Source organism: Mesomycoplasma ovipneumoniae (assembly GCF_038095995.1).
GTDB classification, from domain to species: domain Bacteria; phylum Bacillota_I; class Bacilli_A; order Mycoplasmatales; family Metamycoplasmataceae; genus Mesomycoplasma; species Mesomycoplasma ovipneumoniae_F.
On sequence record NZ_CP146005.1, the window covers coordinates 1 to 115343 of the forward strand.

Sequence of the window (115343 nt, forward strand, 5' to 3'; positions counted from 1 at the left end):
ATGAAAGCAAATAGTAATATAAAAATCAGAACCCAAGAACTTCGGCAACAAATTGAAAACCTATTAAATGACAAAATGGTTTACAACAATTTTTTTCAAACAATTTTTGTGGTAAACGAGACCGAAAACGAAATTATCATTGATTTTACAGACCAAATTGCAAAACAAGAAGTTATTTCTCGATGAATTGACACTGTCGAAAAAGCGATTTCTAACCTTGAAATTTCTAAGGTTTTAACTTTTAATAATGAAAATAATTATATAGAAAAACCTAAACAAACACAGGATTTTACTATAAAAAACAAGTATTGCAGCTTTAAAATAAACAATTTTTTGAATAAATTTACCTTTAAAAACTTTATAAGGTCTAACTATAATTTTCAGATTTTTAGCATTTACGATTCGATTATAAGCGACACAAAGCTCAATTTTTCACCTATTTTTATTTCAGGACCTTCGGGAATAGGGAAAACTCACTTTATTAATGCCATCGGAAATTTGCTTGCTGAAAAAGGCAAAAAAGTTTTCTACATTAATGATTATAAGTTTATAAGTTGTATAACCGGTTGAATGCAAAATGGAGAAAGCAATAAAATCAGTGATTTTTTAGAATGACTGACTCAAGTTGACGTTTTTTTATTTGATGACATTCAAGGTTTAGGGCATAAACATCAAACTTCAATAGTTGCTCTTGAAATTTTGAACAAATTTATTGAAAATGATAAAACTGTGATTATTACGTCAGATAAATCACCTTCTTTATTAGGTGGTTTTGAAGAAAGATTTATCACAAGGTTTGGTTCTGGTTTGCATATAAAGTTAAATAAGCCAAAAAAAGAAGATTTTTTGCGCATTTTTACACATAAATTGCGCGAGCAAAATTTGGACAAACACATTTGGACAACTGAAGCGCTTGAATTTCTTTCGAAACACTTTCGAAACTCAATCAGAGAGCTCGAGGGCGCTTTAAAGTCAATTGTTTTCTACATTCAGACAAATAGAATTAAATTTCAGAGCGAAATTTATTTTGACAAGCAAAAAATGCTTGAAATTTTTGTAGAAAAACATGAAACTGAACAGATAATTACGCCAGATTTAATAATTCAGTCCGTTTCTAAATATTACGGAATTCCTGTTAGTGATATAAAAAGTGAAAAAAGAGACAAAAATATAGTTCACGCCCGTGACATCGCCATTTGATTAATCAAGAATATTCTCGACTTGACTCACAATGAGGTTGGGTCATTTTTCAACAACAGAAAGCACTCAACAATAATTTTTACACTTAGAAAAATCGATGATTTAAAACAAAGCAACAATCACGAATTAGAACTGGCCTTAAATCAAATATATAAACATTTAAACTGAAGTTTTAAACATAAAAAATAATAGAAATTAACTCCGTTTTTTGGTAAAAAAACGCTATAAATTAAAGATTTTTTGTTTTTTTGAACTTTTAAACAAACTTATTATAATTTTTATTAAACTAAACATAACCTAACTTAACAAAACTAAACTTAACTAAATTTATTATTTATTTTGCAAGGAGTAAAAATGAAATTTAGAATTAAAAAGAACATTATTGAAAAACAAATCGAAAGAATGCAAGTAGCAATTCTTAGTCACAATAATTCACCACTGAGCTCTTTTTTTATGAAATTAACAAGAGGAGGTTTGTTTATAATATCGACAAATAGCGAACTTTCTTATAAAGTTTTTATCGAAAAAGAAAATTTAATTGAAATAATTGATGTCGGTTTTTGTTTGATTGATGGATTTTTTTTACGTGATGTTATCAAAAAATGTGATTCAGAAATTAGCTTTGAATTAAAAGGCAACGAACTAATCGTTTCCTGAGAAGAAGCTTCATTTACAAAAAGTCTTATTAATGCTAGTTTTTTTCCAGAAATTGACTTTGACCAAAAAGGGATAAAGTTAATTGTAAATGCAAAAAACTTCAAAAAAGCCGTAAAAAATACAGCTTTTGCAACGACAAACAACCCTTCTCAACCGGTTTTATCGGCGATAAATCTTAGTTCTGATTCAGGTTATTTATTTTTTTCAGCAACAGACACAACTAGATTTGCCTCAGAAAAAATTGAAATTTTTAACCAAAGTAAAATAAATATTTCTGTTAATGCTAAAAATTTGAAAGATTTTATACCTCCAGAGCTAGATTCAGACATTGAATTAAATATTGAACCTACAAAAATTAGCTACATTTACGATAATTTAACTATTCAGTCAAGAATTTTGACAATAGACTACAAAGATATTTCAAATGTTTTGCCAAAAAAAGATGAAATTTTATATTTCTTTTCTATAAAAAAGCGCGAAATTATCGATCTAATTGATAAAACTACGATAATTTCGCCCGGAAAAGATAATGTAATTAATCTTACAATGTCAAAAACTGAATTAAAAGGTTTTATTTCACGACAAGATTCAGGGCAATCTAATGTCTCAACAAAAAATGTTATTGACTTTAAAATGAATCCAAATTTTGCTAATTTTGACGAGTATGATCCTGAATTTGTCGAAATAAATGTCAATTATCGTTATCTAAAAGACGCAATTTCTGTTTTTGACAACGTTATTGAAATTTATATAAATGAAAAAAAGACAAAAATGCTCATAAAATCACCTGAGCGTCCAGAAACTAGCCAACTTATTGGTCTAATTCTTGTATAAAAAGCGAACTTCTATTTTAAAAAATCAATAAAAACAGCTAAAATATAGTATAATTTTTTAATTAATTGAATTTAGAAAGTCTAAAATGTCAAAAGAAAAAAATAAAAGCGGTTTAGAGTTTGATGCAATTGTAGTTGGTGGTGGTCACGCCGGAATTGAGTCAGTTTATGCACTTTTAAAAAAAGGTTTCAAAGTTGCGCTGATAACAATTGATAAAAAAAAATTAGCATCAATGCCGTGTAATCCAGCAATTGGCGGACCCGCTAAAGGAATAATAACTCGAGAAATTGACGCTCTTGGTGGTGTGCAGGCTAAATTTTCTGATGCTGCTATGATTCAAATCAAATATTTAAATGAGTCAAAAGGCCCTGCTGTTTTAGCCATGCGGGCGCAAATTGACAAAGAAAAATATTCCAAAATTATCCTAAAAGACCTGAAAGAACAGGATAATTTGACTATTTTTGAAGATTTAGTAACTGAACTTTTGGTTGAAAAAAGCCGTATTTTTGGGCTAAAAACAAAAAAACGGGCTGTTTTTTTTGCAAAAAGTGTAATTATAACCACCGGAACCTACATGGACTCAAAAGTTCTTCGCGGTTCTTCGTCTATTTCGAGTGGTCCTGATGGTCAAGAAACCTCAAATTTGCTCTCAAATAACCTAAAAAAACTCGGTTTTGAATTACAGCGACTTAAAACGGGAACCCCGCCAAGAATTCTTACTTCCACCATTGATTTTTCAAAAGTTGAACGCGAAGTTTTGCCACTTTATAATATAAATTTTTCGTTTCAATCAAAACACAAACTAAAAAAACAAATTTCCTGTTATTTGACTTACACTAACTCAAAAACACACCAAATAATAAACGAAAATTTGGACAAATCCTCAATGTATTCAGGCTTAATTTTGGGAGTTGGACCTCGTTATTGCCCTTCGATTGAAGATAAAATTGTCCGTTTTTCTGACAAACCTAGACACCAAATATTTTTTGAGCCAGAAACAAAAAAACAAGACATAATGTACATAAATGGCCTTTCGACCTCAATGCCCGAAGAAGTCCAAGACCAAATAATTAAAACAATCCCGGGTCTAGAAAATGCAAAAATCGCAAAATATGGCTATGCAATTGAATATGATGCAATTAATCCGCTTGAATTGAAAAAAAGTTTGGAAACTAAAAAAATAAAAGGTCTTTTTATGGCTGGTCAAATTAACGGAACAAGCGGATATGAAGAAGCTGCAGCCCAAGGTTTGGTTGCTGGAATTAATGCCGGACAATTTATTTTAAAGAAAAAACCAATTGAAATTTTGCGAAATGACGGTTATATAGGCGTTTTAATCGATGATTTAGTAACAAAAGGGACAAAAGAACCTTATCGAATGCTAACATCAAGAGCAGAATATAGACTTATTCTTCGAAATGATAATGCTGATATCAGAATGTTAAAATATGCTTTTGTTTCTGGTATGATTTCAAGAGACTATTACCTAAAAGTTAAAGAAAAATACAAAAAAATCGATAAAAAAATAGAAAAACTTTCTAAAGATTTTTTGTCGCCAAAAGATCCGTTGGCAAAAAAATACGGTATAAAAACTGGAATTTCAAAGTTAAAATTAATTTCTCGACCTGATGTTGATTTTAAAGATATTTTGCCCGATTTTGAATACGGTTATGAGTTAATGGTCATTTCTCGTTTAAAAGGCTACATTCAAAAGCAGAATTCTGAGGCCGAAAAAATGATTAGGCTTGAAAATTTACTGATTCCAACAGATATAAATTATCAAAAAGTTGCTAATTTATCAACTGAAGCACTCGATAAATTTTCAAAAGTTAGACCAAAAACTATTGGCCAAGCAAGTAGAATTAGCGGCGTAAATCCAGCAGATATTCAAATGCTTTTATTTCATCTTAATCTTTTAAAAATGCAAAAAGAAGCAAAAACATAATGAGGATTTTAATAATTGGCTTTGGAAGCAATTCTAGAGATTTTTCAGTTTTATATCAAAAAGAAATCAATAAAATTAAAGAATTTAAATACCAAGTTGATTTAATTAATCTTAGTGAAAGTCAAAATGAAAACATAAGTTTAAAAAAAACCATTGAAACAAAGCTAATTTTGGAAAAAATACCTAAAAATTACAGCTGTTTTCTTTTTACCGAGCGTGGTCAAACTATTTCTAGCCCAGAATTTTCACAATTATTAAACTCAGCAAATATTTGCCTCATAATCGGCGGTTCAAGGGGTGTTGATGAAGCGTTGATTCTTGAAAAAGTGCCAAATATTAAGCTTTTATCATTTGGTAAAATAACTTTCCCTCATAAAATTTTCAAACTTGTACTTCTAGAACAAATTTATCGCGGACTTTCTATAAAATACAATCGAAAGTACCACCACGATGACTAAAAAAGGAAAAAATGAACTCAAAACCATATTTACAAATCATTAAAAACATTGAAAAACACGACAATATTTTTGTTTTTCACCACATTAGACCTGATGGGGACTGTCTTGGAGCTCAACAAGGTTTTGCAAAAGCAATTAAAAAAAATTTTCCCCAAAAAAACGTTTTTTTAATTGGAAATAACAACAAAGAATTTGATTTTCTAAATTTTCACTTTGATAATATGGATTCAATTGCAAGCGAATTTTTTGAAAATTCACTTGCAATTACAGTCGATACTGCTGATATTAATAGAATTCAAGAATTAGACTTTTTCTTGAATTCTAAATTTGAAACAAGGGTGAAAATTGACCACCACCCTGAAAAAGAGGAAGAAATTTACGATCAAACTTGAATTGATCCAAGTTTTTGTGCTGCTTCTGAAATGATCGGCTTCATTTTAAAAGAAGAAAAATGACAAATTGACGAAGAAATTGCTCTTTTTGTTTATTTAGGAATTTTAACAGATTCAGGTCGTTTTGCTTTTCCTTCAACAACGGCAAGAACCTTTGAAATTGTGGCTTTTTTAATGAAAACCAATTTTGATTTCAGCGAATTAAATCGCCTTTTGGCTCAAAGAACTGAAAATGAAGTCGCTTTTCAAGCACATGTTTTAGGAAATTACAACAAAAAAGGCAAAGTTTTATGACATTATGTTTCAAAAAGTGAACAGGAAAAATTCAACTTGTCCTCAAGTCAGGTTTCAGCAGTTAATCTTTTGTCAAATATAGGTGATGCCTTGATTTGGCTGTTTTTGATTGAATATGAAAACCAAATCCGGGTAAGAATTCGTTCAAACGGACCTGTTATTAATAAAATAGCGGCCGAATATGGCGGAGGCGGTCACCCTTTTGCTGCAGGGGTTAATTTGGATAATAAAGATAAAATTAATCAAAATATTAGCGAAATACTAGAAAAACTAGAAAAATTAGCCGAAGGTTTTAAACGTAATGGATAAAAAAATAGCAACAGAAATTAAAAATCTCATCGAAAATCACGACTCAATCGTGATTTTTCACCACATCAGACCTGATGGAGACTGTCTTGGAGCTCAAAACGGTTTGAAATCACTTATTTTAGAAAATTTTCCAAATAAGCAAGTTTTTGCAATCGGAGATTTTAAGAAATCATTCTCATTTTTAGATTTAAAAGAAGATTCAGTTCCTGAAAAAGAAATTTTGGAAAAATCCTTAGCCATAATTGTTGATGCAAACTTTAAAAACCGAATCGAATTTGCTTATTTATTTGAGCAAATTCGATTCAAATCAATTTTGAGAATTGATCATCATCCAAATGAAGATGATTTAGGTGAAGCTTATCGCTGAGTTGATCCGACTTATATTGCCGCTTGTGAACAAATTGCAGATTTAGCTCATGAATTAAACTGAAAAATTTCAAAAAGATCAGCCGAACTTATTTATCTTGGAATTTACACAGATTCAGGGCGCTTTTTATATAAAAATACATCAGCGCGAACCCACTTTTTAACGGCAGTTTTATTTGAAACTGGATTTAATTTTTCAAAAATTCATGAAAAATTAAATGCTAAAAGATTATCTGACCTTGAATTTGATAGTTACATTTTTGCTAATAAAAAAACTTACAAAAATGTAATTTATTACACTTTATCCATTGAAGAACAGCAAAAACTACAAAAAAATTCACAAAATTCAGTTAAACCAAATTTATTAGCAAACATCGATGATTATAAAATTTGACTCTGTTTAGTTCAAGAAACCCAAAATTCATGACGTGTTGAATTTCGATCAACAGGCCCAAATGTTCAAAAAATTGCCCTAAAATGAGGCGGGGGCGGTCACCTTAATGCTTCAGGAACTATTCTTGAAAACCTTGAAAAATTAGATTTATTAGTTCAGGATTGTCAAGCAGAATATGAAGAATGAAAAGCTAATTCTTCAAGTTAAAAAGGAAAAATGTCGACCAAAATACTAAATTTTTCCATTTTTTGGCTAAAAATCATAAAAAAATTAATATTCACAAACACACCATGGAGGTTGTTATGAATGGGATTGATATTAAAAAATTTTTAAATTATTTATTTGCGCTTTATCATGTCGACAGCGGAGAAACTGAGCTTTATCGAACTTGAGTTCAAAAAATACTATGATTTACGCATTGAAAATTTTATAGACTTTATAATGAACCGTTTTTTTCTGATGATTTTGAGTCATACAAATATGGCCCTGTTTCATGAACAGTTTTAAAAACTCAGTTTTTTAGCTTTCAGACACCTAAAAATACCTCTTACGATCTTGAGGATATTTTAGATTATCGCAGAAATGATATAATTGACGAATTCAAGGGCATACTAAAAAACGATTTTTTGAAAGACTTTAGCCATGATTACGGCGAAACTTTTACCGAAGAACAAAAAATAGAGGCTCAAGAAAAACGGTGAGATTGTTTTGTCTTTGTTTTTGAACGGTTGAAAAAAATGCGTCCAAATGAATTAATGAACTTGTCATACAAACAAAAATCATACAAAACCGCCTTGTCCAACCCAACAAGCAAAATTATTCTTAACGAAACGATACTTGAAGACAGCGAAATAGATGTGCTAAAAACCGATTTTTAATTTTTTTAACATTTAATAAAAAATTAAAACCCCTTATAATTTATAATATATTTATTAAAAATTATAGGAACCACAAAATGTCTTTTTTTCAAAAAATCAAAGAAAAAATTTTTGGTTCAAAAGAAAAAAAAGCTGCTAATTTAGATAAATACGTGGCTGGTTTGTCTAAATCTAGACTTTCTTTTTTGAATCAAATTGTTCAACTTCAAAAAAAACACATCAAGATTGATGATGATTTTTTTGATGAGCTTGAAGAAATACTAATAATGTCAGATATTTCTCCAAATTTTGTAAACACAATAATAAATGCGCTAAAAGATGAAGTTCGCTTTCATAACATTGACAATCCTGAATTAATTACCGAAATTATTATGGATAAAATGTATACAATTTATTCAAACCGGTCAATTGTAAACATAAATTTGAACGTAAAAACCGATAGAATTAACGTTTTTTTAATTTCTGGTGTTAATGGTTCTGGAAAAACAACTTCAATTTCTAAAATAGCTCGCAAATATGTGCTTGAAGGTAAAAAAGTTTTAATTATTGCAGCAGATACTTTCCGTGCGGCTGCTGTTGAGCAACTTGAAATATGGGCTAAAAGAGTTGGTGCTTCAATTGTAAAACCAGCAACTAATGAAAAAGATCCAGGCTCTGTAGTTTTTCGCGGTCTGGATTTTGCAATACGAGAAAAAATGGATTTAGTCTTAATTGATACAGCCGGAAGACTACAAAATAACGTCAATTTAATGCAAGAATTAGCAAAAATTAACAAAATAATTTCTCAAAAAATACCAGACGGGCCTCATGAGTCACTTTTGGTAATTGATGCAACAACAGGTCAAAACGGGGTCTCTCAAGCTGAAATATTTACAAAAGCAACTCCAATTTCTGGTATAATTTTAACAAAAATGGACGGCACAAGCAAAGGTGGAATCGTTTTTTCAATCAAAGATCAACTTAATATCAGTGTAAAATTAGTTGGTCTAGGCGAAGGAATGGATGACTTACAGCCGTTTGATCTAGATTTATTTATTTTTGCAATCACTAAAGGAGTAAAAAATCAATATCAAATCTAAAGATTTTGGCAAATCTTTAGATTTGTAGCCCTTGCAAAAATAATAATTAAAAATGTTAAAAAATATTAATAAACCTTATGTGAAAAATTCGCATAAATAAAATAAAAATTAAAAGGAAATTATGGCTAAAATTAGTTTTTTTGCACTAGGCGGCCAAGATGAAAACGGAAAAAATTGCTATATTTTAGAAATTGACGACGATATTTTCGTTATAAACGCAGGTGCTAAAATCCCGCTTGACAGTTCAGTTGGGGTTGACACAATTATTCCAGATTACACTTATATTGAAGAAAACAAGGAAAAAATAAAAGGTGTTTTTATAACTGACGCCAAAAATGAATCATTTTCAGGAATCCCTTGGCTAGTTATGAAACTAAAAAACGTAACGATTTATAGCTCTTTTTTCACTAAAGCGCTAATTCTTGACCGAATGAGCAAATATAATATTGAAGATGCTACTTTTGAGATAAAACCAATAATATCTGAGCTAAAAATTAGTGAAAAAATAACTATAATTCCCTTTTCGGTCGCAGGTTCAATGCCTGGTTCAATCGGTTTTTGCTTTCAAACTGAGGATGGCTCAATTGTTTTTATGTCCAATTATGTCGTTGGAAATTTAGGAGTTTATGGTGAAACTAATTTTGACTTAATCAAAAAAGTTAGCCAGAACCCAAAAGGTGTTTTAATGTTTATCTCTGATTCAGGTAAATCGAATGTGCCTGGAAAAGCAATGAACAAGCTTTTTGCTAGATCTTTTCTTGAAAAAAGTTTCCTGCAAGCCGACAAAAATTCGCGAATTGTCGTTTCAGCTTATGATGAAGAAATGGTTTCAATTCAGGAAATCATAGATCTTGCCTTGAAATTTAACAGGCAAATTACAGCTTATGGAAAAAAATATGACAAATTATACGACATGATTTATAAGCTTGATAAATTAACAACAAATAAAATAAAGAGTTTGCCAACTTTTTTTGACTATAAATTTGCAAACAAGCAAAAAAATTCTGTCGTTTTAATAACATCTAGTCCTGAGAGAATTTGTCACCGATTTAACCGTGTTCTTCAGAATGATGATGCCTATTTTAAGCTAAAAAAGTCAGATTATGTAATTATGCTAACCCCTCCAATTAACGGGATGGAGCAACTTTATGCTAAAGTTTTAGACCAAATTGCTAAATCTGTAACAAATATAGTCGATATTTCTGAATCAGATTTTGGACTAGCACGCCCATACAAAGAAGATATTTCTGATATGATTGACCTTCTTAAGCCAAAATATTTTATTCCAATTCAAGGACTTTATCGATATTTAGTTGTTGCTTCAAATATTGCGGCTAATAATAAAATAAATAGGCAAAACACAATTATTTTACAAAACAAAAGAATAGCTAATTTTATTGACGGAAATTTATTTTCACGTAAAAAACTGACAAAAGGACAAGATGAAATTTATATTTCAGGCTATGGAATTGGTGATGTTTCTTTTGAAGTGCTAAAAGAACGCGAATCATTATCTCAAGATGGATTGATAATTGTTTCCTTTTTGTTCAATCCTATTTTAAAAAAGATTGTCTCAAAAGTTGAAATAACTGATCACGGAATTTTAAGCCGTGAAAACCGTGAATCATATCATGAGATAATTCGAAAAATTATTTTTGATAATTTTTCGAATATTAAGAAAATAAATGATAAAATTTTGAAAGAATTACAACAAAAAACTCAAAAAAATATCAAAAAAAAGATTTTCCGTATTTTTGATAAAGAACCCAATGTTTCTGTTATAATTCATAACATTTATCCAGAAGAAAAGGAGCTAAAAATGAAAAAAATGCTATGAAAAGACGCCCAGGAAGAAATTAAAACTGGTGTTGTTTACTTAGAATTTGCGGTTGACTGGTGTGGTGATTGCAAAATGCAAGAGCCTGTTAATGAAGAACTTTCTGAGTACTTTAAAAACAGAACTGATGTAAAATTAATTCAGGTTAATGCAGAAGAAGCGCAATTATTTAGAAAAAAAGACACTGAATACGAAGTTCTTTTTGTGCCAACTCACTTCGTTTTCAAAGACGGTAAGCCAATTTTCAAAAAATTTGAATACGCTCCAGCAGAATTGTTAATTGAAACAATTGAAGAAGCCTTAAAAAAATAAGGACAAAATTTAAATTTTCACACTACTAAAATTAACTATTTTTCAGTTTTTTTGTTATAATTTAACAACAATGTCAAGGTTAGATGCTAAAAAAGAAAAATATTTAAAGCAGATAGTTGAAAATTTTATTAAAACCGGAGAATCAATCGGTTCAAACACTTTAAAAGAAAATTACAGCATAAAAAAATCCTCTTCACACCTTAGAATGGTAATGAATCAACTTGAAAAAGAAGGTTTTTTGGAAAAACCTCATATTTCAAGTGGTAGAATTCCAACACTAAGAGGGTTTCAGTACTATGCTGAATTTTTGTCATTCGACGAAAACGAAATTTTAGCAAATAAACTAAAAGACTTGTTTGCCCGCCGACGTGTCAGCATTGAAAATACAATTTCTGAAGCATTTAATTTGATTTCTGAATCTGTCGGCACCACAATAATTACCACAACTAGCAATGAAAATGACCGTTTAATGTCAATAAACTTGACACAAATATCGCAAAATGAAGGGATTGTTGTCGTTGTTAGCTCTAGCGGCAGTGTTGAAAATAAAAAAATCACATTTTCACCTTCAATTTCTCTGCAGGATGTCAAAATCGCAATTCGCCTATTTCAACAAAGACTAATAAATACTCCATTAGCAGAAGTTTCATCAAAATTAATCATTTTAAAACAAGAATTAGAAAAACAAATTAAACATAGCGATGAACTTTTGCATCATTTTATACACAAAATTTTTAACTTCCAAATCCAAAATAAATCAGACGTTTATAATAAAAATATGTTAATCTTAGATAGCGAAATTTCTAGAACCAGACTTGTTGATTTGCTTAATTTGATTGAAAAAAAGTCGATTTGAGAAATGCTAGACGAAAAAACTACCACTGAAGATGAAACCTTAAAAATCAGTATAGAATCGCCTGAAACCTCATTTATCTCAAAAAAACTTGAAAAATCCTTTGCAATCAAGGAAATTAGCATGATAGGATCAACGAAAAAAATTAATTATTCTGCAGCGCGAACAGGCATAAAACTTTTAGAAGATTTTCTATCAAATAAAAACAAAAATAGAAAGGAATAATAATGATTTTTGAGAATTCTGAAGATAAAAAAACTAATCTAAACAACAGCGAACAACAAGAATCTGAAAAAATTTCTAGCGAGTCAGTCGAAAATAACCTTGAAAATTCAGCCCAAAAAATAGAAACTGAAACAGAAAATAATGAAAAAAACGCCAAAAAATCACGTCGTTTTTTAAAAAAGGAATCTAAATTAAAAGACCTTGAAAATCAAATCCAATCATTAACTACAAAAAACATTAGTCTTGAAATTGAGTCCTTAAAATTAAAAGACAAAATCAAAAAAATTGAGGATGACTTTAAATCTCAAGTCAAAATTTTCGAGGAAAAAGCCGCTCAAAAAGTTAAAGATATTAAATCTGAACTTCAAGTTAAATTTGAAAATGACCAAAATCACATAAAAAAATACAGCTTACAACCTTTTTTTGAAGAGTTTATTTCACCATTTTTAAATCTTAAAAAAGCAATTTCATATGGTTTAAATGCAGAAAATCCCGAAACTTCTTCATATGTAAAAGGATTTGAGATGCTTGTTGGTCAAATCGAAAATGTTATGGAAAATTTCGGAATAACAAAAATAGTGCCTGAAATAGGTGGTTTTTTTGATTCTTCAGTGCACGAAGTTTATGAAGTTTCTAACGGAGAAAAAGATAAAATTTCTGACATAATTTCAATTGGATACAAACTTCATGATCGGGTTGTAAAAACAGCGCTTGTAGTTGTTGGAAACACAAATGAACAAAAAAATTAGTAACCAAATATCCGAATTTTTTATCAAAAATAATTTAATTTTTGATAAAACCAAGATAATAGTTGAAAAATCGAAGAATTTTGGCGACTTTAGTACAAATGTAGCTTTAATTTTTTCAAAACAAAATAAATTAAAGCCTTTAGAACTTGCAGAAAAAATTAAAAACTGATTAAACCAGCAAGAATTAGGGCTTGAAAAAATCGAGATAGCTGCACCTGGATTTTTGAATTTTTTTGTTTCCAAAACAGAATATTCAAAAATTGTTAAGAAAATAATCGATCAAAATGAAAATTTTGGTCGAAGTTTTTTGTCAAAAAAAATAAATGTCGAATTTGTTTCTGCTAACCCGACTGGATTTTTACACCTTGGTCATCTCAGAAGTGCTGTTATTGGTGATATTTTGTCAAATATTCTTGAATTTTCAGGTAATTCTGTTCTTCGCGAGTATTATGTAAATGATTTTGGTTCTCAAATTGACAAATTAGTTGGTTCAGTTTTTGCCCGTTATCAACAAATTTTTAAAGATATTCCTCTTCCAGAAGAAGCTTATCTTGGTGAAGAAATTATTTTAATGGCCAAAAATTTTTTTGACGAATATGGCAATAAATTTGAATCATCAAGTCTTGAAAACTCCGAAATTTACAGCATTTTTCGCCAAAAATCTCTTGATTTTTTTCTTAGTGAAATAAAAAAAGATTTATCAAATTTATCAATTAAATTTGATAAATTCACATCTGAAAGTGATTTATTTTTATCTGGAAATGTTCAAAAAACCCTTGAAAATATAGGTTTTACATATAAAAAAGACAACGCGCTTTGACTAAAAACATCAGATTTTGGCGATCAAAAAGATCGCGTTTTAATAAAAAACGGTGGTAACTACACTTATTTTTCAAGTGATATTGCCTATCATTTACACAAAATTAATTCAGAATTTAAGCCCGAAATTTTAATAAATATTTGAGGAGCAGACCATATTGGCTATGTTGACCGTGTAAAAGCGGCCCTAAAAATTGCTAATCAGGAAAATAAATTGCAAATTTTGCTATATCAACTTGTAAAATTAGTAAAAAACGGGAAAGAATTTAAAATGTCCAAAAGAAAAGGACAAACTTTTACAATCAAAGACCTTCTTCAAGTTGCAAATGCTGATGCAATTCGTTATTTTATTGCTGAACGGGGGTATAATTCGCTTGTAGAATTTGATGTAGACTTAGCAAGTAGCATAGATTCACAGAATCCGTTGTTTTTAATCCAATATGCCCATGCTCGTGCGGTTAATTTGCTGGCTAAATCTAATTTAAATGTCGAAAATTTAGGCGCATTTAAATTAGAAAATGAAACTAATTTAATTTCAAAATTAAACCAATTTGAGGAAATTGTTTTAAAAATAGCAAAAAATTATAAAATTAATTTGCTACCAAAATATTTACTAGAATTAGCTAACCTCTTTAATTCTTTTTATTCTAATACAAAAATATTGAATAATTCAGACACAAATAATCTTTTATGTTTAACAAAAGCTGTCTCAATTGTTTTAAAAAATGGATTAAAATTACTTGGAATAAAGGCAAAAGAAAGGATTTAAAAGATGAAAACTATAATTTCAATAGCAATAAATTTTCTAAAAAACCGAGAATCTGCTCATTTTAGCGACATTTTTCTTGAAGTTCAGGTGGCCTTGATGTCAAAATGAGAAAATCAATTACCTAATTTATCCACAGATAAAATTTTAACTTTAAAAAGAGGCGAGCTCTATAAATTATTAACAATTGACGGTAGTTTTGTTGCTTTGGGCAATAATTACTGAGCCCTTAGAAGTGATATTTTAATTTAATTTATTTTTTTAAAGGTGTAAAATGAATCTACAAAATACAAAAGCAATGTTGGAAAAAGCTCGTAAAAACAAATACGCAATTCCACATATTAACATAAATAATCTTGAATGAACAAAAGCTGCGCTTCTTGGCGCGCAAGCCAAAAAATCTCCTTTAATAATCGCGACCTCAGAAGGTGCTCTAAAATATATGGGAGGTCTAAAAACCGTTTATAATTTAGTGACAAATTTAATTGAATTTTTAGAAATAACAGTACCTGTTGCGCTTCATTTGGATCACGGAAGTTTTGAAACTTGCAAAAAAGCTCTTGAAACAGGATTTACTTCAGTTATGTATGATGGTTCAAGAGAAGAATTTTCAAAAAATTTAGAGCTAACAAGAGAAATTGTTGAGCTTGCAAATTCAAAAAATGCAACAGTTGAAGCTGAAGTTGGCCAAATTGGTGGCGAAGAAGACGGAATTGTCGGAAATGGTGAAATTGCTGACGTTGATCAAGCATATGAAATTTCCAAAACTGGAATTACCTGCCTGGCTGCCGGAATTGGTAACATTCACGGTGTTTATCCGTCTAGTTGAAAATCTCTAGACTTTGATGTTTTAGACAAAATTTCTGAAAAAACTCAACTTCCACTAGTTTTACACGGTGGTAGTGGTCTTCCGAAAGATCAAATTCAAAAAGCAATTAAACTAGGAATTGCAAAAATTAATGTAAACACTGAACTTCAACAGGCCAATGCTGCTGCTGTAACAGATTTTGTTGTTTCTGGAAAAATTAAAGAAGGCAAAAATTTTGACCCTCGAAAATTATTAGCCCCAGGAACAAAAGCGATCCAAGAACTTGTTGAGGCTAAAATTGTCGAATTTGGTTCAGAAAATCAAGCATAATTTGGATGATAGAATTTAGCGTATCTGAAAATCAAGTAGGCCAAAAACTTATTCAATTAGTTAAAAAATTGCTTTTGAATTTCAATTATAACGAAATTCAAAAGCTTTTTCGTAATAAAAAAATTAAGGTCAATAATAAGGTTGAATCACAAAAATATTTGCTGGCTTTAGGTGACAGAGTTTTGATTTTTAACTCTAAAAAAGAAGTTGAAAATCAAAAAAAGTTACCTAAAATAAAGGCAAATTTAAAAATAATTTATCAAGATTCAAATGTTTTGATTGTTGAAAAACCTAAGGATTTACAAGTTCATGGTGGTGACAGCAATCTTGATTTGGCCGTTTGAAATTATTTAAAAATAGAAAAAACCGACGTTTTTATGCCTTCGCATGTTGGGCGTCTTGATAAAAAAACATCTGGAATTATTTTATACGGACTTAATTATAAAAGTGTTGTTGAACTTAATAAAAAGCAGAAATTTTTTGAGAAAATTTATACCTTTGAGTCAAAAATAAAGCTAAAAAAAACTATAAAAACCGATCTTTTTATAAGGAAAAACGACCTTAATAAAAAAATGGAAGTCTGCAAAAATCAAGTAGGATGCCAGCTTATTTCTACGACATTTTTTTCTAAAAACAACAGAAATTTTGCGATTTTACATACTGGCAAAAAACATCAAATCCGAGCAACTTTATCACACCTGGGCTTCCCGATTTTTGGTGATGAAAAATACAACGGCGAGCCAAAAAATCGCTTATTTTTGCATTCATTTTCTTTAAAATTCAATAATTTAGACGGCTTTTTATCTTATTTAAACGGGAAAAAATTTGTCTCAAAACCAGAATGATGAAAACCATAGATTTTCATCATTTTTTACTTAAAATTCAAATTAAACCCTAATTTCTAGTATAATTTTAAATTTAACATAAATTAAAATAACAAAATTGGAGGTAAAATGGATAGAGAAAAAATAATCAAACTTGCAAAATCGCTTTATTTTGTTCCTAGTGAAAAAGTAATTGAGACCGTTTTACAAGAAAAAGACCAAATGCTAGAACGAATTAATTTTTTGCATACTTTTGATACAAAAGACGTTCCTAGCTTGGAAAAAATCAACTCTTTTCCAAAAGGAATTGAAATTTTATTCGATGATGAGCCAAATTTTTCTGATTTTAGATCTCAACTTTTTACAAATTCAGTCCATGCGGATCAAAATGAAATTATAACCAAAAAGGTGATAGATGACTAAATTTGAACTAAATATAGACCAAGCGACTGAAAAATTAAAAAAAGATGAAAATAATGCTGTTTTTTCTTTTTTTGAACTAAAAAATCAAAAAAAGGGAATATTGTCAGGCATGTTTTTTAGCATAAAATCAAATTTTGCCACCATTGAAGGAGTCTCACATGGTTCATCAAATTCGCTTATTAATTTTAGACCTGGATATAATTCAACAGTTTTTCAAAAATTAATTGATCAAGGAGCCCAATCATTAATTAAAGTTTATAACGACGAATTAGGTCTAGGTGGGAAAGGTCTTTTTTCTTTTTTTGGTAAAATTTTAAATCCACTTGACAAAACCAAGTTAGTTGGCGGCTCATCATCAGGAAGTGCAGCAACAATTGACTCTGTCCATTTTGCAATCGGCTCAGACACCGGTGATTCAATTAGAAGACCTGCTAGTTTTGTCGGAAAAGTCGGTTTTAAGCCTTCATATGGTGCCGTTTCTCGTCATGGTTTGTTTGCTTATGCAACTTCTCTTGACACAGTCGCTTGACTTACTCATAATGTTAGTGATTCGATTTTGGTTTCTCAAACAGTTTTTGGTCAAGATGAAAATGATTTAACTTCTGTTGAAGTACAAGTCCAAAAAGTTGAAAAAACTAAGCCAAAAAAAGCTTTATTCTTAAATTTTGATGACGAAATTGAACCTTATGTTAAAGAAAAACTCTATAAATTACAGCATATTTTACAATCTGAGGGTGTTTTAGTTGAGAATGTAACACCAGATTTAAATTTGCTAAAAACAATTTTACCAGTTTATGAAATTATTTCTTACTCAGAAGCTACTTCAAATCTGTCGGCAATAAACGGTTTAACTTTTGGAAATACGGACAAAAATCTAAAATGAGAAGATATTTTCCTAAAAACAAGGACAGACGGATTTGGCTTTATGCTTCAAAAAAGACTAATTTGAGGATCTTTTTTCCTTGAGCAAAAAAATCAAGAACACTTTTTCATTAAGGCAAAAAAAATTAGAACCCTAATCAAAAATTATTATGAATCATTTTTGAATCAGTTTGATATAGTGCTTTTCCCTGCTTTTTATGGCGTTGCGCCTGATGTTTTTGGAAAAAACAGCGAAAAAAGTGACCAAATTACCAATTTTATACTTGCAATTTCTAATTTAGTCGGCAATCCTTCGATAACAATCCCATTAGGAAAACACAAAAATTTACCTTTTAATCTAGCCATTGACTCAAAAATTAACTCTGATGCAAGTTTATTAGGTTTCTCACTTTATATTGAAGAAAAAATAGGTGACATTAATGTTGAATAATAAATATTTAGTAACTATTGGGGTTGAAATTCACTTAGAACTTAATACAAAGGCAAAAATGTTCTCAAATTCGCCAAATTCAAGTGGTCAACCTAATAAATTTTTTAATCTTTTTGACTTAGGTTATCTTGGAACATTGCCAAAAATAAATAAAAAAGCTGTCGAAAAAGCAATAATTTTAGCTAAATCCTTAAAAATGGAAATTCCGTCAGTATTAGCTTTTGACCGGAAAAATTATTTTTACCCTGATTTGCCAAAAGGTTTTCAAATTACCCAGCAATTTTATCCAATTGGAAAAAATGGTTCAATAAAAGTTGGCGATTTTACTGTTTTGATTGAAAGAATTCACCTTGAAGAAGACACGGCAAAGCAAATTCATAAAGAAAATCAGACATTTTTTGACTATAATCGCTGTGGCGTTCCTTTGATTGAAATAGTGACTTATCCGATGCTAGATTCGGCCGAAAAAGCTGCTCAATATGTTGATGAAATCAGAAAATTAGCTTTATTTTTAGGCATTTCTGATGCAAAATTAGAAAATGGTTCACTTCGTGCTGACATAAACATTTCGGTTCGCGAAAAGAATCAAGAATTTTTTAACCCAAAAGTTGAAATTAAAAACATAAATTCAATTTCTAACATCCAAAAAGCTGCTCAACTTGAAATTGAAGAGCAAATTAATACTTACGAAAAAGGTCAAAAAGTTTCTCAAGTCACTAAAAAATTTAACGACAAACTAATAAAAAATCAAACATTACGAACCAAAACTGATGCCATAGATTATAAATATTTTCCTGAGCCAAATTTACCTTATATCGAACTGACAAAAGAATTTATTGACTCTATCCAAGTCCCGCTTAGTCCTTTAGAAATCCAAAAAAACCTTGAAAAACACGGTGTTTCTACATTTTATATTAATCAAATTTTAAATAATTTTGAATTTTGAACTTTCTTAAAAAATTCAAATCCAGAAAATTGATCCCAAAGTGTAAAATTATTTTTTGCTGAAATAGTTCCAATTATTAACAAAGACGGCTTTGACCAGCTTTTTATTGACTCTGATTTTTTTGGAAATTCGGTCAAAAAACTATTAGAAAATCAAATAACTAATAGTGATTTTCGTCAAATAATTGAAATAAAGAACAACAAACCTAACCTAGAACTTGAGAGCATTATAAAAACAATTTTGGACAAAAAATTATCTGATGACGAGATTAAAAGTCTTTTGGCTGAACTTGTTAGTCAGGAAATTGACCAAATTGAGCAAAATAAAAACAATAAAGAAAAATTATTTAAAATTCTAATAGGTAAATTAATCAAAAAAACAAAAGGTAATGCTGATCCTAAAAAAGTAAATTTGATTTTGACTGAGTGGCTAAAAAATCTTTAAAAATAAAATCATTTTTGAATGATTTTTTTCGCCTAAAATTGCATATAAACATAAAAAAAATAGCGATTTATGATATAATTATGTATCTATATACAAAAATAAATAAGGAGAAAGGATGCACGAAAAAAACAAAAATTCATTAATATTAGCACTCACCGCTGTTGGTGGTGTTGCTATTTTCGCGACAACGATAGGACTTGTGACTCGAATTCGTTATACAGGAGAAAATCCACGAGCTGAGTTAGAAAATTTAGTTTCTCGAATCCAAAATGTTGCCTTTAAATCCGATGTCTTTGATGATTCTACCACATATAGTCAAATAAAAGCACAACTTTTTGATAACAGTGGAAAATTATTAGCTGGCACAGATTTAAATAAATTTATATCTTTTTACACACAGGTTAACTCCAAATTACGCAAATTTGAGCCAACTTTTGCACCAAATAAACCATTTTTAGAATTTGTTGACTTAATTCCAAACGATAATGATCAAAGTTTTGAGCTTCGTTTCCGCGCAAAACACCAAATTGATAATAATCACACTGCATTTTCAACAATTATTTCTAAAAAAGTTTCATTTGCACAACGTTCACAATTTGCTCTTGCCGAATTTAATTCCAATTTAGAAAAAATTACTAAAAGCTTCAAAGAAAACATCCAAAATTTAAGAAGAACAGGATTTAGCTCTAGTTTTTCAAGTCCAAATTTAATTGATCAAAAAATTGCATCCTTAACCCGAGTTGAGGATTTTGCCATTGATGTTAATAAAGCTGGAACTCAACTTGAGGCAGTTGAAAAAATATCCCAATATTTCCCTGATTTTCAAAAAATAATTAACGAGTTAAATTTTGATCAAAATAATTCTTTCCCTTTTAAACAAGGAACAATTTACAATTTTAGTTTAGAAAAACATCCTGGAACAAATAATTTTATTTCAGTTGATTCAAACTCTGTTCCAAGTTTTTTAGTTAAAGCTGAATTGACTGATGATGCAAAATTTGAGCTTAAAAATTTCAATATTGAGGACGCTCAATTGCTTGAAAAAATTGATTTAGTTCCACAACCTAGTTCAGGTTCTGAGTCAAGTCAAGATGCAAATAATGAAGGAAAAACCGACGAATCTGGCGAAAAACAAGCAAAAAAAGCAACTTATTTTGCTGATTTAGATGATATTTTATCTAAAATTTCACTCAAAAAATTAAATTTTCTTGATTTTAAAGTTGCTTCAGGGCAAATTGCACAAACCTCTACAAATGTTGCAGCTAGTTCAGCTTCTTCATTAACTTCTGAGCAATTACCACAACTTCAGCAAGTAAATTCAGTTCAATTATTCCAAGAGCAAGGCCAAACACAACAAGATGGACAACAACAAACACAAAGCAATGGTGGAACACAAAACGGAGAGCAAGCCCAAGGACAAGATGGAGCCCAAACACAAGGAACTGAAGGAGGACAACCTCAAGCCGAATCGCCAGAACAAACTCCTGCTCCTGAAACAAAAACCGAAAGTTTTGAACAATTTGTTGACAAACTTACCGTTAATTCGACTACTTCGATAGAATTTTTAGAAAAAATAAATAAAGATCTTTATAAATCAAACCAAGATCAATCTAAATCTGTTGTAAAAGCGATCGAAGATAATCTTTTAATAAATCCAATTTCTCTTGATTTTGGCGAATTTTCTCCATATTTTGCACAAAAAAAAGTATCAGGAGTTGATTTTCAGCTTGATATTAATCGTGCAAAAGCAACCTCAAATACTCTTGAAATTCCGGTAAATATTAACCTTTATTCAAGTTTTTTTGGTGATAAAAATCCTAAACTATTAAGATCAAAAAAAGACACTTTTGAAATAAAATATTTCAAAGATAATGCTAAAACAACTGGAACAACTGGCGCAACTTATCAACTTGACAAAAATCGTCAAGATTTTTACTTTATTAATTCTTTACCAGAACAAACTTCTTCTACAACTACTTCGTCAACTCAACCTAAAATTCATGAAGAAAAAATTGTAACTGCCGCTTCATTTATTTCCAAAACTGAGTTAGAAAAATTAATTGAAAATGATAATCAAAAATCTGAAGAATTAAAACAAATTTTATCAAATCAGTTCCAGTATGGATATGATTTTAATCCTCATGAATCAATGCTAAAATCATGAACAGGAAATCAAAAATTCCCTAAATTACATGATTTTTTTGATTTTCAATCTGATGATCAAACAGGCTCAAAATTTGGAATCAAATCTTTAAAATCTAGCGAATTTTTCAAAAACGAGCATGATGTTGCTGCTTTTTATGCTTATTTATTAAGCATGGAGCCAACTGAAATTTTAGAATATCTTTTTGAAATTGCAAAATCAGCAAATTTAATCAATCCTAATGAACAAATAAATGTAAATGACGTTAAACAGGGTAACATTTTTAGAACCGCAGAAGGTATAAAATTCAAGCCTGAGTCTAACATTATGGGTCTAGATTTTAACGGTCATGTTAAAACTTTTGACAAAAGAGGTTGAATTTCTAACTTATTTTTACCAAAAACTATTGCTGAGAAATTCAAAAATAACCGCGATGATGACAAAATTTTTGAAGAACTCAACAAAATAAGTCCAGCAAAAATTCAACAAGATTCTTCAACAAGCACAGGCACAGCCGAAGATATTTACAAAGAAATTCGCGAAAATAATAAGAAAATTAATGAAAGTAATAACAATTCAGGTTCTGCAACAGGAATTTTAACACAAGTTTCAGCTGTCGGCGGTCAAGCTCAAGAATCTGCAAAACCTGTTGAAGAATTAGTAAAAACTTTTTACTCAACAAAAACAGAAAAACTGACTAATTTAAAGGATTTATTACTTGCATTTTATGTTAAAGCTAAGGAACTTAATAATTTTAGAGCTTGAGCAAAAGTTAGTTCGGATTTAGATTATCAAATTGTTTTTGAAAAACAAACTGGTGCAGCAAATTATTCAACAGGAACCGATATTCCAACCGGATCTGAAGGTTACAATCTTACTTATTATTACAAAATTTTTAATAAAGAAACAAAAGTTGAAGAATATCAAAGTCCTAAAACAGCTTTAAAAATATTAGTTTCTACAACAGATCAAAAACAATCTGAAGAAAAAAAGACCCTAAATAAGGCAGTTTTAAGTATTCCACCTTCTTATTCTTTGATTCAATACGAAAAAACTGAATTTGAAAAAATAGCTGCCCAAACTAGTGGGGATCAAACTTCAAAAAAAGGTTTTGAAGATACAAAAGAATTTAAAGAAATTCAAGAAATTGTTAAAAAGCACGATCCAAATTTAGTTCTTAGTGTTAAATCTGAAACAAAAGATATTTTCCATCCCGAAACAACAAAAATAGTTCTCCTCGAAGTTACCAAAAAAGTTCAAAGTGAAACTGATTCTACTGAAAACACAGCCCAAAATAGTGAAAAATCTCAACTTAATTTCCAAATTAGAATTCAAAAACTACCAGAAACACCCAAACCAGAACCTTCAGAAATGACTAATTCAAGCGGTTCAGAAGCAACAACCACAACAAACTCAACGACCGAAACAAGTTCAACAACTTCAGGAACAACAAGTTCAACAACCACAACGACAACATCATCAAGCTAAATAACCACAAAATTTTTAGAAAGTAGAAAGACATGCTTAATAAAATAAACAAAATAAAAAATGCAAAAACAATAATTTCAACAGGTTTTTCGATCACAGCAATTCTTACAACGATTGTTGCAGTTCCAATTGGTCTAACAATTTTTGAGCGTTCATATAGTTCACAAATTTTTGGTAATGTTGATAAAAATGAGGTTGTTAGTCTAAAAACTCAGACAACTTTTAGCGAGGAAGATTTTATTAATGCCCTTAATAATCTAAAATTGCATGATGAGTACAAAAATTTATCAGCAAAAACAGCCCTTTCATTAGCTAAAAACCCTTCATATGCTTTTAATTTTTTAAAAGCATATGACTTTAGTCCAATAACTAAACACAATTTTCGGGTAGTTTTAGACATTGAAAAAGCAAATGCCTCTGGCACTGAAGTGAAAAATGTTGTAGTTTATGCTCATTCAGATCCACTCAAGCTTACTTATTCAAAACAAGTTGACCTCAAAGGTTTTGCTCAAAGCGATAAAGCTGATGGTGATTTAGTTGGATTCCAAATTGATCTTGAAAAATCAAAATTAGAACTTTCTGCAGCAAAAAGTTCTAATTTGACAGCTTCAGAAGTTGCTTTTAAACTTGACAATGATTTTCAAGCCTCATATAAAATATCACGCTCAAAATCTCAAGCATTTTCTGATGCTTTATTCCAAAATGGACTAACTTATAATTTAGTTAACACCTTAGGTTTGCCAACAATTTTGGAAAAAGGTTATGTTTTGTCTCCAAAAACAGTTGAAAACCAAAAAGCTAAACAAGAAAAAATAGTTATGATAGGTGATTCAGACACCAAAAGAGTTGATAGCTTATTGAATGTTAAAAACTTAGTTTTCAAAAATCATGACGATAAAGCCGGAACTCTTTCAGTTTCTTTTGAGCTAATTGACCCAACCGGGAAAATTGTCAAAGAATTTGACTTCCCAATTTTAGGAATTAAAAAATTAAGCGTTGATGTAAAAGATGTTGAAAAACAAATTCTTTCACAATTTAGTGATTTAGTTCAATTAAAACCTTTGGTTCAACTTGCGCTTGTCAAAGATAATCAAAGTTTGGCTCAAACCATTTACACCGATAATAAACCCGTTAATCTCGCCGCACTCTTGAGCAAAATTACGCAAAACTCTCAACAAATTGGACGACATAATCAAGTTTCGACCCAACTTTTCCAAGATTCAGGGCAAAATTCACAAGCTAATGATGACAAAGTTGAAATAAACCGCCAAGATTTCAGCACTTTTTTCAATTCAAAGTCTAACAGAATCCAAGTTCCTGGTCTTGATGGTTATTTTGTTGAAATTAACAAAATTGATTTAGCAAAAAATTTATCCCAAGAGCAAAAAGATAAACTTTTAAAAGAAAATAAAGTTTCTTTTGAGGTTGATTTTCAAGTAAAAAAACAACTAAATATTGAAGCTCCTTACCTTGAAAGTGAATTTGTTAAGTCAAATTATCCGGATGTTCTTAAATCTTCGCTTGCAAAATTAGGAAAAGGAAATGATTCTAAATTTGTTTTAATTGATCTTGATTCTTCAAAATCTACTTTTGAAGTTCAACTTGATTATGATGAAAATCAGCGTAAACTTCTAAATTCCGCCTTAAAACAAAATTCACAAATTGACTTTTCAAATCTAGACAAAATTGATCTTGAAGATCCAAAAATTCAAAACCTTAATCCTCTAGCTAAAACTTTTGAATTCAAAGAAAATCCTAATGGTCCAAAATTAACTTTAGAATTTATTAAATCTCTAGTTTCAGAAGTTGTTGAAGATGCTAAACAACAAAAAACATTTGATCAAGTAGCTAGAAAACTTTATTTCTTAGATCACGGATACCAACCAGAAGATGTTGCTAAATTAGAAGAATACAAACAAAAATATTCAGCAATGTTTTCTAAAGGTGACAAAAAATCTGAAGAAAAAGATAAAAAAGAAGAAAAATCAGAACAAGATCAAACTTCAACCACACCTCCGGCTTCAAATTCAACTCCAGCTCCAACTCCTTCTCAACCCTCAACTCCACCTCAAGGTTCAACTTCAACAGAAGGAAATTCCCAAGCAACAACTGGTGCATCAACAGGTGCTGCCACTTCTACAACTGCTCCTGCAGTAACTACTACTGCAACCCCTGTACAAGCATCTGCTTTTCAAGATCCACCTCAAGAAACATCAACCCAAACAGCTGGAAAAGATAAAACAACTGAAAAAACTGAAGTTACAGATGGTTTAGGTATTAAACTTTGGTCATTTTTACAAAAATCTAACTATCCAGAATCAGTAAATTCTGATATTTCTTATGATGTTGTTAAAAATTCTAACAGCCAAATTGATGTAGTTATGAGTTTTACTCCAAAAACAACTGGAGAAACTACATCAAAACCAGCAAAATTAATTTTTTCAATTCAAAATCTTGAAGATAATCAGTCTTATGATTATTTAGTTAAACATAATCCGCTACTTCTTTTTGATTTTAGAAAAAATCAAAAAACTGAAAATGGAACTGTTACAAAAATATCATCATTAAATCGAACTGATGTTGAAATTGAACTAAATAGTAAAACAAGCGAAGAAACTGAAGAAGCTGAAGAGCAAGAAATGGAACAAGTTTCAACGGCAACTTCAATGCCGGTTGCTGATACAGTTCAAACTAGTGAAGCTGCCGCCGCTGCTCCTTCAACCCCTGTTCAAAATAGCGCCACCCCAGAAGATGGAATAATACTAAACAAGCCTGTAATTTTAGGAAAAGAAACTCAACCTGCGCTTAAAAATGGTGTGGTAATGTTAGCTTTTAGTCTGAAAAACATTGCTAAGAACAAAAAAACTCATTTACTTTCATCTAAAGAAGGTAAAGGTTTATTTATTTCAAAAGTTGATTCTAACAATAAAGAGATTTTAGTAATTGGTCTAGACCAAAATGGTTCTAATGCTGCCTCAGGTGAAGCGGCCCACCCAGTAGTTGGTCTAATTTCTGGAGTTCAAGGTAATGCGGCTGGACTTTTTGAAATTAAAATGTCTAAACTTGAAAAAAGCACCACAGCACCGCTAAGTTTTGATATTTTTTCACAAAAAAATATCAATTTAACTAATCAAAGTGCTAATTTTGATTTACTTAAAGAAGATGACTTATTATTCTTAACTATCTCTAAAAAAGATGCTAATTACACATTTACTTTAAGTTCTTCTCGTAACCCATTATCTCAAAAAATTGTATCTAATTTAAATTTAGAAGATTCATTCCACAATACATTTAATGGCCACCTTGATTGAAGTTATTTAGGTCCAAACCCAAAAAATGAATCTACAGTAACTGTACGTGGTCTAGCAATTTATGATTCTGTAGATTCTGCAAACCAAGAATCAATCTCTCAAGAACTTACAAATGCATTTATTAAGGAACTAACTAGATAGTTTTCCTGCCTGTAAAAAAAAAAAAAAATATTTTGCAAAAAATTTTTTTTGTGATATAATTATAAACATAACAGTAACAATAGCAAAAGGGATCACCTGAACCCATTCCGAACTCAGTAGTTAAGCCTTTTTACGCCGACGATACTAGAAATAGGAAAATAGGGAGTTACTGTTTTTTTATTTTCTTGAATAAATAAAAAAACAGTAAAAATAACAAAAAATAGTTAAAATAAACCAAAAAACGCTTAAAAATAGCCAAAAAAGAGTTAAATTATGACTTTCAGTCAACAAGCAAAACTTGAAATTTTAGCAAATCGACTAACTCGACCAAAATTTAATTCCTTAGTTAAAGGTTTAATTTTTTCATCATCACTAGATGACGATCCAAGCTATTTTATACTAAGAATTAACAAAAATGAAATTAATTCTCGATTAATTGAAATTTTTCAAAAATTTCAATTGTTTTTTTCAGAAACTAAAAAAAACAAAAATTGGATCTGTATTGAGAAAAAATTAATTAAAATTGACAAAACACCTGAGAATATTCAATATTTTTTTGCCGGACTTTTCATAGGAGGTGGCTCGATTTCACCGCTAGGGTCAAAATCTTACCACCTTGAAATTTCATTTTTGGATAAATCAAAATGTGAAAAAGTTTTAAATATTTTGCGCCAGAATCAATTAGAATTCACTTTTAAGCAAATTTTTTATCAGAACCGCTTAAAAATTTACTTAAAAAAAGTTAACGAAATAATTTATTTTTTAATGGCTATCGGCGCACTTGAACAAGCTTCAAAACTAGAAATTTTGAGAATTGAACGCGATCATTATCTTAACGCTAACAGAATCACAAATTTTGACATAAAAAACGCCAAAAAGATAAGTGAATCATCAACAAACTTTATTAAAAAATGAAATTTAATTAAAAAATACAATCTAACATCGCAATTTAGCGACCAAGAATTAATTTTCTTTGAGATTCGGCAAAAAAATCCTGAATTAAGTTTACAAGAAATTTGTGAAATTCTAAAAAAAGAGTATAATATTATTAGAACAAAAGCAGGCCTAAACTATTGGCTTGTCAAGTCTAATAAAATTTTAGAAAAAGGAGTGAAAAATGCACAATAGAATTATTTTTGACCGCAAAGACTGACGTGCTTATAGCCGTGCAGACGAAGCTACAAAAAAACTAACAAATAAATTGTTGTCTTTTTCCCTTATGTGATTAGGTGTTGCAATTTTATTTGTTGGTTTAATTACGTTTGCAATTTTATCAATAGACTCATTATTTGCTATTTATTTAAGAATAGTTAGACCTATTACATCAAGAACTACTGGGATTTTACTATTTCTTGTTTTACTTTTAGGAGTAAATTTTGGGCTGTCATATTATATAGGTAAATCCGCGTTAGCTGATAACCCGCCAACATTCGTTCTTGTTTTGCTCTTTTTTGTTTTTGTAATAGCTAATTCTATCATTCTTCCGTTGATTTTTGCTACTGAATTAGTCTTAGGCAATGGTAACTATATAATGATAGCAATTGGTGGTGCTGGTGGTATAATGGGCCTAATTGGAATTTTAGGTTATTTCCAAGTTATCAATTTTGGTAAATTACTACCTTTAATTTTGATTGGTTTTGTTATTGAAATCATTCTTTTCATTGTTTCCCTTTATGTTTTTTCTACATTTTTAGAAACCTTATATTCACTTATTGCCATCACAGTTACATTAGGAGCAATCGGATATGAGTTTTGAAGTATCAGAAATCAATCATCTGTAATTTTAGCCAATTACAATAGTGAACGTGAAATTAAACGTGTTTTCTTAAGATTATCAATCTGAAATGCACTTGGTTTATATATTTCTTTCCTTCGTTTAGTTGTAAATATATTAAGACTTTTGAGCAGACGTTAAAATATATAATTTAGCCTCTATTTTCAAATATTTTTTAAGGATTTTATGCAAAAAAAAGTAATTTTAGTTGATATTGAGATTGACAAAGGGTCAAATATCAAATACGAAATTGACCCCAAAACTAAAAAATTAGTTGTTGATAGAATTCTTCGAGGTGATTTTGTTTATCCAGCTAACTATGGTAGCATTCCTGAGACACTGGATTGAGACGGGGATCCATTAGATCTTTTAGTTTATTCTAGTCAAAAATTTTTACCCGGATCACAACTAAACGCTAGAATTTTAGGCGCCCTTGAAATGATAGATGACGGTGAGATTGACACAAAATTAATTGCAGTTCATCATGATGACTATCGTTTAGATCATATTAATTCAATGGACGATCTACCTCAGGAGTGATTAGATTCAATTCATTATTTTTTTAGCAATTATAAAAATTGAAAACGTCCCGGAATTACAAAAGTCTCAAAATTCATCTCTCTTGACGAAGCGATTAAAGAATTTGAAACTTGCACTAAACTTTATGAAGATTTTCACCATTATTCAAAAGAAGATTTCCTTAAAACAATGCAAGAAAAATTCCCAGAAAAATATCAAAAATAACCCAAACACATTTTTTTGTTGACAAAGCAAAAAAATGTGTTTTTTTATGATATAATAAAAAAATAACAAAAAACATTATTAAAATTTTAGAGGAGAATATGAAAACTAAGTGAAACAAGTTTTTAAAACTAGGTTTAGTTATGCCAATTTCTGTAATTGGAGTTATTGCTAGTTGCGGTAATCCTGAGTTTCCCAGTTTGAAGGCAAAAATTCACTTTTTAGTGAATGCGAATAAGCAAAAATACCCGTAAATCGGTGTTTTTTTACTGTAAAACCTTATTTTTTATTAATTCCGTTTAATTACATTTTTAAATTAATTTTTATGGTATAATTATAAATTATGAAAAAGCAAAATTTGGTTTTATTTAATGTTTGAGGAAACTCGAAAGATAAACTATATAAATATGTTGGCTGAACACAAGGTTATGGCAAATCTCCAAAACGGTGATTTAGTTTAGGAAATGTGCAAAATTTGGAAAAAATTAATCCAAATGCTATTCAAATTATCAAAGAAAAATTGAAATTGTTTTCAAATTTAGATGACATGCATAAAGTCAAGATTGCTTTACTTGATTCTATTAAAAATTCCACCATAATCGAAGGTTCGGTTTTTGTTGGCGGGGAATTAATTGAAAAACTTATTGAAAAGCACAATATTTTTGAATCACTTCCTAAAAGTAGACATAAAAATATGAAAGAAATTTTTAACTACTTAATTTCAAAACGGATCACCGATCCTGGCAGCATTATTAATGCTTTTGATAAAAAGGATGACTACTCAAATCAAATAAATACTTCCAAAAATAGCTTTTATAGACTCTTAGATCTTGTTTTTGAGTCACAAAATCAACTTTTAGACAGTCTTAATAAAATGGTAACAAGTGAACTTGGAAAAAGGGACAGTGAATTTTATTTTGACTCATCAACAGTCTATTTTGAGACATTTGAAAGAAATGGATTAAGAATTCCTGGTTATTCTAAAGATGCTAAATTCAAAGAAGATCAAATTGTCATTGGCTTAGCGTGTGATAAAAATGGTATTCCTTTTCATATTAAAGTTTTTAAAGGAAATACCGGCGATTCTAGTACATTAATCCCTTTTGTATTAGATGTTGAATCCAAATATAATATAAAAAATATGACAATAATCGCTGATCGTGGTATGTCAACTGCTGCAAATATTCGATTTCTTGAATCAAGAAACTATAATTTCATTATTTCTTATCATGCAAAGGTAGGGACTCAAAAATTTAAAAATTATTTACTAGATCCAAGCGATTATGTTAATGTAAGCGCGGATTTTAAGTATAAAAAAGAAGAATTTTATTCATCTTATAAGAATAAAAGATACACCGAAAATATTAGAAGAAGAATTATTACTTACAGTACAAAAAGAGCGATAAAAGACAGAAAAGCTCGCGAGGAGCAAATCCAAAGTTTTATTAAAAAACAAAATAAAGACGGTTTTATTGAAGTAAACAAATTGTTTGGTAAAAAACCTAAATATTTTAAGGAAATTTCAAACATGAAATTTGAATTGGATCAAAGCAAAATTGACAAAGACAAACAATTTGATGGCTACTATGTTTATGAAACAAATATACTAAATTTGAATGTTTTAGACATAGTTGGAAAATACCAAAAACAGTGGAATATTGAAGCTAATTTTAGAAGTCTAAAAGGTTTATTGAATATTCGCCCCGTATTTTTAAGAATTGACGAGCATATTCTAGCTCACACACTTTTGTGTTTTATCTCACTAGTTATTTTAAAAACTATAATATTTAAAATCAACAAACATATTGCTGATAAAAAATTATTTGAAAACAGTCAATTAACTGAAGTTGGTTTAGTAACAATGTTGCAAAAATTAAGGCAAAGGGTTGAATTTAACACTTTAGATCAGCAAATAACATTTAAAAATCGCGATGGTGTTCCTAGTGATCCGAATATTTGAAATAGGTATGATTTTTACCATGATGTGTTAATAAATCAGTAAAAAAATTGTAATTAAATTTTTCCAAAAACTTAAAAAAGTCCCTAAAACTGGATACTTTTTTAAAATTACCTCACCAAACTGGGAAACTCGGGAAAAACATTATTAAAATTTTAGAGGAGAATATGAAAACTAAGTGAAACAAGTTTTTAAAACTAGGTTTAGTTATGCCAATTTCTGTAATTGGAGTTATTGCTAGTTGCGGTAATGGTCACTCAAATGATGAAGGAAGTAAAAAAACTCCTGAAACACCAAGCAACCCAGGTTCAGGCCAAACACAAAAAATAACCGATGTTTCCAAGATTTCTGAATTAGTTTCATCCCGTAAAGCTGAAATAAGTGCAGCAAAAGCAGATCCTTCCAAACATTTTGCAATGAATATGGCAATTGTAACAGCTGATGGAACCGTTACTGACAAGTCTTTTAATCAGTCAAGTTGAGAGGCGATTCAACAAATGGCTGCAATAACAGGCGGAGAAATCACTTCGATTGATAGTAGTACTGATAGTTTATCACAAAAATATAATTCCTTAATTAACACAAATAAAAATATTTGAGTTCTTTCTGGATTTCAACATAATGAAGCTCTACAATCTTGACTTGCTATTCCAGAAAATAAACAATCATTTATTAGTAAAAAAATAATTGTTATTGGAATTGACTTACCTGGCTTGGATGATGTAATTCCGCAAGGTCAATACATCCGTTTAAATTATAAATCTGAAGAAGCAGCATATATTGCAGGTTATGCAAATGCAGCGTTTTTAGCTGCTAAATATCCAAATAATGCAGACAGACGTTCTGCAATAACCGTAGGTGGTGGTGCTTTTGCCGCTGTTACTGACTTTATTGCTGGATATTTGGCTGGAATTAAAGCATATAATGCCGCAAATCCTACCAAAAAAACTAAAATTACCGCTAATACAATCAAATTAGATACAAACTTTGAAGTCAATTCATCAAGTAAAAGTACACTTGAAGGTTTAGCGACAAATGGTTCTCCTTCAACATTGCTAGCAGTGGCCGGTCCACTAACAGGTATTTTTGCAGATATTGCTGCAGGAGATCATGACCGTTTTTTAATAGGGGTTGATACTGATCAGTCACTTGTTTATACAAATGCGCGAAGAAGATTTTTCACATCAATTTTGAAAAATTTAGGATATTCACTTTTTTCAGTTCTTGCCGATCTATATACTAAAAAAACAAATTCAAAATATTTAGGCGGATTTGTTCAATCTCAAAAAAATGCATTTGTAAAACTTGGATATAAGGATAAATTTGTCGACATTGCCGATTCAACCCTACTAGATTCAGATAAAACTTTAGCCAATAAAGCAATCGAAGATACAAAAAAACATTTTGAGGAAAAAACAGCAAACTCAACTGATGTTCGCAAAACATTAGAGATTCCAGAAATGGACAAAGATCAACAAGCTCGAATTAATCAACTAGTTTCTGAAATTAATAAATAATTTCAGTGCTTTTTCAAATCAAGAAAAAAATCCAGGCTATTTTGTCTGGATTTTTTAATTTTTTTTGCTAAAATTTAATTAAATGGACAGAGAAGAAAATGTAATTGAGTTTATTCCCGAGTTTCCCAGTTTCATAAGGTAATTTTAAAAAAGTATCTGGTTTTAGGGACTTTTTTAAGTTTTTTGGTAAAAGTTGGTTACAATTTTATTAGTGATTTATTAAGATATCAAAGTAAAAATCATATCTATTTCAAATGTTTGGATCGCTAGGGACACCATCGTGTTTTTTAAATATAATTTGCTGATCTAAAGTGTTAAATTCAACCCTTTGTCTTAATTTTTGCAACATCGATACTAAACCAACTTAGTTAATTTTTGTTTTTTCATAATTTATAATTATACCATAAAATTACTTAAAATGCTACCAAATGCTACTTATAAAATTAAGGTTTTACATTAAAAAAACACCGATTTACGGGTGTTTCTTCATATTTATATTCACTAAAAAGTGAATTTTTGTCTTAAAACTGGGAAACTCGGGTTCCAGAAATGGACAAAGATCAACAAGCTCGAATTAATCAACTAGTTTCTGAAATTAATAAATAATTTCAGTGCTTTTTCAAATCAAGAAAAAAATCCAGGCTATTTTGTCTGGATTTTTTAATTTTTTTTGCTAAAATTTAATTAAATGGACAGAGAAGAAAATGTAATTGAGTTTATTGGCGTTTCAAAAAAATTTGGTAACTTTTTTGCTAATAAAAACATTAGCTTTAAAGTTAAAAAAAACACAATCCACGCACTAATTGGGGAAAATGGTGCCGGAAAATCAACACTTATGTCTACTCTTTTTGGAATTTATACACCAGACGAGGGACAAATAAAAGTAAACGGAAAACAATCTTTTATCGACAACCCTAATCGTGCAAGTGACTTGGGAATAGGGATGGTTCATCAACATTTTAAACTAGTTGATGCTTATACTAATTTTGAAAACATTATTTTAGGTCAGGAATTTAGTCATCGCGGTGTTCTAAATCGACAATCTGCCCGTGAAAAAATAAAAAAAATACAACAAATTTACAATATTGAATTTGATTTAGACCAAAAAACTGGCGATGCTTCTGTGGTTGTAAAACAGAAAATTGAAATTATAAAAATTTTATATCGAGACTCAGATATCTTAATTTTTGACGAACCAACAGCAATTCTATCCCCACAAGAAATTGATTCCTTTTTAGACATTTTAAGATTTTTTATTAAAACCGGTAAAACAATAATTTTTATATCACATAAATTATCTGAAGTTAAACAGGTTGCAAATTCTGCGACCGTTTTGCGTCATGGAGAAGTCGTTGCCAACTTTGAAAATCTTGAAAACATCAGTATTTCCGAGATGACTTCAGCAATGGTTGGTAAAAAAGTTGTTAGCTCAAAAAATTTGCTTAAAAAAGATTTCACTCAAGTTGGACTAAAAGTTGAAAATCTTAGCGCTTCTTTTGATAAAAGAATCGAAAATTTAAACTTTGAAATTCATAAAGGCGAAATTTTTGCAATTGCAGGTATTGAAGGCAATGGTCAACTTGAGGTCGAACTTGCAATTTCAGGTCTAATTCATTCAACAGGTAAAATTTTGGTCTATAACCAAAACAACGAACCTATAAATCTGGAAAATTCAAGTGCCGCTTCTCGTTTTGGTTTGATTTCCTATGTTCCTAGTGACCGTCATAAATACGGAATAGTTTTAGATTTGCCAAATTTAGATAATTCAATAATAAGAAACATGAGAAATGAAAAATATGTTTCAAAAAAATATATAAAAACTCAAAAAGTTCAAGAATTATACGATAAAATTGTCGAACTTTTTGATGTAAGAGGTGATAAAACTGGCCAAAAAAATTCCCGACTTTTATCTGGAGGTAACCAACAAAAATTTGTTCTAGGCCGCGAAATTTTAACTGATCACGAAGTACTTTTAATAGTTCAGCCAACTCGTGGACTTGATATCGGGGCAATAAATTTGGTTCATCAAAAAATTCTTGAAGAAAAAAGCAAAAATAAAACAATTTTACTCATTTCATACGAGCTTGATGAAGTTTTGGCCCTCGCAGACACAATTTGCGTTATCAATAAAGGCCAAATTTCTAAAAAATATTTTGCAAATGAAATTGACCGTTACAAAATAGGTAGACTAATGGCAGGTTTAAATCATGATTAAGAAAAAAATTAATTTTTCTATTTTTTCTAATTTTTTCTTTAAAAAATTAGAAAAAAACACCTCTAAAAGCTTATCTGAAAAGATTTTGTCTACTTTTTGGGCAATTTTCTTTGGAATTTTAGTCTCTTTTATTTTTATCTGATCATTTGGGTACAATCCGCTAAAAGTTTATTATACTATTGTTTTTAAGATCGCTTTTGCCTGAAATGAAGTTAGAAATTTACTATTAATTACGTCAATTTTCATTTTTGCTAGTATTGCAATTGCAATTCCTTTTAAATCAGGGTTATTTAACATCGGTCTTCCGGCACAAATGATGATTTCAGGGATAGTTTCCTTGATGATTGTCTTAAATTTAACATCAATTAATATTTATGCTCGACTATTAATAGCCGCATTTTTAGGAATTTTAACAAGCGGAATTCTGGGGGCACTAGTTGGTATTTTTAAATCTTATTTGAAAATAAATGAAGTTATTTCAACAATTTTATTAAATTGAATAATTTTTTATATTGGTAAATTTTTCCTTACATCAACAAGTCTTGACATCGGATTTAAAACCACAACACTAACTTCACAAACTATAAACGAGACGGCATTTTTAACATCCATATTTTTAACCCGTAATTTTTCAATAATAATGTTATTTTTAGCATTATTATTTGCATTTTTAATCTGGTTCGTTTTGCAAAAAACTTCAATCGGCCTCTCAATAAAAATCACCGGGCAAAATAAGGATGCTGCAAATTATGCCGGAATTAATAACAAAAAAACAACTATAGCAGTCATGACTTTCTCAGGAATTGTCGGCGGAATTGCCGGTTTTGCCTGATATGTTTTTTACAGAAGATCCTTTACACTTCAGGCCGGAATGCCACGAGAAGGTTTTGATGCTATTTTATTAGCGCTTTTAGCCTTTAACTCACCTTTTGGAATAATTCCAATATCATTTTTTTACTCAGTTCTTCTAATTGGAACAAACGCACTTGAGGCTCATTCAATCGCCTTAAATCAACAAACAACTCAAATTATCATTGGAATTATAGTGTATTTATCTGCTATATCCGTTATTTTCATTCATTTTAAGCCTCTAAAATGAACGATGAATGTTTGATACTTATCTAGAACAGGCCGATTTTTCAGTGCTAAAAATGCAAAAAATATAAAAATTAAGCCAACAAGTCGTGTTCACAGTAATTTAAGTTTATTGTTCATAAAACCTGAAAAAAAGGAAAAAATTAGGAATTTGCAAACAGAAATTACTAATTTTGAAAATATTAAAGCAGAACTTTTAACTTTATTTTTATACCAAAAAGTTAATATTTTTTGAATTTACAGAAAAATTCAAAAAATAAACATTAAACTTTTTTTACTAAAAAGAGCATACTTAAAAATTAAGAATTATGACAACACTATAATCTGAAAACAAAAAAAGAAAGAATTAAAAAACAATTTTGACCTAGATTCGGCGCTTAAGTCTAAAAATGTTGAGGAAAAATTAGCCTTTTTTGAGCAAATTAACCAAAAAAGGCGTAAATTAAATATTGAACTAAATGAATTAGGTTACTTTGATGCTAAAAATAATTTTAATGCCTTTTGACAGCAAATTATTGAACATCACCTTCAGTTTCGTAGTCTAAAATCTGAAATTATTGAAAAATTTAAATTAGACCAAAAAGCTAAAAAACCTTTAAAAACGGAGGAAAAATAATGACCTGAGAAACAGTTATTCCAATTTTAGCACTTTTCTTTGTTTTTTTCTCAATAATAACAACCGGATCGATAGCAGGACTCTATAGTGAAAAAGCTGGGGTTGTAAACATTGCAATCAACGGAGTTATGATTATTGGGGCGACAGTTTATGGTCTTTTTTCAATTCTTTTTGATGTTTCAAACATGGCGATGCAGTTAATTTTAATCCCACTTGCAGCGCTTTTTTCAGGATTATTTTCGCTACTGCATGGATTTTTAACAATAAAACTAAAAGGAAATCATATTATTTCAGGAGTAGCGCTTAACATTTTGGCCCCAGCAATTGCTTTTGCACTGCTTAAAATTTATGGAAATAGTAGTCGCTTTGAGTCACCAGTAAATGAACTTGCCTTTGGTCCACATCGAACATTTTTGAACATTTTTTCACTAAAATTACTAATTGTAACAGCATTAATTTTTGTAACTTGGTTTGTTTTTTCCAAAACAAAATTTGGACTTAGATTTTCAGCCGTTGGTGAAAATCCGCACGCTGTTGCTGCAGCCGGAATTAATGTTAATAAAATGAAATGACTTGGCGTTTTTCTTTCAGGTTTAATTGCCGGAATTGCAGGCGCTTTTTATTTCCAGTACCTGGGGTCTTCTTTTACTGGCGACGTTCAGGGGCTAGGATTTTTATCACTAACAATTTTAATTATGGGACGTTGAAAAATAATTTTAATTGTAATTTATGGCTTAATTTTCTCATTTTTATACACAATTTCAATTAGCCTAGCCGGAAATTTTGGTGACTTTTTAGCAATTATTGAAGCTGCACCATATTTAGTTACAATTTTAATTCTAGGTCTTACTTCCAGAAAAGATTTAGCGCCAAAAGCACTTGGAATACCTTATGATAAATCTTTAAAATAAAACTTAAAAATTTATAGTATAATTCTAAATCCTTATCAAAAAATAAAAACAGCATTCACGAAAAAATATTTCAAGGTTTTATTATGTACAAAAAATTTTTCGAAGGTATTATTGAAGTTATTACCGGCCCGATGTTTTCAGGCAAATCTGACGAACTAATCAAAAGAATAAAAATTCTAACTTATGCAAATATTAAGATTTTAGTAATAAAACCTTTAATTGACAACCGTTTTTCTGACTGCGAAATTGTTTCGCGCTCAGGTCTAAGAATTCCAACTTTTAGTGCTAAGACAACTCAGGAAATAAAAGATCTATTTGCAAAAGAAAAATATGGGGCAATTGCAATTGACGAGATTCAATTTTTTGCAGAAGATATCATTCCCTTTTTGGATAAAATTGCAAACAAGGGAATCCGCGTGATTGTCAGCGGCCTTGACCAGGATTTTCGTCGCAAACCCTTTGGTGTTTTGCCAAATTTAATGGCAATTGCTGAAAATGTCACCAAATTACAAGCGGTTTGCACAATTTGCAAACGCGCTGCAACCACAACAGCCCGCCTTGTTAAATCAGAAAAGCAAAACTTAATTGGTGATAGCGCCGAATACGAGGCGCGTTGCCGTGCTTGTCATAACCTATAAAAAAAAAAAAAAAATATTTTTTCTACTAATTCAAAATTTTGTGGTAAAATTGTTTTTTGCAAAGGCAAGTGTAGTTTAATGGTAGAACTTCAGCCTTCCAAGCTGACTGTGAGGGTTCGATTCCCTTCACTTGCTCCATATCAGGTTGTCCAAATTCTCAGAAAAAGCGCAAACGCGCTTTTTTTATTAACATTTTATACATTATTTTTTAAAATAATGTATAATTTAAAAAAGATTTAATTTCTTAAAAAGGAAAAAAAATGGAAATAATTTCAGGAACAGTAATAGACAAACTTGGTTTTCACGCCCGCCCTGCCTCAAAAGTTGCAAAATTAGCAACAACATTCAAATCACAAATTAAAATCATATCTGGTGAAAAATCAGGTAATGCCAAATCAATCATGAATATAATGGCTCTTGGAATTAAAATGGGATCAAATTTTACCATTGAAGTTTCAGGTGAAGACGAAATTACTGCCGCAAAAGCGATCAAAGAATTAATTATTGCCGAAAAATTAATTCTTGAATAAACAAGTAAAAACCTTGTATAAATAGTAAAAACACTGCATAAAATAAACCGACAAAACGTCGGTTTATTTTATTTTTTTGCAGGTTTTGCCAAATCTTACCGAAAATTGAAAAAAAATATATTTTTCAATTATTTTCTAGCAAAACCTATAAAATAATGTAAAATTATGGTAATTAATTTGATTTTTTGCGTTATCAATTTATCAAATTAATTATTTTATATATAAAAAAAGAAAGGAGAAAAATGTCCATTTCACTTAAATCAGTTTTCAGTGAAAAAATAAGAAAGAGCACCAACAACTCTGGTGCTGGGAAATTGCGTAAAATTTTGTCCAAATTATCTGGCGCTTTTATGCTTCCAATCTCAGTTATGTCCATTGCTGGTCTGCTCTTAGGAGTTGGTGCTGCGATTGCAAACAACGCCGAATCGCTTCATAACCTTAAACAATTTGGGCAATTTATCCAAGCCCTAGGTGATGCTGTTTTTGCCGGTTTACCGGTTTTATTTGCGATTGCCTTTGTTATTGCCTTTACCGATGAGTCCGGTGTGGCTGTTTTTGCAACATTAATTGGATATCTTGTTTTCTCATCAGTCCAAACAGTCTTTATCACTGATGTTGATATTCCTGATCCTGCTGATGCTAAAAAAAGCATTGGTAAAGGGGTTTCTATTTTATTCTCTGGTGCAGGACGTGATCCAGCCGGATTAACAAGGCTTGTTGGTGGTGCTCTCGGATTTAGGGCACTTCAAACCTCAGTTTTTGGTGGAATAGCTGTTGGACTTGTTGTTCAATATCTATATAATCGCTTTCATACAATTCAATTACCACAAATGATTTCATTTTATGGAGGTAAAAGATTTGTTGCATTAATCACAATTCCGGTAATGGGGCTTTTAGCTTTTGTTTTCCTAATTTTCTGACCATGAATAGGAATTGGGCTTAACCTCTTTGGTGCTTCACTTGCAAAAGTTCCTTATGGATTTGAGTCATTTATTTTTGGTTACATCGAAAGATCTCTAATTCCTTTTGGTCTACACCATGTTTTCTACGCGCCACTTTGATTCTCATCAGCCGGAGGAGACGCAGGTGCAACTATCGCTGACTGAGCAAAAGATCAAGGAATTGAAGTTATTCAAAAAACTACAGAAGCTGCAAATCAAACACAAGTAATTTACGAAGTAGTTGCTAGCGGTAAAGTAATTCCTGGTGATTCACTTAAAGAAATTTTACTTGACCATGCTCAAAATAAAGATAAATTTGTTGGTGACTCAACAGCTTCAATTTATTTATTGAAATTTGCTAACACAATCGATTACACCGAAGATGGAAAAGCAGTTTCAATCCCATTATTTACCTTTTTAGAAAACCATGGTTTCAAAGTTGGTAGATTTGCTGACGGTAAATTCTCAGGAATGATGTTCGGTCTTCCAGCAGCTGCAGCAGCCATGATTATGGCAGCGCCAAAAGAAAATCGAAAAGTTACTGCAGGAACTGTTATTCCAGCAGCAGGAACTTCATTTGTAACTGGTGTTACAGAACCGATTGAATTTACATTCCTATTCTTATCTCCACTACTTTTCTGAGGATTCCACGCATTTATGATGGCCCTTTCCTTCATGTTTGCGAATTTAGCCGGAGTTCACATTCCAATGGTCTTCTCAGGTGGAGTTCTTGACCTTTTAATTTATGGAGCCGTTCCTGTCCAAAAAGGTACAAATTTCTGGTGAGTTTTAGTAGTAGGGCTTGCTTATGCACCAATTTACTACTTTGTTTTCCTATTTGTTATCAAATGGAAAAACCTTGAAACTCCTGGAAGAGGAACAACTACCAAATTATTTACAAAATCTGATTATTTAGCACGTAAAGATAGTTCAAAATCTGCCTCATCAGTTGACCCACAAGTTCTTGCGATCGTTGATGGATATGGTGGAATTGATAATATTACCAATTTTAATAACTGTGCATCACGTCTTCGTTATGACATTAAAGATTTATCACTTGTTGACGAACAAAAATTAAAAGCTGCCGGCGTTGTTGCTATAAAAGTTGAAGGACAACACCATGTTCAGGCAATTTTAGGGCCAATCGCTGAGCAAATGAATGCAAAAATTAATTCCCAACGTGATTTAATTAAAGCTATGTCTCAAGACGAAATTGACGCAATTTTGAAAAACAAACCAGCTAAACCTATGCCAGAAAAAGTTGAAATGACTAAGTGTGAAAACAAAACTTGCCACTTGCCAGAAGAAATTTATTCTCCAGCAACAGGTGAATTAATTGAATTAGCACAAGTAAAAGACGGAGTATTTTCTGAAGAAAAATTAGGGAAAGGTTTTGCTATTCGTGTTGGAAACACCGGTAAAAAAGATATTTTTTCACCAATTAATGGTCAAATTAAAATGGTCTTTAATACCAAACACGCAATTGGATTTGCTTCTAAAGATAATAAAACCCAAGTTTTAATTCACATCGGAATTGATACTGTCGAACTTCAAGGTCAAGGTATTGAGGTTTTTGTTGAAGCTGGACAAGATATTAGTGTTGGAGATAAAGTTGCTAGCGTTGATCTTGATTATTTAACTCAATCAGGAATAAAAAATACCGATATTATCGTTGTTATTCTTCACGAGTCAGATAAAAAAGAATTCCAATTTAAAGTTCCTTTACAAAACATTAATCAACTCCCAGTGCTAGTTGGTAAATCATTACCAACCAAAAAACAATAAAATTGGTCTCTAAATTTTAGAATATTTTTGTAAAAAAGCCGCGATTAACCTCGTGGCTTTTATTTTGAATTAAATTTAGACTAAAATATACAAATAATTTTTTATAGTAAATTTATCAAGCTCCTTTTGCAAAAATTTATAACCCCTTTTGTTGAAGTTAAACAAATGCTTGAGTTTGACAGTTTAATGGCAAAATTCACTTTTTAGTGAAAATAAAAAGACGAAAATACCGTCAAATCAGTATTTTTTGACCTAAAGTCTTAATTTTTATTATTTTAAAATTAACCTTTTGCAAAAAAAAAAAAAAATGTTTGGTGTAAAAAAAATTTCTGTTATAATTACACTCACTAAGAATAATTAATAAATTTTGATATGAATTAAGGAGGAATTAGTTATGTTTTTTGCCATACTAAAATCAGATAGTGCGGATTATCCATTATATTTTTAAATATGATGGAATGCCTTAAATTTACCCGTTTAGAAATCTTTAAATTTAAGGCTTTTGATTATTGTTCTTTCAAAACTTCATATGTTTTTTAGGCTAAGTTTAATTAAAAACGAGTTTTCTATTTGCATTGAGTTTAAATAGCAGTTGTATTTTTTTATGATTTTTGTTATTTTACCCATAAATTGATTTTTGGCCGTCGCTTTAACTAAAAAAGGTTGTTTAAAAATTTCATAATTTTGCTTTTCAAGTTAAAATTTTAGCTTTTTTAGTTTACTTTATTTGATTAATAAGTAGATTTTTCTTTCGTGAGTGTTAGATTTAAAATTCAGTATTTTTGCTTGAATAGTTATTTTTCCTGAGTTTGCCAGTTTGATGGCGTTCCTATTGACCAAATATTTGAAATAGGTATGATTTTTACTTTGATTTCTTATTAAATCACTAATAAAAAAGGTAATTAACTTTTGTCAAAAAAGTTAAAAAGTGCCCAAGACGGACACTTTTTAAGATTATCTCATCAAATTATGAACACTCCCGTTTCAAGCAAACGACTAAACATTAAAAACTACGGTTTGATATTTACTTTCGGCATAAAAAACCTTGCAATTGAATTTTTGTATTTATTATAAACTGCTTCAATTGTGTTTTTAATAACTAGAACTGATATTTTATGTAAAAAAAAGTGACTTATAACAATGATGATGAAACCTAACCCAAATATCGCAAAGTGAATAGAGAAATAAGCAGTTTTAATAGGAAGAACTGCAATAATTATTGTTAATATCGCCAAGGAAATAAATGAAATAAATATATAAATTATTTGCAAAATAAAGATTCTATAATGAACGTGAAATAAAAAGATTTTTTTCTCCTTCTTGAATTCAATCTCATCAGGATAATTCCACATATCACGAATAATAATTCATCAACGAGGTTCTAACGATAATTTTTCATATTTTTCTTCAAATTGACTGTTAGTTAAATTTAACGCTTCTTTTTTATATTTCTTTATAAATCAAACATATTTTATTAAATAATATAAAAATAAAATAAGCAATGCTGAAATTACACCCCAAATAATAATTTTAGAACTTAACTTTGGATAATTAATAAGGAAATCGTTGTAACCGGCAGTGAGTGTTAAAAAAAATGTTTCTAAAAAAACAATTAAAAAGAAAAACAATTTAACTACCCAGTTTAAAAAAAGATATTTAAAAAGAAGAGTTATTGCTTTCATGAAAAATTAATACCCTCAAGCAAGTACTTCCTCAATATCAAAATCTTGAAAATTTATTATATTTCCTGATCCTAATAATTTATTTTTATTATTTAAATTATTTATATTATCTATAATTTTTCTAATTTCTTCTTTAAGTTCATTTTCTAAAGCCGTATTGTTTGAAGTTTTAATTAATCGAAAAATAAGTTTTAAACTATCAAGCTCCTTTGTCATTTTTTGAGCAACTTCTCAATAATTATAAGATTTCGAATCTGAGTTGACTGAATAACCTAATTGCGTTCCGGCGCTAGCTGTACCAACTACACCAACTGCTAAAGCTATCCCGCCTACTAATCAACCAATAGGGCCTGTTAATAGCGCAGCACCAACAGCAAAGCCAGTCCCCGCAAAAGTTCCTGCCGCCCCAACCCCTCAGGCAACGGCATTATTGTTCTTTTCAATAGATCAAGCATTATTTAAATCAATAGCCCGTTGAATTCGATCAATTCAATCTTCGACGGTAAGCCTTTGGTATTCACTAAACAAACTTCTTCTCGCTCTTCTACGAGAATTAGTTTTTTTCAATTCTTGAAATTTTTTATAAATTTCGCTTGTAGATCTAAGTTTTTGGAAAGTTTTATTTTTTTGATCTTGATTATTAAAAACTCTTCCTCTAAAAATATAGTTAAATTGTTTATAAGTAAACGAGTCAAGTGAATCTAGTAAATTCCCAAACTCTGTTATTAACAAGTTTTTTGTGTGTTCGTCTTGAATTTTGTCTAAAATATTAGATTCAAATTTAGAGATTAAATTTTTGAGTTTGACATCAGTATTTTCATAAGGTTGTGCAACAACAACATTACCCAAACTCAAAAGATTGATTAGTTCTAGATTTTTCATTTTTATTGCCTCCGCGTTGTTATAATTATGTTTAAAATTATACAATAATAATTTTAAGTTTTTTTTCTTTTTTTAGGACAAATTCAAGTAAAAAAACTAAACATTTACTTGAGTTTTTGGGAGGCATAAAAATGATAATTAATTTAGATAATGTTGATATAGCGCAAAATAAAGACGAGAATTTAATAAAGGTTGTGCAAGGAAGTTTTGTCCTGAATTCTTATGGGATATTAGAAAGAAAGCCTAGTGATTTAGATTTAATAATTTTTTCTAAAAAGATTAAAAGTTTAAGGTTTCTAAATCAAAAACTAATGATTGAACTCAATAAAAACAAAAATTTAGATGTAAAATTAAGCACACCTTTTTTTAAAAAACTTGAATTTAAAAATTTAGATTTAACTATCGAGATAATTTTGGCAAAGTTTTTAAAACCTAATATTTACAAAAAAATTAAAAAAAATCTTTATTTTGTAAAACCTGAATATGCTATTTTGGTTAAAATATTTCAAATTTCAGCAGTTTTATCCAATCATTTTTTAGGATCAGACAAACTAAATTTCCAAAAAATCATTATAACTTTACAAGATCTAAAAATTATTTTGAAAAATAAGTTGCTATTTCATAAAACAAGAGCATTTATTAGGAAAAATTTACTAAGCATTATTATTAATAATTTTATTTTTGATTTTTTTCTAAGAGACAATATAGAATTAATTTGATTTCCTAAAAACGCATATAAATTTGAATTGATAAATTCTATTGAAGGTAATAAGTTTTTGTCAAAAAAAATTAAATCACTTTTCCATTTAAATAAGAATTCAAGAAACTTATTTAATAATTTGATGGTTATAAATGACTATTTTTTGAAGAACAAATATAATATCATAAGTAAAATTAACTCGCTAAACAGGTCTAAAAATGTATTATCTTCAAATGAAATCTGCTTGGAAAACGTAAATTTTTTCTTTGATAATTTCAAAATGATAAATAAACAGAACATAATTTTTAATTCAAAAATTTCACCAAATTGAGACACCGAAATTATAGAAATTAATAAGTCATTCCCCTTTATAAAAGTTTTAAAGGCTGTATCGTTAAAATATAAAATTAACGAAAATTTAAATAAAAACCAAATTTTAATCTATTCTAATAACAATCAAGAGTTTTTGCTTAACACTTTATATAAAATAGTTGTGCTTTTAGTCTTTATTTAATTAAAAACTTTTGACCTAATAAGTGTTGAAGCATTTATTTTGCAAAGCATCTCATTAATAGTTGATTCTATTAATGAGATTATAACATTCTTTTATTGACTATATAATAATCTAGGAATTCAGGTTATTCGTTATGTAAAGACTCACGTTCCCACACAACCTAAATTAATTTTTCAAATCTTTTAAATGGACATTTTTGGAAAATAAACAAATATTTGTCACAAAACATAACAAATGACAGACCCATTAGCAATTTGAATAATTATTTTTTATTTATTTTTAAATAAATTCCAAACAAAGACTTATTAAAAGTTTTTGTGATTAATTCAATATGGTTGACAAAGGAATTTGAAATCAATCTATAAATTTTCGATAAATTTCTATTGTTGTAAAAAATAAAAAAGTAAAAAGAAAAAAACAACAAAATAGTAATAGAAAAAATAATAACTAAAATGATTGTCAATAAATTAATATAATTTTTATCGACTTTTATAAGCGCACCTGTATCTCGGGTAAAATCTATAGCAAAATTCTTATTACCAAAAACAAGAGTTAAGAAAATTTCGTGTAAAATAAATGTTAAAATTGAAAAACTAAAGCAAAAAGTTGCAAATCATAACTCAAATTTACTTATTTTATAAATAATTTTAGATAAAAATTGTTTCAATTCGGGGTTTATTTCCTTCCCCTGCAAGTAAGAAGCATTGTTAATTTTATTAGTTTTCTTAAAATATCAACGAGAATTTGCAAATAATCACAAACCAACTTCAACTATATAGTCTTGATACTCCGTGTTAAGTCGTTGTTTTTTATATAAAGAAAACAAGCTAAAAAAATTTCTGAAGATAATAATTGTTAGCGAAATAAAAATCAAATAGGAACCTAGTCTTACGAGAAATAATCCACCGTTGGTATTTATAAATTCAATTTTACTAAATGAAATTATAAATATAATTACTATTGTTAGATAAAAAATAAAAGGTAAGACAATAATATGAAGAAATTTTCTATTAAACAATTCCAAATAGCGCATGTAGAATTTTTGGATCATGTTAATTTAATTAATATCCATTATTTTTATAATTTAACATTATTGTATCTTATAATATTAAGTACAAGTTAAAAAACAATAAAAAATTTTACCATCATATAAATTAGAAGAAAAAATTTATAAAACCGATAGAATCAAAGCCATAGATAAAAAAGTAATTGTTTGAATTTTTCTATTAATTTAGCTAAAAATTTAATAGGTTAGGATATTAATTTTCCTGTAAATATAAACATTTTTTATTTAGCATTTAGTTTTTATTTATAACTTTTTAGGGTATAATTTAATTAGATTGTGGAAAAAAGGGGGTTTAGTATAATGGCAGTACCATGGACTCCAAACCCATCAGTGAAGGTTCGAATCCTTTAACCCCCGCCAAAAAATTATTTTTAAAATACGAAAGGTGACAAGATGCAAACAAAATTCAAGAACAAAGCATATAATTTAGTTTCATCGTTAATACAACCAGGAGAAAAACTAGAATTTACCGTTAGTGATATAAATTTTGATGTTGTTGACTTTAAAAATTTTGGAAAAACAACGCTAATCTCAATTTTTCCGTCAATTAACACCAAAATTTGTGATGAACAAACAACATCCATCCGTGATTTATCAAGGAAATATTCACAATTTAGATTTATTTCAGTTTCACTAGATCTTCCTTCTGCGATTGCTCAGTGAAAAAATGCAAATTTATCCGAAAATATGGAGATATATTCTGACTATCGTTTGCGTAGTTTTGGATTAGCTACTGGATTTTTAATTGATGATGTATTTTTATTAAATCGTGGTTATATTATTGTTGACTCTGAAGGAAAAGTTTTAGTTGTTGAACCTAATTCTGATGTTCACGATCAAATTAATTTTGAACAATTAGAAAAACATCTTCAAAGCCTTTCATAATTTTCTTAAAAACTTAAAAATTAATTTTTATTTACATATCCAAGAAATGCACATTTATTTGTGTATTTTTTATTTATTTTTTAAAAATAAAAAAAGTGGTATAATTTATAAGACAAAATAAAATAGGAATAACAATGAATAACCTTACAAAAATTCCCGCTGACCTAATAAATGAACGCCCTTTTAAAGAAGGTGAGGCTTTTTGGTTAATTCAGGATTGAATTCCAATTTATGCCCTCACAGTCGTTCTGGGTATGGTTGCGTCAATTATCACAATTTATTTTTTTTGAAAACGCGAAGGTTACAAATTTGATCATTTAGCCGCGCTGATTTTTATCACAATTCCTATTTCTATTGTTGGAGCACGTTTTGGATATATTCTTGAGCGTTTAGTGGTAGGTGATTTAACATCATTACAACAGTGATGAAATATTCGCCAAGGCGGACTTTCAATTCAATGAGGTGTTATTTTTCCAACTGTTGCAAATTTAATTTATGCTTATCGAAAACGGGCTAGTTTTGATTGACGAAAAGGCTTTTCCTTTATCTTGCCGGCGGTTTTAATTGGCCAATTTTTAGGAAGATGAGGAAATTTTACAAATCACGAAGTCTATGGATTTCTTGATCCTGAAGGTAAAACCGTAAATTGATTAGGTGATTTTATTCGAAAAAACATGTTTATTGCCGATAAACATGCGCCAAATGGTCAACTCCGTGTTCCATTATTTTTCTATGAATCACTAACTTCGCTATTTGGTTACTTGGTAATTGTATGAGTATTAAATCTTTTTTCATGACTCAAACCAGGTTCAACAGGGGCGCTATACATTTTATATTACGGAATTGTTCGGGCTTCTATGGAATTTTTACGGCAAGAATCATATGTTTATTATTTTGTAATTGCAATTTTAATGATAATTCTGGGAATTTTGTTGTTCATCCGCTTTCAATTTTTCACAAATTACTATGTAAAAATTGAAAACAAAAAGTTAAAATTAGCATTTTCTGAAAGATACACAAAAGAAAACAGACGCTATATTGGTTTGCCTTGAATTAGATGAAATCGCAACCTTTCTGAGCCAACAAAATCAGAACCAAAAATCTTAGAGGCTTAGGCAAAATTGAAATTTTACAACGAAAAACATTAGTTTTTAATGTTTTTTATAATTTAATATTATATAATTATTTATAATCATTAAAATTTTATTCTTAAGGGGTTTAGTCATGGAAAATTATGATGTAATAATAATTGGAGCAGGTCCAGCTGGTCTAACAACCGCTCTTTATGCTTCTCGTGGTAATTTAAAAGTTCTAATTTTGGAAAAAGGAGCCCCAGGTGGGAAACTTGTTTCACAATCTAAAATTGAAAATTGACCTGGAGATGAGTTTATTGATGGTGCATCTTTAGCGCTAAGAATGTATAAACACTCACTAAAATTCGGAACAAAACACCGTTATTGCGATGTTGATTATATTGAGTCTAACTCACCTTTTGACCATAAAGTTGTTTGCAAAAACGGCAAAACTTTCACAGCAAAATCCGTTGTTGTAGCCTCCGGAATGGTTGAAAGAAAACCGTTAGATATTAAAAATTACCTTGATTTTGAAGGTAAAGGAGTTTCTTATTGCGTTGTTTGCGATGGTCCTTTTTATGCCAACCAACCTTCAATTGTTATTGGAGGAGGAAATTCTGCTGTTGAGGAATCAAGTTTTTTAGCTTCAATAGCTTCAAAAGTTTATGTTCTAGTTCGTGATGACAAATTTATCGCCGAGCCACTTTTGATTGAAGAGCTCAAAAAAAACAAAAATGTTGAAATTTTATTTAATGCTAAAGTTTTAGAACTCCGTGGAGACGGCGCACTTGAATCAGCAATTATTGATCATAATGGTGAGCAAAAAACACTTGAAATTAAGTCGCTTTTCCCATACATTGGTTTTTTACCAGCTACTAGCTTTTTACAAAAAAACCACAAAGAAATTCTTGATAAATTTAATTTTATTTCAGTTGACAAATACGGACAGTCAAAAATTCCTGGCGTTTATGCTGTTGGTGATGTTGTTACAAAAGAAATTAGACAAATTGTTACTGCCGCAAATGATGGTGCAATTGTTGGTAAAATTTTAACTAATCGAATTAAGTAAAAAAAGGTTCCTATATAGTGAAAATAGTTAAGAAATTTTCCAAAACAAAATTTTTAACAAGAAAATCAAAAATTTTACTAGGCCTTACTTTATCCGCATCATTTCTTGGTGTTTTAGGAATTTCAGTCGGTATTTCTTATGGTTTTGGCTTAATTAAAAAAAATTCTTATCAAACAACTGTTGAGGATTTAAATAGAACAATAACTAAAATTAATGCTCTTAGTTTTAATGCTCAAAAAGTTTCTCCTTTTTCAACTTATGCCTCACTAAAAGATGAATGAAAAAAAATTCAAAACTCACCAAACCAAGGTGATTTTTTCGATCTTTTTAGTGTTGAAAATAAAAGATTACAACCATATAAGTTGCCAAACGGAATTTGACTTGAGTTTGTAGATGTCAAACCAGATGATGCAAACCAACAATTTAATGTTGAATTTTTACTCAAAACTCATAATCACTCAAGAATTATAAAATCTGATATAAGAACTGACAAAATTTCTATAAGTCCTAATTCAACTTTTTTTCTGGAAAATTTTTACCAAGCACTCCAAATAAATCTTCAAAATATTAGACCATTTTCTAGAAGTGAGCAAAATAAAGTCTCTCCTAACATTTGGCTTGCAAGCGACTTTTTAGCAGAGGCAAATTCTGAGCAAAGTGCAGAAAGTTTTATTAAAAAGGTTCATGATTTTTTTGACTTTGACTTTCAGTCAATCTTAACTAACAAAAACTTTGCTATTAAACACAAAAATAAGTTAATTTTTCCTTATAAAATAGAAATTATAAAAAACAATAAAAACACTTGAGTTCAACCTTCGCAATTAAACTCAGATTTTTTAGAAATACAAGGTAAAATTAGCTTCACAGAGGAAGCCAAAGAAGTATTCCCCAAAAATTTTAATACAAATATCACTAAAAATTTCACTTTTTTACTCTTTGATTCAGCTAAAAATAAGTCTGCTTTTATTGATCCTAAAGTTTTTATTCAAATTCCAAAACTAACAGATCTAAAAGTCGATCAATTTTCACAGCAAAATCAAGACAACAAAGTTGATATTTCACAAAAATCAATATCGTGAGTTTATAACTTTCTTAAATATAACGAAACAACAAAAGCATTAAAAACATCTGAAGAAGCAAAAATAGCACTTAATTCATTTATTAATTCAGATTTACAACTTGATTTTACCGATTATGATGATTTAGATCCAAAAATCAAGCAAAAATTTGGCTTTAACATTATAGTTGAAAAAATTCAACTTGATTCAGACGAGCAGTCATCGCTAGTTCGTATACCGTTTGAAATTTTTTATCCCCTTAATGATGATGGTTCGGAAAAATTAACTAAATCTTCAGAACTTGTTTTAAGAAATTTCAAAAATTCTGAATCCCAAAATGTTTCTACATTTGACCCTAAAAATTTTAGCCAAATTCCAGTTGTTAATTTAGATTATCTTATTGATAAAAATAAAAAAGATGAAACCTTTTCATCTTTTGATTATGTTTCAAAAGCTGAAATTCAAAAATTAATTGACTCAAATGCACATGAAGAAATTTATAATATTTTAATAAATTCTTCAAAATTTAATCTTAACTTTCCTGAAACTCAAATTTTAAATTCTTGAACTTTTAAGTACGATTTTCCAACTATTTCTGAGTTTTCTAAAAGAACACTAACTCCACAAATACTAGAAAATAGCACAAATACTCGTGCTTTTTTTGAAAATAATCAAGAATTTATATATTTTGTAAAAAATATTTTTACCTTGCCTAAAGAAGAAGCTCAAAAATATCTTAGAATTCTTTTTAATTCTCTTGCGGAAATAAAATCTGATACTTTGGATGACCAACAGAAAACTTCCGGAGCTCAAAGTCTTGATTCAACCCCAAAAAATGAAACTGTCGCCGCACAAGCGACCCAATTTCAGCAAACAGAAGCTGGAAATACTGAAAACAACACAGATTCTCAAGGTTCTCAAGCTTCTCAGCCAGCCGAAAATCAAGAAAACCAACAACAAAACTCAGAAAGTCAAACTCCTAATACTAATTTAGCCCCAAAAATTCAAACTATTAATGAAAAAATTGTTTCAAATCTTCAAAATCAATATTTAATTACGGAATTTAGCGACTTAATTACTAAAATTGAAGCTTTAAACCAAAAAAATGGACAGCCACAAACAGATTTAAATGCTCAAACATTTTCTGATTTATTTTTAGAAACTTATAAAAATAACAGTTTAGTTAAGCAGTTTGAAACACTTGGCGAAAATCTTTCTTATAAAATTGTTTTTTTAGCCGATCAAAACTCAGAACAAATTGATTCTGAGGGCCAAAATTCAACTCCAAACCCAGTTCAGGTTGCTGATCAGCAAACTTCTGAAAATGATACTACTCCCCAAAAAGAGATTTTTAACTTAGGTTACTATTATATTTTCACTTCTGCTACAAATAATAAAATTGTTTTCAGAACCCCAATTAATTCATTAAAATTAGATGTTTTTACAGATCAAAATCCTCAAAGCGAAATTGAAGTCTTGTCTAATGTTGTCTTAAATTTTCCACAAAATCTTTTAAAATTAGAGCTTGATGAGTCTAATTTTGCAACTGCACTTACATTTTCTAAAACTGCTGAAGAGGTTTTACATTCTGAATTTAATAATAAAGATAAAGATTTTAAAGAAACATTAGAAAGTATTAAAAAACTTTTTGGTTTTTCTACTTTTGTTCAAATTTATCCTTTATTAAATGGCAACGGACTTGTATATAAAAAAGATAGCGTTTTCAAGGATAAATTTGGAAATTTGAAAATTAGATTTGCTGTAAAAAATCTAAATTCTACTGAAAAATCTCAAATTTTCATCCCAAACACTGTGAATAATGAGCAAAATAATCCTGATAATTCAGTGCAAAATCCTTCTGCCCCTCAAGATTCACAACCAGCTCCAACCCCGCCAGCACAAACTCCACCGGCTCCAACCGTGCCAGCACAACCAGTTCAACCGCAACCGCAACCTCAACAACCACCACAAACTCAACAACCTACAACTCAGAATTCACAACCCCAACTCAAAAATAATCTAGACCCCTTTGTACCTGGAGAAAATGAAGCAAAATATCCGCTTATTTTTACAGTAATTAGACCAAAAAGACAGCTAAATCGAAATTAGGAAAAAATGAAAAAAACTAAAATAGTAAGAAAAGTAAAAAAAGTTTCACACACCAGATCTTTAATGATTATGGCGACTTGACCTATTGCAATTGGTGCAATTTTAGGTTTTTCTTATTTAACTTATTCACTGGTTGAGTCAAAATATTTTGATGTTGTTGATCAGCGAAATTTAGAAAAAACTGAAGTTAATCAAAAAGGGATTCAACTTTCAAATGAAGAATTTGAAAAAATTGTTGATCAAATGCAAATTGACGAGAATTTTTCTAAATATTCAGCCGAACAAATTCTCGATTTATCTCGTGATTCGACATCTAATTTTCATCTTACTACAATTTTTAACCTTACCAATTTTAGTTCAAAATATCCTTTTTTAAAACTTAATATCAACCCTATTAATAAATCTGACGTTGAAAATGACGATCTAGTTACAAAAGTTGTTAATAATAATTTAATTAATGTTGTTTTTTCGGCTCATGATCAATTTACAAATAAAACTTATTCAAAAGTGCATTCAATTCGTGGCTTTAATGGAAAAGGTGATATTCCATTTATAAACTTTAATATTGACCAACAAAAGTCCGCCTTTATTTTACAAACAGCACAAATAAACCAAAAATGAAATGCACTTTCGCTTATTCAAGTGCTAAATTCTGAGTATAAAAATACAAAAGATGCTAAAAAAACCCTTGAAAAATTTGGTTCTTTTTTATTTTTAGACTCAAATGATAATTTAGTAAATCTTCCTGAGGGCACCCATTTTGATTTTGAAACAGACTTATCTGGCAGCATAGTTTTTAAAAATATTGATGACTCAAGTGGTAATTTGTGAATTTCCTTTGGGATTTTTGACTCAAATAAAAATAAAATTCGCACATTTGATTTAAAGGTTTCAAATTTACTAGATTATGCACAAGTTACTAATTATCTCAATAATTTAATTAAAACTGATGATGAACTTATCATCTTAAAAGATGAAAAAATTCAAGAAATTGTTGCACAAAATGTATCTTTATCTACTTTTTTGGTGTCCCAAACCGATCACAGCAATCTCTTTGATATATCAAAATTACAGAATTTATTCACAAATTCTGCACCAAATTTTAATGTAAGACTGTTTGGAACAAATATTCAAATGGACCGAATTGGTGAAGTTGAACTTATGGTTCAAATCGATTTTAAGGCTAAACAAGTTGAAAATCTAGCCCAAAATCAGTCAACTCCTGACAATATAAGTGTATCAAATTTACAACAAAACTCACCTGTCCAAGAGCAAAAAACCCTTCAAAATCAGGTATCTTTATTTCAAGATACTGACCCAAATAATTCTGAAAACTCAAGTCAAGAAAATCTAAATGATGCTCAAACTCAAGAAAATTACCGTAAATTTAATTTTATTTACACTTTAAAACCTTTCAAAAACTTAGCACAAAGATATTTGGATTCTGTGATTAAGGATAATGATCTTTACATTGTAAGGCAAAAGTTCAATTATTTAGATGGCGCTGAAGTTATTAATAATTTAAGGTCAATTAATGCTAGTTTTTATTCTTTTCAAGAGAATAGAAACACAAGTAAAGGCTTGGAAATTGTTAATTTAGAAAGCAGTCCAACTTATGATAGTTTAACTAGTCAAAGAGCAATTGTTACGTGATTTAAAGACTTTTTTAAAGATTCATTAACATTTCCTGCCTGAAAAAAAACTGATGAAAATGATAAACCTGAAGAAGTTTTATCAAAAATTTTTGCTAAAATGAATGATATAATTAACTCTAAGCAAATTTTTTCTTACGGTGTTAAGTATAATTTATTTTTCGAAAGTTCTACCGGCCAATTAACAATAACAATTAGTATTTATGATAGATTTAATAAAATTTTAGGCCAAAAAGATATAAAAATAAGCGGTCTGTCACCAACAAATCCTCAACTATTATTGGCCAAAGAAAATCAAGCAAATTTTTTTATTGACGGATCTGGTGGATATAATGTTGAGCAATCTGATGAAAGTAACTTATTTCACTCAGAAATTAAAGGCCTAAAATCAATCACAAATCCTCAAGTTGAACTTAGCCTTGACTCTTCAAAAAAGCGAGATAAAAAAGTTAAACTCGTCAGAAATTCAGGAATTTTATATCCAAGTCTAAACGACAATTATTTAAAATTGTTTTATAAAAGTGATGAAAATACTCAAAATATTGTAGCTTTTGAAGAAAATAATCCATTTTTTTATTCATTCTCAGTCCAAAATAACTTAGAACCTAACCAATATAAGGTTGTCCTTAAATTTGTTACGGAAGAAAGTGGAACTTCTGGTCAACAAGCAAATCAAGAGCCTAATTTAATTTGAGTTAAAAAACTATCCAAAAAAAGTGATTTATCAAGTTCAAGTATAACAAATTCAGACTCAATTCCTGATAATACGCCAGTTTGGCTAATAGGTGTTTCAAAAAAGGCAGAAATTGGATCAACTAGCACAAATACAACTCAAAATGAAAAAATTATTGGTATTTTGCCTGTTGATGAAGGCCAATTTACTAATTTTGTTCTTTCTTACAATGCTCTCAATGAGAATTCACCTTCAAATTCGGGGGCTCAAACTCAAACTCAAAATTCTCAAAAGATAATTGTAAAAATTGCAACTCCTAAATCAAAAGATCAACCCCAAATTGAATTAGAAAAAAACTTTTGATCTACTCAGAATACTTCTTCAACAACTTCAGTTACTTCTTCAGATTCAGGTTCTTCAACAACCTCAACAACCTCAACAACTCCAACCTCAACAACCTCAACAGTCCCAGCAACCACAACAGCCGCTCCAACTAGTTCAACAACTTCTTCACCCGCTTCCTCAACAACCCCAACAAAAACTTTAACCCTTCATTTTGGAGATGAAGAAAACAACAAAAACTCCGACAAATCAGAGGTTTTGTTTAGATATTTTATACAATTTAATAATCAATTTTTCAAAAAAGAAGATTTTGAAAAGGCCTTTGCAACAGCATTAAAATAAAACTATTTTTCTTTTTCCAAATATAAATCACTTTGTTTATAAGGTAATTTATATTTGGAATTTTTTGTTATTTCTAAGTTTCCCAGTTAGAGCCAAAAATTAACTTTTTAGTAAATATAAATATGCAAAAATACCCTTAAATCCGTGTTTTTTGAGGCTAAAACCTTAATTTTTATAGTTTTGAAATTAACCTTTTGCAAAAAAAAAAAAAAAATGTTTGGTCTAAAATAAAATTGTGTTATAATAATTCTCACTTAAGAATAATTAATAAATTTTGATATTGAATTAAGGGGGAATGAGTTATGCTTTTGTCATAAAAAAATCAGAAAATGCGAATTATCCATTATATTTTTAAATATGATGGAATGCCTTAAATTTAACCGTTTAGAAATCTATAAATTTAGGGCTTTTAGTTATTGTTCTTTCAAAACTTCATATGTTTTTTAGGCTCAATTTAAATAAAAACGAGTTTTCTATTTGCATTGAGTTTAAATAGTAGTTGTATTTTTTCTTTCGTAATAGTCAGATTTAAAATTAAGTGTTTTTGCTTTGATAGTTATTTTTCCTGTGTTTGCCAAAAAAGTTAAAAAAGCACCCAAAAACCGGACACTTTTTAAGATTATTCATCAAACTAGGAGACTCGGGATTATTTTTCTTTTTCCAAATATAGATTATTTTGTTTATAAAACAGTTTATATTTGGAATTTTCTGTTATTTCTTTTGTAACTATTTTTTGAGCAATAAAACTTTCTATATTTTTTTTGATGAATCTTTTGATAGGACGAGCACCAAAATTTTTATCATAACCAGATTGAATAATTCAGTCAATAACAGAATCATTAAAATCTATCTCAAAATTATTTTCTATTAATCTTTTTTTGAAAGTATCAAGTTCTAAGTGGATAATTTCAGAAATTACCTCGTGATTTAAAGGGTTAAAGACAATAATTTCGTCAATTCTATTAATAAATTCAGGTTTTAAATATACTAATAATTCATTTTTGATGTTAGATTCGTCAATTTTTTTACCTTCAAGAATTTTGTTAGCACCAATATTTGAAGTTAAAATAATAATTGTGTTGCGAAAGTTTACTTTTATAGATTTGCTATCAAGAAGCTCGCCGTTATCAAGAATTTGTAAGAAAATATTAATAACTTCAGGATGAGCCTTTTCAATTTCATCAACCAGAACAATTGAATATGGATTTTGTCTAATTTTGTTAGTTAAAATTCCGCCTTGTTCAAAGCCAATATAACCTGGAGGAGCACCAATTAGCTTAGAAATACTATGTTTTTCCATATATTCTGACATATCCCGAGTTTCCCAGTTTCATAAGGTAATTTTAAAAAAGTATCCGGTTTTAGGGACTTTTTTAAGTTTTTTGGTAAAAGTTGGTTACAATTTTATTAGTGATTTATTAAGATATCAAAGTAAAAATCATATCTATTTCAAATGTTTGGATCGCTAGGGACACCATCGTGTTTTTTAAATATAATTTGCTGATCTAAAGTGTTAAATTCAACCCTTTGTCTTAATTTTTGCAACATCGATACTAAACCAACTTAGTTAATTTTTGTTTTTTCATAATTTATAATTATACCATAAAATTACTTAAAATGCTACCAAATGCTACTTATAAAATTAAGGTTTTACATTAAAAAAACACCGATTTACGGGTGTTTCTTCATATTTATATTCACTAAAAAGTGAATTTTTGTCTTAAAACTGGGAAACTCGGGTATAACCTGGAGGAGCACCAATTAGCTTAGAAATACTATGTTTTTCCATATATTCTGACATATCAAGCCGAATAATTTGATTTTTATTGTCGAATAAATTTTGAGCAAGTGCGCGGGCAACTTCAGTTTTTCCAACACCAGTAGGACCTACAAATAAAAAGGATGCAATTGGTCTCTGTTCGTCATTAATTTTTGCTTTAAATCTTAAAATGGCTTCTGAAACTGATTTTAAAGCTTGATTTTGTCCCTTAATGACTTTTCTAAGATTTTCCTCTAAATTAATATATTTTTGACTTTCGGATTCTAAAAGTTTGCCAATTGGAATTTTAGTTCAATTTGAGACAACTTTTGCAATATGATTCTCATCAAGAACGTTTGAAAATTCAGTCTGTTTTTCCTTTAATTTTTCCAATTCTTCCATAATTTTAGGAATTTTTACATACTTTATTTGCGAAGTGCCCTGATAATCACCTTGGTCCATTAGTGTGTTTTGTTTGTGTTTTAATTCTTCAACTTTTGTTGACAAATTTGCAATTTTTGAAGCTAAATTTCGCGAGTCGTTTCACTCTTTTTGCATTTGATCAACCTGATTTTCAACCTCAATTATTTGTTTTTTGAGATCTTCATTGTCCGAATTTGTCGAATTAATTTCCATCATTTTCAAATTAATTAATTCGCGCTTTGCTTTTTCAAGCTTTTCTGGTTGGTAATTAATTTCAACTTTTAAAGAAGCAGCCGCTTCGTCAACCAAGTCAATGGCTTTATCGGGCAAAAAACGGTCAAAAATATATCTATTTGCCATTTTGGCAGCAAAAATTAAAGCTGAGTCAAGAATTTTTACCTGGTGAAAATTTTCAAATCGTTCCTTAATTCCGCGCAAAATATTGATAGTATCAACAACCGAAGGCTCTGAAACCTCAACTTTTTGCATTCTTCGCTCGAGTGCTCCATCTTTTTCGATATAAAGTCGATATTCAGAATTTGTTGTTGCACCAATTAATTTAATCCCACCTCGAGCCATTATTGGTTTTAAAATATTAGCAAAATCCATTGAATCAGATCCAGATGAACCTGTTCCGATTAATAAGTGAATTTCGTCAATAAAAATAATAAGTTCATCAGATCTTTGTTCAATTTCAGTTAAAATCGCCTTAATTCTTCGCTCAAATTCACCTTTATATGAGGCACCAGCGAGAATGCTTGTAAGGTCAAGTTCAAAAATTTGCTTATTTTTTAAATTATCAGGAACTTGTCCTGCAATTATTTTTAGCGCCATTCCTTCAACAATTGCTGTTTTTCCAACACCAGGATCGCCAACTAGAACGGGATTATTTTTTGTCTTTCTTGACAAAATTTTTATAATTCTTCTAATTTCAGAATCTCGCCCAATTACAGGTTCGATTTTGTTCTCTTTTGCTAATTTGGTTAAATTTCTTGCATATTTTTCAAGATTTTCAAGTTTAATTTCCATTTTTTTCTTCCTTATTTTTATTTTTTTACATTAATGCAAAAATAATTATAACATATTTTTGTCACTCGTGGCAATTAAGTGCCAAAATTTTTTTTTATTTAAAGTGAAACTTAAAAAATAACACTATTATTTTGGCTAATTTATGTTATAATTTTAATTTATATCATGAAAAAAATTGTTATCGGGAATTGAAAAATGAATCAAATCAGAAAGGAATTTTATGATTTCCTTTTTGAATTTGACGCACTATTTAACAAAAATCCAGAAAAAGTCGCTAAAACAATGGAGTTTGCGATTGCCCCTCCTTTTACTTTATTAAGTGAAATTTCTAAATCTCAAGTTAAAACATTAAAAATAGCTGCTCAAAATGTTAGCCAGTTCGAATCTGGAGCTTACACAGGCGAAATTAGCGCTAAAATGTTAAAGGATTTAGGTGTTAGTTACATAATAATTGGTCATTCTGAGCGAAGAATGTTTTTTAATGAAACTGATGAAGTTTTAGCTCAAAAAATTTGACAAGCACAAAAATACAGCATAACTCCCGTGTTTTGTGTCGGGGAAACATTAGAACAATATGAAAATAAATTAACTAATGAAGTTATAATTTCACAAATAAATGCCGTAAAAGACGTGCTAAATTTCGAAAAAGCGATAATAGCTTATGAACCAATTTGAGCAATTGGAACCGGAAAAACAGCATCTGCTGCAATTGCCAATGAAATTTCGTCTTTAATTAAAGAAGAATTTGGCAAAAATGTTAAAGTTATTTACGGAGGTTCTGTTAACTCGCAAAATTATGCAGATTTTTTAAATTCAGAACTTATTGATGGTATACTTGTTGGTGGTGCATCATTAGATCCTAAACAATTTTATGAAATGGTAAAATTTTCTGATGCATGCCCAACAGACCCACTAAATTCTGGCATTTTAGAAGACGATAGTCATTGTGGATGCAATGATATCGATCTAGACGAATAATTTGCCTGATTTTTTTGTTAAATTTATGCTTGGTTTTAATAGTTTCGCGAATTATTGCTAGGTTTAAATTTGTTATTTATTTATTTTTTAAAGGAATTAAAATGATTTCAAAAGCGAAAAAACAAGAATTAATTTTAAAGTTTGGAAAAAACGCTAAAAACACCGGTGATACAGCCGTTCAAATTGCAATTTTAACTGAAGATATTGAAAAATTAAAAGTTCATTTTGAAAATAATAAAAAAGACAAACACTCAATGAGAGGTTTTATTGCAAAAGTTAATAAACGTAAAAAATTACTTTCTTATTTAAAACAAAAAAGTTTTGAAACTTACAAAGAAACAATCGAAGCTTTAAATATACGTAAATAATTTTTAAATTTTTATACCAAATATTTTTAAAGTATGGTATAATTTAATTTTGCACAAGTCAACCGCTGGTATTTTTAAGTTTTTAATTTAAAAATACTTGAGGAAAGTCCGCGCTAGCACTACCTGCGATGGTAGTAGTGTTCATGTTGGATCTAAGAAATCCAAGCCTAGACGACAAGTGCCACAGAGACGAGTTTATTTGTTTATTATTTTATAAATTTTTTATAATCATTGTTCACTCCTAAAAAATCCTAACAAATAAAGTGAAACGCGGTAAACTCCATGAGCTAGAAACCTAAATTTTGGTAGGGGAATCCAATTTGGGAAACGAACTTAAATTGGAAGGTTGTAAAAGACCTAGATAAATGGTTGACTAATACAGAACGCGGCTTATTAGTGCAAAAAACAGCGAAAATTCGCTGTTTTTTATTTAAATGCACACTTTTGTAATTTTTTCCTCATTTTGTTTAGACTTCTAAAATCTTATTTATCATAAAATAAATTTGCATGTCATACAAAATCTTGATTTGTAAAAATATGCAAATTTTACTGATTTTTGGATTTTTAATAGTTTTATGGTAAAATTTAATGGTAAAAATTTACGGAGGTTAGAAACAATGAGATCGAGGAACATCTTAAATTGAGTTAAAATTAAAATTTTAAATTGATGGTCTTCAGTGGTCAAAGTTGACGAAATTGTTGTTTTATTTATAAAAATTTTACACCTTTTTGTCGCTGAACACTAATTTAGAGAAAAAAACCACACGTTGTGGTTTTTTTAGTCCAAAAATTATCTAATAAATAATTTTTGTGGTATAATTTTAAATAAATTTTTGTGGAAGGTTTAAAACCGTTAACCACTAAGAGAACTAAAAAATAAAAGGATGCTCGAAATGGTAAAAAAAAATGTAGTTAGAGTTGCAAAATTGCAATTCAATGCCGGCCAAGCAAAACCCGGACCAGCTCTTGCAGGTCTTGGTATTGTAATGCCTGAATTTACAAGAAAATTTAACGATGAAACAAAAAATCGTGGAAGCGAACCAGTTCCTGTAAAAATTACTGTTTTTAAAGATAAAAGCTTTGAATTTCAGTTATTTACAAGCCCAACTTCTTACAAAATTAAACAAGCTGCAAAAATCGAATCTGGATCTAAAAAATCTAAAGCTGAAAAAGTAGCTAAAATTACTCTTGCACAACTTAAAGAAATTGCAGAATATAAATTACCAGATTTAAATACTGATAATATTGAAAAAGCAATTCTTACAGTTTATGGGACCGCCAAACAAATGGGCGTTGAAGTTGAAGGTATCGAAGAATTTTTACAAGGAGTTAAATAATGAAAAAAATTTCACGTAAATTAGCTCAGTCTCGTGAATTAGTTGATAAAAATCATTATTATTCACTTGAAGAGGCAATGGAATTGGTTAAAAAAACATCATATACTAAATTTTCTGGCTCTGTTGATTTAGCTATTCGACTTAATTTAGATACTCGAAAAGCTGACCAACAATTAAGAGGTTCTGTTGTTTTACCTTATGGAACCGGGAAATCTGTACGTGTGCTTGTTGCAACTGATTCATCAGAGGTAGCAACTAAAGCTAAAGAAGCAGGTGCTGATTTAATTTATTCAACAGCTGAACTAGAACAAAATTTAAAAATTGATAATTTTGACTTTGATGTTATTGTTGTTGAGCCTAAATTAATGCCAGTTTTAGGAAGATACGGGAAGAAATTAGGACCAAAAGGACTTATGCCTAACCCAAAAACAGGTACAGTTACCCCAACACCAGAAAAAGCTGTAGCTGAAATTAAAAAAGGTAAAGCAAATTATCGTGCTGACAAATACGGAATTATTCACTCATTAATTGGAAAAACCAACATGGAAGCCGATCATTTAGTCCAAAATGCTAAAACCCTTTTACAATTAATCCGTAAATTGAAACCAAATTCAGTTAAAGGAAATTATTTTAAAAACTTAACTGTTTCAGCTTCAATGGGCCCTTCTATTAAAATTCGCTTCGACAATTTGTAATAAAAAATAATCTATAAAATAAAAAAACCCTTTAAATTTAAAGGGTTTTTTTATTTTGAGCTTCGAAAAATTTTCAAAAATTTATTATTAAAACAGGAAAGAGATTAAACTGTTGTTTTTTGATGTTTATTAACAAACAAATGAAGTCTAGAAATTTTTCGTGATGCTTTTCCTTTGTGGAAAACACCTTTTGATTTTGCCTTTGCAATTTCTTTATGAGCTTTTGCAACTAATTCATTTTGATTTTCTGCGTGACTTGTAACAGCTAGTTTAGCCTTTTTGATTGCTGTTTTTACACGAGATTTAATTGCATTATTTCTTGCTCTTGCTTTTTGCATTTTGGTGATTGATTTAATTTTGGATTTTATATTTGCCATTTTTTTCCTATATTTATATATAATAGTTTATTTCAGCCCTTTAAAAAACGGTAATAAAAATTATACCATAAAAATATGTTATTTATATTTAAAAAATGAATTTTTAATCTCTAGACTTAATAAAAAAATTTAAACTCAATAACACTAATATTCAACTTTAAAAATTATTTTTCTAACTACACCAATTTGTCCAGTATATTTTGGCAAATGAGCATCGCCAGGTAGAAAAATTAAAAATTCGCCTTTTAACGGTCTAATTAAATTTCGGGTCGAATCTTTTTTATAAAGAGCTACATCATTTTCTTCAGAATAATCAGTTACTTTATTGACTAATTTCTCTGAAAAATCAAAGAAATATTGTTCTTTTTCGTCAAGTACTACATGAACATCTGCGTATCGTTTGTGATATTCATAGAGAGCGTTTGTATCATCGAAACTTTCAAAATCAACATGTATAACAAAAATTCTGTCTTCATCAATTACAGTTTTGCCTAGTGGTAATTTTGCTAGGTCAGTTTCTTTTAGATATTTTGCTAATTTTGCAAAATTTTCATTTAAACAACTATATTTGCTAAAATTTTCTAATTTGTCATAAATCATTTTCCACCCCTCTTTTATTTATATTTTTTCTTAAATTATAGCAAAAAAATTGATCTAAAAAAGAATAAATTTCAAATTAAACACTTTAAGTAAAAAATTATCCGATTAAAATATCTTCAGTTATGTATGTTTTATTTTGTTTGCCGATATTATCACCTTGTCAAACGTAAATAAATGAAGTAATTCCGAGCTGACCAATTAGCATAATAATCATAAATCCAATTTGGGAAACAACAGATAAATCTCGAATCAAACCGGTCGACAGACCCGAAGTTCCAAAAGCCGACATAACCTCAAAAATTAAATGATAAATTCTATAATCACCAGTTTTTTCCTGGTTTGATATACTATCTAGCGAAAAACTCGAGAGAAAAACTACCGCTATTACTAAAATAAATGATATAAAAAACACAGTCGCAGCTGAAACAATTTTATCAGTTGTGATTTTTCTTTTAAATATATTAACATCGCTAGTTCCCCTAAGTTTAGATAAAACTACAGCGATAAAAATTCAAAAAGTTGTAACGCGAATTCCTCCGCCTGTAGAAGAAGGCGCAGAGCCAATAAACATCAATAAACTTGTTAAAAATGTGCTTGGTTGAGTTAGCTGTTTTAAGTCAAATGTAAAAAAACCAGTTGAACGAGTCATAAAATTATGAAATAATAATGCAAATGATTTATCAAATCAGTTTCCATTTTGCTTTTGGTTCCAAAAAGTAAAAGGTGAATTTGAACTAGCTTCAAAAGTAATTAAAAGAATAAAACCAATTAGGGCAATAACAAAATAGCTCAAAATTGAAACTTTAGTAAATAAAGAAAATCTAAATCTTTTTATTTTCTGTTTAGAAAGTTTAAGTTTGAAAAAGCTAAAAAAATCATAAATTACCGGGTAGCCAATTCCACCTATTATTGTCAGAATTATTATCATAATTTGCAAAAAATAAGAATGATAATAAGGCTCAAAACTATTTGGCCCGATTATATCAAAACCAGCATTATTAATTGCAGAAATGCTATGAAAAACAGCAAATCTTAGTGATAAAGATATATTTTTATAAGGCGATTTTTGAAATGAAAACTTTTGTGGATCAGCATCATAAAAATAAAAATAAAGGCTAAGAGTAAGGCTACTAATCAAAACAAGAATCATAAAAAAATTAATAGAAACCTTAATTACGCCTTTTAGTTCGCTTAATTTACTTGAACCTCTTTCGATTTTTAAAATTTCACGGGACAAAATGCTTAGTTTTTTTCCAAATAAATGGTTAAAAATGTAGAATTTTATTGCAAAAATTCCAATTCCTCCCATAGAAATCAAAATTGCAATAATAGCTTGTCCAAAAACATTAAAACTTGTGCCAGTGTCAACCAAACTAAGTCCAGTATCACTAAAGGCAGAAACTGAAGTAAAAAGAGCCGAAAAAAAATTAATTTTTTCTGAATTTTCAGTGTGCGAAAACGAACCTGTTAGAATTCCGGCCCCAAGAAGAATAACTAACGTGTAAAAAGTAAAAATAATATGTATCTTTTTAAGAGAAAAAATGGACCGCAGAAAATTTTTGATATTAATTTTCAAGTTCATTATTCCTCGTTTTAATGGTTGACTAAACTAAAAAATAGTCAGTTAATTTACTTATATAAAACAAACAAAAAAGCTAAATTATTATATTATACATTTTTTTTCAAAAAAACCAAGTAAAAACAAAAAAAATTCAAAACAGACAGAAAAACTACCTTATAAAACATTTTGGCCCATCCGCCTTCAAAAATTTTCTGATTTTTGAACCAATTTATTGTTTTTTAGATAAAATTTAAGCAAATGAAACGAGCAAATATTTGTATAATTGGTGCCGGACGACTAGGTAGAGCGGCAATAACCCAACTAGCAGAATCAGGCCACAATATAATTGTCATTGATAAAAGAGCTGAAAATTTAAAATTTATTCGGGAATTTGCGACTGTTGAGCCAATTATAATGGACGCTAGCGACATAAATGCAATTCGTAATGAAGTTGGACTTGAAGATATAGACACAATAATCGTTGCTACTTCAGATAATATTGAAATTATTGCAACTTTATTAGAATTACAGACAGAAATTAATTTTTTTAACAACTTAAAAATAGCCGCGCGCGCTGTTAATAAAAGACATGCTCGTGTTTTAAAACAAATTGGTGTTGATTGAATTATTAGTCCTGAAGAAGAAGCTGGAATTAAAATGGCGCTTTTGAGTGTTGATAAAAATTTCCTGAATTATGCAGACAATCTTAAAGAAATAGCAAATGGAATATTTGCTGGAAGTGTTAATGTAAAATCGCCAAACTACATTAATAAAAGTATAAAAAACGCTAATTTACGTCAGTATAATGTCAATGTTGTTTTAATCAAAAGAAATAAAGAAACAATTTTGCCAGCAGCTGAGACAATAATTCATCAAAATGATGAGATAACAATAATCGGAAAAATTGGCGATGTTACAACAGTTTTGCAAAAAATGGAGTCTATAAAGAGCTAAAATTGGAAAATTTAGGAAAAAGTGCTTTAAAAGTTCTTTGAATAACAGCACAAAATTTTATTCTTGCTAAACTCGCAAAAATTGGCGATGTTACAACAGTTTTACAAAAAATTGAGTTTATAAACAGCCAAAATTGGAAAATTTTATGAAAACGTGCTTTAAAAGTTCTTGGGTTAACAGTACAAAATTTTATTTTTGATAAATTTTTTTGAAAAGTTAAAAATATAGTATAATTTTCAAATAATCATGGATTTTGGAAAATACTATTTATATTTATTAAAATATTATATGTTTGCGGCGTCTCTTTTTGATGATGCTGCTTTTTTCCATGAATCTGCGTCAGAAGATATTTTCGATAAATTCCCCACCACTCTTCATTAGAGAAGATTTTTTTCTTCAAAGATGAAGTTTTCATATTTTTTTTAGAATAAAATTACATTTTTTATTTAAATTAGATATTGTTTTTAATTTTATCTACTCAAGAGGGAATTATAAAATGCAAAAATTTCACAAAAGTGAAACAATAATCTCGCTTGTTGATGTTGATAAGGAATTTGGTGACAAGAAAGTTTTAAATCAAATAAATTTGGACATCAAAAAAGGTGATTTTGTCACTCTTTTAGGTCCATCTGGATCTGGAAAAACTACAATTTTACGCCTAATTGGTGGTTTTGAATGAACAACCCGAGGCGAAATTAAATTTAATGGGGTTGATATTAAAGACGTTCCAGCCCATAAACGAGATACAGCGACTATTTTTCAAGATTATGCACTTTTTCCACATTTGTCAGTTAGAGGAAATATTGAATTTGGCCTAAAATTAAAAAGAATTAAGAAAAGTGACTCTGAAATTCCACAGTCAACTTGGAAAAAGTTTGAAGATTTAAAGCAAAAATGGCAAGCAAAACAGGACAAAAAAATTGCAGAACTTAATAATTTGCAAGCAAACCTAGAAAAACAGCTTGAAAATCCCAATTTAGACAGCAAAACCCGTAAAAAATTACAGGATAAACTTGATGATTCAGATTTTAAATATTCCAACTGAGAAAATTATGTTTTTTATAAATCTGTAACTTTTGAAAAAAAATACCTTACTCGTAAAATAACAAAAACGGAAATTGATACCGAAATTAAAGATATTATCGAACTTGTTGGTCTAAGTGGCAACGAAAACCGTGCAATTTCAGAGTTATCTGGAGGAATGAAACAGCGAGTTGCACTGGCTAGATCACTTGTTATTGAACCTGAAATAGTTTTATTAGATGAGCCATTATCAGCTTTAGATGCAAAAATTAGACAAAAAATGCAAGTTTTTCTCAAAAAAATTCAGCAAAAATTAGGTCTAACGTTCATTTTTGTAACCCACGATCAAGATGAAGCCCTTCAATTATCAGACAAAATCGCCGTAATTCGCAACGGAAAAATCGCTCAATATGACGTGCCAAAGAAAATTTATGACTATCCTGCCAATAAATGAGTTGCTAATTTCATCGGTGATTCAAATTTTTTTGAAGCAAAATTTATTGGAAAAAATAAAGTTGAAATTCTTGGGGCTGAGCTCTATACAATTCACACAGAGTTTAGTCATGGGCAAAAACTGGATGCACTTATTCGTCCTGAAGACATCGATATTGACTTAAATTCTGGATATTTTAAGGGAAAAGTGGTTCAAAATATTTATAAAGGCTCATATTACTGACTAGATATTCAAGTTGGATCAAAAATTATTTACGTTGAAACTAACGATTTTTACGATCTTAATACCGAAGTTTATCTAAAATGAGACGATGATGCAATTCACTTAATGGAGATTGAAAGTGGAAACTCTTAGCTTTTTTGATAAATTTTGACAAAATTTCAAAAAAAATTTAAATCCACGCATCAGTCTTGTTCTCCCTTATTTTGTATTTGCCCTAATTTTAATAGTTATTCCACTTATTTTACTTTTTGTTAAATCTGTAAGTCCACTTTCGACAAACGGCAGTCCATTTGACAATCATCTTTTAGTAAAAGAGCAGACAACTTGGCAAATTATTGCCCGTTCAATTTTTGTTGGTTTAGTCAGCGCTTTTATTTGCTTAATTTTAGCTTTTCCATATGCTTTTATTGTCGCAAATTCAAAATCACGTATTTTTAAAATTTATTCTTTATCATTAATAATTACACCTTTAATTATTTTTACGATTGCAAAAGTCTTCTCATTACGAGCTTTATTTTTGGCAATGTTTGACGAAGGATCGCTAAATAATAACTCTTTTATGATTCTTGGACTAATTTTTCTCAATTTTCCTTTTATGGTAATTCCACTTTATACAATTTTCAGAGATATGCCTAAAAACTTAATTGAAGCTGGTACAGATTTAGGATATTCAAAATTTTGAGTTTTGATTAAAGTGGTTCTCCCTTATAGTTTTCGGGCAATTAGCTCTGGATTTGCGATTGTTTTTTTAATGGCAGCAACCTCAATAGTTGTCTCAGATAAATTGCTACCAAACGGATCACAAAATCAACTAATAGGAAATTTGATTAATAATTCAGCAAACACAACAAACCCTTTCGATCTAGCTCGAGTTTCCTCGCTTGTTTTAGTCACACTTTTAGTTTTTATTGGAATTTATACACTAATTCATTTTACGCCGATTGTTATCATGAAACTTAAAGGATTTAAATATGACTAAAATTATTGATTTTTTTCAAAAACACGAGATTTTGAAAAAAACTTACGTTTGATTTTTGATAATAATTTTTTATATTCCAATAATTTTTGGCTCTATTTTTTCATTTAACAGCCCGTCAAAAAAAGGTTTTGTCTCTTCAACATGGAACAAATTTAGTCTGCAAGCATTTGACGAATTTGCAAAAGATACTTTTGCATCAGCGTTAATTAACTCATTAATTATTGCATTTTTTGCTGCAGTAACCGTTGTTTTCCTTTCGCTTTTAACAGTTTTTGCCCTCTGAAGGCAAAAAAATAAATCTGTGAAAATTTATGTAAATGTCACCTCAAATATTCCATTAATTAATCCAGATGCTATCACCGCAGTTTCACTTGCAATTATTTTAGGCTTCATTTTTGGTTCACTTTCGGCGGCTTATGAAGGTCTGTATCGGGCAATTATTTCCCACATTGTCATGACTTTACCTTACGGAATTTTGATAATGTATCCAAGAAGTGAAAAATTTTCGCTGAGTTTATATGAAGCAGCCCAAGATTTAGGCTATTCAAAAATGAAGGCATGATTTTTGGTTTATTTAAAACACATGTCGCCAGCGATAATTTCGGTTTTTCCGGTTGTTGTTTTTCTTTCTTTTGACGATTTTATAATCACAAAAATTACATCAAACACCCAAACAGTTGGAACGCTTTTGTATCAAGGAACTTTTAAAACTTGAGCGCTAATGTTGGGAACAATTATGCTCTTTATTTCCGTGATTTCTAATTTAATTTGACTTTATTATAAAAATAAAAAGGAAAAAACATGAAAAAGAATTTAGTCAATTTCTTTGCCAAAATAGCACTCGCACTTTCGGTAGTTAGCGTTGTTTTTATAGCATCTTTTTCAAAATCAAGCTTCCCTTTTAAACCGGTTGTCTATAATTTTGAAGCTTACATTTCTGATTTTGGTCGCGATGTAATTAACAAAGATTTTAATTATCGCGAGTTTGGTGATGTTAGCGAATTTACAAAAGCAATTGAAGACAATCGCACAATTGCTGGCGTAGGTTCAGATTTTCAAATTGCCCGTTTGGCTCAAAAAGGTCTTTTACAAAAAATAGACTATTCAAAACTTTTTCCAAATTGAGAGCTAACTAAAGTTTTTCAAAAACCGCAAAATTATGCCAGTTTTTCTTTGGCCCAAAGACAAGAATTTATCAATAAAAAAAGGGCCGCTTTTGAAGAAATGTTTCGTCCTGAAATTGTTGAGCATGTTGATAAATATGACCAATTTATGAAAGATGCCTATGATCCCCAAAAAAATCTTGACACTGATAATGATGGAATTCAGGATCGTTTTTGAGAGTTTTTCATACCTTATTACACCCAAGACAAAGTGATTGCCTACACAATTGGCGATTATGATGTTGATGGTAAAAGAAAAAATCTCCGTAAATTTCAGGGCAATTGAAGCGCTGAGCAAAAAGAAAAAATTCAAGAAAAAGGCCTTAAATTTGAAGATCAAAGTCTTAGCGGAATTGGCAAAACCTTGAGAAAAAATGGCTACAGTTTTTTTGAATGAACTGAAGCTATGAGAGATAATTTGTTAATTGGCGCTGAAAAAACTAATCAATACGGCCAAGTATTAACTGAAAATAACTATAAATCATTTGTTGATGGTTTTATTGACTATATTGGTGAAATTTCTGGTTTTGACTATTTTAATTTGCGACATAATGTTTTCAAAACTTCAGGTCTTGACTTGGCTAATTCAGTAATCGATCCTTCTTTGAATCAAGATGTTGGCTTTTTATATAATGGCGATTCTCTTGATGCCCATTATTCTAAAGACAATTATGAAGAACTTGAGGAAGAAAATACAATTGCAATTATCCGTCCAAAAAATAATTTAACTTTGCTTGATGGCTGAATTATTTTAAAAGACACTTCGCCTGAATTGACCGACAAGGTTTATAATTCGCTTTATGAAGGAATTTATAAAGGTGAAGATTTTGACTTAGAAGAAATTGTCCAAAAAGCAAAAGTCGAGGTTGATTTTGATTTTGTCCAAAATAGCCAGACAGAAAAATTTGAACCTAAAAACGGAAAAGGTTTTTATTTTGATTATGAATCTATTCCTTTTTCAGCAAATTTTGACTATATAAATTACACCCCAACATTTAAAAAATCCTTTAAATTCTTTAAGAAATTCTACTTTAATGATGCAGTTGAAACTGTTCGCGAAACTCTTGAGGGCGAAGACCGCTCAGTTTTTGTCGACCTTAATGATGAAATTATTGGTGACGAAAAAAATTTAAATTACGACAATATAAAATCTGAAACTTCATCAAACAGATCGCTTCGAGCTTTAAATATGTACCTTTCTCAACAACCTGAGCAAACTCTTTATGGGAATATGCCAACTGAAAATAACACTGATGAGGGCAGATATCGGATAAATTACACTTTTTTAATGCCTTTGGATGAAAGACTTGCTTCCCAAATTCGCACTTACTATAATTTAAAGACAAAAAATTAGCACTTTTGTCAATAAAAGTTTCTAATTTAATATTTTTACTAATTATTATTGTAAAATTTACTTTATGTTCAAGTTTAAGAAAATATTAAAAACATTAGCGCTGTTATCACCAGTGATTGCACTTTCTGCATGCGGCCAAAGCCCATCTCAGGCAGAACAACTTCTTTCTTCGATAGATAAAACTGATTCTAAATATGTAAAAATTGATGAGTCAACAAATTCTTTTGTGCTTGACCTGTCAGATTCTGGGCTAACAAAAATTGACAAATCTGCATTTTTTAGTCTAAAATCACGGATTTATCAAAAAACCACTCTTCAAAATCAGGATAAAACTAATCAAAATAATAGTGAAAATAGCCAAAAACCACAAGAAACTAAGGTAAATTTTTATTTTTTGTCAAAAATAATTTTTCCAGAAACACTAACTGAAATAGAAGATTATGCATTTTATGCCGATAGCGCAAATTTGACTGATAAAGAAAAAATTCAGGAACTTGATTTTTCAAAGGCTACAAATTTGAAAAAAATTGGCGATTTTGCTTTTCAAGGAAATAACATTACAAAATTAGTTTTACCTTCATCTTTGGTTTCGATTGGTAAGCAAGCTTTTGCTAAAAATAACCTAGAACAGGTTGATTTTTCTAACTCAAAGAATTTAGAGATTATTCAAACTGGCGCTTTTTTTGATAATAAAATTAAAAATCTTGATTTTAGTCAAAATATTAAATTAATCGAGATTTTCACTAGCGCTTTTGAATCTAATAAAATTGAAACCGTAAAATTCAACAAAAGTGCAAAACCAGTTACAATTGGAACATCAGCTTTTAAAGATAACGTTATAAAAGCTAACGAAAATTTCGAGAACCTTCCTGAATTAAGCTCTCTTAAGTCACCATTTAATTAATTTTTTTTAAACTAATTGTTATATAACGGGAAAACATTAACTAAGTTTTCCTCTTTTTTAAATAATTTTTGGGCTTTATCAAAATTATTTAAAATTAACTGATAATCAACTTGATCATCTGGCCCATTTTTAGACTTAATATCTGAAATTTTAGAGATTAATTGGCCGTCATGAGCAAAGGCGCTAAACTGTGAATTTTTACTATAACTAATAAAATATTGCCTTTTTTCCTTTTTTTCAAATGATAAAAGATTAAAGGTTGAGCAAGTTCAGAGATTTATATTGCCTAATTGTGCAAGAGTTCTAAAAAATGTCAGTCCAACCCTGCATCCTGTGAATGTTCCTGGGCCTAAATTAATGTAAAAATCATTAAAATCTGTAATTTTTAGATTATTTTTTGACAAAATATTGCGAACTAATTCAGGAAGCAAATCAGCTTTATTTTTAATTTCAACTATATTAGAATCAACAAGGTCGAAATTTTTGTCAAAAATTGCTAAAACTAAGTCTTTGCTTACACTATCAATAAGAAATTTCATAATTAAAAATATATTTTAATACAAAATTTTGTTTTTAACTATAAACATTAGAACGAAATTCTGCAGGATATCTTCTTCATGTCAAAAAGTATTTTTTTGGCTTATCAGGTTGAAAATTTACATTAGAAACTCTAATTCGGTATTGGGCGTCTTCAAAAGCTTTAAAGCTAATTTTGTCAAACGGGCTTATATCTGAGTTTGCCTCAATAATTTTTTGTCAACTTCCATGAAAAATTTCGATTGAAATATCAAAATCATTTGTTTTATAATTTGGCTGACCATAAATCAAATTACTCACTCCATCACGGAGTGTTTTACCAAAATTATAAAAAAAACCTTTAAATCCCGATAAGTATTCTCCCACCACTTCTTTTTCAGAAAATCTATCATTAAAAACAAGTGCTGAAAATTTTTGACCTTTTAGAAGTTCAAAAGGCTCACTTACATACTCATTTCCATCATAATTATTGTATAAATAATTACTTTGTTCTAGAGTAAAATAGGCATCTTTGTAATTTATAAATCCAAAACCTTCACTTGAATGAGCACCATTAAATCCTAAATTGCTATTTTCTGAGGGTTGACCCGTTAATGATAAAGCCGAAATTATTTTTAGATTCCTTTCTTTTAAACTTTCATAAGAGTCAAAACTTGATGAAAGTGCGCTAAAAATAGCCGAAATTAGGAAAGCTGAGTAAAATTTTATGTTTGAATCACGAATATTTAATTGATAGGCAAACTTTAATTCTGGAAGTATAAAGTGATTTGATTTTACTATTCCGGTACTGTTGCCAAAATTTTTGACATAATTAAAAAGTCGCGAATCTTTCTTGAATCTGTCGTCCTGTTTTGCAAAAAAGCTGAAATTACTATTAATTTCATCACCTAGAGTTCTGCTTCCGTCAAAAAAATTTATTATTCCAGTTTTACCACTTCAATAATCAAGAAAATCTCCTAATTTTAATAAGTCTCTCCCGTTTGAAAAATATTCATTTAAAAAAGTTCTTTTTTCTTTATACAAGTGCAAAACCATCTCAACACCCACAGTTTCAAAATGTGAAAGGCCTTTATTTCATTGCTCACCTGTTTTAAAACGATAAATAATTAAATTTGAATTAGGGGCAAAAAACTGAAAAATTGCTTGCAAGTTGTTAAAATCATTGTTATTTTCCCCCCCGTTTTCTTCAATAAAAACTCCAACTTTAACATTTCTATTTACTTTATTTAAATTTGCATCAAAATTTAAGTTTGAGGCAAGCTCTTTAAAATCAAAACTTGAGTTTTGATACTGGTGAAAATCACCAGATTTTTGGCTAAAAAGCAAAAAAGGACTTAATACTGTTAAACTTGGCAAAATAAGTCGCTTAAAAATTCCCTTAATTTTCATCATGATCACCTCTTCTTTTTCTTCACACATAATTAAATAATCAGGCTACTTTTTGACTAAAAAAAGTAAAATCGACACTTTTTTCCTAAATTTTTCCTTTTTTGTAAATAATCGATTAAAATAAAGTATAATTAAATAAAATTTTTTGAGATAACATGAAGTCAACTATTCTAATTAAACTTTCGGGTGAAAGTCTAGCTAACAAACAAAAATCACTCGCAATTGATTATGAACTTGTCGGTCGAATTGGCCATCAACTTAAAGAAATTCAAGCATTAGGTTATAAAATTTTAATTGTGATTGGCGGTGGAAATTTTTGGCGTGGAACTTCCGCTGCAAAAAACGGAATAAATCGAAATACTGCCGATTATATTGGCATGCTTGGGACGGTAATGAATGGACTGGCCCTTGATTCAGTTTTTCGCGATTTGCAAATTAAAACTCGCGTTTTGTCTTCGATGAGCCTAGATCCTCGAATTTGTGAGTATTTTGTTCGAGAAAAAGCTATTAAATATCTCTCAGACGGTCATGTTTTAATTCTTGTCGGTGGAACTGGTCGTCCATTTTTTACAACAGACAGCGCCGCTACCCTTTTTGCCTCTGAAATGGATGCAAATTTAATTCTAGTTGGTAAAAATAATGTAAACGGGGTTTTCGATTCTGATCCTAAAATTAATCCAAATGCGATTAGATATGATAAAATTACTTATGATCAAGTTATTGAAAAAAATCTAAAAGTAATGGATTCAACAGCCTTTTCGATGGCGCGCGATAACAAGATTAGATTATTAATTTTCGACATTAAAGAAGAAAACAGTATTGTAAAATTAATAAAAGGTCAAATCAAACATACGGAGGTTTATTAAAATGAAATCTGAAATTGAATTCAATTTTTATAAAGAAATTCTAGAACAAAAAGCGCAAGACGTTTATTCCTATTTGGGAAAAAGTTTCCAAAAAGTAAGCGTTGGCGCACCAAATCCCCAATTAATTTCCCATATTAAAGTTAGTCCCGAGTTTCCCAGTTTGAAGGCAAAAATTCACTTTTTAGTAAATATAAATATGAAAAAAGACCTGTAAATCGGTGTTTTTTGAATGTAAAACCTTAATTTTTATTGGTAGCATTTGGTAGCATTTTAAGTAATTTTATGGTATAATTATACATTATGAAAAAACAAAATTTGTTTTTATTTAGTGTTTGAGGATCTTCAAAAGATAAACCATATAAATATGTTGGCTGAACACAAGGTTATTCCAAAGGTCCAAAACGTTGATTTAGTTTAGGAAATGAGCGGAATTTGGAAAAAATTAATCCAAATGCTGTTCAAATTATCAAAGAAAAATTGAAATTGTTTTCAAATTTAGATGACAAAGATAAAGTCAAGGCTATTTTACTTGATTCTATTAAAAATTCCGCAATAATCGAAGGTTCGGTTTTTGTTGGTGGGGAATTAATTGAAAAACTTATTGAAAAGCACAATATTTTTGAGTCACTTCCTAAAAGTAGACATAAAAATATGAAAGAAATTTTTAACTACTTAATTTCAAAACGGATCACTGATCCTGGCAGCATTATTAATGCTTTTGATAAAAAGGATGACTACTCAAATCAAATAAATGCTTCCAAAAATAGCTTTTATAGACTCCTAGATCTTGTCTTTGAGTCACAAAATCAACTTTTAAATAGTGTCAACAAAATGGTAACAAGCGAACTTGGAAAAAGGGACAGTGAATTTTATTTTGACTCATCAACAATCTATTTTGAGACATTTGAAAGAAATGGATTAAGAATTCCTGGCTATTCTAAAGATGCTAAATTCAAAGAAGACCAAATTGTCATTGGCTTAGCGTGTGATAAAAATGGTATTCCTTTTCATATTAAAGTTTTTAAAGGAAATACCGGCGATTCTAGTACATTAATCCCTTTTGTATTAGATGTTGAATCCAAATATAATATCAAAAATATGACAATAATCGCTGATCGCGGCATGTCAACTGCTGCAAATATTCGATTTCTTGAATCAAGAAACTATAATTTTATTATTTCATATCGTGCAAAGGTAGGGACTCAAAAATTCAAAAATTATTTACTAGATCCAAGGGATTATGTTGATGTAAATGCGGATTTTAAGTATAAAAAAGAAGAATTTTATTCATCTTATAAAAATAAAAGATACACTGAAAATATTAGAAGAAGAATTATTACTTACAGTACAAAAAGAGCGATAAAAGACAGAAAAGCTCGTGAAGAGCAAATCGAAAGTTTTATTAAAAAACAAAATAAAGACGGTTTTATTGAAGTAAACAAATTGTTTGGTAAAAAACCTAAATATTTTAAGGAAATTTCAAACATGAAATTTGAATTAGATCAAAGTAAAATTGACAAAGACAAACAATTTGATGGCTACTATGTTTATGAAACAAATATACTGAATTTAAATGTCTTAGATATAGTTGAAAAATACCAAAAACAGTGGAATATTGAAGCTAATTTTAGAAGTCTAAAAGGTTTGTTGAATATTCGGCCCGTATTTTTAAGAATTGACGAGCACATTCTAGCTCATACACTTTTGTGTTTTATCTCACTAGTTATTTTAAAAACTATAATATTTAAAATCAACAAACATATTAGTGATAACAAGTTATTTGAAAACAATCAATTAACTGAGGTTGGTTTAGTAACGATGTTGCAAAAATTAAGGCAAAGGGTTGAATTTAACACTTTAGATCAGCAAATAACATTTAAAAATCGAGATGGTGTTCCTAGTGATCCGAATATTTGAAATAGGTATGATTTTTACTTTGATATCTTAATAAATCACTAATAAAATTGTTATTAACTTTTACCGAAAAACTTAAAAAAGTGCCTAAAACCAGATGCTTTTTTAAAATTACCTTATCAAACTGGGAAACTCGGGATTAAATCCTAAATTGCTATTTTCTGAGGGTTGACCCGTTAATGATAAAGCCGAAATTATTTTTAGATTCCTTTCTTTTAAACTTTCATAAGAGTCAAAACTTGATGAAAGTGCGCTAAAAATAGCCGAAATTAGGAAAGCTGAGTAAAATTTTATGTTTGAATCACGAATATTTAATTGATAGGCAAACTTTAATTCTGGAAGTATAAAGTGATTTGATTTTACTATTCCGGTACTGTTGCCAAAATTTTTGACATAATTAAAAAGTCGCGAATCTTTCTTGAATCTGTCGTCCTGTTTTGCAAAAAAGCTGAAATTACTATTAATTTCATCACCTAGAGTTCTGCTTCCGTCAAAAAAATTTATTATTCCAGTTTTACCACTTCAATAATCAAGAAAATCTCCTAATTTTAATAAGTCTCTCCCGTTTGAAAAATATTCATTTAAAAAAGTTCTTTTTTCTTTATACAAGTGCAAAACCATCTCAACACCCACAGTTTCAAAATGTGAAAGGCCTTTATTTCATTGCTCACCTGTTTTAAAACGATAAATAATTAAATTTGAATTAGGGGCAAAAAACTGAAAAATTGCTTGCAAGTTGTTAAAATCATTGTTATTTTCCCCCCGTTTTCTTCAATAAAAACTCCAACTTTAACATTTCTATTTACTTTATTTAAATTTGCATCAAAATTTAAGTTTGAGGCAAGCTCTTTAAAATCAAAACTTGAGTTTTGATACTGGTGAAAATCACCAGATTTTTGGCTAAAAAGCAAAAAAGGACTTAATACTGTTAAACTTGGCAAAATAAGTCGCTTAAAAATTCCCTTAATTTTCATCATGATCACCTCTTCTTTTTCTTCACACATAATTAAATAATCAGGCTACTTTTTGACTAAAAAAAGTAAAATCGACACTTTTTTCCTAAATTTTTCCTTTTTTGTAAATAATCGATTAAAATAAAGTATAATTAAATAAAATTTTTTGAGATAACATGAAGTCAACTATTCTAATTAAACTTTCGGGTGAAAGTCTAGCTAACAAACAAAAATCACTCGCAATTGATTATGAACTTGTCGGTCGAATTGGCCATCAACTTAAAGAAATTCAAGCATTAGGTTATAAAATTTTAATTGTGATTGGCGGTGGAAATTTTTGGCGTGGAACTTCCGCTGCAAAAAACGGAATAAATCGAAATACTGCCGATTATATTGGCATGCTTGGGACGGTAATGAATGGACTGGCCCTTGATTCAGTTTTTCGCGATTTGCAAATTAAAACTCGCGTTTTGTCTTCGATGAGCCTAGATCCTCGAATTTGTGAGTATTTTGTTCGAGAAAAAGCTATTAAATATCTCTCAGACGGTCATGTTTTAATTCTTGTCGGTGGAACTGGTCGTCCATTTTTTACAACAGACAGCGCCGCTACCCTTTTTGCCTCTGAAATGGATGCAAATTTAATTCTAGTTGGTAAAAATAATGTAAACGGGGTTTTCGATTCTGATCCTAAAATTAATCCAAATGCGATTAGATATGATAAAATTACTTATGATCAAGTTATTGAAAAAAATCTAAAAGTAATGGATTCAACAGCCTTTTCGATGGCGCGCGATAACAAGATTAGATTATTAATTTTCGACATTAAAGAAGAAAACAGTATTGTAAAATTAATAAAAGGTCAAATCAAACATACGGAGGTTTATTAAAATGAAATCTGAAATTGAATTCAATTTTTATAAAGAAATTCTAGAACAAAAAGCGCAAGACGTTTATTCCTATTTGGGAAAAAGTTTCCAAAAAGTAAGCGTTGGCGCACCAAATCCCCAATTAATTTCCCATATTAAAGTTAGTTTTTACGGGACATTAACCCCAATTAATGAAATTGCATCAATTTCAACTCCTGTACCCTTACAACTTTTAGTAAGACCGTATGAAATGTCACTTGTAAAAGAAATTGCAACCGCAATAGTTGCATCAAAAATTGATGCTCAAGTTCAAAAAGAAGCTAACCAAGTCCGTATAATTTTTCCTGAGCCAACACAGCAAAAACGCCAGGAAAGCGTTCATTTATTAAAAAAAATCCACGAAGAAGCCAAAGTTAAAATACGTCTAATTCGCCAAGATGTTAATAAATTAATAAAAAAAGAAGAGCTTTCCGAGGATCAAGAAAAAGACTATCTCAACCAGGTTCAAAAAATAATCAATTCACAAATAGAAAAAATTGATGAAATTTACGAAAAAAAAGTAAAAGAAATTCAAACTCTTTAAAAAATGCGGGCATTTTTCCCAAATTTTACATCTAAGGAATTTTTATATCGCTTTTTATCCTCAGTTTTTATTATCGCAATAATTGCTCCAATTTTATTTGTAGGTTATTATTGACATTTTTGGGGACGAATAATTTCTTTTGGTGTTTTAGCGTTTATTTTATTTTATAGTTTATACGAAATTTTTTTTCACTTTCAATCCAAAAAAATTTTTGCTGCAATATCTGCATCATTAGGTTTTTTACTGTTTTTATTACCTTCAAATTTTAATTTAAATCAGATCTATTTTTCTAAAGACGTCGAGTTTAGTTGAAGTTCAATAGAATTTTTTGCAAGAGAACAAGTTTTAGATTATCATATTTTTTTTACCCTGCCTTTTTTAATAGTTATTAGATTTATGGATTCTAAACAAAAAACTAATTCTCGTTTTTTTTCTGATATTTTACTTAAATTTATAATTATTTTTATAGTTACATTATTTTTTAAATTTTTGTGATTATTAAACACATTTAATGTGTATTTAGTTATTTCCTTGGCTTTAATTGCCGTAATTTCCGACATTTCTGGTTACATTTTTGGTTCACTTTTTGGAAGAAAAATATTTCCTTGAAAGTTTGATTTTTCTCCCAAAAAATCAATGGAAGGCTTCATTTTTTCCTTCATTTTTTCCTTAATTTTTACTTTATTAATTTTTTTAAATCTAAATTTCGGAATTAATTTGGATAACTGACTACTGTTTAAAATTTTGGCAATAATTTTTCTGCCACTTGTAGCTATTTTTGGGGACATATTTTTTTCTGTTATAAAAAGATATTTAAATATAAAGGATTTTTCACAAATTATTAAGGGTCACGGTGGAATTTTTGACCGCCTTGACTCTATTAGTTTTGTTTTTTTATCATTTTTTACAATTATTCTAATAATTTAATTTTTTCTTGTTTAAAAAGAATGAGGGTGGCTATGAATGTAGGATTCAAAAAATTTTGTGAGTGAGTTAATTGGCAAATACCGCCAGATTGAGATGATGTTCGAATAATTCAAAACGAAAATTCAGACAATGATAATGCTTCAAATGAATTTTCTGCAATATTTAAAAAAACTACCCTACCAAAATTTTTTGACTTATATTCATTTATTAAATTAATTGTAACAATCAATAAAAAAGCCTCAATTTTCAGTTGCAAAATTAATTTTAGTTATGAAATTGAACAGAATTATTTTGATGATAATGAATTATTAGAATATCTAAACGGTTTAATGGAAACGATTTCAAAATTTAAGAATTTTTTTACAGAAAAAGAAATCGTAAGAGCAGGTGCTGCTAAATTTAAAATTTTTTTTTCAGACTCAGAAAGCTATGATTTTTTTAAAGAGTACGAAAATAAATTGCTGAAAATAATAAAAATAATTGGTCTAATTCATTTAGATCTAGAATTTATACTTGAAAACAGGCAATTACCTCCTCAAAAACAATTAAATTTAGCCATAGAAAGTGTTTTGGATCCTTCAACATCTCAAGCTTCTGTTACCAAGAAAAAAACCTCGAAAAAATGCAGAAATTTTGAGCTTATTAATTTAAAGTTTATTCGATCACATAAGAATTCTAATGTTGAATTTCACGGTGAAATTTATAAAATTTCGACAATAAAATCAAAAAACGGTGGTCAAATTTTAAAAATTTATGTAAATGACTATGAATACACAGAAGCAGTTGTTGTTGATAAATTTTTGCGAGCAAATCAAAATGTTGACCTAAAAGTTGGAGATTTGGTAAAAATTCGGTCTGAAATCAAGGACACAACTTCGCGATATAAGTCAAATATTGATCTAACTTTGTGCGACATTACTAAAATAGAAACATCTGAATTTTTTCCTGAGCAGAATATTGACAGAGCTAATGAAAAAAGGGTCGAAATTGCCGCTAGAACTTGAAAATCAACTATGGACGGAATCTCAAGTGCAAGCGCATACGTTCGTCATGCATTAAAAAATGAATATTCGGCAATTGGAATAGCTGATTTAGATTCGGTCCAAGCTTTTCCTGAATTTTATGCTGCTATTAAATCTACAAATATTAAGCCTATTTACGGCTCAACTTTTTCAACATATTCATCAAAAATTGAAAAAGTTTTGAATTTTAATGGTAAAAATCAACCGCTAAATTCAGCAAGATTTGTCATTTTCGACTTAGAAACAACCGGACTTTCATCGTATTATAATGAAATTATTGAATTTGGAGCGCTTGTTTTTCAAGATGGAATTGAAATTGAAAAACATCAGTTTTTTATTAAACCATCACAAAAAATACCACATTTAATCACAAAAATTACTGGAATTACCCAGGAAATGATTGATGAATTTGCGATTTTGCCAGGTGATGCTGTTGAGAAAATAGAAAAAATTATCAAAAATTCGGTTCTAGTGGCCCATAATGCAAATTTTGACTTTAATTTTTTAAATCAATTTTTTAAAAAACATGCACAAAAATCAATAGAAACTCCGATTATTGATACACTCGAAGTAAGTCGTTTTTTGAATCCTTCGGAAAAAAGTCATAGTCTTAAAAATGTTGCAAAAAGATTTGAAATTTATTATGATGATGAGGTAGCTCACCGGGCAGATTATGACGCCCAAATTTTATCCAATGTTTGGCGAAATTTTCTTAATACATTGCAAAACCAAAATATTCAAGATTTAGAACAACTTTCATCAATAAAAGATTCAATTTTTGATCTTCGGCCAGAAAAAATTTTCCCAAAACAGTTGACAATATTAGCTAAAAATCAAATTGGTCTAAAAAAACTTTATAAATTAGTGTCGCTAGCAAATACAGAAAATTTAATTTCCCGTCCGCTAATTTTTTATGACAAAATGGAAAAAGACCCTGATTTATTGGTGGGTTCAGGAGGAATCGATTCGCTTTTGATCCAGAATTTACTTTATTTTGGGCCTGACAGTGTTGAAAAATTTGAAAAAATATTTGATTTTATCGAAGTTCCACCCCCAACTGCGTTTGTTCATTTAGTAAAACGAGAAATTTTTACACAAAATCAGATTGAAGATTTGATAAAAAACCTGCTGAATTTGGCAAAAAAATTAAAAATTCCAGCTGTTGCAATTGGTGATGTTCGTTATTGCCAGTCTCGTGAAAAAATTTTTCATGAACTTTATATTTATGCAAAAGGTGTCGGCGGAGTAAACCATCATTTGTTTGATCATCAAGAAAAAGAACGAAAAGACCCTAAAAACAGCCATATTTTTCCCGATAAGCATTTTTTTACAACTGATGAGTTAAAACAACAGTTTGAATTTTTACAAAATCCTGAATTAGTGGATGAATTTGTGGTAAAAAATTCTAATTTAATTGCTAATTCAATTTCAGATAGCATTGAAATTATCAAACCCGGCCTTCACCCGCCAGAATTTGATAATTCTGAAATTAATTTAAAAGAAACTGTTTACAAAAATGCATATAAAAAATACGGAAATCCGTTGCCAGAAATTATCAAAACTAGAATAGAAAAGGAACTTATTCCAATCATTCAGCACGGTTTTCATGTTGTTTATTGAATTTCAAAGCGAATAGTCGATGAAGCCAAATCTCAAGGTGCAATCGTTGATTCTCGTGGATCGGTAGGTTCTTCTATAGTTGCATATTTGACCGGAATCACAGATGTAAACCCACTTTTACCGCATTATTTGTGCCAAAATTGTTCTAAAGTGGAATTTTTTGACTCACAAGACTTTTTATCAGGATATGATTTGCTAGACAAAGAGTGTCAAAATTGTGGCCAACTTATGGATAAAGACGGTCATAACATCCCTTTTGAGACTTTTTTAGGATTTAATGCCGAAAAAGTTCCTGACATTGATCTAAATTTTTCAGGTGAGACGCAACTTAAAATGCACGATTTTGTTCGTGATCTTTTTGGAAAAGATAAAACATTTCGTGCCGGAACTATTTTGACAAATGCCGAAAAAACTGTTTTTGGTCTGGGAAGAAAACTTGGCGAATTTAAGGCAATGTATGATTCAAAATTTGATCTAAACCGTGAAGTTTCATATTTTACAAACACATTTCTCGATTTTTTAGCCACAAAAGCTCAAGGTGTAAAACGAACATCAGGAAAACACGCTGGTGGAATTATAGTTATCCCCCAAAACCGTGAAATAGAAGATTTTACTCCTATTAATTTTCCGGCAAATAATGAAAAATCTGACTGAAAAACAACACATTTTGATTATAATGCGCTTCATGATAACCTTTTAAAACTAGATATTTTAGGCCATGATGATCCAACAATTTTGCTTCATTTAGAGGAAATTACTGGAGTAAAATCAGATCAAATTCCAAAAAGTGACCATAAAATCTTATCACTTTTTACCTCAGCAAAAGAATTAGGCCTTCAACCAGGTCAAATGCTTGACGAACAGACAGGGACAATTGGAATTCCAGAATTTGGGACTCCTTTTGTTAGAAGAATGCTTCAAGTTGCAAAAGTAAAATCTTTTGCTGATATTGTCGCAGTTTGTGGTCTGGCCCACGGAGGTGGAGTTTGGCAAAATAATGCTGAAGTGTTAATTTCCAAAAAAAACCACGCAATTAACGAGGTAATTTCCTGTCGTGATGATATTATGATTTATCTTTTAAGAATGAAACTAGATCATCATGACGCTTTTAATATTATGGAAAAAGTTCGAAAAGGAAAAGGACTTACACAAGGCGAAATTGATATTTTAACCGAAAAAAAAGTTCCAACTTGGTATATTGACTCATTGCAAAAAATTGGCTATATGTTTCCAAAAGCCCATGCGGTTGCTTATGCAATGAAAGCTTGAAAAATCGCATATTTTAAACTATATCACCCACTTGCATTTTATTCATCATATTTTTCAATCAGACCTGATGTTAAAGATATTGATACATTAATTCAACCGGCAGATAAAATTGAGGCTAAAATTCTGACACTACAACAAAAGCAAACAAATCTAAATGGATCAGGCCAAGGTTTAACCCCAAAAGAAAAGGATTTAATTCCATTTTTAGAAATCAGTCTTGAACTAAAACTGCGAGGATTTGAAATTGAAAATGTTAATCTTTTAATGTCAGATGCTCAAAATTGAATTGTTAATAAAGAAAATAATTCATTAATTCCACCATTTATTTCAGTTGATGGAATTGGTGATATTAATGCACGAAAAATCATTCAAGCCCGTAATTTACGGCCTTTTTCGTCAATTGAAGATTTTCAGGCCCGAACAGATACAAATAATACTGCGCTAAAAAAATTAATACAACTGGGAGTTTTTGATAAAATTTCTAAGACAACACAAGTAAATTTATTTGACTAAAAAGGAGTAAAATTATGGATATTGGTGACAAAGTTTTATGTAAAGTCAAATCTTTAAATAATCCCAAATTTTATTGAAAAAAATTTCTAATATAAAATAAAAATTATACTTTACACCTCCGAGGAAAAAACAACTTTAAGTAATAATTTAATGGAAAAAATCAAAGTAGATGATGAAAAGTTTGCAAGTAACATCGAGTTGATCATGGCTTCTTAATATAATATAATATAGTATAATATAATTAGCTACTTTTATATCTAATGATAAATTTAAGGAGGCTTTAAATGCTTAAATTATCCAAATTTAAAATCATTTTTGGAATAACAACTTTTGCGACAGCTGTTACTTTACCTTTTTTAATATTAAGTATTAATGAAAAAACTGTTAAAAATCATAAAAATATATCTGAGACAACCTTCTCTAAAACATTAAAATCCGAATCTCTGAAAGTAATTTCAGCTTTAAAACAAAAAAATGCCGAGTCCTTTTCTTCTACTAACGAAAATACCGAAGCACAGATTAAGGATTTTTCAAAATTTGAAAAAGATTTTCAAGATTATATTGATGAAGTTGCAGAAAACCCAAATTTAAACTTTGAAAAAATAGCTAAAGAAAAATTACTAAAAAAAGGTGTTACCGCCGATAATATAGAAAAAATATTTGCTTCAAAAAATTCAAAAAATAACAAAATTCAAAATCAAGAATTATTTATTAAGCCTCAATCCTTTTCTTCTAAGAGCGTTCCTAATTTAAAAATGAAAGAATTTGCGAATAAACTTTGGAATCAACACGTTTCCAATGCCGCATTTGCCGCTATAAATTACGGTCTTGCAGTGGCTTATGGAGTTATTTGAATGTGGTGATCAGCATTAGCTAGTGCGGCGGCTGGCACTGCCTCAACAATGCTTTCAGTTGAATACAAAAATACTTATAATTCTCTTGTGTATGACAAAAATTGAGATGCTATTAAAGAAACAGACTATCAATATGGACTCAGGCTTGGTTCCAGAGGATTATCGTATGTTGGGCTTGCATTGTCGTTTAAAGAAATAGGAAAGCAAATAAACAAATTAAGAGGTGTGCAAGTAGCGGCAGCCGCTACTCTAAATAGTGTAAAATGGGTAAGTCCCCAAATTATAATTATATTATCTGCAATAGATGTTTTTCAAACAATTATTTCCTTAGGTAATCAATAAAATGAACTTTTGGTCAAGAGTTGAAAAATTTCTAAATCTTAAAATACCAAAAAAATTTTCAATAATTCCGTTTTTGTCTAATCTTGTGTATTTTTGACTATTTTATTATTTAGTTTTTCGTTTCAACCCTAACAAACAAAAAAGACATTATTTCTTTCTTGTTTTAATTTACTTAATAAGCTACCCGTTTCCTTTTTTTGTGCTTGTTTTAGTACTGAGTTTAAGTCATAATGGTGATTTTTTAAGATTTTTTTATTTAAAAATTTTTAATAATTATTTTTTAATGCATTTGTTTGAAACAATTACTTACTTAATTTTTTATTTCCCTTATTCATATGTTTGTAGTTTTTTACAAAAAGTATTCCGTTTTTATTTAACAAAAAAAGTGAAACAAAAATTAGGACGACTAAATCCAGAAAATAAATTTGATTTTTTAACTAACTTTGATTATGATAAATATTATAAATTTACCTGTCAAAGACAACTTTATGATCGTTATTTTGAACAGCAAAATTGATATAAACATGATCAAAATGTTGAAAATATTATTAAGTCAATAAACAATTATGACTGACACCAAGGCTATGTAGCCAGATATTATTCTCATATAATATTGCAAATTTTTTTGTTTAATTCTGAAAATTCAGAATTAAAAATCAATAAAAAAAACTGAAAATATTTTTTAATAATCTATTTTATTTTTACAACACTACATTTCATATTTACATGATACTCTATATGACTGTTTTATGGTTATTTTTTCTGAGACAAATTAAATAATGAGGATCTTTATAAAGATCTTTTTAAAAGTAATGCTGTTTTTGCTATGCCAGGAATGTTCGTTGTGATGGGTTATGTTGTTATTCCTTCACTTTTTTATTATCCAAAGACGTGAATAACATATCGACTATTTGAAAGTTAAAAATTACTTTAATTAATTTTAAGCAGCTTAGAAAAGCCAAATTATAAATAAAGCAATATAGTTTTTAGACTTTTTATATAAAATATCCTACATTATTCAAGGAAATTTAAAATGAACTTTTGATCAAGAGTTGAAAAATTTCTAAACCTTAAAATACCAAAAAAATTTTCAATAATCCCGTTTTTGTCTAATATTTTGTATTTTAGCCTTTTTGTCTATTTAGTTTTTCTGTTTAATCCTTATAAGAGAAAAAAGCATTATTTTTTGCTTATTTTGTTTTTTTTAATAAGCTATCCATTTCCTTATCTCGCAATTGTTTCAATGTTAAGTTTGAGTCATAATGGAAATTTTTTAAGACATTTTTATTTAAAAATTTTTAACAATTTTTTTATTTTGCATCTGTTTGAAATAATTACTTATTTAATTTTTTATTTCCCTTATTCATATGTTTGTAGTTTTTTACAAAAAATATTCCGTTTTTATTTAATAAAAAAAGTGAAACAAAAATTAGGTCGACTAAATCCAGAAAATAAATTCGGTTTTTTAACTAACTTTGATTATGATAGATATTATAAATTTACGTGTCAAAGAAAACTTTATTCACGTTATTTTGACATTAATAATTGACACCAATATGATCAAATTGTCGAAAATATTATCAAATGAATAAATAACACTTTATGACATGCACAAGGTTATCTACCAAGATATTATGCTCATATAATTTTGGAAGTGTTTTTATTTAATTCTGATAATTCTAATAATCCAGAATCAAAAATCAATCCAAAAAAATGAAAATATTTTTTAATATTTTATTTCATTTTTACAGCATTGCATTTTATATTTACATGATATCCACTTTGATTAGTTGCTGGATATCATTATTGAGACCAATTAAATGTGAATCTATATAAAGAACTTTTTCGAGAAGATGTTGCTGTTTGAGTACTACCATTGTTATTTCTTTTTCTAGGTTATGTCATTATTCCTGTGGTTCTTTATTTCCCAAAAACATCGCTGACATATTGACTTTTTGAGGGGTAAAAATTATTAAAATTAGCAGAAAAAATTCAGACAAATAATTTTATCTATGATTTTGATTGTACCACTTTTGTTAATTTTTCTACTAATTTATTTTGTCTTGGGTCTTCCCTAGTTTCCCAGTTTGATGAGATAATTTTAAAAAAGTCTCGGATTTTCAGTTCTTTTTTAAATTTTTTGTTAAGAGTTAATTACAAATTTTATTAGTGATTTATTAAGATATCAAAGTAGAAATCATGCCTATTTCAAATATTTTGATCACTAGAAACACCACCACGATTTTTAAATATCATTTGCTGATTTGATGTGTTAAATCCAACCCTTTGTCTTAATTTTTGCATCAAATTGGCAAACCCAGAAAAAAATAATTTATTAATTCCGCAATTTATTTCAGTTGATGGAATTGGCGATATCAACGCCCGAAAAAATCATTAAATCCCGTAATTTACGGCCTTTTTTGCCAATTGAAAATTTTCAGACCAGGACAGAAACAAATAATACAGCACTAAAAAAAATTAATATAACTGTGAGTTTTTGGTAAAATTTCTAAAATAATACAAGTAAATTTATTTGATTAAACAAAAACAACAAAAAGCGAGTAAAATATGGATATCGGTGACAAAGTACTATGTAAAATCAAATCTCTACATAAAAAATATTTTTGGGTTTCAATGCCTGATGGCTATGATGGCGTTGTTTTTTTAGATGCAAAACAACTAACAAATGGTCGAAAAATTGATAATTACTACCAAATAGGCCAACAACTTATTTTAAAAATTGAGACAATTTCTCATTTTAACAAAAAAGCATCACTTTTAGATACCCGTAGAGTAATTTACTACAATGAAGCCGAACATCTTTTAGAAACTCAATCAGGATTTAAAAATCTACAAAAATTGTGCGAGGAGCAAATAAATTATGAGTCTAAGTTTAGAAATAAAGTCAAAAATAAACCTGAATTATAGTGAATTTCAGCAAAAAGTTGCTGAAATTCACGAAAAAATTAATTCAAAATCTAGTCCTGATATTAATTTTTTAGGGTGAAATGATTTTCCTAATTCCGCTGTTAATTTTGATGAAATCAAAAAAATGCAGCAAAAAATCCAAAAATTACATGAAGACTCTATTAATATTTTAGTTGTAATTGGAATTGGTGGTTCATATTTGGGAGCAAAAGCTGCTATTGATTTTACAGGTGGTCTTGGTCCTTTTGATAATAAACCCGAGGTTATTTTTTTAGGAAATTCGCTATCATCAACAGATTTAGCCCAAAAACTTGAATATTTAAAGACAAAAAAATTCGCAATTAATGTTATTTCCAAATCTGGATCAACAATTGAGCCAGCAGTAACATTTCAAATTTTATATCAATTTTTAGTTGATCAAGTTGGTGAAAAAGAAGCAAAAAATAGGACTTTTGTTACAACAGGTTTTAAATCTGGCGAACTTTTAGAAATAGCAAAAGCAAATAATTTTGAAACATTTGAAGTTATTGACTCAATTGGTGGCCGTTTTAGCGTTCTTTCATCTGTTGGATTTTTTCCAATGATATTTGCTGGAATTGATGTTTTTGAGGTAATTGAAGGAGCAAAACAAGCACACAAGAGTTATTCAAAAGAGCTTGTTGAAGAAAATTTAGCCTATAAATACGCACTTTCTCGTTTTTTGCTTTACAAAAATCACGACTATAAAACTGAAATTTTAGTTTCATATGAGCCATTTCTAATGTATTTTAATGAGTGGTGAAAACAACTTTTCGGCGAATCTGAAGGAAAAGATTTAAAAGGAATTTTTCCAGCTTCTGCAATTTTTACTACAGATTTGCATTCACTTGGTCAATTTATTCAATCAGGAACTAAAAATTTTTTTCAAACCGTTATTTATATAAAGAAACCAAAATTTGACACTGAAATTAAAAAGTTGTCAACTTTTGAAACAAAAATTAACACACTTTCAGGAAAAACCTTAAATGAAATTAATTATCAAGCATTTTTAGCAACAACACTAGCGCATTCAGAGCAAGGAAATAACCCTAATTTTGTAATTCAAGTTGAGGACAGCTCGCCAAAAACATTCGGTCATTTAGTAATGTTTTTTGAAAAAGCATGCGCAATGTCGGCTTATTTGCTCGGAGTTAATCCATTTGATCAACCTGGCGTTGAAGATTACAAAAAAGAATTAGTGAAAAATTTAGGCTGATCTAAGTAATTTTTTAACATTTTTCCAAACTTCCAGTTTGATGTGATAATCTTAAAAAAGTGTCCGGTTTTTTTGGGCACTTTTTAACTTTTTTGGCAAAAGTTAATCACCTATTTTAAAACACTGACAAAATCAATTTATGGACTAAACAACAAAAATCATAAAAAATACAACTACTATTTAAACTCAATGCGAATAGAAAACTCGTTTTTATTTGCTGCGAGCCTAAAAAAATATATGAAGTTTTGAAAGAACAATAACCAAAAGCCCTAAATTTATAGATTTCTAAACGGTTAAATTTAAGGCATACCATCATATTTAAAAATATAATGGATAATTCGCACTGACTGATTTTTTTTATGACAAAAACATCCTTGATTCCCCCTTAATTCAATATCAAAATTTATTCATTATTCTTAGTGAAGATTATTATAGCATAATTTTATTTTAGACCAAACATTTTTTTTTTTTTTTCAAAAGGTTAATTTCGAAACTATAAAAATTAAGGTTTAAGCCTCAAAAAACACGGATTTACCGTTATTTTTGCATATTTACATTCACTAAAAGTGAATTTTTGCCATCAAACTGTCAAACTTAGGAGTTAAAAATTTAGGCTGATCTAACTAATTTTTTTAGATTTTTGCTCTAAAAATAAAGAAAATTAAAAAATAAACTCGACAAAAAAGCCAACACCTTACTGTTAACTTTTTTTGCCTGGTTTTTTTAAAAATTTGCTATAAATTTATACACTTTTTGTAAAATTTACGATTTCTATAGTCTTTGAATTTACTTTAAGTTTTTATTACGCGTTATAATATAAAGTAATTTTTGAAGAAAGGTTATTTATGAAAAAAATAACTATTTTTGAAGCTTTTGCTGGTCTAGGATCACAATTGCGTGCGCTCAAATTGGTAGGAAAAACTCTAAATTTTGAGGTTGAATCATTAGGAATTATTGAGTGATATATTCACGCTATTATTTCTTATCAAATTATTAATTATGAAGTCTTACCAGCAGATACAAAAACGCCAATAGAAGTAATTATTGATCAACTTTCTTCATTAAGCCTTTCAATAGATAGCAAAAATTTAGTGTCTAAAAATTATTTTCAAAAAATGAAGGAAGATAAATTGCGTAAAATTTATCCTTATTTTTTAAAAATGCTCAATAATCCGTCTCTCTCTCTCTCTCTCTCATCTCTAAGAACAACAAAAATAATTATTATCCTTGATATTCAGATATTCATCAAGTTAATCAAATACCTAAAAATATAGATATTTTTACTTATTCTTTCCCTTGTCAAGACTTATCGACACAAGGATTACAAAAAGGTCTTAACCCTTCAACAAGAAGCGGGCTACTTTGGCAAATTAAAAGAATTTTAGAAAATAATTTAGATAATTTACCTAAAGTTTTGTTGTTGGAAAATGTAAAAAATTTAGCTAGTCAAAAATTTCGTGCTGAATTTAATAATTGAATTAATTTTTTAAAAACTTTAGGCTACAAAAGTAAATGAAAAATTTTAAACTCTACTGATTTTGGATCATCTCAAAATAGACAAAGAGTTTTCATGGTTTCTTGGTTGACTAATAAAAAATTTGAATGACCAACCCCAATAAAACATAACAATAATTTAAAGAAGATTTTAGATTTTACTCATCTACCAAATGAAGAAAATCTAGCTAGCAAAATTTTTAAATATCAACTAACAAGCCCTAGAATAACAAACTCAAGAATTAAGAAAAAGGAAATTATTAATTTTACTAAATTTAATTCTGAAAACTATATTTATTATCCTGACTTTTTCGGACCAACACTTACAGCATCAGGGGCTAACTCTAGACTTAAATTTTTGTTTCAAGAAAACTACATAAGAGAAATAAATTTTTACGAGTCCTTTAAATATATGGGTTTTACAGCACATGATGCTCATAAAATTTATAAAACAAATTTAGTTCAACCAAAATCTATAATATTTTTAGCTGGTAATTCAATATCTATCGAAGTTCTAAAAGCACTATTTGAAAAAATTGTTTTGCTTTTAGAAAAGGAGTAATAGATGAGTGCAACTTTGAGATGGAGTAAATTAAAAATTAAAAGCAAACACTTTTCAGAAAACAAAAAAAATAAACCACAATTTAAAGGGGAAATATTTTTTGTTTATGATATTGAAAGTTTAGTAATTCATCATTTTTATATTCAAATTAATAGTTGTGTCATGTCTAAATTAGTAACTAAAAGCCATAGAGAAGCCCATGAACAATGCGATATTAATAAAACAAGGTGTTGCTATTATAAAAAAAGGGAAGAGTTTTTTAATAGTCTTGAGCAAAAAGTTGTTCAAAAAGATAGACCACCTAAATCTAAAATTTATAATCAAGATGATTTACAAATCTTAAATAATGATGAAATTGTACACTTAAATAAACTATTACGGGAAGCAAATTTTTTAACCACAATTAAAAATTTATATAAATTTATCTATGGTTCCAACCCAGGTGGAGAATTATTTATACCTAAAAATGCTCCTATTATTTTCCCGAGTTTCCCAGTTTGAAGGCAAAAATTCACTTTTTAGTAAATATAAATATGAAAAAAGACCTGTAAATCGGTGTTTTTTGAATGTAAAACCTTAATTTTTATTGGTAGCATTTGGTAGCATTTTAAGTAATTTTATGGTATAATTATACATTATGAAAAAACAAAATTTGTTTTTATTTAGTGTTTGAGGATCTTCAAAAGATAAACCATATAAATATGTTGGCTGAACACAAGGTTATTCCAAAGGTCCAAAACGTTGATTTAGTTTAGGAAATGAGCGGAATTTGGAAAAAATTAATCCAAATGCTGTTCAAATTATCAAAGAAAAATTGAAATTGTTTTCAAATTTAGATGACAAAGATAAAGTCAAGGCTATTTTACTTGATTCTATTAAAAATTCCGCAATAATCGAAGGTTCGGTTTTTGTTGGTGGGGAATTAATTGAAAAACTTATTGAAAAGCACAATATTTTTGAGTCACTTCCTAAAAGTAGACATAAAAAATGAAAGAAATTTTAACTACTTAATTTCAAAACGGATCACTGATCCTGGCAGCATTATTAATGCTTTTGATAAAAAGGATGACTACTCAAATCAAATAAATGCTTCCAAAAATAGCTTTTATAGACTCCTAGATCTTGTCTTTGAGTCACAAAATCAACTTTTAAATAGTGTCAACAAAATGGTAACAAGCGAACTTGGAAAAAGGGACAGTGAATTTTATTTTGACTCATCAACAACTATTTTGAGACATTTGAAAGAAATGGATTAAGAATTCCTGGCTATTCTAAAGATGCTAAATTCAAAGAAGACCAAATTGTCATTGGCTTAGCGTGTGATAAAAATGGTATTCCTTTTCATATTAAAGTTTTTAAAGGAAATACCGCGATTCTAGTACATTAATCCCTTTTGTATTAGATGTTGAATCCAAATATAATATCAAAAATATGACAATAATCGCTGATCGCGGCATGTCAACTGCTGCAAATATTCGATTTCTTGAATCAAGAAACTATAATTTTATTATTTCATATCGTGCAAAGGTAGGGACTCAAAAATTCAAAAATTATTTACTAGATCCAAGGGATTATGTTGATGTAAATGCGGATTTTAAGTATAAAAAAGAAGAATTTTATTCATCTTATAAAAATAAAAGATACACTGAAAATATTAGAAGAAGAATTATTACTTACAGTACAAAAAGAGCGATAAAAGACAGAAAAGCTCGTGAAGAGCAAATCGAAAGTTTTATTAAAAAACAAAATAAAGACGGTTTTATTGAAGTAAACAAATTGTTTGGTAAAAAACCTAAATATTTTAAGGAAATTTCAAACATGAAATTTGAATTAGATCAAAGTAAAATTGACAAAGACAAACAATTTGATGGCTACTATGTTTATGAAACAAATATACTGAATTTAAATGTCTTAGATATAGTTGAAAAATACCAAAAACAGTGGAATATTGAAGCTAATTTTAGAAGTCTAAAAGGTTTGTTGAATATTCGGCCCGTATTTTTAAGAATTGACGAGCACATTCTAGCTCATACACTTTTGTGTTTTATCTCACTAGTTATTTTAAAAACTATAATATTTAAAATCAACAAACATATTAGTGATAACAAGTTATTTGAAAACAATCAATTAACTGAGGTTGGTTTAGTAACGATGTTGCAAAAATTAAGGCAAAGGGTTGAATTTAACACTTTAGATCAGCAAATAACATTTAAAAATCGAGATGGTGTTCCTAGTGATCCGAATATTTGAAATAGGTATGATTTTTACTTTGATATCTTAATAAATCACTAATAAAATTGTTATTAACTTTTACCGAAAAACTTAAAAAAGTGCCTAAAACCAGATGCTTTTTTAAAATTACCTTATCAAACTGGGAAACTCGGGATGCTCCTATTATTTTAGATGATGAGGAAAATTTTGATAAAAATATCAGTTATTTTGCACTCTTTTTCACATATTATTCTGATTTTAAAAATAATAATTATGAATATGATGAATATGATGAATATTATGGTATTTATAAGGATGATGATTTATTCGAAGATGGTGAAAATTATTTTGATAGATTTAAAGATGCTCCTAAAAATTCAAAACTTCATAAAGTTTATCAATCATTAGTAAAACTCACTAGCAAAAAATCCAGTAAAGAAAGTGGCAAGAAAATTTTAGCAGAAATTAAAAAGTACTTATCATTAGATCAAATTAATTCTTTAGTAGAAAAAGAAAGAACAAAAATTCAAAAAATTAAGATAGATTCTATTAATATTCTTGATTTGAATAAACAAATTTATTTAGACAGGGCACATATTTTCCCAGTTGAAAGAATTAAAGATAAAATAGTAAAACTAGTAAATATGGAAAGCTATAAACTTGCCAGTCATGAAGTACAACGCTTTGTTAAAAAAATCACAGAAGCTCATAATTTAATAGCTTTAGATAAAAACTCACATAGTCAGTTTGATAGAAATAAATTTACATGAGATTCCAAAAATGGAAAATTGGTGGTTAAGTGTTGCAACTCACCACAAACATGCGAGCATATATCTAAAAAAATTACCGATCTTCCAAAAGAAAAAATTACTGATGATATTTTAGATAATCTCTATTTAAGAAATTCTGGGAATATTTAGTTTTTTGGTTCTCTAAGTTTTCCTTATTCTGATTTATCTTTAGTTATTTCGTAATATCTCTTAGCTATTTCTATTAATTCTTCTATTGTAAATTCGTTTCAATCTGGTTCAATTTGTTTTTTAGGTTTGCGACTACCCGGCTTTTTGTTGGCACCCTTTTTATTTAATAATTGATCTTGCATACCATTATTATAGCATCAAATATTTTTTTTGGTTCTTAGATCTAGATGTTTTCTGGTTATAAAATTTGTATCTGGCGAAATATCATTTATATAATTTATTGTTTGTTTTAATCCAAATTCACTGTTAATTTTATAAATCATATCAAACTCGTCTTTTATAAAGTGTCTTGACATTAGAATTCTCCTTTTTGTTGCATTTGAAAATTTAAAAAAGCTAACACCCAAAGTGTCAGCTTTTTTAAATTTTAATCGCTAACAATAACTGTTGCATATTTGCGCTTTCTAGTTTTATGAAATTTTACAATTCCATCAGCAAGTGCAAATAAAGTATCATCGCCACCAATTCCAACATTTAATCCAGGGTAAATTTTAGTTCCCCTTTGGCGGTAAATTATTGAACCAGTTAGCGCAAATTGTCCATCAGCGATTTTTTGACCGAGTCTACGACCTATCGAATCACGGCCATTCTTGGTAGAACCACCAGCTTTGGTCTTTGCCATTTCTAAATTATCCCTTCAATTCTGTTATTTTTACGCGGGTAAAGGGTTGTCTGTGCCCTAATTTACGTTTGTGAGTTGATTTTGGATTGTGACGGTAAACGACAATTTTTTTACCACGGCCTTGCTTTTCAACAATGCCAACAACAGTTGCATTTTCAACAAAAGGAGTTCCAATTTTTCCATTAATAAAAAGAACATCTGTGAAAATTACACTTTCACCTTCGTTTTTATCAATTTTTTCAATAAAAATTGTTTGATCCTTTTCAACTAAAAGCTGTTTACCACCGGTTTTAATAATTGCAAACATAAGATGCTCCTATGAATAATCATCCTAAAGGTACTAAATACTGATATTATTTAGATTTTAACCTTTTTGGTATGGGATGGTTTAACAAAATAAACAAAAAAATTATACCACTTTTATTAAAAAATCAAAAAAATTATTTTTTTAGTTTGTTATAATTTGACCTATGAAATCTAGCCCAACTTTTGCCACTTTTTTAGAACAAGAAATTAAAAAAACTTATTTCCAACAGCTTGAAAAAACACTAGAAATTGAATACAAAAATTACCAAATATACCCGCAAAAACAAGACTTATTTCGCGCCATCGAGCTAACAAGTCTTGAAAATTTAAAAATAGTTATTGTTGGTCAAGACCCTTATCATCAAAAAGGACAAGCAGATGGACTTGCTTTTTCGACTCGAGCCAAAATTTTACCACCGTCACTTAAAAATATTTTTTCTGAAATAAAAAAATCATATCCAAACTTTTCAAAAACAGACGGAAATCTCCAAAATTGAGCAAAACAAGGCGTTTTACTGTTAAATACAGTTCTTTCTGTCAGAGAATCAAGCCCTAATTCGCATGAAAAAATAGGATGACAAACTTTTAGTCTTAATTTAATAAATTTTATTCTGTCAAACAAAAAAGACATTGTCTTTTTAATTTTAGGTCAAAAAGCTAAAACTTGCCTTAAAAATGTGGACTTTTCTGCTCAAAAAGTATTTTTTTATTCACATCCTTCGCCTCTTGGTTTTTGGAGATCGCTAGAAAATTCAAGAGTTTTTGAAAAAATGAATGATTTTTTAGAACTAAAAAATAAAGAGCAAATTAATTGGAATTTATAGAAAAAAGTGTATAATTTTATATCAAAAACGTTTAAAGGAATTTGTTATGCAAATATTAGAAAAATTAAAAAAATATTGCGATATTGATGGAATGTCCCGTTATGAGGATGAAATTGTTGCTGAATTAAAAAGGTCAACTGCTAATCTTGATCTAAGTTATTCTCGTGACGGTTTTGGGTCATTGATTATGCAACAAAAAAAGCAAAATTCTGGGCCTAAAATAGTTGTTGCAGCACATATGGATGAAGTTGGCTTCATTGTTTTAGACATTACCGAAAAAGGTTATATAAAAGTAAAATCTGTTGGTGGTATTTGAGGAAACGCTGTAATTGGCGCTAAATTTAAGTTAATAAACTCTTTAGGTCAAGAATTTTACGGTGTTGCTGGTCATACTTCGATTCACATTATGGAACGCCAGAAAATTGAAAAAGCCTTGATGGTAAAAGATCTTTATTTTGATTTTGGATTTAGATCAAAAAAAGAAGCCCAAGATCTTTCAGTTGAAATAGGAAACAGAATTTACTTTAGTAACCCTAGTTTTTTGATGCACAATCAAGATTATTTTGCATCAAAAGCGATAGATAACCGTGCTGGAGTTGTTGTAATTGACGAACTTGCTCATCGTTTGCATAATAAAAATTTAAAATCTAATCCAATTTTAGTCGGAACTGTTCAAGAAGAAGTTGGTTCACGTGGTGCAAAAATGGTTGCAAAAATGATTAAAGCTGATGTTGCTTTTGCAATTGATACAGGTGCTGCACACGATACTGAGGATGCAATTCCTGGTGTGCAAAAATTAGGAGCCGGAGTTGCTATTGACATTGCAGATGGTGGCGCACTGATGGATCCAAGACTTGTTGACATTATTTTCCGAATTGCCAAAGAAAGAAACATACCAATTTACCGATATGTTTCTCAAGGTGGAGGGACTGATGCAGAAGAACTCCAATATTCAGGATACGGAACTCCTACAGTTAGCATCTCGATTCCACAGCGCTATTTACATTCAACATATGGTCTAATTAGTATTTCTGACATTAAGGCTGCAACTGATTTAATCGAGGCTTTTATTTTAGAATTTGGCCAAGAAGAAAATGAACAATTAATTTATAAATAATAGTTTAAAATTTTTTCTGTTATATTTAAAATTTAACGGCAATTAAGTTAATAAATAAAATAAATTGGTTGTTTTAGTGCTTTTTCTGCTTCTGCTTTAGCAAGTTTTGAGTCATCTCATTTTACAGTATGACCGTCACTTTTAATTTCGCCGGATCCTGTTGTAAAAGTTCGATAAACAGCGGCAATTCCCAATAAAGCAGGCGCTATTTTTCCAACTGCAGTTGCTACATTTGAAATAACAGCAAAAGCACCAGCTCCGCCAGTTTCATGTTTATCTTTTTCGCTTAATTTAACGAAATTTTGGTTTGGTTGTTTTTTCATTATTTGTATCTCCTTTCACCCAAAGTTAGTCAAAAGGCTTAAAAACATCTAAAAAAGGAAAAATTTAGGAAAAACGTGCAAGTTTTCACATTATCCCGCGATGAAGCATTAAAAATAATTAAAAATCCAGAATTTTTGCAAGGCAAAATTCTGGATTTATCATCCTTTAATTTTCAAGAAATTGCTGATTTTGCTTTTTCAGGAATGAATTTAGAAATAAAAAAACTAATTTTGCCAAATTCACTTTTAAAAATTGGCGAGTCTGCCTTCATGTTAAACAAAATTGAAGAAGTAGTTTTTGGCCCAAATGTTGAAATTATTTTAGACTCAGCTTTTGAATCTAATTTAATAAAAAATATTAAAATTCCTGAAAAAGTAACTGTATTAAATAGCTCAGTTTTTGCAAATAATCAAATTGAAAACCTGTTAATTCCTGAATGAGTTAGCCAAATTAAATCTGATTCATTTGCCGACAATGCAATCCAAACCATTAAATTTAATTCAAACAAAATTAATGTTGATATTTACTCTTTTGTTGGAAACTCACCAAAAAAAATTGATATTTTTGGTGAGTTTTCTTTTAAAAATGATAGTAAATTGTTGAATTTCTATAAAGTTAAACTGGATTTTTTTAAAAATTTTGACAAATTTGAAAATAACTTCAAAATTATTGTCGATAATTTTGAAGTTAGCCAAATTTTCTTATCATTTAATTGAGAAAATTTGGAGAGTATAAACTTAATTTCGCCTCATTTTCAAACTGAAAAAGAGCTTGAAATTTTTATTAACAAGTCAAAAATAGATAAAAATCTTCATTTTGAAGGTTCAGGGCCTGATTTTTTGAAAAAAACATTAAAAATTTGCTAATATTTTTTAGTTTGATATTATAATTATAAATAATTTTTTATATATTTTCAACAATTCGAAAACTAAAAACAAGGACACAAACAAAATCATGAATGCAATGAAAAATTATATTTCAAAAAGAACGAAAATAATTGCGACAATCGGCCCATCAACCCAAGATTATGAAGTTTTAAAACAACTAGTTTTAGCTGGAGTTAGTGTAATTCGGGCTAATTTTTCTCACGGAACATACGAAGAGCAGCGCCAAAAATTCGAAAATGCTCGCAAAGCTTCGCAAGAACTTCAAATTCCAATTTCAATTATGCTTGACACAAAAGGACCTGAAATCCGTGTAGGTAAAATTCTTAATGGTTCGCAAAAAATTCTTGCAAATCAACATTTAACTGTCCTAACTGATAAAGATTCTTATGAAAATTTTGAAGGAACAGACCAAGTAATAACTGTTTCACACGAAATTGATAAAGACTTAAAAGTTGGCGACAGAGTTCTTTTTGATGATGGAAAATTACAATCAGAAGTTGTTGAAATTGAAGATGGAAAAGTTGTAGTAAAGACAAAAAATTCCCACATTTTAAAACCAAACAAGCGCCTAAATATGCCTGGCGTTCCTTTTTCATTACCTTTTTTATCGCAAAAAGACATTAACGACGTGCTTTTTGGCATTTCAGAAAATATTAATTATGTTGCTGCATCCTTTGTAAATTCAGCTGAAAATGTTAAGGAATTACGTAAACTTTTAGATGAAAACGGTGGTTCTCACATTCAAATAATTTCAAAAATCGAATCAACATTAGGTCTTGAAAATATCGATGAAATCATCGAGTTATCTGATGGAATTATGGTAGCCCGTGGTGATTTAGGATTGGAAGTTCCTTATGAAGAAGTTCCGTACCAACAAAAAAGAATAATTAGAAAATGTCGTTTTGCAGGTAAAACTGTTGTTGTGGCAACACAAATGCTTGATTCAATGGAAAAATCTTCTCAACCAACTCGTGCTGAGGTTTCTGATGTTTATTGAGCAACTGAATTAGGTGCTGATGCGACAATGTTATCAGGCGAGTCTGCCCAAGGACAATTTCCTGTTGAGTCAGTTCAAGTTATGGCCGTAATTAATAAAAGAGCCGAAAAAGAGTTCTATAATAAGCTTTTTTACACAAAACAGTTGGCCGTAATTACTAAAAACTCAAAAGGTCCTCGAGCGAAAATTGCTCACAAATTAGCTCACCTTGCTTATGAAAATGAAATAAAATATACTGTTGTTCTATCAAGAACTGGCGAACTTTTAAAAGCAATAGCTAAGTTTCGTCCAAATACTGCCGTTATTGGTGTTGTAAATAATGAAAAATTAATTTCAGGATTTGGAATAACATCTTCAGTTTTTGTTTCAATTAATTCTATTTCTGAATTTAACGCGATAAAAAGCGATTTTAATTTAGCGCGTAATGTTTTAAAACCATTTGGAGCTGAAAAGGGAGACACCTTTTTAGTCGTTGAAAACGAAAAAATGGTGCAATTTGTTTATTAATTTTTAAATTTTTAAATTTTTAAAAATTTGCTTTTGAAAATTTAAAAATTAAGTATAATTATAATGCAAATTTTTATTTGTAGAAAGTAGATTTGCTCTCACCTGAAGATCGCAAGATCTTGGGTTTACCTAGCAAACAAAGATTATTATTTTTTTGTTTAAATTATAATTTAATACTTTTTAAGATTTTTGTATAAACATAGTAAAAACCATTGAAAATGGAGATAAATTTAAATTTTGAATCCTAAAAATCTTTTTCAAAGAAAGCCACAACAAGATCACCAAATTAACGAAAATATTATGTTTCCTAACGTTTTTTTAGTTGGATCTGACAATGAAAAAATTGGAAAAACTCCGACTAAAGAAGCGCTTGAACTTGCAAAATCCAAAGGACTTGACTTAGTTTTAATTTCAATTAAAGAAGTAAAAACTAAAGATGAAAAAGTTCAAAAAGTTCCAATAGCGAAAATTCTTGATTATGGTAAGTTTCGATACGACATAAAAAAGAAAAAAAAGGAAGAAAAGGAAAAGCAATCCTTTACTAATAACCGCGAAATACGGGTGAGTTTTAATATTAACAAGCAAGATATTCTTGTAAAATCAAAAAAAGCTAGAGAGTTTATTCTTGATGGCGACCGTGTAAAAATTGCTCTTCGTTTTCGTGGTCGTGAAATTACCCGAATTGATCAAGGTAAAATAACACTTGAGATATTTTTTGACCAATTGAAATACATTGCCAAAAAAAGCAAGGAAATTTCGCAAAACGGTAATTTTTTAGTTATGCATCTTGAACGTGATCGCAAAAAACTACCTAAATTCACTTCTTCAAAACAGCTAAAAGAACTTTTAGAATACGAAGAAATTCAAAATAAGGAAAAAAATGCCTAAAATCAAATTAAAAACAAAGTCAGCATTGAAAAAAAGAATTAAGGTTACTGCAACCGGAAAAATTAAGCACGGACATGCATATCGCTCACATTTAGCGCAAAATAAAACTACAAAACAAAAGCGCCAATCAAGAAAAGCTACTTTAATCGATCCTTCAGATTATAAAAGAATAAAAAAACTAATTTAATTAATTCAAAGAATTCACTAAATTTTTTGAAACTACATTATATAAAAGGAGAAATTTTATTATGAGAGTCAAAGGTGGAAGTGTAACGCGCCAGCGTCGCCGTCGTTGATTAAAATTAGCAAAAGGTTATTGAGGGCATAAATCAATCGGATTTAAAGTTGCAAAACAGGCAGTAATTAAATCTTGAACCTATGCTTTTCGTGATCGAAAACAGCGTAAACGTGAATTTCGAAAATTATGAATTAGTAGAATAAATGCTGCAGCTCGTGACCAAGGAATTTCATATTCGCAATTAATGCATAAAATCAAACTTGCAAACATTGAAATTAATCGTAAAATGCTTGCTGAAATGGCAATTAGCCGCAAAACTGAATTTGATAATATCATTAAAATTGCTTTAGAAAAAGGTCAAAAATAATCCCTTTCTTATTACAGGAGGAAAAAAAATGGCAAGAAAAGACCCAATTTCACAACGTGGACCAATGAGCGGAAATAACCGTTCTCACGCCCTAAATGCAACAAAACGTAAATTTAATTTAAATTTACAACAAATAGTACTAAAAACTGCCTCAGGGCAAAAAGTTCGTATTAAAGTTTCAGCTAAAACCAAAAAAACCTTACAAAAATGAGGTAAAATTTAAAATCTGAAATTTTAATACAATAAAAAAAACACTTTAAAAATAAAGAAAATACATTAATTTAGATACATCAAAAAGGTGTGTCTATTTTTTTATTAATTTATTTTAAATTGAAATTTATTCTTTTTAAAATTAATAAATTATGTTAAAATTAATTTATTAATTTTATATAGTTTAAACAAATTTAAAGGATAATTATGAAAAAAATATTACCTTATGGGATGCTAATGCTCTTGAGTGCAAGCCCAATTATTATAGCAGCTTCAATTAATAAACCAAACGCACAAAATTATAATTCATATGCTAATATGAATTCCAAGAAAGATAAAGTAAACGTTTCTTTATTACGCGAAGAAGCAAAAAAAACATTAGATCATATTAGAAAATTAGATGCTGAAAACTTTAGCGCTAATTCTGAGGAAAACAATCCCATAAAAATCGCTGATTTTACAAAATTTGAAAATGATTTTAATTCTTTCATTGATAAAATTGAAAAAAATCCTAGTGCAGATTTAGAACAATTAGCAAAAACACAGTTAAAAACAAAAGGGTTGGATTTAGACAAAATTATTAAAGAAAACTCTAAAAATCTCAAAACCGAATCTTCCAAAAACACCAAGATTAATTCGGTTAACTTTTCTTCTTATTCAAGTAGTGATTCTATGACCTTTGAACAATTAGCAAATGAGATTTGAAATGGTCATGTAAAATCATCAGTTTTTGCTGCTATCAATTATGCTCTTACAATCGCTTATGCCTTTTCTTGAAATTTTTTTGCCGTCGCCGCATCAGCAACAGCTGCTGGAACTTTAACTTATTTAGCTATTGAATATAAGCGAGCTTATAACGACATGACTAATGATTCTGAATGACTAAGGTTTAGGTATCAAAAAATTAAGGAATTTGAAGATTGAAACAAAAGGGTATTTATCCCGGAAGTAAGAAAGGCTAAGACGCGTATTTATTCAATACTTAAAACAATTGACGTCTTAAGAAAAATAGTATTAAAAACTAGACCAATTTTAGTTTCTGCTAGTTGAGCGAATTGGAAAATTAAACTTGCCCTTGCTGTAATTGATGTTATTCAAAATATAATTTGAAGATTTGTATTATAAAAATATAGGACAACTAATTTAATTAGATAATGTTTGATAAAAAAAGTTTAGAAAAATTTTTTAATCTAAAATTTAATAATTGAATTTTTTTTATTCCATTTTTTGGTACTAATAGCTATTATAAATTATTTGATTTACTTGTAGAATACAACAGTTTTGAGGGGATTTTATACTATAAAACTAGACTAATTTCGAGACTTTTCTATTTAATTCTTCATTTATTTTCAATCATTTTAACCATTTTATTATTTGTGTTAATTTTTGTTTACAGAGTTCATTTTTTTTCTTTTGGTGAAAATTTTGTTTTTAGCCTAGAAAATAAACATAATTATTTTTATGACTATAATATTTGATTTCCGAATATTATGAATGTGGCCATATATTCTTTCATTGCGTTTTTTGGGTTTTTTTTAAATGCTTTTTGAGCAAAATTTGTTATTTACTTTTTTAAGAAATTTTTATACCGAAAATATGATTTGAAAAATAAAACCACAACCTTTGAATTTTTACAAAATTTTAATTTAGAATCTTTTGTAAATTCCGTTCTTGTTGACACTGAAAATTGTAAAAAAAAGAGGAAGAAATCAAGAAAAATTTGTTGAAAATATCAACATAACTACCCAATAATTAGCCTTTTCACAGAAGTAATCAACTCCCCTAAGCGTACTAGACGTTCTTTTAAATATCATTATATTAAGTTAAGGAATCGCAAGGAAATTAGTGAATTTAACTGGGTTGTAACTGTGGTTCAAAACTATTATTGATTTTATACATTTATTTTTGCTTCAATTTTTAATAAAAATGAAAAAAATTTTAATAGAAAAAAGTTTTTCTACTATTTATTTAAAATTTTATTTTTTTATATTTTATCAATTTGAATTCTTCTTTTGTCAGTAATTTTTGTATTCTTTAATCATTTTCTTCTTGATGAACAAACATTTTGGTTAAAAATTTCAGCATTAGGATCTGTCATTGTTGTCATTTTTATATCTGTTGTTATGCTAGAATCTATATTTATTGAGTGGTCATATCGCCGCATTAAAAAGCGATTCTTTGACACTAATCTAATTAAGTCTGAAGAGCAAAATTCAATATAACTGTTTTTTTTAAGGACATTATCTAAATGCCCTAAATTAGATTTCTATTTGAAAAATACATAATAAATCTAAAACACAAAATTATGAACACTCCCAATTTAATAATTTTATATATTTCAAATAAATTTAAAGGACACTCAGTATAATTGATATAATTCAAATTGCAACTTGAAATTTGTATAAAAATAGAGGTTAGCCAATTTAATTAGATAATGCTTAATAAAGAAAGTTTAGAAAAATTTTTTCAATTTAAAATTCAATAATTGGATTTTTTTTATCCCATTTTTTGGAACTAACAGCTATTATAAATTATTTGATTTACTTGTAGAATACAACAGTTTTGAGGGGATTTTATACTATAAAACTAGACTAATTTCGAGACTTTTCTATTTAATTCTTCATTTATTTTCAATCATTTTAACCATTTTATTATTTGTGTTAATTTTTGTTTATAGAGTTCATTTTTTTTCTTTAGGCAAAAATTTTGTTTTTAGCTTGGAAAATAAAGATAATTTTTTTTATGACTATAATATTTGATTTCCGAATATTATGAATGTGGCGATATATTCTTTCATTGCGTTTTTTGGATTTTTTTTTAAATACTTTTTGAGCAAAATTTGTTATTTACTTTTTTAAGAAATTTTTATACCGAAAATATGATTTGAAAAATAAAACCACAACCTTTGAATTTTTACAAAATTTTAATTTAGAATCCTTTGTAAATTCTGTTCTTGTTGACACTGAAAATTGTAAAAAAAAGAGGAAGAAATCAAGAAAAATTTACTGAACATATCAGCATTGGGAAACAAGAATTAGCAATTTAAGAAAAAAAATTCCCTGCCCTAAGCATGTTTTATTTACTAGACGTTTTGTTAAATATTATTATATTAAGTTAAGGAACCGCAAGGAAATTAGTGAATTTGACTGGGTTGTAGCTGAGGTACAAAACTATTATTGATTTTATACGTTTGTTTTTGCTTCAATTTTTAATAAAAACGAAAAAAATTTTAATAGAAAAAAGTTTTACTACTACTTATTTAAAATTTTATTTTTTTATATTTCATCAATTTGAATTCTTCTTTTGTCAGTAATTTTTGCACTCTTTAATCATTTTCTTCTTGATAAGCCGATATTTTTCTGAAAAATTTCATCAATGGCAGTTGTTATTTTTGTCATTTTTGAATTTGTTGATATCCAAAAACGTATATTTATTGAGTGAACATATCGCCGCATCAAAAAGCGATTTTTTGATGCTAATCTAATTAAGTCTGAAAAACAAGATTCAATATAAATGTTTTTTAAGGACATTATCTAAAGTCCCTAAATTAGTTCAAAAAATTCAGATTATTGTTTTTATTCCTGATTTTGATTGTATTGTTTTAGTTGATTTTTCAGTATTTTATTCCTGAGTTTCCCAGTTTGATGGCAAAAATTCACTTTTTAGTGAATATAAATATGCAAAAAATACCCGTAAATACGGGTTTTTTGATGCTAAAATCTTAATTTTTATTATTTTCCCGAGTTTCCCAGTTTGAAGGCAAAAATTCACTTTTTAGTAAATATAAATATGAAAAAAGACCTGTAAATCGGTGTTTTTTGAATGTAAAACCTTAATTTTTATTGGTAGCATTTGGTAGCATTTTAAGTAATTTTATGGTATAATTATACATTATGAAAAAACAAAATTTGTTTTTATTTAGTGTTTGAGGATCTTCAAAAGATAAACCATATAAATATGTTGGCTGAACACAAGGTTATTCCAAAGGTCCAAAACGTTGATTTAGTTTAGGAAATGAGCGGAATTTGGAAAAAATTAATCCAAATGCTGTTCAAATTATCAAAGAAAAATTGAAATTGTTTTCAAATTTAGATGACAAAGATAAAGTCAAGGCTATTTTACTTGATTCTATTAAAAATTCCGCAATAATCGAAGGTTCGGTTTTTGTTGGTGGGGAATTAATTGAAAAACTTATTGAAAAGCACAATATTTTTGAGTCACTTCCTAAAAGTAGACATAAAAATATGAAAGAAATTTTTAACTACTTAATTTCAAAACGGATCACTGATCCTGGCAGCATTATTAATGCTTTTGATAAAAAGGATGACTACTCAAATCAAATAAATGCTTCCAAAAATAGCTTTTATAGACTCCTAGATCTTGTCTTTGAGTCACAAAATCAACTTTTAAATAGTGTCAACAAAATGGTAACAAGCGAACTTGGAAAAAGGGACAGTGAATTTTATTTTGACTCATCAACAATCTATTTTGAGACATTTGAAAGAAATGGATTAAGAATTCCTGGCTATTCTAAAGATGCTAAATTCAAAGAAGACCAAATTGTCATTGGCTTAGCGTGTGATAAAAATGGTATTCCTTTTCATATTAAAGTTTTTAAAGGAAATACCGGCGATTCTAGTACATTAATCCCTTTTGTATTAGATGTTGAATCCAAATATAATATCAAAAATATGACAATAATCGCTGATCGCGGCATGTCAACTGCTGCAAATATTCGATTTCTTGAATCAAGAAACTATAATTTTATTATTTCATATCGTGCAAAGGTAGGGACTCAAAAATTCAAAAATTATTTACTAGATCCAAGGGATTATGTTGATGTAAATGCGGATTTTAAGTATAAAAAAGAAGAATTTTATTCATCTTATAAAAATAAAAGATACACTGAAAATATTAGAAGAAGAATTATTACTTACAGTACAAAAAGAGCGATAAAAGACAGAAAAGCTCGTGAAGAGCAAATCGAAAGTTTTATTAAAAAACAAAATAAAGACGGTTTTATTGAAGTAAACAAATTGTTTGGTAAAAAACCTAAATATTTTAAGGAAATTTCAAACATGAAATTTGAATTAGATCAAAGTAAAATTGACAAAGACAAACAATTTGACGGTTACTATGTTTATGAAACAAATATGCTAAATTTGAATGTCTTAGATATAGTTGAAAAATACCAAAAACAGTGGAATATTGAAGCTAATTTTAGAAGTCTAAAAGGTTTGTTGAATATTCGGCCCGTATTTTTAAGAATTGACGAGCACATTCTAGCTCATACACTTTTGTGTTTTATCTCACTAGTTATTTTAAAAACTATAATATTTAAAATCAACAAACATATTAGTGATAACAAGTTATTTGAAAACAATCAATTAACTGAGGTTGGTTTAGTAACGATGTTGCAAAAATTAAGGCAAAGGGTTGAATTTAACACTTTAGATCAGCAAATAACATTTAAAAATCGAGATGGTGTTCCTAGTGATCCGAATATTTGAAATAGGTATGATTTTTACTTTGATATCTTAATAAATCACTAATAAAATTGTTATTAACTTTTACCGAAAAACTTAAAAAAGTGCCTAAAACCAGATGCTTTTTTAAAATTACCTTATCAAACTGGGAAACTCGGGATTGACTTTTTGTGTCAATTTTGCATTTTTCTTTTTTATAAATTTGTCTAAATTTTTCTGCAAAATGCAAAATTGCAATTTTTAAGCTTTAGATTTACCAATTTTAATCTTCTAAAATTTGTCTTGAACTGTAATCTATATTGTTTCATTTTGTTGCACCTTTTTGAAGACGCCTAAAATTAGCGTGCTAATTTGTATTAATTTATTCTTTTTAAATACAATATTTTTAAATGAAATTTTCACAAAAATTCTCAAATACATGTTATAATTTTATATTAAAGAATTTTACTAATAAGGAGAAAAAATGAAGAAAAAACTAAAACTTTTTAAGTTTATCACTAATATTGTTGCTTTTTCATCATTAAGTCTAAGTGTTTTTGGGCCGCTTTTACACTTTCAAAATACAAAAAACTATTCAGATTTCAAACTTGAAACTCGTGATATAGATTTATCAAATTCAAAAAAACCGGTAAATTTTGATGATTTAGTCCAAATTATTTCGACCAAAAACCAACAAAATTCGCTTGTCATCAATGCAAATATTAAAAAAGCCAAAACACATCTAAACAAAACAAGCACTAATTCAGACTCCTCTCCTAATTTAGATGATATTGAAATTCAAATTAATCAAGAAGGTGAGGTAATTTTAAATAGTGCTTCACTTGAATTTGTTAATAAAAAAGCTGAACTCTATTTTGAAGAAGGTGTACCAAAACTAAAATTAGAAGGTTATGTTTTTGACTTTAGAGAGCTTAAAAATCAAACTCGGGTTGAAAAAACCTTCTTTTTCCTTTTGCCTTTTATTCCATTTATTTCAAATGCTGTCGCAGCTGCCATTGCCGCAGTAGCAGTTTCCACAGCTACCGCGGTAGCTGTGGAAACTATTCCAAAGGTTGTTGATGATGTAGGTAGATGATTTGGGACCCGTGAAACTTACTATTCGTCAGCTGATTATAGCCCTGTTCATGCGCCAGCTGATAATAACCCTATTACTTGAAGAACTGAAAGCTCAATTGTGGTTGACTTAGATAAATTGCCAAAAGCAAAAGGTGAGCCTAGTATTAAAGAAATAGCAAATACAGCGACTTTAGAACTTTCTATTGTAAGAGCAAAAGAAAAGGAAAAATTAAGACAATACACTGGAATACACCCTGCTTGATTTTTCAATTTTCACAATGAAGACTTAGAACCTCATTTTGTTATTAGTAAACAAGCAATTCCAGAACCTGCAGCCTGACTTTTAGCAGTTGGAAGTTTGCTAGCCCAATCAGAATTAACCAAAATTATTATTAAAAACTTGCTACCTAGTTCAGTAAGAGATAATAAAAATGTTGAAGACCGTAAAATTATGGATAAAAAACTAAATTCACCTATTGATTTTTATTCATATAATGAACCAGTTATGAAAAGTTTGGCTGAAAAAACAAAATATACAGCAAATTTGATATTGGGAAATAGATGGTCATGAGATCCAATTAATAATTTAAATAAAGATATCGGTTTTACTAAAGATCGCTTTGTTGTTGGAGAAGGTCTAGCTAGTGATGCTATTGATTAAACTGACCCTAAAAATGAATTTGATATTGTTGATCCAAGTAAAAATGAAAATGAAAATAAAAATAAAAATGAAAACACAAATAAAAACAAAAATATACCATCATACGTAAAAATATATTTTCCCAGTTATCATGTAAGGAGAGCAAGAATGATAAAGGGAAAATTCGGAAAGAGGGAATTTATACCAAGAGAAAAAATGTTAAATGTTGAAAAGGTACATTTTTTATATGGAGAAGCAATTAGATTTAGTAACCAAGGCAAAAAAACAATTAATTAAACTAGAATATATAGAAATTAATATTAAAAGTCGTTGTTCAATTCGAAACATGATTGTGAATGATGTTAAATTATCGCTTGATTGTAAATATGATGATGATGATTTTCCATTTCCAATTTTTTTGTACAATTACCTTTCCGAGCACTTCAATCCTAATCCAATTGAAAGAATTATTAGCTTAAATTATAAACAAGAAGATTATGTTTATAATTTAAAACTAGAAGATATCCCAAAAAGTGTGTTTTTTTCCAAAAAACTCAATAAATTTGGTTTTTATAATGATATTAGGTGTTTAATTGGCGGTTGAGCAAACAATGAATATTGTGATAAAAATGGAAAAGAAAATCTTGATCTTATCTCTGAACTTTATCCTTCGTATGGTTTACACGATGGTAAAGGTTTTGAAGAGGTTGTTGTTGTCTTTGAAAACTTTGATGATATTGAAAAATGCGAATTTTCAATTTCTTATCCGGTTGTATTTTCAAAAATATTTAAGTCAAAAGCCGAATTAAGAGAAGTTGAAGCTCTAATTATTAAGGAAATTCAGGAAAGTGTTCCTTTTGCAAAACCAAAAAATTTAGCAAATTACCATGAAAAAATCTTTGATTTTTTATCAAATAGATATGAATATAATTCAGAGTTTGTAGATATAAATAAAGCATATTTAGGACAAAATGTAGAAAATATCTACAATTTGTTATTAAAAGAGAATTATAATTTTGCCGAAAAAACCCGAATTCAACCAATTCAAAATGTATTTACTTTTGAAACTTATGAAAATTTGCTTAAAAAATTTGAAAAATACGGGATTAAAAAGCTTAATTTAAACATTGAAAATCGCGATAAATTTATTCTTAGTTGATTTGATAAATTTGGCCCAGAATATCGAAAGTATTGCATCGAACTTTTTGGAAAAGACGGTCAAACTTATTATGATCATGCGAATAATTGGACAAATAAAATCGAATTAATTTATTTGTTGCAAATTTTATTTGGCCCAAAATATTGAATTGAAGAACTAGATTTTTACCCTGATAAACCTGATTTTTATATTCTGCCAAGCTGAGCAAAATTAAAACTTGAAAATTTCGAAATTTTTTACTTTGGTGGACAAGAATACGGACTTTTTGATGAAATAATTTCCCAATTTGACTCAAAAAAGCCAGTTTTTTGATTTAAACCATATTACTACTCTGCCTATGGAGCAGGCGATGCATGAATTTTGCCAATTGCATTAAAAAATTTCATTTTATTGTATGTTGACGGTGAAAAAATTTATTACTGATTTGGCCATTCAAATTTATATAATAATATTTATCAAGGTAAATACGAAATTTTAAAATATTATTTCAAACAAAAATTAGTTAAACTTGAACAAGATATTTTTCTACGTGATGGTAATGATCCGACTTTCTTTGTTTCTAGACCGCTAAGGCAAAATAATTTAATTAAAAATGTGATTGGTCCATCTATGCAAGAATTAATTTTATATCGGGATGCGTTGAATAAATTTCTAAAAGGAACAGACCATGAATTTGGGTATTTTACAGACTTTCTAGAAAATACTAATTTATATACCCAGCAAGAAAAAGAATTAATTTTACAACCACACCTTCTCTTTTCTTGAGATTCTGATGATTGGACTGAATATTATGATGAAATTGCAAGAGTAGATTTTCGCGGTTATAAAAGCAAAAAATTTATTGAGATAGAAGGAGAATTGTAGATCTTTTGGGTGTGTTCATAATCTTGTGTTTTAAATTTTTATGGATTTTTCAAATAGAAATGTAATCTAATTTAATTTTACATTATTTAACCGATTAGGGAAAATAATTTCTAATTGTTTTTTAATCATGAATCAATTTCTTACCTTTTGTCATTTTGTAGATGCGTTTTGGAGAGTTAAATAAGTTATTTTTGAAAGGTAATTTACACTTTGAATTCCGCCTTTTGTTTTTGTATTTTTCCTAATTATTCTATTCATTGACTCAATTAAATTTGTCGTATAAATTGCTTGCCTCAATTCATATGGATATTTAAAAAATGTCGTTAGTTCAACGAAATTTGTATACCAAGACTTGATAATTGAAGGATATTTTTGGCCTCATTTTTCCGCAAATTTATCAAGATTTTGCATTGCAAATTCTTGATTAGCCGCTTGATAAATCTTTTTCATATCAAGGACAAACTCTTTTTTGTCTTTGTTAGAAACTTTTAAAAGCGAGTTTCTAATTTGGTGAACAACACATTTTTGAACATCTGTTTGCGGGAAAACCGCTTCAATTGCTTGACTAATTCCGCTTAGATTATCGCAAGAAATTATTAGAACATCTTCCAGCCCGCGAGTTTTTAGTTCGTTAAAAACATCAAGTCAATTACTTGCTGATTCGGTATTTTTAATCCAAAATCCCAGTGCTTTTTTATTTCCGTCCCAATCAATTGCAAGAATAAGATAAAGTGATTTTTTGACAAAAACACCGTTTTCTTTAACATTAAAAAACATCCCATCAATGTACAAAATTGGATAGGAATTCTCAATTTTTCGCGATTTTCACTTTTCAATTTCAGGCAATAATTTGTCAGTAACTGAAGAAATTCAGGCATTACTTATTTCTTTTTTATAGATACTTTTTATTGTGTTAACAATATTTTCATATGACATTCCTGATGCAAAAAGTGAAAACACTTGCTCTTCGATATCGCCTAAATTTGTTTCGTATTTACCGAGTAATTTGTTCTCAAAAGTGCCATTTCGATCTCTTGGTATTTTTAGACGAAAACTATTATGATTATAATTCACAGTTTTGTCCGAAAATCCGTTTCGCTTATTTGGCCTATGCACGCCTTTTTTGCTTCGGTTACTTTTTTCATAGCCTAAATGTTGGCTTAATTCCGCCCTTAAGAGCGCCTCAGTAAACCCGAGTTTCCCAGTTTCATAAGGTAATTTTAAAAAAGTATCTGGTTTTAGGGACTTTTTTAAGTTTTTTGGTAAAAGTTGGTTACAATTTTATTAGTGATTTATTAAGATATCAAAGTAAAAATCATATCTATTTCAAATGTTTGGATCGCTAGGGACACCATCGTGTTTTTTAAATATAATTTGCTGATCTAAAGTGTTAAATTCAACCCTTTGTCTTAATTTTTGCAACATCGATACTAAACCAACTTAGTTAATTTTTGTTTTTTCATAATTTATAATTATACCATAAAATTACTTAAAATGCTACCAAATGCTACTTATAAAATTAAGGTTTTACATTAAAAAAACACCGATTTACGGGTGTTTCTTCATATTTATATTCACTAAAAAGTGAATTTTTGTCTTAAAACTGGGAAACTCGGGAGAGCGCCTCAGTAAAAGTTTTAAACATATGCGAAATTTCGTTGTGAAAATCTTCTTTTTTTATTTTTTTATAATCAGCGTATTTGTCAACAAGTTTTTTAGCTTCTAACTCAAATGGGGATAATGTTTTTTGCTGTTTTTTCATATTTTGGTCCTTCATAATAAATTTTATCAAAATAAATTTACTTTAAAAACACAAAATATTTAACATTACCTGTTAATATTATTACTTTTTCATTATTAAGTCTAAGTGTTTTTAGTCTACTTTGACATTTTCAAAATACAAAAAACTATTCAGATTTTAAACTCACAACCCGTAATTTAGATTTATTAAATTCAAAAAACCGCTAAATTTTGCTGATTTAGCCCAAATTTTTTCAACCAAAAACCATGAAAATTCGCTTGTTATTAAGGCAAATATTAAAAAAGCCCAAACATATCTAAACAAAACAAGCACTAATTCAGTTCATCCTAATCAGATGATATTGAAATTCAAATTAATCAATATGGTCAGCTAATTTTAAATAGTTATTTACTTAAATTTGTTAACAAAAAAGTTTAGCTCTATTTTGAAAAGGGTGTACCAAAACTAAAATTTAAAGTTCATACTATTGATTTTAGTGAACTTCAAAATCAAGTTCGTGTTGAAAAACCTTCTTTTTTATAAATAAGTATACTAATAATAAAAAATGTTAAATGTTGAAAGGTGGATTTTTATATGGCATACCAATTAGATTTGAAGTCTAAAACAAGAAAACAATTAAAAAAACTAAAATATTTAGAAATTGATTTTCAAACTTATTGCTCAGTTGAACAGATATTTTCCGATGATAATGATTTACCCTGTGATCCCTATGAAAAATATCGAAGAATTCCACACTTTCGATGAGTTTATGTTATGGATTTTTGCGCGGTTGTAGACAATCCAATTGAAACTATTATTGGCTTAGATTACAAACGTGATGATTATGTTTATAATTTAAGGCTAGAAGATATCCCAAAAACAGTCTTTTTTTTAAAAAAATTAAAAGACTTTGGTTTTTACGATGAAATTAGGTGTTTGTCGCGTAGATGAACTGATAAAGATTATTGTCGAAAAAAAGAAAATCTAAGTGATGAATGTAAATGAGAACCCTATTTTTCGGACACTCCCTATGAGACTAAAGATTTTAGAGTGCTAATCGTTGCTTTTGAAAATTTTGATGACAAAGAAAAATGTGAATTTTCAATTTCCTTTCCCGCGGTTTTTCAAAAAATGTTCAAATCAAAAGATGAACTAAAAAAAATTGAAAATCTGATAATCAAGGAAATCAAAGAAAGTGTTCCTTATGCAAAGCCAAAAAATTTATGAAATTATCGCGAAAAAATCTTTGATTTTTTATCAAAAAGATATGAATATAATTCAAAATTTGCAGATATAAACAAACAATATTTAGGACAAAATGTAGAAAATATCTACAATTTGTTGCTAAAACAGGGTTATAATTTTGGCAAAAAAACCAAAATTAACCCCATTCAAAATGTATTTACTTTTGAAACTTATGAAAATTTGCTTAAAAAATTTGAAAAATACGGAATTAAAAAGCTTGATTTAAACATTGAAAATCGCGATAAATTTATTCTTAGTTGATTTGATAAATTTGGTCCTGAGTATCGAAAATTTTGCATCAACCTTTTTGGTAAAAAAGGTCAATTTTATTATGATAATTTGAATAAATGAACAAATAAAATTGAATTTATCTATTTGTTGCAAATTTTATTTGGTCCTAGATATTATTTTCCCACCGAGAATGTCGACCTTGATGAACCTGATTATTTTATTTTACCAAGCTGAACTAAACTTAAACTGGAAAATTTCCAAATTTTTTACTTTGGCGGCCAAGAATACGGACTTTTTGATGAAATAATTTCCCAATTTGACTCAAAAAAACCTGTTTTTTGGTTTAAACCATATTATCGTTCGGCTTATAGCACCAACACTGGCTGAATTTCGCCAATTTCCTTAAAAAATTTCATTTTACTGTATGTTGACGGGCAAAAAATTTACTACTGATTTGGCCATTCAAATTTATATGATGATATTTATCAAGGTAAATACGAAATTTTAAAATATTATTTTAAACAAAAATTAGTCAAACTTGAACAAGATATTTTTTTGCGAAATAACCAAGATCCGCAGTTTGTTTTTTCTTCTCCATCAAAATCAAATTATTTAGATAAAAATGTAATTGAATCTTCTATGGAAGAACTAATTTTATATCGTGATGCAATTAAAAAATTTCAAGAAGAAACAACTCATGAATTTAAGTATTTTGATGATTTTGTACAAAATTCGAGTTTATATAACCAACAAGAAAAGAAATTAATTTTAGAAGAGCATTTTGATTTTTCTTTAAGTTCTAGAGACAAAAATAACTTTTTTGATGAGATTGCAAAAACAGATTTTCGTGGTGATTATAGCAAGAAAGCCCGTGATGATGAAAAAATGTTTGCTGATCTTTTCGATGGTGAAAAACTTCGAAGCTAAAAATTTTAAATTCTTTTTTAAAATTTTTAGCTTTTTTTATTTTTGGTTATTCAAAAATAAATATTTTGTTAGAAAAATTTTATTTATTGGCAAAATTTGCTTGAATTTTTTATCAATTTATTTTTTAAGACGCTGAATTTTTAATGAAATTTTCCCTAA

General features: G+C 28.9%; 100 protein-coding genes, 2 tRNA genes, 1 rRNA gene, 1 other RNA gene and 4 pseudogenes. 84 read left to right on the plus strand and 24 right to left on the minus strand.

What is annotated here, in order from left to right; translation table 4 throughout:
- The 27 genes from dnaA to V3249_RS00135 all read left to right on the plus strand — a co-directional run bounded on the left by dnaA (position 1) and on the right by V3249_RS00135 (position 32526).
- On the plus strand, positions 1-1389 hold the full coding sequence (dnaA, locus tag V3249_RS00005) for a chromosomal replication initiator protein DnaA (RefSeq protein WP_341517538.1): 1389 nt from the start codon (positions 1-3) through the stop codon (positions 1387-1389).
- Between the two features lie 165 nt (positions 1390-1554).
- A complete protein-coding gene (locus V3249_RS00010) occupies positions 1555-2691 on the plus strand; it encodes a DNA polymerase III subunit beta (RefSeq protein WP_337895750.1) in 1137 nt (378 codons plus the stop codon).
- A gap of 85 nt (positions 2692-2776) precedes the next feature.
- The gene (mnmG, locus tag V3249_RS00015; RefSeq protein WP_337902488.1) at positions 2777-4636 is read left to right on the plus strand and encodes a tRNA uridine-5-carboxymethylaminomethyl(34) synthesis enzyme MnmG; all 1860 of its coding nucleotides are present in this window, start codon (positions 2777-2779) and stop codon (positions 4634-4636) included.
- Entirely contained in the window at positions 4636-5094 is a 459-nt protein-coding gene (locus V3249_RS00020; RefSeq protein WP_337902489.1) for a 23S rRNA (pseudouridine(1915)-N(3))-methyltransferase RlmH, read from the plus strand. Before mnmG ends, V3249_RS00020 begins: the two co-directional genes overlap by 1 nt.
- An 11-nt stretch (positions 5095-5105) precedes the next feature.
- Positions 5106-6089, plus strand: coding sequence for a bifunctional oligoribonuclease/PAP phosphatase NrnA (locus V3249_RS00025; protein ID WP_341517539.1), 984 nt, complete (start codon positions 5106-5108; stop codon positions 6087-6089).
- The gene (locus V3249_RS00030) at positions 6082-7056 is read left to right on the plus strand and encodes a bifunctional oligoribonuclease/PAP phosphatase NrnA (protein WP_337902492.1); all 975 of its coding nucleotides are present in this window, start codon (positions 6082-6084) and stop codon (positions 7054-7056) included. The genes V3249_RS00025 and V3249_RS00030 overlap by 8 nt, the downstream gene beginning before the upstream one ends.
- Positions 7057-7139: 83 nt before the next feature.
- Positions 7140-7727: a Panacea domain-containing protein gene (locus tag V3249_RS00035; RefSeq protein ID WP_341517540.1), complete on the plus strand. Its 588-nt coding sequence runs from the start codon at positions 7140-7142 to the stop codon at positions 7725-7727.
- A gap of 77 nt (positions 7728-7804) precedes the next feature.
- The gene (ftsY, locus tag V3249_RS00040) at positions 7805-8806 is read left to right on the plus strand and encodes a signal recognition particle-docking protein FtsY (protein WP_303465739.1); all 1002 of its coding nucleotides are present in this window, start codon (positions 7805-7807) and stop codon (positions 8804-8806) included.
- A 121-nt stretch (positions 8807-8927) separates the two neighbouring features.
- Positions 8928-10955: a thioredoxin domain-containing protein gene (locus V3249_RS00045; RefSeq protein WP_341517541.1), complete on the plus strand. Its 2028-nt coding sequence runs from the start codon at positions 8928-8930 to the stop codon at positions 10953-10955.
- A 70-nt stretch (positions 10956-11025) separates the two neighbouring features.
- Positions 11026-12033, plus strand: a complete 1008-nt coding sequence (locus tag V3249_RS00050) for a heat-inducible transcriptional repressor HrcA (protein ID WP_332977284.1) — start codon at positions 11026-11028, stop codon at positions 12031-12033.
- A 2-nt stretch (positions 12034-12035) separates the two neighbouring features.
- Positions 12036-12782, plus strand: a complete 747-nt coding sequence (grpE, locus tag V3249_RS00055; RefSeq protein WP_337902495.1) for a nucleotide exchange factor GrpE — start codon at positions 12036-12038, stop codon at positions 12780-12782.
- Positions 12766-14370: an arginine--tRNA ligase gene (gene argS, locus V3249_RS00060; RefSeq protein WP_341517542.1), complete on the plus strand. Its 1605-nt coding sequence runs from the start codon at positions 12766-12768 to the stop codon at positions 14368-14370. The genes grpE and argS overlap by 17 nt, the downstream gene beginning before the upstream one ends.
- 3 nt (positions 14371-14373) lie before the next feature.
- Positions 14374-14619, plus strand: coding sequence for a DNA-directed RNA polymerase subunit delta (gene rpoE / locus V3249_RS00065; protein ID WP_044284293.1), 246 nt, complete (start codon positions 14374-14376; stop codon positions 14617-14619).
- A gap of 22 nt (positions 14620-14641) precedes the next feature.
- On the plus strand, positions 14642-15505 hold the full coding sequence (gene fba / locus V3249_RS00070) for a class II fructose-1,6-bisphosphate aldolase (protein ID WP_044284294.1): 864 nt from the start codon (positions 14642-14644) through the stop codon (positions 15503-15505).
- 5 nt (positions 15506-15510) lie between these two features.
- Entirely contained in the window at positions 15511-16362 is an 852-nt protein-coding gene (locus tag V3249_RS00075; RefSeq protein ID WP_337896715.1) for an RluA family pseudouridine synthase, read from the plus strand.
- Positions 16363-16458: 96 nt separating this feature from the next.
- The gene (locus tag V3249_RS00080) at positions 16459-16752 is read left to right on the plus strand and encodes a glutamyl-tRNA amidotransferase (protein ID WP_044284314.1); all 294 of its coding nucleotides are present in this window, start codon (positions 16459-16461) and stop codon (positions 16750-16752) included.
- Positions 16745-18064, plus strand: a complete 1320-nt coding sequence (locus V3249_RS00085) for an amidase family protein (RefSeq protein ID WP_341517543.1) — start codon at positions 16745-16747, stop codon at positions 18062-18064. Before V3249_RS00080 ends, V3249_RS00085 begins: the two co-directional genes overlap by 8 nt.
- Positions 18054-19454 (plus strand): Asp-tRNA(Asn)/Glu-tRNA(Gln) amidotransferase subunit GatB, encoded by a 1401-nt coding sequence (gatB, locus tag V3249_RS00090; RefSeq protein WP_341517544.1) that lies wholly within the window; start codon positions 18054-18056, stop codon positions 19452-19454. The genes V3249_RS00085 and gatB overlap by 11 nt, the downstream gene beginning before the upstream one ends.
- A gap of 115 nt (positions 19455-19569) precedes the next feature.
- Positions 19570-23085, plus strand: coding sequence for a P97 family adhesin (locus V3249_RS00095; protein ID WP_337896718.1), 3516 nt, complete (start codon positions 19570-19572; stop codon positions 23083-23085).
- A 32-nt stretch (positions 23086-23117) separates the two neighbouring features.
- Positions 23118-26537: a P110/LppT family adhesin N-terminal domain gene (locus tag V3249_RS00100; RefSeq protein ID WP_341517545.1), complete on the plus strand. Its 3420-nt coding sequence runs from the start codon at positions 23118-23120 to the stop codon at positions 26535-26537.
- 69 nt (positions 26538-26606) lie between these two features.
- Positions 26607-26712: ribosomal RNA gene (rrf, locus tag V3249_RS00105) — 5S ribosomal RNA — on the plus strand.
- A gap of 98 nt (positions 26713-26810) precedes the next feature.
- A complete protein-coding gene (gene whiA / locus V3249_RS00110) occupies positions 26811-27665 on the plus strand; it encodes a DNA-binding protein WhiA (protein WP_341517546.1) in 855 nt (284 codons plus the stop codon).
- On the plus strand, positions 27655-28452 hold the full coding sequence (locus tag V3249_RS00115) for an MAG0110 family membrane protein (RefSeq protein ID WP_277446759.1): 798 nt from the start codon (positions 27655-27657) through the stop codon (positions 28450-28452). The genes whiA and V3249_RS00115 overlap by 11 nt, the downstream gene beginning before the upstream one ends.
- Positions 28453-28497: 45 nt before the next feature.
- The gene (locus tag V3249_RS00120; RefSeq protein WP_337902684.1) at positions 28498-29055 is read left to right on the plus strand and encodes an inorganic diphosphatase; all 558 of its coding nucleotides are present in this window, start codon (positions 28498-28500) and stop codon (positions 29053-29055) included.
- Positions 29056-29153: 98 nt separating this feature from the next.
- The gene (locus V3249_RS00125) at positions 29154-29306 is read left to right on the plus strand and encodes a hypothetical protein (RefSeq protein ID WP_341517547.1); all 153 of its coding nucleotides are present in this window, start codon (positions 29154-29156) and stop codon (positions 29304-29306) included.
- Between the two features lie 89 nt (positions 29307-29395).
- On the plus strand, positions 29396-31054 hold the full coding sequence (locus tag V3249_RS00130) for an IS1634 family transposase (RefSeq protein ID WP_341517431.1): 1659 nt from the start codon (positions 29396-29398) through the stop codon (positions 31052-31054).
- Between the two features lie 122 nt (positions 31055-31176).
- Positions 31177-32526, plus strand: a complete 1350-nt coding sequence (locus V3249_RS00135) for a BMP family ABC transporter substrate-binding protein (protein ID WP_341517548.1) — start codon at positions 31177-31179, stop codon at positions 32524-32526.
- A 208-nt stretch (positions 32527-32734) separates the two neighbouring features.
- Here V3249_RS00135 and V3249_RS00140 read toward each other — a convergent pair whose 3' ends face one another.
- Positions 32735-32875 (minus strand): hypothetical protein, encoded by a 141-nt coding sequence (locus V3249_RS00140; RefSeq protein WP_252263094.1) that lies wholly within the window; start codon positions 32873-32875, stop codon positions 32735-32737.
- Positions 32876-33214: 339 nt separating this feature from the next.
- On the opposite strand from V3249_RS00140, the gene V3249_RS00145 reads away from it, so the two are divergent.
- The 7 genes from V3249_RS00145 to V3249_RS00175 all read left to right on the plus strand — a co-directional run bounded on the left by V3249_RS00145 (position 33215) and on the right by V3249_RS00175 (position 41257).
- Positions 33215-34741 carry an ABC transporter ATP-binding protein gene (locus tag V3249_RS00145; protein WP_337902616.1) on the plus strand — a complete coding sequence of 509 codons (1527 nt, stop codon included), beginning with the start codon at positions 33215-33217 and terminating at the stop codon, positions 34739-34741.
- Complete coding sequence (locus V3249_RS00150; RefSeq protein WP_341517549.1) at positions 34734-36452, plus strand: ABC transporter permease; 1719 nt, start codon at positions 34734-34736, stop codon at positions 36450-36452. Before V3249_RS00145 ends, V3249_RS00150 begins: the two co-directional genes overlap by 8 nt.
- Positions 36452-37363, plus strand: coding sequence for an ABC transporter permease (locus V3249_RS00155; RefSeq protein ID WP_318085509.1), 912 nt, complete (start codon positions 36452-36454; stop codon positions 37361-37363). Before V3249_RS00150 ends, V3249_RS00155 begins: the two co-directional genes overlap by 1 nt.
- An 83-nt stretch (positions 37364-37446) precedes the next feature.
- Positions 37447-38001 carry a thymidine kinase gene (locus V3249_RS00160; protein ID WP_337902614.1) on the plus strand — a complete coding sequence of 185 codons (555 nt, stop codon included), beginning with the start codon at positions 37447-37449 and terminating at the stop codon, positions 37999-38001.
- A 64-nt stretch (positions 38002-38065) separates the two neighbouring features.
- A tRNA-Gly gene (locus tag V3249_RS00165) sits at positions 38066-38139 on the plus strand.
- A gap of 122 nt (positions 38140-38261) precedes the next feature.
- Positions 38262-38531 carry an HPr family phosphocarrier protein gene (locus V3249_RS00170; RefSeq protein ID WP_010321031.1) on the plus strand — a complete coding sequence of 90 codons (270 nt, stop codon included), beginning with the start codon at positions 38262-38264 and terminating at the stop codon, positions 38529-38531.
- A gap of 242 nt (positions 38532-38773) precedes the next feature.
- Positions 38774-41257, plus strand: coding sequence for a glucose PTS transporter subunit IIA (locus V3249_RS00175; RefSeq protein WP_341517550.1), 2484 nt, complete (start codon positions 38774-38776; stop codon positions 41255-41257).
- Positions 41258-42267: 1010 nt separating this feature from the next.
- Here the strand turns inward: V3249_RS00175 and V3249_RS00180 are convergent.
- Both V3249_RS00180 and V3249_RS00185 read right to left on the minus strand, forming a co-directional pair.
- Positions 42268-42939 carry a hypothetical protein gene (locus V3249_RS00180; protein ID WP_337899434.1) on the minus strand — a complete coding sequence of 224 codons (672 nt, stop codon included), beginning with the start codon at positions 42937-42939 and terminating at the stop codon, positions 42268-42270.
- Positions 42940-42945: 6 nt separating this feature from the next.
- On the minus strand, positions 42946-43821 hold the full coding sequence (locus tag V3249_RS00185; RefSeq protein WP_318055499.1) for a hypothetical protein: 876 nt from the start codon (positions 43819-43821) through the stop codon (positions 42946-42948).
- Positions 43822-43952: 131 nt separating this feature from the next.
- Here V3249_RS00185 and V3249_RS00190 point away from each other — a divergent pair, with 131 nt between their 5' ends.
- Positions 43953-45035, plus strand: a complete 1083-nt coding sequence (locus V3249_RS00190; RefSeq protein ID WP_337896924.1) for a hypothetical protein — start codon at positions 43953-43955, stop codon at positions 45033-45035.
- A gap of 262 nt (positions 45036-45297) precedes the next feature.
- Here V3249_RS00190 and V3249_RS00195 read toward each other — a convergent pair whose 3' ends face one another.
- Positions 45298-46086, minus strand: coding sequence for a hypothetical protein (locus V3249_RS00195; protein WP_341517551.1), 789 nt, complete (start codon positions 46084-46086; stop codon positions 45298-45300).
- A 301-nt stretch (positions 46087-46387) separates the two neighbouring features.
- Between V3249_RS00195 and V3249_RS00200 the strand changes: the two genes are divergently transcribed.
- The 6 genes from V3249_RS00200 to V3249_RS00225 all read left to right on the plus strand — a co-directional run bounded on the left by V3249_RS00200 (position 46388) and on the right by V3249_RS00225 (position 55304).
- Positions 46388-46461: transfer RNA gene (locus tag V3249_RS00200), tRNA-Trp, on the plus strand.
- 33 nt (positions 46462-46494) lie between these two features.
- Positions 46495-46986, plus strand: coding sequence for a peroxiredoxin (locus V3249_RS00205; protein WP_341517552.1), 492 nt, complete (start codon positions 46495-46497; stop codon positions 46984-46986).
- Positions 46987-47120: 134 nt separating this feature from the next.
- Positions 47121-48101 (plus strand): prolipoprotein diacylglyceryl transferase, encoded by a 981-nt coding sequence (locus V3249_RS00210; protein ID WP_341517553.1) that lies wholly within the window; start codon positions 47121-47123, stop codon positions 48099-48101.
- 109 nt (positions 48102-48210) lie between these two features.
- A complete protein-coding gene (locus V3249_RS00215; protein WP_044285771.1) occupies positions 48211-49128 on the plus strand; it encodes an NAD(P)/FAD-dependent oxidoreductase in 918 nt (305 codons plus the stop codon).
- Between the two features lie 17 nt (positions 49129-49145).
- Positions 49146-52295 carry a P97 family adhesin gene (locus tag V3249_RS00220; protein WP_341517554.1) on the plus strand — a complete coding sequence of 1050 codons (3150 nt, stop codon included), beginning with the start codon at positions 49146-49148 and terminating at the stop codon, positions 52293-52295.
- A gap of 6 nt (positions 52296-52301) precedes the next feature.
- Positions 52302-55304 carry a P110/LppT family adhesin N-terminal domain gene (locus tag V3249_RS00225; protein ID WP_341517555.1) on the plus strand — a complete coding sequence of 1001 codons (3003 nt, stop codon included), beginning with the start codon at positions 52302-52304 and terminating at the stop codon, positions 55302-55304.
- Between the two features lie 646 nt (positions 55305-55950).
- Here the strand turns inward: V3249_RS00225 and V3249_RS00230 are convergent.
- The 3 genes and pseudogenes from V3249_RS00230 to V3249_RS00240 form a co-directional block, all read right to left on the minus strand.
- Complete coding sequence (locus V3249_RS00230; protein WP_425355589.1) at positions 55951-56604, minus strand: AAA family ATPase; 654 nt, start codon at positions 56602-56604, stop codon at positions 55951-55953.
- Positions 56605-56711: 107 nt separating this feature from the next.
- Positions 56712-56852 (minus strand): hypothetical protein, encoded by a 141-nt coding sequence (locus tag V3249_RS00235; protein ID WP_252263094.1) that lies wholly within the window; start codon positions 56850-56852, stop codon positions 56712-56714.
- A gap of 178 nt (positions 56853-57030) precedes the next feature.
- A pseudogene (locus V3249_RS00240) lies at positions 57031-58515 on the minus strand (AAA family ATPase); the annotation flags it as partial.
- A gap of 165 nt (positions 58516-58680) precedes the next feature.
- Here V3249_RS00240 and tpiA point away from each other — a divergent pair.
- From tpiA to rplA, 6 genes and pseudogenes are all read left to right on the plus strand, one after another.
- A pseudogene (gene tpiA / locus V3249_RS00245) lies at positions 58681-59397 on the plus strand (triose-phosphate isomerase); the annotation flags it as partial.
- 197 nt (positions 59398-59594) lie between these two features.
- Positions 59595-59861 (plus strand): 30S ribosomal protein S15, encoded by a 267-nt coding sequence (gene rpsO, locus V3249_RS00250; RefSeq protein WP_044285774.1) that lies wholly within the window; start codon positions 59595-59597, stop codon positions 59859-59861.
- A 50-nt stretch (positions 59862-59911) separates the two neighbouring features.
- Positions 59912-60259, plus strand: an RNA gene (gene rnpB, locus V3249_RS00255) — RNase P RNA component class B.
- A gap of 219 nt (positions 60260-60478) precedes the next feature.
- A complete protein-coding gene (locus tag V3249_RS00260; protein WP_274827455.1) occupies positions 60479-60607 on the plus strand; it encodes a hypothetical protein in 129 nt (42 codons plus the stop codon).
- A gap of 147 nt (positions 60608-60754) precedes the next feature.
- Entirely contained in the window at positions 60755-61198 is a 444-nt protein-coding gene (gene rplK, locus V3249_RS00265) for a 50S ribosomal protein L11 (protein ID WP_044284318.1), read from the plus strand.
- Positions 61198-61893, plus strand: coding sequence for a 50S ribosomal protein L1 (gene rplA / locus V3249_RS00270; RefSeq protein WP_010321232.1), 696 nt, complete (start codon positions 61198-61200; stop codon positions 61891-61893). The genes rplK and rplA overlap by 1 nt, the downstream gene beginning before the upstream one ends.
- Before the next feature lie 104 nt (positions 61894-61997).
- On the opposite strand, the gene rpsT is transcribed toward rplA, so the two are convergent.
- The 3 genes from rpsT to V3249_RS00285 all read right to left on the minus strand — a co-directional run bounded on the left by rpsT (position 61998) and on the right by V3249_RS00285 (position 64452).
- Positions 61998-62270 (minus strand): 30S ribosomal protein S20, encoded by a 273-nt coding sequence (gene rpsT / locus V3249_RS00275; RefSeq protein ID WP_044285775.1) that lies wholly within the window; start codon positions 62268-62270, stop codon positions 61998-62000.
- A 144-nt stretch (positions 62271-62414) separates the two neighbouring features.
- The gene (locus tag V3249_RS00280; protein ID WP_044284321.1) at positions 62415-62870 is read right to left on the minus strand and encodes a YhcH/YjgK/YiaL family protein; all 456 of its coding nucleotides are present in this window, start codon (positions 62868-62870) and stop codon (positions 62415-62417) included.
- A 97-nt stretch (positions 62871-62967) separates the two neighbouring features.
- Positions 62968-64452, minus strand: coding sequence for a TrkH family potassium uptake protein (locus V3249_RS00285; RefSeq protein ID WP_341517557.1), 1485 nt, complete (start codon positions 64450-64452; stop codon positions 62968-62970).
- Between the two features lie 237 nt (positions 64453-64689).
- Here V3249_RS00285 and V3249_RS00290 point away from each other — a divergent pair, with 237 nt between their 5' ends.
- A complete protein-coding gene (locus V3249_RS00290; protein ID WP_044284323.1) occupies positions 64690-65385 on the plus strand; it encodes a potassium channel family protein in 696 nt (231 codons plus the stop codon).
- On the opposite strand, the gene V3249_RS00295 is transcribed toward V3249_RS00290, so the two are convergent.
- On the minus strand, positions 65372-65800 hold the full coding sequence (locus V3249_RS00295) for a hypothetical protein (protein WP_341517558.1): 429 nt from the start codon (positions 65798-65800) through the stop codon (positions 65372-65374). The two genes, V3249_RS00290 and V3249_RS00295, sit on opposite strands and share 14 nt — an antisense overlap.
- Positions 65801-65881: 81 nt before the next feature.
- Between V3249_RS00295 and V3249_RS00300 the strand changes: the two genes are divergently transcribed.
- From V3249_RS00300 to V3249_RS00320, 5 genes are all read left to right on the plus strand, one after another.
- Positions 65882-67216: an ATP-binding cassette domain-containing protein gene (locus tag V3249_RS00300; RefSeq protein ID WP_337896891.1), complete on the plus strand. Its 1335-nt coding sequence runs from the start codon at positions 65882-65884 to the stop codon at positions 67214-67216.
- Positions 67203-68063 (plus strand): ABC transporter permease, encoded by an 861-nt coding sequence (locus V3249_RS00305; protein ID WP_124983465.1) that lies wholly within the window; start codon positions 67203-67205, stop codon positions 68061-68063. Before V3249_RS00300 ends, V3249_RS00305 begins: the two co-directional genes overlap by 14 nt.
- Positions 68056-68880 (plus strand): ABC transporter permease, encoded by an 825-nt coding sequence (locus V3249_RS00310; protein ID WP_044284326.1) that lies wholly within the window; start codon positions 68056-68058, stop codon positions 68878-68880. The genes V3249_RS00305 and V3249_RS00310 overlap by 8 nt, the downstream gene beginning before the upstream one ends.
- A complete protein-coding gene (locus V3249_RS00315; protein ID WP_337896890.1) occupies positions 68865-70580 on the plus strand; it encodes a hypothetical protein in 1716 nt (571 codons plus the stop codon). The genes V3249_RS00310 and V3249_RS00315 overlap by 16 nt, the downstream gene beginning before the upstream one ends.
- A gap of 64 nt (positions 70581-70644) precedes the next feature.
- A complete protein-coding gene (locus tag V3249_RS00320; protein WP_337896889.1) occupies positions 70645-71484 on the plus strand; it encodes a leucine-rich repeat domain-containing protein in 840 nt (279 codons plus the stop codon).
- Between the two features lie 11 nt (positions 71485-71495).
- Here V3249_RS00320 and tsaB read toward each other — a convergent pair whose 3' ends face one another.
- Positions 71496-72023 carry a tRNA (adenosine(37)-N6)-threonylcarbamoyltransferase complex dimerization subunit type 1 TsaB gene (gene tsaB, locus V3249_RS00325; RefSeq protein WP_337896888.1) on the minus strand — a complete coding sequence of 176 codons (528 nt, stop codon included), beginning with the start codon at positions 72021-72023 and terminating at the stop codon, positions 71496-71498.
- 34 nt (positions 72024-72057) lie between these two features.
- Positions 72058-73440: a hypothetical protein gene (locus tag V3249_RS00330; RefSeq protein WP_341517559.1), complete on the minus strand. Its 1383-nt coding sequence runs from the start codon at positions 73438-73440 to the stop codon at positions 72058-72060.
- Between the two features lie 125 nt (positions 73441-73565).
- On the opposite strand from V3249_RS00330, the gene pyrH (V3249_RS00335) reads away from it, so the two are divergent.
- The 3 genes from pyrH (V3249_RS00335) (at position 73566) to V3249_RS00345 (ending at position 76235) form a co-directional block, all read left to right on the plus strand.
- Positions 73566-74276 carry a UMP kinase gene (gene pyrH / locus V3249_RS00335; protein ID WP_069099177.1) on the plus strand — a complete coding sequence of 237 codons (711 nt, stop codon included), beginning with the start codon at positions 73566-73568 and terminating at the stop codon, positions 74274-74276.
- A gap of 1 nt (position 74277) precedes the next feature.
- Positions 74278-74490, plus strand: a complete 213-nt coding sequence (locus V3249_RS00340) for a hypothetical protein (protein WP_341517560.1) — start codon at positions 74278-74280, stop codon at positions 74488-74490.
- Between the two features lie 86 nt (positions 74491-74576).
- Complete coding sequence (locus V3249_RS00345; RefSeq protein WP_252263002.1) at positions 74577-76235, plus strand: IS1634 family transposase; 1659 nt, start codon at positions 74577-74579, stop codon at positions 76233-76235.
- 66 nt (positions 76236-76301) lie between these two features.
- Here the strand turns inward: V3249_RS00345 and V3249_RS00350 are convergent, their stop codons facing one another.
- Together V3249_RS00350 and V3249_RS00355 are read right to left on the minus strand one after the other, a co-directional pair.
- A complete protein-coding gene (locus tag V3249_RS00350) occupies positions 76302-76925 on the minus strand; it encodes a hypothetical protein (RefSeq protein ID WP_341517561.1) in 624 nt (207 codons plus the stop codon).
- On the minus strand, positions 76883-77194 hold the full coding sequence (locus V3249_RS00355; protein ID WP_341517562.1) for a hypothetical protein: 312 nt from the start codon (positions 77192-77194) through the stop codon (positions 76883-76885). The genes V3249_RS00350 and V3249_RS00355 overlap by 43 nt, the downstream gene beginning before the upstream one ends.
- Before the next feature lie 125 nt (positions 77195-77319).
- On the opposite strand from V3249_RS00355, the gene pyrH (V3249_RS00360) reads away from it, so the two are divergent.
- The 7 genes from pyrH (V3249_RS00360) (at position 77320) to V3249_RS00390 (ending at position 87105) form a co-directional block, all read left to right on the plus strand.
- The gene (gene pyrH / locus V3249_RS00360) at positions 77320-78030 is read left to right on the plus strand and encodes a UMP kinase (protein WP_069099177.1); all 711 of its coding nucleotides are present in this window, start codon (positions 77320-77322) and stop codon (positions 78028-78030) included.
- Between the two features lies 1 nt (position 78031).
- A complete protein-coding gene (locus tag V3249_RS00365; protein WP_337896886.1) occupies positions 78032-78592 on the plus strand; it encodes a ribosome-recycling factor in 561 nt (186 codons plus the stop codon).
- Between the two features lie 3 nt (positions 78593-78595).
- On the plus strand, positions 78596-79519 hold the full coding sequence (locus V3249_RS00370) for a phosphatidate cytidylyltransferase (RefSeq protein ID WP_337896885.1): 924 nt from the start codon (positions 78596-78598) through the stop codon (positions 79517-79519).
- Positions 79520-79551: 32 nt separating this feature from the next.
- The gene (locus V3249_RS00375) at positions 79552-83943 is read left to right on the plus strand and encodes a PolC-type DNA polymerase III (protein ID WP_337896884.1); all 4392 of its coding nucleotides are present in this window, start codon (positions 79552-79554) and stop codon (positions 83941-83943) included.
- 284 nt (positions 83944-84227) lie between these two features.
- A complete protein-coding gene (locus tag V3249_RS00380; protein ID WP_337902504.1) occupies positions 84228-85139 on the plus strand; it encodes a hypothetical protein in 912 nt (303 codons plus the stop codon).
- Positions 85140-85524: 385 nt separating this feature from the next.
- Positions 85525-86061 carry a hypothetical protein gene (locus tag V3249_RS00385; RefSeq protein WP_337905017.1) on the plus strand — a complete coding sequence of 179 codons (537 nt, stop codon included), beginning with the start codon at positions 85525-85527 and terminating at the stop codon, positions 86059-86061.
- Positions 86062-86556: 495 nt separating this feature from the next.
- The gene (locus tag V3249_RS00390) at positions 86557-87105 is read left to right on the plus strand and encodes a hypothetical protein (RefSeq protein WP_341517563.1); all 549 of its coding nucleotides are present in this window, start codon (positions 86557-86559) and stop codon (positions 87103-87105) included.
- A gap of 200 nt (positions 87106-87305) precedes the next feature.
- Here the strand turns inward: V3249_RS00390 and V3249_RS00395 are convergent, their stop codons facing one another.
- Positions 87306-87443 (minus strand): hypothetical protein, encoded by a 138-nt coding sequence (locus V3249_RS00395; protein ID WP_337896894.1) that lies wholly within the window; start codon positions 87441-87443, stop codon positions 87306-87308.
- Between the two features lie 264 nt (positions 87444-87707).
- Here V3249_RS00395 and V3249_RS00400 point away from each other — a divergent pair, with 264 nt between their 5' ends.
- The 7 genes and pseudogenes from V3249_RS00400 to V3249_RS00430 all read left to right on the plus strand — a co-directional run bounded on the left by V3249_RS00400 (position 87708) and on the right by V3249_RS00430 (position 94488).
- Positions 87708-88067: a hypothetical protein gene (locus V3249_RS00400; protein ID WP_069099184.1), complete on the plus strand. Its 360-nt coding sequence runs from the start codon at positions 87708-87710 to the stop codon at positions 88065-88067.
- The gene (locus V3249_RS00405) at positions 88021-89310 is read left to right on the plus strand and encodes a glucose-6-phosphate isomerase (protein WP_337897129.1); all 1290 of its coding nucleotides are present in this window, start codon (positions 88021-88023) and stop codon (positions 89308-89310) included. The genes V3249_RS00400 and V3249_RS00405 overlap by 47 nt, the downstream gene beginning before the upstream one ends.
- An 836-nt stretch (positions 89311-90146) precedes the next feature.
- The gene (gene dcm_N / locus V3249_RS00410) at positions 90147-90575 is read left to right on the plus strand and encodes a DNA (cytosine-5-)-methyltransferase N-terminal subunit (protein WP_341517564.1); all 429 of its coding nucleotides are present in this window, start codon (positions 90147-90149) and stop codon (positions 90573-90575) included.
- 2 nt (positions 90576-90577) lie between these two features.
- Positions 90578-91357, plus strand: a complete 780-nt coding sequence (gene dcm / locus V3249_RS00415) for a DNA (cytosine-5-)-methyltransferase (protein WP_341517660.1) — start codon at positions 90578-90580, stop codon at positions 91355-91357.
- 3 nt (positions 91358-91360) lie between these two features.
- The gene (locus tag V3249_RS00420; protein WP_425355590.1) at positions 91361-91879 is read left to right on the plus strand and encodes an MAG4270 family putative restriction endonuclease; all 519 of its coding nucleotides are present in this window, start codon (positions 91361-91363) and stop codon (positions 91877-91879) included.
- A 115-nt stretch (positions 91880-91994) separates the two neighbouring features.
- Positions 91995-93649: pseudogene (locus tag V3249_RS00425) on the plus strand (IS1634 family transposase).
- Between the two features lie 38 nt (positions 93650-93687).
- Positions 93688-94488, plus strand: a complete 801-nt coding sequence (locus V3249_RS00430) for an MAG4270 family putative restriction endonuclease (protein WP_341517566.1) — start codon at positions 93688-93690, stop codon at positions 94486-94488.
- Between the two features lie 23 nt (positions 94489-94511).
- On the opposite strand, the gene V3249_RS00435 is transcribed toward V3249_RS00430, so the two are convergent.
- The 3 genes from V3249_RS00435 to rplU all read right to left on the minus strand — a co-directional run bounded on the left by V3249_RS00435 (position 94512) and on the right by rplU (position 95477).
- Positions 94512-94844: a transposase gene (locus V3249_RS00435; RefSeq protein ID WP_337896469.1), complete on the minus strand. Its 333-nt coding sequence runs from the start codon at positions 94842-94844 to the stop codon at positions 94512-94514.
- Between the two features lie 71 nt (positions 94845-94915).
- A complete protein-coding gene (gene rpmA, locus V3249_RS00440) occupies positions 94916-95170 on the minus strand; it encodes a 50S ribosomal protein L27 (RefSeq protein WP_010321253.1) in 255 nt (84 codons plus the stop codon).
- A gap of 7 nt (positions 95171-95177) precedes the next feature.
- On the minus strand, positions 95178-95477 hold the full coding sequence (rplU, locus tag V3249_RS00445) for a 50S ribosomal protein L21 (protein WP_258841206.1): 300 nt from the start codon (positions 95475-95477) through the stop codon (positions 95178-95180).
- Between the two features lie 163 nt (positions 95478-95640).
- Between rplU and V3249_RS00450 the strand changes: the two genes are divergently transcribed.
- Both V3249_RS00450 and V3249_RS00455 read left to right on the plus strand, forming a co-directional pair.
- Positions 95641-96300, plus strand: coding sequence for a uracil-DNA glycosylase (locus V3249_RS00450; RefSeq protein ID WP_337896992.1), 660 nt, complete (start codon positions 95641-95643; stop codon positions 96298-96300).
- 46 nt (positions 96301-96346) lie between these two features.
- Entirely contained in the window at positions 96347-97417 is a 1071-nt protein-coding gene (locus tag V3249_RS00455; protein ID WP_252262924.1) for a M20/M25/M40 family metallo-hydrolase, read from the plus strand.
- Positions 97418-97464: 47 nt separating this feature from the next.
- Here V3249_RS00455 and V3249_RS00460 read toward each other — a convergent pair whose 3' ends face one another.
- Positions 97465-97740 (minus strand): hypothetical protein, encoded by a 276-nt coding sequence (locus V3249_RS00460; protein ID WP_282861330.1) that lies wholly within the window; start codon positions 97738-97740, stop codon positions 97465-97467.
- A 72-nt stretch (positions 97741-97812) separates the two neighbouring features.
- On the opposite strand from V3249_RS00460, the pseudogene V3249_RS00465 reads away from it, so the two are divergent.
- The 7 genes and pseudogenes from V3249_RS00465 to V3249_RS00495 all read left to right on the plus strand — a co-directional run.
- Positions 97813-98607, plus strand: a pseudogene (locus tag V3249_RS00465) (leucine-rich repeat domain-containing protein); the annotation flags it as partial.
- 88 nt (positions 98608-98695) lie between these two features.
- Positions 98696-100132, plus strand: a complete 1437-nt coding sequence (pyk, locus tag V3249_RS00470; RefSeq protein ID WP_080684857.1) for a pyruvate kinase — start codon at positions 98696-98698, stop codon at positions 100130-100132.
- Positions 100133-100369: 237 nt separating this feature from the next.
- On the plus strand, positions 100370-101020 hold the full coding sequence (gene infC / locus V3249_RS00475) for a translation initiation factor IF-3 (RefSeq protein WP_010321260.1): 651 nt from the start codon (positions 100370-100372) through the stop codon (positions 101018-101020).
- Positions 101013-101207 (plus strand): 50S ribosomal protein L35, encoded by a 195-nt coding sequence (gene rpmI, locus V3249_RS00480; RefSeq protein WP_010321261.1) that lies wholly within the window; start codon positions 101013-101015, stop codon positions 101205-101207. Before infC ends, rpmI begins: the two co-directional genes overlap by 8 nt.
- 61 nt (positions 101208-101268) lie before the next feature.
- Positions 101269-101625: a 50S ribosomal protein L20 gene (rplT, locus tag V3249_RS00485; protein WP_044284349.1), complete on the plus strand. Its 357-nt coding sequence runs from the start codon at positions 101269-101271 to the stop codon at positions 101623-101625.
- A gap of 28 nt (positions 101626-101653) precedes the next feature.
- A complete protein-coding gene (gene rpmB / locus V3249_RS00490) occupies positions 101654-101848 on the plus strand; it encodes a 50S ribosomal protein L28 (RefSeq protein WP_010321263.1) in 195 nt (64 codons plus the stop codon).
- Between the two features lie 194 nt (positions 101849-102042).
- The gene (locus tag V3249_RS00495; RefSeq protein ID WP_341517567.1) at positions 102043-102960 is read left to right on the plus strand and encodes a hypothetical protein; all 918 of its coding nucleotides are present in this window, start codon (positions 102043-102045) and stop codon (positions 102958-102960) included.
- An 859-nt stretch (positions 102961-103819) separates the two neighbouring features.
- Here the strand turns inward: V3249_RS00495 and V3249_RS00500 are convergent.
- The gene (locus V3249_RS00500; RefSeq protein ID WP_337902696.1) at positions 103820-104020 is read right to left on the minus strand and encodes a hypothetical protein; all 201 of its coding nucleotides are present in this window, start codon (positions 104018-104020) and stop codon (positions 103820-103822) included.
- Between the two features lie 698 nt (positions 104021-104718).
- Between V3249_RS00500 and V3249_RS00505 the strand changes: the two genes are divergently transcribed.
- From V3249_RS00505 to V3249_RS00520, 4 genes are all read left to right on the plus strand, one after another.
- Positions 104719-105348, plus strand: coding sequence for a hypothetical protein (locus V3249_RS00505; protein WP_337902697.1), 630 nt, complete (start codon positions 104719-104721; stop codon positions 105346-105348).
- A gap of 380 nt (positions 105349-105728) precedes the next feature.
- Complete coding sequence (locus tag V3249_RS00510) at positions 105729-107387, plus strand: IS1634 family transposase (RefSeq protein WP_341517504.1); 1659 nt, start codon at positions 105729-105731, stop codon at positions 107385-107387.
- Positions 107388-107784: 397 nt separating this feature from the next.
- Entirely contained in the window at positions 107785-109038 is a 1254-nt protein-coding gene (locus V3249_RS00515) for a hypothetical protein (protein WP_341517568.1), read from the plus strand.
- 226 nt (positions 109039-109264) lie between these two features.
- Positions 109265-111040 carry a hypothetical protein gene (locus tag V3249_RS00520; protein ID WP_337897114.1) on the plus strand — a complete coding sequence of 592 codons (1776 nt, stop codon included), beginning with the start codon at positions 109265-109267 and terminating at the stop codon, positions 111038-111040.
- 66 nt (positions 111041-111106) lie between these two features.
- Here V3249_RS00520 and V3249_RS00525 read toward each other — a convergent pair whose 3' ends face one another.
- From V3249_RS00525 to V3249_RS00535, 3 genes are all read right to left on the minus strand, one after another.
- On the minus strand, positions 111107-112306 hold the full coding sequence (locus V3249_RS00525; protein WP_341517661.1) for an IS256 family transposase: 1200 nt from the start codon (positions 112304-112306) through the stop codon (positions 111107-111109).
- 18 nt (positions 112307-112324) lie between these two features.
- Positions 112325-112465, minus strand: coding sequence for a hypothetical protein (locus tag V3249_RS00530; protein ID WP_252263094.1), 141 nt, complete (start codon positions 112463-112465; stop codon positions 112325-112327).
- 172 nt (positions 112466-112637) lie between these two features.
- Positions 112638-112802, minus strand: a complete 165-nt coding sequence (locus V3249_RS00535) for a hypothetical protein (RefSeq protein WP_341517569.1) — start codon at positions 112800-112802, stop codon at positions 112638-112640.
- A 573-nt stretch (positions 112803-113375) separates the two neighbouring features.
- Here V3249_RS00535 and V3249_RS00540 point away from each other — a divergent pair.
- Complete coding sequence (locus tag V3249_RS00540; protein ID WP_341517570.1) at positions 113376-115184, plus strand: hypothetical protein; 1809 nt, start codon at positions 113376-113378, stop codon at positions 115182-115184.
- Positions 115185-115343 lie beyond the last annotated feature (159 nt).